This window comes from Marinobacter sp. P4B1 (assembly GCF_001447135.1).
Classification (GTDB): domain Bacteria; phylum Pseudomonadota; class Gammaproteobacteria; order Pseudomonadales; family Oleiphilaceae; genus Marinobacter; species Marinobacter vinifirmus.
Genome location: NZ_LLXM01000014.1, coordinates 113,886 through 200,000 on the forward strand (window position 1 = coordinate 113,886; position 86,115 = coordinate 200,000).

At 58.7% G+C, this 86,115-nt stretch carries 70 protein-coding genes, 1 rRNA gene and 1 pseudogene (1 of these 72 cut by a window edge); 53 read left to right on the top strand and 19 right to left on the bottom strand.

The genetic code is table 11. The features are described 5' to 3' along the window. Window positions 1-20: 20 nt before the first annotated feature. On the top strand, window positions 21-2,327 hold the full coding sequence (ptsP, locus tag AQ621_RS11220; RefSeq protein WP_022989889.1) for a phosphoenolpyruvate--protein phosphotransferase: 2,307 nt from the start codon (window positions 21-23) through the stop codon (window positions 2,325-2,327). 87 nt (window positions 2,328-2,414) lie between these two features. Then, window positions 2,415-3,656: a patatin-like phospholipase family protein gene (locus tag AQ621_RS11225; RefSeq protein ID WP_058341516.1), complete on the top strand. Its 1,242-nt coding sequence runs from the start codon at window positions 2,415-2,417 to the stop codon at window positions 3,654-3,656. A 77-nt stretch (window positions 3,657-3,733) separates the two neighbouring features. Here AQ621_RS11225 and hslU read toward each other — a convergent pair whose 3' ends face one another. The 6 genes from hslU to AQ621_RS11255 form a co-directional block, all read right to left on the bottom strand. Then, window positions 3,734-5,065, bottom strand: coding sequence for an ATP-dependent protease ATPase subunit HslU (hslU, locus tag AQ621_RS11230; protein WP_058341517.1), 1,332 nt, complete (start codon window positions 5,063-5,065; stop codon window positions 3,734-3,736). Window positions 5,066-5,076: 11 nt separating this feature from the next. Next, complete coding sequence (gene hslV / locus AQ621_RS11235; protein WP_058341518.1) at window positions 5,077-5,607, bottom strand: ATP-dependent protease subunit HslV; 531 nt, start codon at window positions 5,605-5,607, stop codon at window positions 5,077-5,079. Between the two features lie 279 nt (window positions 5,608-5,886). Beyond that, window positions 5,887-6,522 (bottom strand): SPOR domain-containing protein, encoded by a 636-nt coding sequence (locus tag AQ621_RS11240; RefSeq protein WP_058341519.1) that lies wholly within the window; start codon window positions 6,520-6,522, stop codon window positions 5,887-5,889. A 7-nt stretch (window positions 6,523-6,529) separates the two neighbouring features. Beyond that, a complete protein-coding gene (argS, locus tag AQ621_RS11245) occupies window positions 6,530-8,215 on the bottom strand; it encodes an arginine--tRNA ligase (RefSeq protein WP_058341520.1) in 1,686 nt (561 codons plus the stop codon). Window positions 8,216-8,358: 143 nt separating this feature from the next. Continuing rightward, a complete protein-coding gene (locus AQ621_RS11250; protein WP_145840279.1) occupies window positions 8,359-11,124 on the bottom strand; it encodes a hypothetical protein in 2,766 nt (921 codons plus the stop codon). A gap of 168 nt (window positions 11,125-11,292) precedes the next feature. Further along, window positions 11,293-13,464, bottom strand: a complete 2,172-nt coding sequence (locus AQ621_RS11255) for a primosomal protein N' (protein WP_058341522.1) — start codon at window positions 13,462-13,464, stop codon at window positions 11,293-11,295. Between the two features lie 233 nt (window positions 13,465-13,697). Between AQ621_RS11255 and rpmE the strand changes: the two genes are divergently transcribed. Both rpmE and AQ621_RS11265 read left to right on the top strand, forming a co-directional pair. Continuing rightward, the gene (rpmE, locus tag AQ621_RS11260) at window positions 13,698-13,919 is read left to right on the top strand and encodes a 50S ribosomal protein L31 (protein ID WP_022990121.1); all 222 of its coding nucleotides are present in this window, start codon (window positions 13,698-13,700) and stop codon (window positions 13,917-13,919) included. A 216-nt stretch (window positions 13,920-14,135) separates the two neighbouring features. Continuing rightward, window positions 14,136-15,401, top strand: coding sequence for a malic enzyme-like NAD(P)-binding protein (locus AQ621_RS11265; RefSeq protein ID WP_022990122.1), 1,266 nt, complete (start codon window positions 14,136-14,138; stop codon window positions 15,399-15,401). Between the two features lie 78 nt (window positions 15,402-15,479). On the opposite strand, the gene AQ621_RS11270 is transcribed toward AQ621_RS11265, so the two are convergent. Then, window positions 15,480-18,011: a penicillin-binding protein 1A gene (locus AQ621_RS11270; RefSeq protein WP_058341523.1), complete on the bottom strand. Its 2,532-nt coding sequence runs from the start codon at window positions 18,009-18,011 to the stop codon at window positions 15,480-15,482. Between the two features lie 238 nt (window positions 18,012-18,249). On the opposite strand from AQ621_RS11270, the gene AQ621_RS11275 reads away from it, so the two are divergent. From AQ621_RS11275 to AQ621_RS11325, 11 genes and pseudogenes are all read left to right on the top strand, one after another. Beyond that, complete coding sequence (locus tag AQ621_RS11275) at window positions 18,250-19,314, top strand: pilus assembly protein PilM (RefSeq protein WP_058341524.1); 1,065 nt, start codon at window positions 18,250-18,252, stop codon at window positions 19,312-19,314. Continuing rightward, entirely contained in the window at window positions 19,314-19,877 is a 564-nt protein-coding gene (locus AQ621_RS11280) for a PilN domain-containing protein (protein WP_058341525.1), read from the top strand. The genes AQ621_RS11275 and AQ621_RS11280 overlap by 1 nt, the downstream gene beginning before the upstream one ends. After that, window positions 19,877-20,488: a type IV pilus inner membrane component PilO gene (locus tag AQ621_RS11285; RefSeq protein ID WP_022990126.1), complete on the top strand. Its 612-nt coding sequence runs from the start codon at window positions 19,877-19,879 to the stop codon at window positions 20,486-20,488. The genes AQ621_RS11280 and AQ621_RS11285 overlap by 1 nt, the downstream gene beginning before the upstream one ends. Before the next feature lie 2 nt (window positions 20,489-20,490). Further along, window positions 20,491-21,033, top strand: a complete 543-nt coding sequence (locus AQ621_RS11290; RefSeq protein ID WP_058341526.1) for a pilus assembly protein PilP — start codon at window positions 20,491-20,493, stop codon at window positions 21,031-21,033. Window positions 21,034-21,053: 20 nt separating this feature from the next. Next, window positions 21,054-23,169 (top strand): annotated as a pseudogene (pilQ, locus tag AQ621_RS11295) (type IV pilus secretin PilQ). Between the two features lie 139 nt (window positions 23,170-23,308). Next, window positions 23,309-23,893, top strand: a complete 585-nt coding sequence (aroK, locus tag AQ621_RS11300) for a shikimate kinase AroK (RefSeq protein ID WP_058341527.1) — start codon at window positions 23,309-23,311, stop codon at window positions 23,891-23,893. Continuing rightward, window positions 23,868-24,956: a 3-dehydroquinate synthase gene (aroB, locus tag AQ621_RS11305; protein ID WP_058341528.1), complete on the top strand. Its 1,089-nt coding sequence runs from the start codon at window positions 23,868-23,870 to the stop codon at window positions 24,954-24,956. The genes aroK and aroB overlap by 26 nt, the downstream gene beginning before the upstream one ends. Before the next feature lie 255 nt (window positions 24,957-25,211). Further along, a complete protein-coding gene (gene gltB / locus AQ621_RS11310) occupies window positions 25,212-29,660 on the top strand; it encodes a glutamate synthase large subunit (protein WP_058341529.1) in 4,449 nt (1,482 codons plus the stop codon). A 78-nt stretch (window positions 29,661-29,738) separates the two neighbouring features. Continuing rightward, window positions 29,739-31,157 (top strand): FAD-dependent oxidoreductase, encoded by a 1,419-nt coding sequence (locus AQ621_RS11315; RefSeq protein ID WP_058341530.1) that lies wholly within the window; start codon window positions 29,739-29,741, stop codon window positions 31,155-31,157. Between the two features lie 125 nt (window positions 31,158-31,282). Beyond that, a complete protein-coding gene (gene hemE / locus AQ621_RS11320) occupies window positions 31,283-32,347 on the top strand; it encodes a uroporphyrinogen decarboxylase (protein WP_022987735.1) in 1,065 nt (354 codons plus the stop codon). Between the two features lie 327 nt (window positions 32,348-32,674). After that, window positions 32,675-33,043, top strand: a complete 369-nt coding sequence (locus AQ621_RS11325; RefSeq protein WP_227508313.1) for a PilZ domain-containing protein — start codon at window positions 32,675-32,677, stop codon at window positions 33,041-33,043. 205 nt (window positions 33,044-33,248) lie between these two features. Here AQ621_RS11325 and radA read toward each other — a convergent pair whose 3' ends face one another. Continuing rightward, window positions 33,249-34,625 (bottom strand): DNA repair protein RadA, encoded by a 1,377-nt coding sequence (radA, locus tag AQ621_RS11330; protein ID WP_058341531.1) that lies wholly within the window; start codon window positions 34,623-34,625, stop codon window positions 33,249-33,251. Beyond that, complete coding sequence (gene ettA / locus AQ621_RS11335) at window positions 34,625-36,286, bottom strand: energy-dependent translational throttle protein EttA (protein ID WP_058341532.1); 1,662 nt, start codon at window positions 36,284-36,286, stop codon at window positions 34,625-34,627. The genes radA and ettA overlap by 1 nt, the downstream gene beginning before the upstream one ends. A gap of 463 nt (window positions 36,287-36,749) precedes the next feature. On the opposite strand from ettA, the gene glyA reads away from it, so the two are divergent. The 8 genes from glyA to AQ621_RS11375 all read left to right on the top strand — a co-directional run bounded on the left by glyA (window position 36,750) and on the right by AQ621_RS11375 (window position 43,366). Beyond that, window positions 36,750-38,003, top strand: a complete 1,254-nt coding sequence (gene glyA, locus AQ621_RS11340) for a serine hydroxymethyltransferase (RefSeq protein ID WP_058341533.1) — start codon at window positions 36,750-36,752, stop codon at window positions 38,001-38,003. 74 nt (window positions 38,004-38,077) lie between these two features. Continuing rightward, on the top strand, window positions 38,078-38,596 hold the full coding sequence (gene nrdR / locus AQ621_RS11345) for a transcriptional regulator NrdR (RefSeq protein WP_058341534.1): 519 nt from the start codon (window positions 38,078-38,080) through the stop codon (window positions 38,594-38,596). Beyond that, window positions 38,593-39,708: a bifunctional diaminohydroxyphosphoribosylaminopyrimidine deaminase/5-amino-6-(5-phosphoribosylamino)uracil reductase RibD gene (ribD, locus tag AQ621_RS11350; protein WP_058341535.1), complete on the top strand. Its 1,116-nt coding sequence runs from the start codon at window positions 38,593-38,595 to the stop codon at window positions 39,706-39,708. The genes nrdR and ribD overlap by 4 nt, the downstream gene beginning before the upstream one ends. 63 nt (window positions 39,709-39,771) lie before the next feature. Next, window positions 39,772-40,887, top strand: a complete 1,116-nt coding sequence (ribBA, locus tag AQ621_RS11355) for a bifunctional 3,4-dihydroxy-2-butanone-4-phosphate synthase/GTP cyclohydrolase II (protein ID WP_058341536.1) — start codon at window positions 39,772-39,774, stop codon at window positions 40,885-40,887. Between the two features lie 48 nt (window positions 40,888-40,935). Next, on the top strand, window positions 40,936-41,412 hold the full coding sequence (gene ribE / locus AQ621_RS11360) for a 6,7-dimethyl-8-ribityllumazine synthase (protein ID WP_022987743.1): 477 nt from the start codon (window positions 40,936-40,938) through the stop codon (window positions 41,410-41,412). Then, window positions 41,412-41,888: a transcription antitermination factor NusB gene (nusB, locus tag AQ621_RS11365; protein ID WP_058341537.1), complete on the top strand. Its 477-nt coding sequence runs from the start codon at window positions 41,412-41,414 to the stop codon at window positions 41,886-41,888. The genes ribE and nusB overlap by 1 nt, the downstream gene beginning before the upstream one ends. 3 nt (window positions 41,889-41,891) lie before the next feature. Beyond that, a complete protein-coding gene (gene thiL / locus AQ621_RS11370) occupies window positions 41,892-42,842 on the top strand; it encodes a thiamine-phosphate kinase (RefSeq protein ID WP_058341538.1) in 951 nt (316 codons plus the stop codon). 14 nt (window positions 42,843-42,856) lie between these two features. Next, window positions 42,857-43,366, top strand: a complete 510-nt coding sequence (locus AQ621_RS11375) for a phosphatidylglycerophosphatase A family protein (protein WP_022987746.1) — start codon at window positions 42,857-42,859, stop codon at window positions 43,364-43,366. A gap of 9 nt (window positions 43,367-43,375) precedes the next feature. Here the strand turns inward: AQ621_RS11375 and AQ621_RS11380 are convergent, their stop codons facing one another. Continuing rightward, complete coding sequence (locus AQ621_RS11380) at window positions 43,376-43,579, bottom strand: DUF6316 family protein (protein WP_022987747.1); 204 nt, start codon at window positions 43,577-43,579, stop codon at window positions 43,376-43,378. 138 nt (window positions 43,580-43,717) lie between these two features. Here AQ621_RS11380 and AQ621_RS11385 point away from each other — a divergent pair, with 138 nt between their 5' ends. Next, on the top strand, window positions 43,718-44,368 hold the full coding sequence (locus AQ621_RS11385) for a DUF2057 family protein (RefSeq protein WP_058341539.1): 651 nt from the start codon (window positions 43,718-43,720) through the stop codon (window positions 44,366-44,368). A 38-nt stretch (window positions 44,369-44,406) separates the two neighbouring features. Here AQ621_RS11385 and AQ621_RS11390 read toward each other — a convergent pair whose 3' ends face one another. Both AQ621_RS11390 and AQ621_RS11395 read right to left on the bottom strand, forming a co-directional pair. Then, window positions 44,407-45,933, bottom strand: coding sequence for a WS/DGAT/MGAT family O-acyltransferase (locus AQ621_RS11390; protein ID WP_058341540.1), 1,527 nt, complete (start codon window positions 45,931-45,933; stop codon window positions 44,407-44,409). 93 nt (window positions 45,934-46,026) lie between these two features. Then, a complete protein-coding gene (locus AQ621_RS11395; RefSeq protein ID WP_058341541.1) occupies window positions 46,027-46,941 on the bottom strand; it encodes a LysR substrate-binding domain-containing protein in 915 nt (304 codons plus the stop codon). A gap of 302 nt (window positions 46,942-47,243) precedes the next feature. On the opposite strand from AQ621_RS11395, the gene AQ621_RS11400 reads away from it, so the two are divergent. After that, window positions 47,244-48,230 (top strand): glutathione S-transferase family protein, encoded by a 987-nt coding sequence (locus tag AQ621_RS11400; RefSeq protein ID WP_058341542.1) that lies wholly within the window; start codon window positions 47,244-47,246, stop codon window positions 48,228-48,230. A gap of 7 nt (window positions 48,231-48,237) precedes the next feature. Here the strand turns inward: AQ621_RS11400 and ispB are convergent, their stop codons facing one another. After that, on the bottom strand, window positions 48,238-49,206 hold the full coding sequence (ispB, locus tag AQ621_RS11405; RefSeq protein WP_058341543.1) for an octaprenyl diphosphate synthase: 969 nt from the start codon (window positions 49,204-49,206) through the stop codon (window positions 48,238-48,240). 241 nt (window positions 49,207-49,447) lie between these two features. Between ispB and rplU the strand changes: the two genes are divergently transcribed. The 4 genes from rplU (at window position 49,448) to proB (ending at window position 52,536) form a co-directional block, all read left to right on the top strand. Beyond that, window positions 49,448-49,759 (top strand): 50S ribosomal protein L21, encoded by a 312-nt coding sequence (rplU, locus tag AQ621_RS11410; RefSeq protein ID WP_058341544.1) that lies wholly within the window; start codon window positions 49,448-49,450, stop codon window positions 49,757-49,759. 35 nt (window positions 49,760-49,794) lie between these two features. After that, window positions 49,795-50,055, top strand: a complete 261-nt coding sequence (gene rpmA, locus AQ621_RS11415) for a 50S ribosomal protein L27 (RefSeq protein WP_022987754.1) — start codon at window positions 49,795-49,797, stop codon at window positions 50,053-50,055. A gap of 136 nt (window positions 50,056-50,191) precedes the next feature. Further along, window positions 50,192-51,385, top strand: coding sequence for an Obg family GTPase CgtA (gene cgtA, locus AQ621_RS11420; protein ID WP_058341545.1), 1,194 nt, complete (start codon window positions 50,192-50,194; stop codon window positions 51,383-51,385). Window positions 51,386-51,411: 26 nt separating this feature from the next. Beyond that, entirely contained in the window at window positions 51,412-52,536 is a 1,125-nt protein-coding gene (proB, locus tag AQ621_RS11425) for a glutamate 5-kinase (RefSeq protein ID WP_058341546.1), read from the top strand. Between the two features lie 75 nt (window positions 52,537-52,611). Here the strand turns inward: proB and rpsT are convergent, their stop codons facing one another. Continuing rightward, window positions 52,612-52,881, bottom strand: coding sequence for a 30S ribosomal protein S20 (gene rpsT, locus AQ621_RS11430; protein WP_022987757.1), 270 nt, complete (start codon window positions 52,879-52,881; stop codon window positions 52,612-52,614). Between the two features lie 267 nt (window positions 52,882-53,148). Here rpsT and murJ point away from each other — a divergent pair, with 267 nt between their 5' ends. The 12 genes from murJ to AQ621_RS11490 all read left to right on the top strand — a co-directional run bounded on the left by murJ (window position 53,149) and on the right by AQ621_RS11490 (window position 67,759). Then, window positions 53,149-54,738, top strand: coding sequence for a murein biosynthesis integral membrane protein MurJ (murJ, locus tag AQ621_RS11435; RefSeq protein WP_082641061.1), 1,590 nt, complete (start codon window positions 53,149-53,151; stop codon window positions 54,736-54,738). 120 nt (window positions 54,739-54,858) lie between these two features. Then, a complete protein-coding gene (ribF, locus tag AQ621_RS11440; protein WP_058341548.1) occupies window positions 54,859-55,827 on the top strand; it encodes a bifunctional riboflavin kinase/FAD synthetase in 969 nt (322 codons plus the stop codon). A gap of 33 nt (window positions 55,828-55,860) precedes the next feature. Continuing rightward, window positions 55,861-58,680, top strand: coding sequence for an isoleucine--tRNA ligase (gene ileS / locus AQ621_RS11445; protein WP_058341549.1), 2,820 nt, complete (start codon window positions 55,861-55,863; stop codon window positions 58,678-58,680). Next, entirely contained in the window at window positions 58,680-59,204 is a 525-nt protein-coding gene (gene lspA, locus AQ621_RS11450) for a signal peptidase II (protein WP_058341550.1), read from the top strand. Before ileS ends, lspA begins: the two co-directional genes overlap by 1 nt. Before the next feature lie 5 nt (window positions 59,205-59,209). Next, window positions 59,210-59,662 (top strand): FKBP-type peptidyl-prolyl cis-trans isomerase, encoded by a 453-nt coding sequence (gene fkpB / locus AQ621_RS11455; RefSeq protein WP_058341551.1) that lies wholly within the window; start codon window positions 59,210-59,212, stop codon window positions 59,660-59,662. A 2-nt stretch (window positions 59,663-59,664) separates the two neighbouring features. Further along, the gene (gene ispH, locus AQ621_RS11460) at window positions 59,665-60,615 is read left to right on the top strand and encodes a 4-hydroxy-3-methylbut-2-enyl diphosphate reductase (RefSeq protein ID WP_058341552.1); all 951 of its coding nucleotides are present in this window, start codon (window positions 59,665-59,667) and stop codon (window positions 60,613-60,615) included. 128 nt (window positions 60,616-60,743) lie between these two features. Then, window positions 60,744-61,268: a GspH/FimT family pseudopilin gene (locus AQ621_RS11465; RefSeq protein ID WP_058341553.1), complete on the top strand. Its 525-nt coding sequence runs from the start codon at window positions 60,744-60,746 to the stop codon at window positions 61,266-61,268. Window positions 61,269-61,279: 11 nt separating this feature from the next. Further along, complete coding sequence (gene pilV / locus AQ621_RS11470; protein WP_058341554.1) at window positions 61,280-61,747, top strand: type IV pilus modification protein PilV; 468 nt, start codon at window positions 61,280-61,282, stop codon at window positions 61,745-61,747. After that, on the top strand, window positions 61,744-62,835 hold the full coding sequence (locus AQ621_RS11475) for a PilW family protein (RefSeq protein ID WP_058341555.1): 1,092 nt from the start codon (window positions 61,744-61,746) through the stop codon (window positions 62,833-62,835). The genes pilV and AQ621_RS11475 overlap by 4 nt, the downstream gene beginning before the upstream one ends. A gap of 17 nt (window positions 62,836-62,852) precedes the next feature. Then, the gene (locus AQ621_RS11480; RefSeq protein ID WP_158499532.1) at window positions 62,853-63,467 is read left to right on the top strand and encodes a pilus assembly PilX family protein; all 615 of its coding nucleotides are present in this window, start codon (window positions 62,853-62,855) and stop codon (window positions 63,465-63,467) included. Between the two features lie 32 nt (window positions 63,468-63,499). Further along, the gene (locus AQ621_RS11485) at window positions 63,500-67,288 is read left to right on the top strand and encodes a pilus assembly protein (RefSeq protein WP_082641057.1); all 3,789 of its coding nucleotides are present in this window, start codon (window positions 63,500-63,502) and stop codon (window positions 67,286-67,288) included. Between the two features lie 21 nt (window positions 67,289-67,309). Beyond that, window positions 67,310-67,759, top strand: a complete 450-nt coding sequence (locus tag AQ621_RS11490; protein ID WP_058341580.1) for a type IV pilin protein — start codon at window positions 67,310-67,312, stop codon at window positions 67,757-67,759. A gap of 12 nt (window positions 67,760-67,771) precedes the next feature. On the opposite strand, the gene AQ621_RS11495 is transcribed toward AQ621_RS11490, so the two are convergent. From AQ621_RS11495 to AQ621_RS11505, 3 genes are read right to left on the bottom strand one after another with little or no spacing between them, the layout of a single operon-like run. Next, window positions 67,772-68,332, bottom strand: a complete 561-nt coding sequence (locus AQ621_RS11495) for a GspH/FimT family pseudopilin (protein WP_058341558.1) — start codon at window positions 68,330-68,332, stop codon at window positions 67,772-67,774. 58 nt (window positions 68,333-68,390) lie between these two features. Continuing rightward, window positions 68,391-69,770 (bottom strand): sigma-54-dependent transcriptional regulator, encoded by a 1,380-nt coding sequence (locus tag AQ621_RS11500; RefSeq protein ID WP_058341559.1) that lies wholly within the window; start codon window positions 69,768-69,770, stop codon window positions 68,391-68,393. A 50-nt stretch (window positions 69,771-69,820) separates the two neighbouring features. After that, window positions 69,821-71,467, bottom strand: coding sequence for a sensor histidine kinase (locus tag AQ621_RS11505; protein WP_058341560.1), 1,647 nt, complete (start codon window positions 71,465-71,467; stop codon window positions 69,821-69,823). 90 nt (window positions 71,468-71,557) lie between these two features. On the opposite strand from AQ621_RS11505, the gene AQ621_RS11510 reads away from it, so the two are divergent. Beyond that, window positions 71,558-73,222 (top strand): NAD+ synthase, encoded by a 1,665-nt coding sequence (locus tag AQ621_RS11510; protein WP_058341561.1) that lies wholly within the window; start codon window positions 71,558-71,560, stop codon window positions 73,220-73,222. 11 nt (window positions 73,223-73,233) lie between these two features. Here AQ621_RS11510 and AQ621_RS11515 read toward each other — a convergent pair whose 3' ends face one another. Continuing rightward, the gene (locus AQ621_RS11515; protein ID WP_022987773.1) at window positions 73,234-74,067 is read right to left on the bottom strand and encodes an outer membrane protein assembly factor BamD; all 834 of its coding nucleotides are present in this window, start codon (window positions 74,065-74,067) and stop codon (window positions 73,234-73,236) included. Window positions 74,068-74,130: 63 nt separating this feature from the next. Between AQ621_RS11515 and rluD the strand changes: the two genes are divergently transcribed. From rluD to clpB, 3 genes are all read left to right on the top strand, one after another. Then, complete coding sequence (gene rluD / locus AQ621_RS11520) at window positions 74,131-75,108, top strand: 23S rRNA pseudouridine(1911/1915/1917) synthase RluD (RefSeq protein WP_058341562.1); 978 nt, start codon at window positions 74,131-74,133, stop codon at window positions 75,106-75,108. Further along, a complete protein-coding gene (gene pgeF, locus AQ621_RS11525; protein WP_058341563.1) occupies window positions 75,098-75,853 on the top strand; it encodes a peptidoglycan editing factor PgeF in 756 nt (251 codons plus the stop codon). Before rluD ends, pgeF begins: the two co-directional genes overlap by 11 nt. A 158-nt stretch (window positions 75,854-76,011) precedes the next feature. Continuing rightward, window positions 76,012-78,588 (top strand): ATP-dependent chaperone ClpB, encoded by a 2,577-nt coding sequence (gene clpB / locus AQ621_RS11530; RefSeq protein ID WP_058341564.1) that lies wholly within the window; start codon window positions 76,012-76,014, stop codon window positions 78,586-78,588. Window positions 78,589-78,674: 86 nt separating this feature from the next. Here clpB and AQ621_RS11535 read toward each other — a convergent pair whose 3' ends face one another. Continuing rightward, window positions 78,675-79,151, bottom strand: coding sequence for a DUF4124 domain-containing protein (locus tag AQ621_RS11535; RefSeq protein WP_058341565.1), 477 nt, complete (start codon window positions 79,149-79,151; stop codon window positions 78,675-78,677). 469 nt (window positions 79,152-79,620) lie between these two features. Between AQ621_RS11535 and AQ621_RS11540 the strand changes: the two genes are divergently transcribed. The 8 genes from AQ621_RS11540 to AQ621_RS11570 form a co-directional block, all read left to right on the top strand. Further along, a complete protein-coding gene (locus AQ621_RS11540) occupies window positions 79,621-81,339 on the top strand; it encodes an acetolactate synthase 3 large subunit (RefSeq protein WP_058341566.1) in 1,719 nt (572 codons plus the stop codon). A gap of 2 nt (window positions 81,340-81,341) precedes the next feature. Next, the gene (ilvN, locus tag AQ621_RS11545) at window positions 81,342-81,833 is read left to right on the top strand and encodes an acetolactate synthase small subunit (RefSeq protein WP_036218832.1); all 492 of its coding nucleotides are present in this window, start codon (window positions 81,342-81,344) and stop codon (window positions 81,831-81,833) included. A 64-nt stretch (window positions 81,834-81,897) separates the two neighbouring features. Continuing rightward, a complete protein-coding gene (ilvC, locus tag AQ621_RS11550) occupies window positions 81,898-82,914 on the top strand; it encodes a ketol-acid reductoisomerase (RefSeq protein ID WP_058341567.1) in 1,017 nt (338 codons plus the stop codon). Window positions 82,915-83,004: 90 nt separating this feature from the next. After that, complete coding sequence (gene pssA, locus AQ621_RS11555) at window positions 83,005-83,817, top strand: CDP-diacylglycerol--serine O-phosphatidyltransferase (protein ID WP_058341568.1); 813 nt, start codon at window positions 83,005-83,007, stop codon at window positions 83,815-83,817. Window positions 83,818-83,907: 90 nt separating this feature from the next. Continuing rightward, window positions 83,908-84,879 carry a protein-methionine-sulfoxide reductase catalytic subunit MsrP gene (msrP, locus tag AQ621_RS11560; protein WP_058341569.1) on the top strand — a complete coding sequence of 324 codons (972 nt, stop codon included), beginning with the start codon at window positions 83,908-83,910 and terminating at the stop codon, window positions 84,877-84,879. An 11-nt stretch (window positions 84,880-84,890) separates the two neighbouring features. Next, complete coding sequence (locus AQ621_RS11565) at window positions 84,891-85,496, top strand: protein-methionine-sulfoxide reductase heme-binding subunit MsrQ (protein WP_227508315.1); 606 nt, start codon at window positions 84,891-84,893, stop codon at window positions 85,494-85,496. Between the two features lie 60 nt (window positions 85,497-85,556). Beyond that, window positions 85,557-85,733, top strand: a complete 177-nt coding sequence (locus AQ621_RS17655) for a hypothetical protein (RefSeq protein ID WP_158499533.1) — start codon at window positions 85,557-85,559, stop codon at window positions 85,731-85,733. Window positions 85,734-85,927: 194 nt separating this feature from the next. Beyond that, a 16S ribosomal RNA gene (locus tag AQ621_RS11570) occupies window positions 85,928-86,115 on the top strand; it runs 1,353 nt beyond the window's last position.

Below are 86,115 nucleotides of genomic sequence, written 5' to 3' on the forward strand. Positions count from 1 at the left end.
AGAAATGACGGACTGACTCCATGCTGAGCATCCTGCGAAGTCTAGTACAAGAGGTGAACAGCGCCCGCGATCTGAACGAGGCGCTGGAGATCATCGTATCGCGGGTGCAGAAAGCCATGAACACCGAGGTTTGCTCCGTTTATCTGCTGGACCCGGCCTCCAACCGTTACATCCTGATGGCCACAGAAGGCCTGTACAAAGATTCTGTGGGCAAGGTCAGCCTGGCCTATTCCGAGGGTCTTGTTGGCCTGGTGGGTTCCCGCGAAGAACCCATCAACCTGGAAGACGCCCCTTCCCATCCGCGCTACCGCTACTTTCCTGAAACCGGTGAGGAACGATTCCGTTCCTTCCTCGGTGTGCCCATTATCCACCACCGCCGCGTACTTGGCGTGCTGGTCGTCCAGCAGCGGGAAAGCTCCCGGTGCTTTGATGAAGGGGAAGAAGCATTCCTGGTTACCGTATCAGCCCAACTGGCCGGGGTGATCGCGCACAGTGAAGCCACGGGCGCGATCAGCGGCCTGTCGCTTACCGGTGAAGAAACCCAGGACGTCAGCTTCAACGGCGTGCCCGGTGCTCCGGGTGTGGCCATTGGCACCGGCGTGGTGGTTTACCCCGCGGCAGACCTGGACCTGGTGCCCGAGAAGCCTACCGAGGAGATCGAGCAGGAACTGGCGCTGTTCCAGTCCGCCGTGCAGGCAGTACGGGAAGATATCGAACGGGTAGCGAACCGGCTCGCGTCCCAGCTGCGCCCGGAAGAGCAGGCGCTGTTCGACGTCTACTTGCGCATGCTCAGCGACGAAGCCCTGCCCGGCGAGGTGGTCAACAAGATCCGCGAGGGTATCTGGGCCCAGGGCGCTCTCAAACAGGTGGTTCAGCAGTACATCCGGCATTTTGAAATGATGGACGACCACTACCTGCAGGAGCGGGTGGTGGATATCCGGGATCTCGGCCGCCGCCTGCTGTCACACTTGCAGGAAGGTGAGCAGAAGCACCTGGAATATCCCGAGCATACGATACTGGTCAGTGACGAAATCACTCCGGCTATGCTCGGGGAAGTACCCAAAGGCCAGCTTGTGGGTCTGGTATCCGTAAAAGGCTCCAGTAACTCCCACGTGGCCATCCTGGCCCGGGCCATGGGTGTGCCCACGGTGATGGGCCTGGTGGATATTCCGGTGAACCAGCTGGATGGCAGGGAACTGATTGTCGACGGTTTCGAAGGGCAGATTTTCGCCTCGCCCTCGGCGGATCTGCGGGCCTTCTACCAGGCTATTTGCGACGAAGAAAACGAGCTGATTCGCGGCCTGGAAGCCCTGCGGGACAAACCCTGTGAAACCACCGACGGCCACCGGGTCGCGTTGCTGGTGAATACCGGCCTGATGACCGATGTATTGCGGTCGCTTTCCCATGGCGCCGAGGGTATTGGTCTGTACCGAACCGAAGTGCCGTTTATGATCAAGGACCGCTTCCCCTCCGAGCAGGAGCAGCGGGAATATTATCGGGAGCAGCTGGAAGCCTTCGCCCCCAACCCGGTTACCATGCGTACCCTGGACATCGGCGGCGACAAGGCCTTGACCTATTTCCCCATCCAGGAAGAAAACCCGTTCCTGGGCTGGCGTGGCATCCGGGTTACCCTGGACCACCCGGAAATCTTCCTGGTACAGGTGCGGGCCATGCTCAAGGCCAGCGAGGGCCTGAACAATCTGCAGATCATGCTGCCCATGATCAGCAACATTTCCGAGGTGGAGGAGTCCCTGCACCTGATTTACCGGGTTTACCACGAGGTTCGGGAAGAAGGTTACGACATCCACATGCCCAAGGTGGGCGTGATGGTGGAAGTGCCGGCTGCGGTGTACCAGATTCGCGAACTGGCCGAGCGGGTGGACTTCCTGTCGGTCGGCTCCAACGACCTCACCCAGTACCTGCTGGCGGTCGACCGAAACAACCCCCGCGTGGCCCAGCTTTACCACTCTTACCACCCGGCCGTGTTGCAGGCACTGGTACGGATTGCACAGGACGCCCACTCCGTTGGCAAGCCTGTGGGAATCTGTGGCGAGCTGGCCGGTGATCCGGGCGGTGCCTTGTTGCTGATGGCCATGGGCTACGATTCCCTGTCTATGAACGCAGCCAGCCTGCCCAAGGTGAAATCGGTTATTCGCAGTATCGACCGGGAATGGGCGATCCAGTTGCTGGAAGATGTATTGCTGCTGGATTCTCCCCATGTGATCAAGAGCTGCGTTGACCTGGCCATCCGAAATGCCGGTTTCGGCCGCTACCTGCGGCCGGTGAAGTCCTCTCCCGTTGCACTGGCGGAACAGGCCGTTTCCTGATTTTTCGGTGGTTATAGGGTGCGCACTCTAAAAACCGTTGTTAGGTTAGTAGGGTAAATTCGCTGCAGTAACCGTGAAGGACAGCCGATGAAGCAGTCGACCGAGCTTAAATCCGCACCACGCATAGGCCTCGCCCTTGGCGGCGGCGGCCCGTTGGGCGGTATTTATGAAATCGGTGCCCTGCGGGCGCTGGATGAAGCGCTGGACGGCCTCGACTTCAACAATGTGGATGTCTACGTAGGCGTGAACTCCGGCTCCTTTGTGGCCGCCAACCTGGCCAACCAGGTGACCACCGCCCAGCTGTGCCGGATCTTTGTGCGCAACGAAGCCGAAGTGCACCCCTTCCATCCGGAAGTGTTCTACCGCCCGGCGCTCCGGGAATACGGTAACCGCTTGCTGGCCGTGCCGAAGCTGATCTCCACCGCCATCAGCCGTTTCGTCAACAACCCCTACGACCAGAGCCTGCTGGAAGCCATGACCATCCTGGCCCAGGCCGCGCCTGCCGGGCTGTTCGACAATGAAGGCCTGCATGATTACCTGCGCCGGGCGTTCACTATGCTGGGGCGTACTAACGACTTCCGGCAACTGAAGCACCGGCTGTATGTAGTGGCTGCGGATGTAGAAAGTACCGAAGCCGTGTGTTTCGGAGCGCCGGGTTTTGACCACGTGCCCATTTCCAGGGCGGTACAGGCCAGCACGGCCTCTCCAGGCTTGTATGTGCCGGTAGACGTAGACGGCCGGTACTATGTAGACGGCACCCTGAGAAAAGGCCTGCATGCATCCGTCGCTTTCGAGGATGGTGCGGACCTGGTGCTGGCGGTTAATCCGCAAGTGCCCATCGATGCCAGCGCCGCCGTGCGGGCCGGCACCATGCAGCCGGGCGATCTCACCCGCTCGGGCATGCCCAACCTGCTGTCCCAGATGTTCCGCACCATGGTTTATTCGCGAATGCAGTCGGGCATTGCCCAATACGCCCGGGATTACCCGGACAAAGACATCCTGCTGTTTGAACCCACCCGGGACGATGCCAAGCTGTTCTTCTCCAACGTATTCAGCTTCCAGAGCCGCCGCATGGTGTGCGAACACGCCTACCAGATGACCAGGCGGGACCTGCTCAGCCGGGCCGATGAACTGGAACCGAAACTGGCGAAATACGGCATCAAACTGCGTCGGGACCGCCTGGAAGACGAACAGCGCACCATCTCCACCAGCCTGTATGGCGAACTGTTACCGCTGTACGTGGCCAAGGGCCGCAAGAAGCAAGCCGAGAAGGGCAAGCTGGCCAGCGGGCTGAGTAACGTTACCCATCTGTTTTCCCGGGCCCAGTAGGGCCGGGTCAGCGTTCGGGCACAAAAAAGGCCGGACGGGATAACTCCCTCCGGCCTTTTGCTTACCTGGCTGTCGGCTTACAGGATATACCGGCTCAGGTCTTCGTCTTCTGCCAACTCGCCCAGTTTCTCGTCGACATAGGCGGCGGTGACTTCGAACACCTCGGTTACCTTGTCGCCGGCATCGTATGACAGGCTTTCCAGCAGGCGCTCCAGTACCGTATGCAAGCGGCGGGCGCCGATGTTTTCGGTAGTTTCGTTCACCTTGTAGGCCACTTCCGCAATACGGGCGATGGCATCGTCTGCAAACGTCAGCTTCACGCCTTCGGTGCCCATCAGGGCTTCATACTGCTGCACCAGCGACGCGTCCGGCTCGGTCAGGATGCGTTTGAAGTCGTCCGGTGTCAGCGCTTGCAGCTCTACCCGGATCGGCAGGCGGCCCTGTAGTTCCGGAATCAGGTCAGAGGGCTTGGACAGGTGGAACGCACCGGAGGCGATGAACAGAATGTGATCGGTACGCACGGCACCATACTTGGTGCTTACGGTGCTGCCCTCGATCAGCGGCAGCAAGTCACGCTGTACCCCCTCGCGGGAGACATCAGACGAGGTGTTCTCGGAACGCTTGGCCACCTTGTCGATCTCGTCGAGAAACACAATGCCGTTCTGCTCAACGGCCAACAGCGCTTTCTGCTTGATCTCTTCCTCGTTCACCAGCTTGGCGGCTTCCTCGTCCTTGGCCAGTTTCAGGGCATCTGCCACCTTCATCTTCCGGGTCTTACGCTTATCGGACGACAGGTTGGAGAACATGCTCTGCAGCTGGTTGGTCATCTCCTCCATGCCGGGAGGCGCCATAATCTCAACGCCGGCGCCGCTGCTGCGCAGGTCGATCTCGATTTCCTTGTCGTCCAGCTCACCTTCGCGCAGTTTCTTGCGGAACATCTGGCGAGTGGCGGAATCGTTGCTGGTACGCTGGCTGTCTTCGTTGAAATCCCGCGCCGGCGGCAGCAGGGCATCCAGAATGCGGTCTTCGGCCGCGTCCAGGGCACGGTTTTCGTGCCGTTTCATCTCCTTCTCACGGAGCATCTTGACGGCCATATCCGCCAGGTCCCGGATAATGGACTCCACATCCCGGCCGACATAGCCCACTTCGGTAAACTTGGTGGCTTCTACCTTCAGGAAGGGCGCGTCGGCCAGCTTTGCCAGGCGGCGGGCAATCTCCGTTTTACCCACGCCGGTGGGGCCGATCATCAGGATATTCTTGGGGGTAATCTCGTCACGCAGGCTGCTGTCCAGCTGCATCCGGCGCCAGCGGTTACGCAGGGCAATGGCCACGGCACGCTTGGCTTCCTGCTGGCCCACGATGTGTTTGTTAAGTTCGTGAACGATTTCACGGGGAGTCATTGCAGACATGGTCGCTCCGGTCAGTCTTTGATGGGCAGCACTTCCAGAGTGCGGTTCTGGTTGGTGTAGATGCAGATGTCGCCGGCAATCTCCAGCGCCTTCTCTGCAATCTCGTGGGCGCTCATATCGGTATTCTCAAGCAGTGCCCGCGCCGCCGCCTGGGCAAAGGACCCGCCGGAACCAATGGCAATCAGGCCCTGTTCCGGCTCGATGACATCACCGTTACCGGTAATAATCAGCGACGCAGTCTTGTCGGCGACGGCCAGCAAGGCTTCCAGCTTGCGCAGGGCCCTGTCACTACGCCAGTCTTTGGCCAGCTCCACCGCCGCGCGGGTGAGGTTGCCCTGGTGTTTCTCCAGCTGGGCTTCAAAGCGTTCAAAAAGGGTGAAGGCGTCTGCAGTGCCACCGGCAAACCCGGCAATAACCTGGCCGTTGTACAAACGGCGAACTTTGCGGGCGTTCCCTTTCATGACGGTGTTGCCCAGAGAAACCTGGCCATCGCCGCCCATGGCGACTTCGTCGTCCCGGCGGACGGAAACTATGGTAGTCATTTTGGCTCCAGTTGCCTGTGTGAAAAATCGTATTTCAGGTTTATGGAGGCAGCTGGCGGGAATTCAAGTGGCCCAGGTTTGGCGGCTTTGGTCGCGGGGGAGGGACAGGTTTGGGGGCGGCTTTCCAAAAACCGCTCCTTGCGGCACATCCCTGTGGCGCTTCTGCTCCGCCATCCATGGCTCCGCAAATTTTTGGAAAGCCGCCCCCAAACCTGTCCCCGAGCAATGTGCTGGCCCGCAGGCAAGCCCCCCGCGCTTTAAGAGGTTGTGTCGGAAGCTTTAGCCTTCTTTGGGAACCTTACGCACCAAGGGCTGGATATTGATGGACACCAGCTTGTCCACAGCCGAATTCATCTGGCTGCGTGAGGTGAACGGCCCGACATTCACCCGGTACCAGACTCCGCCATTATCCTGTGTGATCTGCTGAACGTGGGCGCGTAGCCCCTGAAACGCGATTTGGGCGCGCTGGCGCTCAGCGTCTTCCTTGCTGCGGAAGGAACCGGACTGGAGGATGTAGTCGAACGCCGTTTTGGCCGGCCCCGGGGTGTACTCCTGTACTTTCGGCGGCACCACCTCGGATTCCGGCAGCATTTCATAGAAGCGGAAATTCTGCTCTTTTTGCCGGGCAGCGTCCTGCCTGGCCTTGGTGGCCGCAGGGCTTGCTTGTTGCTGGGCCGGCGCTGCCTGTTTCGGCGCTTCCGGGCCTGCAGGCAGGGTGTTCAGGTAAACAATAAAACCGATAAAGCCACCAACAGCGGCCAGAGACAGAACCCACTTCAAGGACAAACTCCCGTGCTGCCTGTGCGCAGGGGCGCTGCGCTTGGGTTTTGGTGCCTTGCGGGCGGCGGCTTTCTGCCTGGGGGCAGCGGCGCCTTTGCCCGCGGGGCGATCCTTTTTGGCGTAGTCTCTGGCCATGGCCGGCTTACATCTCTTCCGGTGCGCTCACGCCCAGCAAGTCCAGGCCGTTGGCAATCACCTGGCGTACTGCCAGGTAAAGGCTCACACGGGCGTCCCGCAGGGCTGTGTCTTCAATCAACACCTTGTGGGCGTTGTAGTAGGTGTGGAACTGCCCGGCCAGCTCACGCAGGTAGTGGGTGAGGTGGTGCGGCTCGCGCTGGGCGGCGGAATTGGCAATCAGCTCCGGGTACTTGGCCAGCTGGTTGGCCAGTTCTTTTTCTTCGTCCAGGGTCAGCAGGCTCAAATCGCCCACACATTCGTTCAGGCCCCGCTGTACGCCTTCGGCCGCCAGTTTGCGCAGTACGCTGCAAATCCGGGCATGGGCATACTGGATGTAATAGACCGGGTTTTCATTGGTCTGGGAGCGGGCCAGGTCGATATCGAAGGTCAACTGGGAATCCACGCGGCGCGCCGCCAGGAAGAAACGGGTAGCGTCGCGGCCCACTTCGTCGATCAGGTCCCGAACGGTCACGTAGCTGCCGGCACGCTTGGAGATCTTTACCTCCTGGCCAGAGCGGGTCACCATTACCATCTGGTGCAGAACGTAGTCCGGCCAGCCCTGGGGGATTTCGGCTTTCAGTGCCTGCAGGCCGGCGCGTACACGGGTGACCGTGGAGTGGTGGTCCGCGCCCTGTTCGTTGATCACGGTTGTAAAACCGCGCTGCCACTTGTCCAGGTGGTAGGCCACATCCGGCAGGAAGTAAGTGTAGCCACCGTCTTTCTTGCGCATCACGCGGTCTTTGTCGTCGCCGAACTCGGTGGTTTTCAGCCACATGGCGCCGTCCTGTTCGTAGGTGTAGCCGTTGGCTTTCAGGCGCTCAACGGTGGCTTCTACCTTGCCATCTTCGTACAGGGACGATTCCAGAAAATACACATCGAACTGAACGCCAAAGGCTTTCAGATCCAGGTCCTGCTCCCGGCGCAGGTAAGCCACGGCGAATTCGCGGATGGCGTCCCGGTCGTCCGGATCGGCCTGGGCGGTCACTTCCCGGTCGTCGGCGATCACGGTTTCGCCGGCCATATAGGCGTTGGCTACGTCGACAATGTAGTCGCCCCGGTAGCCGTCTTCCGGCCAGCTTTCGTCTTCCGGTGTCAGGCCTTTAACGCGGGACTGAACCGACAGGGCCAGGTTGTTGATCTGGGCGCCGGCGTCGTTGTAGTAGAACTCGCGGGTAACATCGTAACCGTTGGCTTCCAGCAGGCGGCACAGGCAGTCGCCAATAGCGGCGCCACGGCCGTGGCCTACGTGCAGCGGGCCGGTGGGGTTGGCAGACACAAACTCCACCTGAACCTTCTCGCCCTTGCCGGTGTTGTTGCGGCCGAACTGCTCCGCTTCATCCAGAATGCTGTTCACAATGCCGAACGCGCTGGCGGTGCTCATGAAAAAGTTAATAAAGCCCGGCCCGGCAATCTCTACCTTCTCCACGGCCGCGCTTTCCGGCAACGCTGCCACCAGTGCCTCGGCCAGCTTTCGCGGCGGGCAGCCAGCCGCCTTGGCAGCCATCAGGGCAATGTTGCAGGCGTAATCGCCGTGGGATTTGTCCTTGGTGTTACCCACCTGGGGGGTAAAGGTCTGGTCAGCCGGCAGGGTGCCTTCGGATTGCAGGGCAGCCAGTGCGGACTGGAGAAGCTCGGATACGGTCTCTTTCATGCGTCAGATGACTCGGTGTTCAGGAGAATGGATACAGGGCAGGGCGCCCGTTGAAATCAGAAGGGGCGTATTATCGCGGAAAGTTTGGGTGTAAGCAAAAAGCCCGGCGCTGAGGCCGGGCTTTTGTCTATCACTTTGCTTGATTACAGTTCGTCTGCTCGATCGGAGGCTGGCACGCCTTCTGGTGGTGTGGCCGTCACGATCAGGCGCATCGGCTCCGTCCGATCCGGGTCCGGCTCCACAAAGGTGCAACCGGTGAAGGAGTAGGGGGTCGCCAGAAGTGCGCTGGATGAACCGAGCTCAAACGTATTGCTGGTAGAGGGCAGCAAGGTACCGTTCGACACCTCAAAGGTCAGTGTTGTGCCTACGGGCGGCGAGTTCCGCACGCCATCGTTAAGGATTTCAACCCAGGCTTCTGCACAGAACGCGCCACCCGTTACGGGAATGGTGTTGCTATCCAGTGCAACCTGGATGTTGGCAGAGGTGGACATCAGCATGGGGACTTGCGTGTCTATTTCACCGGTGCTGCCGTCGCTCAGGCGCCCCTGGGTGTAAGCGCGAACCGTTGCGAACTTCTCGGCGTCGTTCTGGCTATCGATTCCGAGGCTCTCCCAGGTAATGGTGCAACGGCCTTCGTTGTCCAAAACACACTCGGGATCAATTGTTCCCTGATCGGTTTCAAAGTTAACCACAGTGTTGCCGCGAATGCGGTTGCCCTGATCATCCGCCGCCAGCAGAGTCAGCTGTACCTGAACACCGTCTTTGCCCTGAGTATCCGGTGCAAAGTTGCTGGTGCTGATAGAGAAGCGCTCTTCAAACGGCAGCTTGGAGTTGACGGCAATCGGAGCCGAGTAGGTTTGCAGCAGGTTGCCATCCGCATCGGTATAGCTGGCAATCACACGGAAGACGACGTTGTCGAAGCCCTCAATGGATTTGATCTTGACCTCGGCGTAGCCAGAATCGTCAGTCTCGCCGCCATTGACTGGCTCCAACAGGGCAACATCGACTGCGCCTGGATTATCAAGCGAGAAGGAGACAATCTCCCCGTCAACACCGTTACCTTGATTGTCCGTGAGTTGAACGCGCAGAGTAGATTCTGTTTTGCGATCTGCCTGGGAATACCAGAACGGCGCGATGGACGCAGGGTCAGGAAGCTCCGCGCTTAGAGAATTCGCCGGCAGCTCAGCCAGTTCTATGGTCGCTTCCGCGATTGCGGTAAAGCCTTCAACACCTGTGAGCTCGGCGCGAACCAGGTCTTCCATCAGTGAGCCGCAGCTCTGCGCTGTGTAAAGAACCTCAATATAGCCAAGGTTAACGGACGCATTGTCCACAGAAAGTGGGGAGGTGGCGGCACCAGGCTGCTCTCCGCACTGAGAGGTAAACTCTACTGTCAGCGGCTGGCCCTTGACCTGAGCCTCAGTCACGGCGTCGGCGATTGACAGATAGAGCTTGGTCTGAACGCCCAGTGGCAAGGCGGTGTCCCGGGTGTTGCCGATTACGCCAGCATTAAAGGTACCTGCGTCGTCAAAGTAACCAAGTGCCAGCTCCTGGCCTTCTTTGGCAGCAATATTGACCGTTGTGGATGCAAAAGTATCTGTCCCGCCAATTCGGGCGTAGATGGTGTCCTCGCCAACGCAGCCTTGTGCCCGGTACGTGCTGATCAGCTCCCCTGATTCTGTGTTGCCGGTACTGTCAATCGTGGCCAGGCCAGAATCCAGACAGGTAGAGAAGAACTCGATAGAGCTCTCGAAGCCGGTTAGCTGCTCAATGAAGTTACCGGTGTCATCAACCTTGGCGATGACTGAGCGGATGTCGGTGCTTGGCTCGGCTTCCGTGTTGTAATCCAGCTCAGATTTGCTGGCAGCAATACTATCTGTAAACAACCCGGCATTATCGTAGGAGCCGATGGCCAGATTGGTGTCAGAGACAATGATGTCTGCGCTGGCCTTGAGGGTGTTATCGCCATTCAAAAATACGAGTACGTTGTCGGTTCCCAGGCAGTCGGGGGCTGCATTGTAAGTAGCAAGAATTGCTCCGCTGTTAGTTACGTTTGTGCCAGAGATGCTTGCGCGGCCAGCGTCAATGCACATTGATGTGAATTCGGCAGTGTATGCAACGCCGCTGGCAGGCTGGCCATCGGTTTGAATGTTTACGATAATATCGGTTGATGCTTGATTGGAGGCATCCAGCACCAAGGCAGGTTGCTCGACCCTGATGACGCCTGGGTGGAATGTTCCTGCAGCGTCAAGCGATCCGACTTCTGTAGTTCCTGGGGTTGTTGTGCCTCCTGCCGGACTGACTGAAAACGTGACTTTTGCAAGGTTTTCGGAGTCCTCGTTCAATTTCGCATAAAGTACATCATCATTTCCTGCGCACGCCGCCAGGGGGGTGTATGTTGCTAGTACAGTTCCCGCCTCGGTTGTGATTTGGCTGTTATCCATTTCAGCCCAGCCCGCTGCCAGACAGCCCGAGAAAAAGCGCACCGTGTTTTCAATGCCCGTAGCTAATGCGTTGTCATTTTCCGGGTCAACTATTTGCAGGGCAATCCGTGTGCTTCCGGTGGTTTCGCTGTCGACAGTAAGGTTAGTCAGGTCTGTGCTGATGTCGCCTTTAACGAATGTGCCGGAAACATTGCTGCCGAGTATGAGGCCGGCTTGTGGATTGTTGTCTGTATCTGTGCCTCCGGTGTCGGTATCGTCCGTATTTGTATCGTCTGGAGAAGCAGCCCCCCCACCAGTGGTCGTGTCATCCTGGCCAGTATTCACATTAACAATCGGAGTAGAATTCTCATCCCCCCCACAAGCCGCCAAAAAAACAGCCAGCGACAACGCCGACGCACGCGCAAGGAATTTCCCTGACATTTTTATATCTCCAGTGTTCGTTACAGCAAAAGCCTTTTCGCTGCGCATTCCCTGCACGAGAACCGCAACCTCAGGTGTTGTTACAGAATTCTTCTATAGTTTGCTGAAAATCATAGCACAGTCGGTGAAAAGGCAATGATTACGGCGCGAGTTTTCTGCAAAAGATTGTAACGTTTTGCAGGGCGTGCGCTGTGTCGCACTTCAAAGCTTTCCAGCTCAGCCGGTTTCCTGTGGGTCTACATCCACCATCCAGCGGGTGCTGGCGGGCAGTCTGGTCTGGTCCAGGTATTGGCATATATGGCTCAGTAGCCGGTTCAGCTGGCCCCGGCTGTCGGTCACCAGTACCAGCTGGGCACGGTGGCGGTCGGCCTTGCGGGCGATGACGGCTGGTAGCGGACCCCATACTTCTATGCCCGGTGTTTGCGCCATGGGTTTCAGGGTGTCCAGCAGTTGCAGGCTGTGCTGCATGGTGTCCGCTTCGGCCCGGAGGATGGCCATGGCCCGGAAGGGCGGGAGTTGGCCGCCTTCGCGTTCGGCCAGCAGCTGGTCGGCGATGTTGGCGTAGCGGCCCTGGTGCAAGGCATTGAGCAGTGGATGGTCGCTGTGGCAGGTCTGGATCAGCACCTTGCCGGGTTTGTCGCCCCGGCCGGCGCGCCCGCTCACCTGTAACAGGGTCTGTATCATCTGTTCCGGTGCGCGGAAATCCACGCTGAACAGGCCTCCGTCTGCATTCACCACGCACACCAGGGTTACGTTGGGAAAGTCGTGGCCCTTGGCCAGCATCTGGGTTCCCACCAGTATACACGGCTCGCCGCTGTTCACTTTTTTCAGGATGGCCTGGATGCTGCCCTTGCGCTGGGTGCTGTCCCGGTCGACCCGCACCACTGGAGTGTCCGGGAACTGTTCGGCCAGGGTGTCTTCGGTACGCTCGGTGCCCTGGCCCACGGGTTTGTAGTTTTCGCTCTGGCATTTCGGGCAGGTGTGGCTGGCGGCCATCTGGAAGTCGCAGTGGTGGCAGCGCATGGCCCTGTCCCGCCTGTGATAGGTCAGGCGGGTGTCGCAGCGGGGGCATTCTTCCAGGTGTCCGCAGTCAAAGCACATCATCACCGGGGCGAAGCCGCGGCGGTTTACAAACACCAGGGCCTGTTCGCCTTTATCCAGCGTTTCTTTTATGGTATTCAGGGCGGGTCGGGACAGCCCGGCTTCCAGTGGCCGGCTGCGGATATCCAGCAGCTCCAGCGCCGGAGGCTTGGCGTTGCCGGCCCGTTCTTCCAGCCGGATGAGCTGGTATTTGCCCTGACTGGCGTTGTGCCAGGATTCCAGAGAGGGCGTGGCGGAGCCGAGAATCACCGGGCATTGATTCAGGTGGGCCCGGTATACGGCCACATCCCGGCCGGAGTAGCGGAAGCCTTCACCCTGCTTGTAGGAGCTGTCGTGCTCTTCGTCCACGATGATGGTGCGGAGCCCGGTAAACGGAAGCAATACGGCAGAGCGAGTGCCAATCAGGATAACCGGCTCGCCGTTGCGGATTTTCAACCAGGTGCTCAAGCGCTCGCCGTCGTTCAGGGCGGAATGCCATACCGCAATCCGGTTGCCGAAATAGCGGCGGAAGCGGGCCAGGGTTTGCGGCGTCAGGTTAATTTCCGGCACCAGCACCAATGCTTGCTCGTTGTCCTGCAGGCGGGTTTTCAGGTAGTGCAGGTACAGTTCGGTTTTGCCGCTTCCGGTAATGCCGTATAAAAGGGTGGCCGAAAATTCGTCGGTGCGCTCCGGAAAGCCGGCGGCGGCTGTTTGCTGGGCCGGTGACAGATGCGGAGCGGGCAGGTCGGCTTCCGCAGCTGTGGTTATGCCGGTAATCGCTTCCTTCTGCTGTATCAGTTCTTTCTGCTCCAGTGCGCGAATCTGTGCGCGGCTGAAGCTGGCCTGTACCAGGGCGCTGGTGGTTATGCCGGGCGCTTCTTTTACGGTGTTGAACAGCGCCCGTTGGCGGTGCGCGGTGGCCGGCAGGGCGGGTTCGCTGGCGGTGCAGTGCCAGCTCTCATCCGGCTTCTCCCGCGCTGGCCGGCCTTTGCGCAAGGCGGGGGGCAGGGCGGTGAACAGGCATTCGCCCAGTGGATGCTGGTAGTAGTCGCTGGCCCAGGTTAAAAGCCGGAAGGTGCTTTCGGGCAGGGCGGGCCAAGGCTCCAGGGCTTCGGCCACCGGCTTCAGGGTAATGCCTTCAGGCGGCTGAACCCCGGTTTCCACCACCAGGCCGGTCAGGGTTTGCCGGCCGAAAGGCACTTTTACCCGCTGCCCAGGGGCCAGTTCAAGGCCATCCGGAACCCGGTAGTCAAACAGCCTGCGGAGCGGGCGGTTGAGGGCGATGCGGGCGGTTGCTGGCCGTGTCACGGTATCTGCGTATCCTGAAAACGGGCGGTATGGCGCCGGCGGTAGTTTACGGACTGGTTCCGGGGGAGCAAGATACTTGCCTGTGGCCGGGTTTGTCAGTAAGATTCGCGGTCTGTTTCTGGCCGGGCTTGATTGTGCACGGTCTTTCCAATTGATTCAAACATGCGGTGCCTGGCTGAAACCGCCCTTTACGGCGGGTGATCAGGTAGCGGCATGACCGAAAGAGGTTCGCCATGAAAGAAGGTATTCACCCGAAGTACGAAGACATCACCGCTACCTGTTCCTGCGGTAACGTGATCAAGACCCGTTCTACTGTTGGTCACGACCTGCAGCTGGACGTTTGCTCCCAGTGCCACCCGTTCTACACTGGCAAGCAGAAGGTTATGGACACCGGTGGTCGTATCGATCGCTTCCAGAAGCGTTTCGGCAGCCGAATCGGCGGCAAGAAAGACTGATCATTGCCGCAATGCTGAAAAAAAGCGCCTTCGGGCGCTTTTTTTGTGCCTGCAGATCGGGCCCTTTTGCTGCTGCATACGCAAAATGCCCTATTGACTGATTGTAAAATGTTCGATTTCGGCTTGTCGTTTCGGGTCGGGCGCGCCATAATGGCGCGCTCCGCTGGCTAGCTCCGGCGGTATTTACCTTTAAACGTGACAAACGGAACAGTGGCAATGTCTCAAGATCTGAAAGAAGCAGCCCTTGAATATCACGCCAAACCGCGGCCGGGTAAGCTGAGTGTTGAAATCACCAAGCCGACCGAAACTGCCCGCGATCTTTCCCTGGCGTACAGCCCCGGGGTTGCCGAACCGGTCCGCGAGATCGCGAAGGACCCCGAGAATGCATACAAATACACAGCCAAGGGTAACCTGGTAGCCGTTATTTCTGACGGTACTGCCATCCTGGGTCTGGGTAATCTCGGCCCCCTGGCGAGCAAGCCGGTAATGGAAGGCAAGGGCGTACTGTTCAAGCGCTTTGCCGGAATCGACGTATTCGATATCGAAGTCAATTCCGAAAGCCCGCAAGCGTTTATTGAAACTGTTGAGCGTATCGCAGATACCTTCGGCGGCATCAACCTGGAAGACATCAAGGCACCCGAGTGCTTCGAGATCGAGCGCGCTCTGATCGAAAAATGCAATGTGCCGATCTTCCACGATGATCAGCACGGTACTGCCATCGTAACTGCAGCCGGCATGATCAATGCCCTTGAGCTGCAGGGTAAGAAAATCGAAGAAGCCAAGGTGGTTTGTCTGGGCGCCGGTGCGGCCGCAATCGCCTGCATGAAGCTGTTGGTCAGCTGCGGTATCCGCTCTGAAAACATCTACATGCTCGACCGTAAGGGTGTGATCCACTCTGGTCGTGACGATCTGAACCAGTATAAGGCGATGTTCGCGAACGAGACGGACAAGCGCACCCTGGACGACGCTATCGACGGTGCTGATGTATTCCTGGGTCTCTCCGGCCCGGACCTGTTGGGTGCCGAGCAGCTGGCCAAGATGGCTCCGAACCCGATCGTGTTTGCCTGCTCCAACCCGGATCCGGAAATCAGCCCGGCAGTGGCCATGGCTACCCGTGATGACCTGATCATGGCGACCGGTCGCTCTGACTATCCGAACCAGGTAAACAACGTACTGGGCTTCCCGTTCATTTTCCGTGGCGCGCTGGACGTTCGTGCAACCGCTATCAACGAGGAAATGAAAGTGGCCGCTGTTCACGCCATCCGTGAGCTGGCCAAGGAGCCGGTACCCCAGGAAATCTGTGCCGCTTACGGTGTAGATAGCCTGGAGTTTGGCAAGGAATACATCATTCCCAAGCCGATGGATGTTCGTCTGCTGGAAGTGGTTCCTGCTGCTGTGGCCCGTGCCGCGGTAGACTCCGGTGTAGCTGGCCTGCCTTACCCGGCCCACTACCCGCTGAAGTCCATGGACGACATCATCTGATTGCGATGTAGTCTGGCTTCATAAAAAAACCGGCGGAGATCCCGCCGGTTTTTTTGTGTCTGTATCTTCGCTTTTCGGTCAGAAAATCTGCCGTGACAAGCCTTCAGATTCGCCATTCAGTCCGGAGCCGTTGTCGTCTGCAGAAAGCGGGGCCGGCACGTCTTCTTCCTTGAACAGCTCGAACACTCCATCTTCTCCCGGCCGTGCCCGCTCACCGGTCTGCGGATTAATGCGGATGCTGGCAAGGCCGTTTGGCCGGTCCATAGTGGCGGCAGGCGCATCCTTCAGCGCGACTTTCATGTAATCCAGCCACACCGGCAGGGCGGTGCTGGCACCATATTCGGCGCGACCAAGCGGGGCTGGCTGATCAAAGCCGACCCATACGGTTGTTGCCATGTCGTGGTTGAAGCCGGCAAACCAGGTGTCTTTCTGCTCGTTGGTTGTACCGGTTTTGCCTGCCAGGTCACTGCGCTCAAGGGCCAGTGCGCGGCGACCGGTACCCCGGCGGATGACGTCCTGCATGATCGAATGCAGGATGTACACGGACCGCTCATCGGCCAGCCGGCGCATTACCCGTGGCCCTTCGGGTTCGTCTGCAGAGGCGGGCAGTGCCATGCCTTCGGTATCGGGAAGCTCGTCGGTCTGGATGTCTGTGGCGTTCTCGTTTTCTGCCAGCTGATCGCAGTTACTGTCGCACAGTATGGTTTCCGGTGCTTCGTATACCACGGTGCCGTCAGATTCCTCGATGCGTTCGATCAGGTACGGTTGTACATCGTAGCCCCCGTTGGCGATAACCGCGAAGGCCCGGGCCAGTTCCATCGGAGTCAGCAAGCCACTGCCCAGAGACAGTGACAGGTTGGATGGCATGTTGTTGGTCGGTACCTTCAGCTGGCGCAGGTAATCCAGGGTCGTCTGAATGCCCAGGTCCCGAAGCAGGCGAATAGATACCAGGTTCCGTGAGCGATAGAGGCCCTCACGCAAGGTGGTGGGGCCGTAGAATTGCCCTGATGAATTCTGGGGGCGCCAGGTGTCTTCCAGTTCCGAGTCATCGAAAACAATCGGCGCGTCATTATAAAGGGTGGCCGGTGTGCGGCCGTTTTCCAGGGCCGCCAGGTACAGGAACGGCTTGAACGTAGAGCCCGGCTGGCGCTGGGCCTGGGTGGCACGGTTGTATTTGCTCTGGCTGAAGCTGTAGCCGCCGGCCAGGGCTTCGATGGCGCCGGTTTTTGCGGCCAGCGAGATCAGCGCGCCTTCCACTTTGGGTGCCTGGGCAAGGGCCGCCTTCAGGGTGCCGGCACCGGCTTCTGCGGGTTTCGGCTGATCGTCATTGGCCTCTGGCAGTTCGGTGACCTGCGGCAGTTCCAGGATCTTCGTGTAAATAACGTCACCGACGCTCACCACGTCTGACGGCTTTTTCGGTTCCGGGCCGGTCAGGTTTTCGGTGCGGTACCGCTTGGCCCAGGTCATGGTGTCGAAGCCTATGACCCCGGTGCCCAGTCTGCGTAGCTGGGCATGCACTTCACCGGCCTCATCGTCGATGCGGGTAACCACGGCGGGCACCAGTGACTCCACTTGCGGATAGTTGAGCAGTTGTCGGGAGATTTCGTCGCCTGACAGGTCGCTCACATCAATCTGGCCGATCGCGCCACGGAACCCGTGGCGGCGGTCATAGTCTTCCAGACCCACCTGCAGGGCTTCGGTGGCAGCCTGCTGCTTCTCACTATCCACGGTGAGGGTTACGCTGTAGCCGTCGGTGTAGGCTTCCTCACCAAATCTGCGAACCATTTCGGCGCGGGCCATCTCGGCCAGGTAGTCGGCGTTAACTTCGGTTTCCCTGGTGTTGTAGCTGGCTGTAATAGGTGCGTCTTTGGCAAGGGCCCAGGCTTCTTCGCTGATGTATCCCAGATCTTTCATCCGGCCAAGAATCCAGTCCCGGCGAATCAACGCCCGCTCTGGGTTTGCTAGCGGGTTATAGGCAGAAGGTGCCTTGGGCAGGCCTGCCAGCATGGCCATCTGGGCAGGCGAGAGTTCGTTAACCGGTTTGTCGTAATACACCTGCGCTGCCGCTGCGATACCATAGGCTCGGTTACCCAGATAAATCTTGTTCAGGTACAGCTCGAAGATCTGTTCTTTGTTCAGTTCACGTTCAATCTGAAGTGCCAGCAGTATCTCGTTGAACTTGCGGATGAAGGTGCGGTCCCGTGACAAAAAGTAATTTTTTGCAACCTGCATGGTGATGGTGCTGCCGCCAGACTGGATTTCGCCGGTGGAGACCAGTTCGATGGCAGCCCGCACCAGGCCTTTGATGTCTACCCCGAAGTGGTCGTAAAAGCGGGAGTCTTCAGCGGCCATAAAGGCTTGTAACTGAATTGTAGGGATCTGTTCTATTGTGACCGGTGCCCTTCTCTTTTCGCCGAATTCTGCTATTAATCTGTTGTCTTTGCTATACACCCTCAGCGGCGTCTGCAGCTTTACGTCCAGCAGCTGGTCAACATCCGGCAGGTTGGGGCGAAGGTAAAGGTAGAAGCTGGAGGCAACAATAACAGCGACACTCAGGCCGGTGAGAATGAACCAGGCTAAAACACGAGATGTACGCAGCAGATTAGACATTTTTTTCTGACAACAGTTGGATATAGGTCTATTATTTGAGAAATTGCTTTAGGAAGGCTTGGGTGGCCTTCCCAACCTGCAATCGCTCCTGAATAAATAAGAGAGTGCATTGTAGACGTAAAAAACAAGAAATTCTCTTACATAAAAAACAGATAGCGCAATTCTGGGTTAGCTACCGGAACTCAGGAGCTCCAGGGTTGCACAGCCGGGTGTATTCAACCAGGTATAGGGTGAGCGCGTGTTCGGATTACCAGGAAAAAAATCCAGTGCTGTGCTGGGCGTGGATATCAGCTCCAGTTCAGTGAAGCTGCTCGAGCTGTCGAAACATGGCAGTCGTTATCGGGTCGAGAGCTATGCCGTAGAGCCGTTGCCGGCTGATGCGGTAGTCGAGAAAAATATCACCAACGTCGAAGCTGTGGGCGAAGTGCTCAAGCGGGTGGCGTCCAAGTCCCACACCAGCGTCAAACAAGCTGCTGTCGCGGTGTCCGGTTCGGCGGTCATCACCAAGATCATCGAAATGGACAGTGGCCTTAACGAGTTCGAGATGGAAGACCAGATCGGCCTCGAAGCAGATCAGTACATTCCTTATCCGTTGGATGAAGTGGCCCTGGATTTTGAGGTTCAGGGGCCTTCCGAATCTAACCCGGACAAAGTAGAAGTGCTCCTGGCGGCTTGTCGGAAAGAGAACGTGGATGTCCGGGAAGATGTGCTTGAAATCGCCGGCCTGAAATCCAAGATCGTCGACGTTGAAGCCAATGCCCTTGAGCGCGCTTACACCCTGATCGAACAACAGCTCGATGGGCAGGGCGAGGAAATGGTCGTTGCCATTGTCGACCTGGGTGCCACCATGACCACGCTTAGCGTTCTCGCCGGCGGCACGACGGTTTATACCCGTGAACAAATCTTCGGTGGCCGCCAGCTGACGGAAGAAATCCAGCGCCGCTATGGCGTGTCGTTCGAGGAAGCCGGTCTGGCCAAGAAAAAGGGCGGGCTGCCGGACGACTACGAAGAAGAAGTACTTGGCCCCTTCCGGGAAGCAGTGGTTCAGCAGGTTGCCCGCGCACTGCAATTCTTCTTCGGTGCCAGCCAGTACAACTCGGTGGATTATGTGGTGCTGGCAGGTGGAACCGCTTCTATACAGGGGCTGGTTGAAATGGTTGAAGAAAAAACCGGTACCCGGACCCTGGTGGCCAACCCCTTCGCCGATATGTCGATCGGCTCCCGGGTAAACGCCTCAGCCCTGAGCAATGATGCCCCGTCGTTGATGATTGCCTGTGGTCTGGCAATGAGGAGTTTCGACTGATGGCAAAAATTAACCTCAGGCCCTGGCGGGAAGAACTGCGGGCTGAAAAACAGAAACAGTTCGTGGTGATGATTCTGGGCGCGGCGATTATTGCCGCAGGCCTGGCATTCCTCTGGAAGAGCGATATGGATAACCGGATTGCCTACCAGCAGTCCCGTAATGCCTACATCGAAACGGCCGGTAAGGAACTGGATAAGCAAATCAAAGAGATTGAAAACCTCAAGCGGCAGCGCGACGAGCTGCTGGCTCGTATGCAGGTCATCCAGGATCTGCAGGGCAAGCGCCCTGTTATTGTCAGGGTATTTGACGAGTTGGTGCGCACGTTGCCCGATGGCTTGTTCTTTACTGACCTGAAGCGGTCGGGGGATCAGATCGATATCGTTGGCATGGCCGAGTCCAACAGTCGCATTTCGAACCTGATGCGCCGCTTTGACGAGTCTGACTGGTTTACCAGTCCGAACCTGTCCAACGTGGCTGTGGCAGACGATCGCCGTGCCGGATACAGCCAGTTCAACCTCTCTGTGCAGCAAAAAACTCCAGAGCCCGAAGGGGAGGATAAATAATGAGCCTCGCGGACTCACTTAAAAGCCTGAATGAATTCGATATCAATGACCTTGATATCAATAACGCGGGTATCTGGCCTGCGCCAGTCAAGGCAATTGTTGCGCTGATAGTCTTCGGCCTGATTCTTGGTGGTGGCTACTGGTTCTTTATCAAGGATCAGTACGCTCAGCTCGACCGTGTCGAAAAGCAGGAGCAGGAACTCAAGCAGCAGTACGAGCAGAAGGCCTACCAGGTGGCCAACCTGGACGTGTTCAAGGCCCAGATGGCCGAGATGGAGGAAACCTTCGGAGCGCTGGTGCGTCAGCTACCCAGCGAGACGGAAGTTCCGGGCCTGCTTGAGGACATTACCAACACGGCGTTGGGCAATGGCCTGGCGTTGCAGGAAGTGAAGCTGCAGCCGGAACAGCGTCGGGACTTCTACTCGGAGCTGCCGATTAACATCCGGGTTTCGGGCGCTTACCACGAGCTTGCCTCTTTCGTGAGCAGTGTGGCCAGCCTGCCGCGGATCGTTACATTGCACGATTTAACCATCAAACCAATCAGCGGAGAGGGTGACCAGCTTGATATGCAGGTTGTTGCCCGTACCTACCGCTACCGGGCTGGAGAGTGAGCATGACAGGAAAGCATGCGGGAAAAGCCTGGCTGGGTGTGTGTCTGGCCTCTTTGCTGACGGCTTGTTCCCAGGGAAACGGTTTCTCTGATCTGGACAAGTTTATGGCGGATACCCGGGCCAAGCCCCGGGGCCACGTTGAGCCCCTGCCGGAATTCAAAGCCTATGAGGCGTTCAGTTATTCGGCAGCCGATCGGAGAGCGCCGTTCGAGCCGCCCATCGATGTTCAGCTGACCATGGCTGAGGAGCAGCCGGTAAGTGACGTAGAACCGGACCTCGATCGACCGAAGGAAGTGCTGGAGAACTTTGACCTTAAATCACTTGGAATGGTTGGTACTCTGCAGGGCGTGGATGGCAGCCTGTTCGCGTTAATACGGGACAACGAAGGCGGGATTCACCGGGTCCGCACCGGTAACTACATGGGCCAGAATTATGGCCGGGTGGTTGGCGTGAGCGACACCCGGATTGAGCTGGTGGAAATCGTTCCGAACGGCCGGGGTGGTTGGGTCGAGCGCCCGCGCTCCCTGTCCCTGGATGAAGGATGAGGCAGGGGAGCGGCAAAAACATGAATGACAGAAACATGCACGAACAAAAAGTTGTGGGATCGAGGCTAGCGATGTTCAAAAAACTCAATGTCTGTGTCGGCGTGATTGCCATCGGGTTATGGAGCAGCCTGGCCGGAGCGGTCACGCTGGAAGACGTATCGTTTACGTCGCTGCCGGGGGAAGGCCTCGAGGTGACCATGAAGTTCGATGGTGCTCCGCCCGAACCTAAGGGTTATACCATCGAGCGTCCTGCACGGATCGCCGTAGACCTGTCGGATACCACCAGCGGCCTCAATCAGCGCAGCATTCCGCTGGGTAGCGGAAATGCCCAGAGCCTGACGGTCGTGGAAACCAAGGACCGCACCCGGTTGATCTTCAACCTGGTGGAGCTGGTGCCTCATGAAACGGTTCGCAACAATAACTCGCTGGTGATGACCATTGGTGGAGGCGGTTCAGCGCCTGTGGCGAGCTCCCGCCCGGCACAGCCCCAGTCAGCGCCAGTTGCCTCAACCTCATCTTCCAATGCGCTGGCAGATGTGGATTTCCGCCGGGGCAAAGACGGTGAAGGCCGGGTGATTGTGGATCTCGGCAGCACCAAGGCCGCTGTAAACCTGACTGAGCTTGGTGGCCGTATCCGGCTGACCATGCCGGACCTGGAGGTGCCTGCCAACCTGCGCCGTCGCCTGGATGTTTCCGATTTCGCCACTCCGGTAACCCGTATCGATACCTTTGTTGAAGATGGCAATGCGGTGATCGAAATCCGTCCGGAAGGCGATTATGACTACATTGCCTATCAGTCTGGCCGGGAGTTTACGGTCAGTGTTGAAGAGCTGTCCCAGGAAGAAGCGGAAATCCGCCGTGAAGAGAAGTTCCCGTACACCGGTGAGAAACTGTCCCTGAACTTCCAGGATATTGAAGTGCGCTCTGTACTTCAGCTGATTGCCGATTTCACCGGCCTGAACCTGGTGGCCAGTGACACTGTGGGTGGCAGCATTACTCTCCGCTTGCAGAATGTACCCTGGGATCAGGCGCTGGATCTGATTCTTAAAACCAAGGGTCTGGACAAGCGCCAGATTGGCAACGTGCTGCTGGTAGCCCCAGCGGATGAAATTGCCGCCCGTGAAAAGCTTGAGCTGGAAACCTCCAAGCAGATCGCTGAGCTGGCGCCGGTTCGTCTGGATATCATTCAGGTGAACTACGCCAAGGCCGCGGATGTGGTAGCCCTGATTCAGGCAGACGAAGAGCTGATTTCCTCCCGTGGTTTCGTATCGTCAGATGCCCGTACCAACACCATCAGTGTGCGTGAAACAGCGGACAAGCTGGAAGAGATTCGTCGCCTGGTAACTACCTGGGACGTACCTGTACGCCAGGTTTCTATCGAGGCACGCATTGTCCGGGCACAAACCAATGTGGCTGAAGACATCGGTGTTCGCTGGGGTGGTGCTGCTTACAATGTCGATGGCGATGACGTTGTGACCATTGGTGGCTCGCTGGGCACCCTGCAGGAAGCTCGCGACGCAGCTGGCGGTGGCAGCTACCATTTCCTTCCCGGGTGCCTTGGGTGTTGATCTAGGGGTGTCTGGCGAGGGCGCATCCTCCTTCGCAATCGGCTGGGGCAGTGATGACTTCCTGGTAGACCTGGAGCTTTCTGCCCTCGAAAGCGACGGCCGTGCAGAAGTGGTCTCCCAGCCGCGGGTTGTGACTGCGGACCGCCAGACTGCGTCAATCAAGTCCGGTGAAGAGATTCCGTACCAGGAAGCCACCTCAAGCGGTGCGACCAACGTAGAGTTCAAGGAAGCGGTGCTGTCTCTGGAAGTGACTCCGCAAATCACCCCGGATGACAAGATCATCATGGACCTGGTGGTGAATCAGGATTCCCGTGGTGAGGTTACGGCGGGCATCCCCTCTATCAACACTAACGAGGTAACTACTCAGGTGTTGGTAGCGAACGGTGAAACAGTGGTTCTGGGTGGTATCTTCCAGTCCGAGGTGGCCACGCAAACCACCAAGACTCCGTTCCTGGGTGATATTCCGTACCTTGGCCGCCTGTTCAAGCGCACTGAGCACATCAATGAGCGCAGTGAGCTGCTGATCTTCATCACTCCGAAGATCATCAAGAACGACCTGATCGACTGATCCGGCCAGTAAACCGAAAAAGCCGCCGCTAACCCCGGCGGCTTTTTCGTATCTGGAGTAGTGCTTATGGTGCCGGTGACTTATGGAAAGGTGCGCCCTGTGCTATTCTCACCCGCTTGAAATCTGTTGAGCGGAAATTATGTCTTTGCCCAAACGCGTAGTACTGGTCGGGCCCATGGGGGCCGGAAAAAGTACCATCGGCCGGATGCTAGCCAAGGAACTCGGGTACCGTTTTCTCGATTCTGACCGCATTATTGAAGAACGCTGCGGCGCCAATATTCCCTGGATCTTCGATGTGGAAGGGGAGGACGGCTTTCGCCAGCGGGAAACTGCCATGCTGGATGAGCTCACCGGCGAACAGGGCACCGTTCTGGCCACCGGTGGTGGTGCTGTAATGCGCCCGGAAAACCATCCGTTACTGAAGAAAAACTCTGTGGTGGTGTACCTGAAAACCTCTATCGAGCAACAGGTAGAGCGTACCCGCAAAGACCGTAACCGCCCGTTGCTGCAGAATGACGATCCGGAGGCCGTCCTGCGCAGGCTGTTCGACATCCGTGATCCGCTGTATGCCAGGCTGGCGGATATCGTGATGTACACAGATAGGAAAAGCCCCCGGCTGGTGGTCCGGCAGCTGGTCAACCGTATCAACCCCAGAACCCCCCGGCACAAACGGCAAAGACGCAAAGAAGGTCGTGACTATGCACAAGGTACTTCGAGAACTTGACGTTGACCTCGGGGAGCGCAGCTACCCGATTATTATCGGTCAGGGTTTACTTGGCTCCTTTGACCTGACCCCCTGGGTGGCCGGCAACCAGGTGATGATCGTTACCAACGAAACGGTCGCGCCCCTGTACCTCGAAAAAGCCCGTGCCTGCTTCCCCGGTAAAACCGTGGATGTGGTTACCCTGCCGGATGGCGAAAAATACAAAGACTGGCAAACCCTGAACCTGATCTTCGACGGCTTGCTGGAGAACCGGCACACCCGCAAAACCACCATCGCGGCCCTTGGTGGCGGTGTAGTGGGGGACATGGCCGGGTTTGCGGCGGCCTGCTATCAGCGGGGCGTGCCCTTTATCCAGATTCCCACAACCCTGTTGTCCCAGGTGGATTCCTCCGTGGGCGGAAAAACCGGCATCAACCACCCCTTGGGGAAAAACATGGTGGGTGCATTCCATCAGCCGCAGGCGGTGTTGATTGATACCGATTCCCTGGCCACCCTGCCACCCCGGGAAGTCTCTGCCGGGCTGGCGGAAGTCATCAAGTATGGTTTGATCCGGGAAGAGCCGTTTCTGGGTTGGCTGGAGCAGCACATTGACAAGCTGGTCCGGCTGGAGCCGGCGGCCCTGGGTGAAGCTATCTACCGTTCCTGCCTGTGCAAGGCCGAGGTGGTTGCGCTGGATGAAAAAGAAGGCGGCCTGCGGGCGATTCTCAACCTGGGGCATACTTTTGGCCATGCCATCGAGACCTTTGCGGGCTACGGCAACTGGCTGCATGGCGAAGCAGTGGGTACCGGCATGCTGATGGCGGCTGATCTTTCGGTTCGCGAAGGCAACATCACGCCTGCGGACCGGGATCGTGCTGCGGAGCTGATCCGCCGGGCCCGGTTGCCAGAGCTGGCTCCGGAAGGCATGACCGAAGACGATTTCATGAGCCTGATGGCGGTGGACAAAAAGAATGTCGACGGCAAGCTTCGCCTGGTGCTGATGAAAGCACTTGGAGATGCCCATGTAACCGACGAAGCGGCCCCCGGCAATATCCAGGCGACACTGAACGCCTTTATCCGCTGACCTTATTCCTGCATACCGGGCTGCAGGGGCCGATTATGGTGCCCTGCGGCCTTTCTGCCCTCTTTTAGACCCCCTGTTTTGCACCATCCCGGTGCAAAATTGCAAAAAGTAGCCTCTACCGTATAAAAAGTTGTTGCGTAGGTATAAATACGTGCGTAGACTCCCTTCCCCCTTTTTTTTGGTGTCAGTTCATTTTGTGCACTAAGGCAGTGCATAAGGGGCTGGCGGGAAGCCTTTTTACACGAGAGAACGCTTATGACAACAGGCTTGTATCATCCCGATGAATTCAGGGACAACTGCGGTTTTGGCCTGATTGCCCACTTGAAGGGCGAGGCCAGCCATAAGCTGTTGCAAACTGCTATCGAATCCCTCACCTGTATGACCCACCGCGGAGGCATCGCAGCAGATGGCAAAACCGGCGATGGTTGTGGGCTCCTTTTGCAGAGCCCCAAGGCCTTCCTCATTAAAGCTGCGGAAGCGGCGTTTGGAAAAAAACCTGGCGACTTGTTTGCAGTTGGCCAGGTTTTTTTAGCTCCGGAGGAAGCCAGGGCTGCGGCCGGAAGGGCTGCGGTTGAGCAAAGACTGACCGAACAGGGCCTGGAAATCCTGGGCTGGCGGGAAGTGCCGGTGGATGACAGTTGCCTGGGCCCCATGGCCCGGGATTGTATGCCCCGCATCGAGCAGGTGTTCGTGCTGCCGGCCGGAAAGTCTGAGCAAGACTTTGCCATCAGCCTGTTCGTTGGCCGCCGCCATGCCGAGCGGGATATGGCGGATGACTCCGAGTTCTACATCTGCAGCCTGTCTCACCGTACCCTGGCCTACAAAGGCCTGATGATGCCGGCAGACCTGGCGAACTTCTATAAGGATCTGGGCGACCCGGACCTGCAAACCGCGATCTGCGTGTTCCACCAGCGTTTCTCCACCAACACCATGCCGCGCTGGCCGCTGGCCCAGCCGTTCCGCTTCCTTGCCCACAATGGTGAAATCAACACCATCGACGGCAACCGTAACTGGGCCATCGCCCGTGCTGCCAAGTTCAGCTCTCCGGCCCTGCCGGACCTGCAAACCCTGCAGCCGCTGGTGAACCTGACCGGTTCTGACTCCTCCAGCATGGACAACATGCTGGAAATCCTGCTGGCCGGTGGCGTGGACCTGTTCCGTGCTGTGCGGATGATGATTCCGCCGGCATGGCAGAACGTTGAGACCATGGACCCGGACCTGCGCGCCTTCTACGAATACAACTCCATGCACATGGAGCCCTGGGATGGCCCGGCCGGCCTGGTTATGTCCGACGGCCGCTACGCCCTGTGTATGCTCGACCGTAACGGCCTGCGCCCGGCGCGCTGGGTGGTTACCAAGGATGACTTTATTACACTGGCATCTGAAGTCGGCACTTACAGCTACACTCCGGACGATGTGGTTGCCAAGGGTCGGGTAGGGCCGGGCCAGATGCTCGCCATCGACACCGAAACCGGCGACGTACTGCACACACCGGATATCGATGAGCGGCTGAAAAACGCCAAGCCGTACAAGCGCTGGCTGCGGGGCAACTCCCTGCGCATCGAAACCACCCTGGACCAGGCCACACCCGAGTTCCGGCTGATGGAATCGGACGATCTGCTGGTGCACCAGAAGATGTTCAACGTCTCGTTCGAAGAGCGGGACCAGGTGCTGCGGCCCCTGGGTGAAGGCGCCCAGGAAGCGGTTGGCTCCATGGGTGACGATACCCCCATGGCGGTGCTGTCCAGCAAGGTTCGCCATGTGGCCGACTACTTCCGGCAGAAGTTCGCCCAGGTAACCAACCCGCCCATCGACCCGCTCCGCGAGACCATTGTGATGTCTCTGGAGACGTGTCTGGGTGCGGAAAAGAACGTTTTCCAGGAAACCCCGGACCACGCCAACCGGATCATCCTGACCACGCCGGTGCTGTCCCCCGCCAAGTTCCTGAAGATCAGCAACAACGATCGTCCGGGCTTCGAGGTTGAGCACATTGCCCTGAGCTACCGCCCGGAAGAGGGACTGGAGCAGGCGGTTCGCCGTATCTGCGAGCAGGCGGCCAATGCCGCGCGCAGTGCCAAGGTACTGCTGATTCTGAGCGATAAGGGGCTGGCCGAGGGCGAGCTGCCGATCAACTCCCTGATGGCCACCGGCGCCGTTCACCACCACCTGGTGCGTAACGGCCTGCGTTGCGATTCCAACATCATCGTGGAAACCGGCTGGGCCCGGGACCCGCACCACTTTGCGGTGCTGTTCGGTTTTGGTGCCACCGCGGTGTATCCGTACCTGGCCTACCAGGTGCTGAACGACCTGATCCGCACCGGCGAAATGCTGATGGACCCGGTCCAGGCCAAGAACAATTACCGCAAGGGCATCAACAAGGGCTTGCTGAAGATCCTGTCCAAGATGGGGATCTCCACCATTACCTCCTATCGGGGTGCCCAACTGTTCGAGGCCATCGGCCTGGCCGACAGCGTTGTGGATCTGTGCTTCAAAGGTGTACCCAGCCGTATTCAGGGTGCGGACTTCTATGACTTCCAGCAGGACCAGGAACAACTGGCCGCTGTGGCCTGGAAACCCCGCAAACCCCTGTCTCCCGGTGGTTTGCTGAAGTATGTACACGGCCAGGAATACCATGCCTTCAACCCGGATGTGGTGGCGAAGCTGCAGGATGCCGTTATCAGCGGCGATTATGGTCACTACAAGGAATATGCCGGCCTGGTGAATGAGCGCCCGGTGGCTACCTTGCGGGACCTGCTGACTTTCAAGAAAGACATCAAGGGCATTGATCTCAGCGAAGTGGAACCGGTGGAACGCATTTTCCCCCGGTTCGATTCCGCTGCCATGTCCCTCGGTGCCTTGTCTCCGGAAGCCCATGAGGCGCTGGCGGTAGCCATGAACACCCTTGGTGGCCGCTCCAACTCCGGTGAGGGCGGGGAAGACCCGGCCCGCTATGGCACTAACAAGCGCTCCAAGATCAAGCAGGTGGCCTCCGGTCGTTTCGGCGTAACGGCTGAATACCTGCGCAGTGCCGATGTTATGCAAATCAAGGTAGCCCAGGGTGCCAAGCCCGGTGAGGGTGGCCAGCTGCCCGGTGGCAAGGTGAATGACCTGATCGCCCGGCTGCGTTACTCGGTGCCCGGCGTGACCCTGATTTCACCGCCGCCGCACCATGACATCTACTCCATCGAAGACCTGGCCCAGCTGATCTTCGACTTGAAGCAGGTGAACCCGCAAGCGCTGGTGTCGGTGAAGCTGGTATCCGAGCCCGGTGTCGGCACCATCGCGGCCGGCGTGGCCAAGGCCTACGCCGACCTGATCACCGTTTCCGGCTATGACGGCGGTACGGCGGCCAGCCCGCTGACCTCCATTCGCTACGCCGGTTCGCCCTGGGAGCTGGGCCTGACCGAAACCCAGCAGGCCCTGCGTGCCAACGACCTGCGCGGCAAGATTCGCCTGCAGACCGATGGCGGTATCAAGACCGGCCTGGACGTGGTGAAAGCCGCCATTCTGGGGGCTGAGAGCTTCGGTTTCGGCACCACGCCCATGGTGGCCCTGGGTTGTAAATACTTGCGGATCTGCCATTTGAACAACTGCGCCACCGGTGTGGCCACCCAGAACGACTACCTGCGGGAAGAGCACTTCAAAGGTACCGTGGAAATGGCCATGAATTTCTTCCGCTTTGTGGCGGAAGAAACCCGGGAGTGGCTGGCCAAGTTAGGCGTGCGCAGCCTGGAAGAACTCGTAGGCCGCGTAGACCTGCTGGAACGCCTGCCGGGCGACACCGAACGCCAGAAGAAACTGGACCTCAGCCGCTTGCTGCAGAACGACCACATTCCGGCGGACAAGCCGCAGGTGTGCCAGGTAGAGCGTAACCAGCCCTTTGATGAGGGCAAGCTGGCAGAGCAGATGGTGAAAGACACTGCCGCCGCTATCGCCGAGAAATCCGGCGGCGCCTGGAGCTACAAAGTCACCAACTGCGACCGTTCCATCGGTGCCCGCCTGTCTGGCGAAATTGCCGCCCGGCATGGCAACCAGGGCATGGCCGATGCCGCCATTACGCTGGATCTTACCGGTACGGCTGGCCAGAGTTTTGGCGTCTGGAACGTGGGTGGCCTGAACATGGTGCTGGAAGGCGACGCCAACGACTACGTGGGCAAGGGCATGACCGGCGGCAAGCTGGTGGTCAAACCGCCCCGTGGCAGCGACTTCAAAACCCAGGAAACCTCCATCATCGGTAACACCTGTCTGTACGGTGCCACCGGAGGCAAGCTGTTTGCCGCCGGTACCGCAGGCGAGCGCTTTGCCGTGCGTAACTCCGGTGCCCACGCGGTGGTGGAAGGCGCAGGCGATCACTGCTGTGAATACATGACCGGCGGTCTGATAACCGTACTGGGCTCCACTGGCTACAACTTTGGTGCCGGTATGACCGGCGGCTTCGCCTACGTACTGGACCTGGATAACACCTTCGTGGACAAGTACAACCACGAGCTTGTGGATATCCAGCGGATCTCCCGGGAAGACATGGAAGCCTACCGGAACCACCTCCGCGGTGTAATCCGGGAGCATATTTCAGAAACCGGAAGTGCCTGGGCCGAGCACCTTCTGGAGGATTTCGACGATTACATCGGCCGGTTCTGGCTGGTCAAGCCCAAGGCCGCGAACCTGCGCAGCCTGCTGGCCAATACCCGTGCCCGCCCGGAATAACCCCGGGTTCAGAAAGGTTGATGGGCTGTGGCCGGCAGGCGCAGCCCCCGTCGAAATCGAGATGAAGAGAGCAGCAACATGAAAGAACGTCTCCATAATGACTTTCAGTTTGTGGAAGTAGGGCGGGTAGACCCCAAGAAGGTGCCCGCCAAGAAGCGCAAGAAAGAGTTCGGGGAAATCTACCACCCGTTCAGCGAAACCCATGCGGCATCACAGGCGCATCGCTGCCTGGAATGCGGTAACCCGTATTGCGAGTGGAAGTGCCCGGTACACAACTACATTCCGAACTGGCTGAAGCTGGTGTCGGAAGGCAACATCATGAAAGCCGTGGAGTTGTGCCACCAGACCAACTCCCTGCCGGAAGTCTGCGGCCGGGTGTGCCCGCAGGACCGCCTGTGTGAAGGTGCTTGTACCCTGAACGACGGCTACGGCGCGGTCACCATCGGTTCCGTTGAAAAGTACATCACCGACACCGCCTTCGCCCTGGGCTGGAAGCCGGATATGTCCAACGTGAAGTGGACGGATAAGAAAGTGGCGGTAATCGGCGCTGGCCCGGCGGGCCTTGGCTGTGCCGACATCCTGGTGCGCAATGGCGTGAAACCGGTGGTGTTTGATCGGTATCCGGAAATCGGTGGCCTGCTGACCTTCGGCATCCCCGAGTTCAAGCTGGAAAAATCCGTGATGGCCCGGCGCCGGCAGGTGTTCGAGGAAATGGGCATGGAATTCCGCCTCAATACCGAGGTGGGCAAGGATGTTCAGCTGAAGGCAATCATCGACGAGTTTGATGCCGTGTTCATGGGCATGGGCACCTACACCTACATGAAGGGCGGCTTCCCGGGCGAAGACCTGCCCGGTGTGTATGATGCTCTGCCGTTCCTGGTATCCAACGTGAACCGTCGCCTGGGCTTCGAGCAAAAGCCCAGTGAGTTCATCGACATGAAAGACAAGAATGTCGTGGTGCTCGGCGGTGGTGATACCGCCATGGACTGTAACCGCACCTCCATTCGCCAGCAGGCGGAAAGCGTGACCTGCGCCTACCGCCGGGACGAAGAAAACATGCCGGGTTCGCGCCGTGAAGTGGCCAACGCCAAGGAAGAAGGGGTGAAGTTCCTGTTCAACCGCCAGCCCGTTGAAATCGTGGGCAACGGCAAGGTGGAAGGCGTGAAAGTGGTCACCACCGAACTGGGCGCCCCGGATGAAAACGGCCGCCGCCGCCCGGAAGTGGTGCCCGGTAGCGAGGAAATCATCCCGGCCGACGCGGTGCTGGTGGCCTTCGGCTTCCGCCCCAGCCCGGCGCCCTGGTTTGACGAGTTCGGCGTAAACACCGACGACTCCGGCCGGGTAACCGCGCCGGAGCAGTCGGAATTTCCGTTCCAGACCAGTAACCCGAAAATCTTCGCCGGTGGCGATATGGTGCGCGGTTCTGACCTGGTGGTGACCGCCATCTGGGAAGGCCGTCAGGCAGCAGAAGGCATCCTGGATTACCTGGATGTCTGATTAACGGCTTGACCGGTGTCAGAAGGGCGGCTTTCTAGTGGAAAGCCGCCCTTTTTTATTGGCGCAAACGGGGTATCATTGCTTCCCATTGTCTCTGACCATTTACCGACGAGAAGACTGGAATTATGACTGAGCTGAAGAACGATCGCTTCCTGCGCGCCCTCATGCGCCAGCCCGTAGACCGTACCCCGGTGTGGATGATGCGCCAGGCCGGCCGCTACCTGCCGGAATACCGCGCAACCCGGGCCAAGGCCGGCGACTTCCTCAGCCTGTGCAAGAACACCCCGCTGGCCTGCGAAGTGACCCTGCAGCCGCTGGAGCGCTACCCGCTGGACGCCGCCATCCTGTTCTCCGACATCCTGACCATTCCCGATGCCCTGGGGCTGGGTCTGTACTTCGAAACCGGAGAAGGCCCGAAATTCCGCAAGGTGATCCGTTCCGAAGCAGACGTAGACGCACTGCCGAAGATGAACGCAGAGTCTGACCTGGACTACGTGATGAACGCGGTCTCCACCATCCGCCGTGAACTGAACGGCCGGGTACCGCTAATCGGTTTCTCCGGCAGCCCCTGGACCCTGGCGACCTATATGATTGAAGGTGGCTCCTCGAAGACCTTCTCGGAAGCCAAGAAGCTGATGTACGGCCAGCCGGAAGTTATGCACCGCTTGCTGGACCACCTGGCGGATGCCGTTATCGACTACCTGAACGGCCAGATCAAGGCCGGCGCCCAGGCGGTGCAGATTTTCGATACCTGGGGCGGCGTGCTGAGCAGCTGGGCCTACGAAGAATTCTCCCTGCGTTACATGAGGAAAATCGTCGCCGGCCTGATCCGCGAAAGCGAAGGCCGCCGCGTGCCGGTAATCCTGTTCACCAAGAACGGCGGCCAGTGGCTGGAGTCCATCGCCGATTCCGGCTGCGATGCCGTTGGCCTGGACTGGACCACCGACATCGGCAACGCCCGCGCCCGCGTGGGTGACAAGGTAGCCCTGCAGGGCAACATGGACCCGGCCATGCTGTATGCGCCAAAAGAGCGCATCCGGCAGGAAGTGGCAGACATCCTGTCCCGCTATGGTTCCGGCTCCGGGCATATCTTCAACTTGGGGCATGGTATTACCCCGGATGTGGATCCGGAGCATGCCGGGGCGTTTATTAATGCCGTTGTCGAATTGAGTGCCGAGTATCACCGGTAAGCTTTCACTTTGGTTCCGGATTGGTTCCAGGCCGCTCCTAGCCTGCTAGGGTTGGGGGTGGCGATCTGGTGGGTGCGCCTCCAAAAAACCGCTACGAGCACATCCATGTGCGCTTCTCTCCGGCCATCCATGGCCTCCGAAATTTTTTGGAGGCGCACCCACCAGCCCGCTGTTCCCGCTCCGTGAAATAGTCTGAGTGTTCCCGCTGTTTTCTTTGGTTTATACCGTTTTACCTTATTTGACGCAGTCAAAGACCTTTGGCTTGTTGTGCTTCTGTTTGTGTCGGGTCTATAGTCAAAACAGAGCCAACCGATCAGGAGTTTTGCCTTGGCACCGTCAAACAAAGAGAAACGTAAATTCAGCCGAATGGAGTTCGGGGCTCCCTGTGAATTGTTCTGTGAAGACCAGGTCTGGTCGTCCGAGGTGCTGGACATTTCTTTCGGTGGGGTGATGGTTCGGCGCCCGGAGGGTGATGCTTTGCCGTATAACAAGCCGTTCGAGGTGGTGATTCACGTAGACGACCATGCGACTGGCATTGTCATGGCCGTTGAGCTGAGGCATACGGATGATGAACGTCTTGGGTTTCGGTGTGATTACATCGATGCGGAAAGCACTGAAAACCTGGAGCGGTTGGTTGCCAGTAAGCTGGGAGACGTGGCTCTGTTGGAGCGGGATTTCGCCAAGCTGATAGGTTAGTGCTTACGCGGTCTGCACAATGTTTGGTAGGGCGGTGCGGGACAGGCTTTTGCAATGTATGGAGGGGCAGTGTCGGGATACCTTTTCCAAAAATTTCGGAGGCCATGGATGGCCGGAGAGAAGCGCACATGGATGTGCTCGTAGCGGTTTTTGGAAAAGGTATCCCGACACTGCCCCTGTGCTCCAAACCTCGAAGCAGGGAACTCTAAAGCTCCTCCAGCGCCGAAAGGGCATCTGATAGCTTGGTTACCGGGATGACTTTCATGCCCTCCACAGGCTTTCTCGGTGCGTTGCCTTTGGGCACCAGGGCCCGCGTAAAGCCGTGCTTGGCAGCTTCGTAGATGCGCTCCTGTCCGCTTGGCACCGGGCGGATTTCGCCCGATAAGCCGACTTCCCCGAAGATTACCAGATCCTGTGGCAATGCCCGGTTGCGGAAGGACGAAACCACCGCCGCAAGCAACGCCAGGTCCGCGCTGGTCTCGTTGACCTTTACGCCACCCACCACGTTTACGAACACATCCTGATCCGCCACATGCATCCCGCCATGGCGGTGCAGCACGGCCAGCAGCATCGCCAACCGGTTCTGATCCGTGCCTACGGCTACACGCCTCGGGTAGCTGCCCTGGGCCATATCCACCAGTGCCTGGATTTCCACCAGCATGGGCCTTGTGCCTTCCCAGACCACCATCACCACACTGCCCGGCGCGGCTTCTTCGCCCCGGTTCAGGAAGATGGCGCTGGGGTTTTTTACTTCCTTCAGGCCCTGTTCCAGCATGGCGAATACGCCCAGCTCATTCACCGCACCGAAGCGGTTCTTGATGCCGCGAAGGGTGCGGTAACGGCTGTCGCTGGAGCCTTCCAGCAGGATGGAGCAGTCGATCATGTGCTCCAGCACTTTCGGGCCGGCCAGGCTGCCGTCTTTGGTGACGTGGCCGACCAGCAGCAGGATGGTTCCGGTTTGCTTGGCAAAGCGGGTGAGGAAAGCGGCGCTTTCGCGTACCTGGGAGACCGAGCCGGGAGCGGATTCGATTTCCGCCACGTGCATCACCTGGATACTGTCGATCACCAGGATGCGGGGTTTTTCCGCTTCGGCTACCTGCAGCAGGCGTTCCACGGAGGTTTCCGAGAGCATTTTCAGGTCTTTGGTAGGCAGGCCCAGCCGCTTGGCGCGCATGGCCACCTGTTGCAGGGATTCCTCACCGGTTACGTACAGGGCAGGGTGCTGGGCGGCGAGCTGACACACCGCCTGCAGCAGCAGGGTGCTTTTACCTGCGCCCGGGTGGCCGCCCATGAGTACGGCAGAGCCTTCTACCAGGCCGCCGCCCAGTACCCGGTCAAATTCCTGCATGCCGGTGCTGATACGGGCCTGTTCGGCCAGGCTGACTTCGTCCAGGCTTTTGACGGCCGACAGGCTGCCGGCGTAGCCTTCGAACCGGGCGCTGCGGGCACCCTTGCCGGGGCCGGATACGCCGCGCACTTCGCTGATGGTGTTCCATTCGTGGCAGGCCGTGCACTGGCCCTGCCACTTGGAGTAGTCTGCACCGCATTCGGTGCAGACATAGGAGGTTTTTGCTTTTGCCATCAGGCCAGCTTCTTGTACTTCATGCGCTTGGGCTGCATGGCAGAATCCCCTTTGCGCTTCTTGAAGTCGGCATCGTAGTCGGTGAAGTTGCCTTCGAAGTAGACCACTTCGCCGTCGTCTTCAAACGCCAGGATGTGGGTGGCCACGCGGTCCAGGAACCAGCGGTCGTGCGAGATTACCAGGGCGGAGCCCGGGAAATTCAGCAACGCTTCTTCCAGGGCGCGCAGGGTTTCCACGTCCAGGTCGTTGGTGGGTTCGTCCAGCAGCAATACGTTGCCGCCCTGTTTCAGCAGCTTGGCCAGGTGCAGGCGGTTGCGCTCACCACCGGACAGGTCGCCAACCCGCTTCTGCTGGTCGGTGCCCTTGAAGTTGAAGCGGCCCACGTAGGCGCGGGATGGCGTCTCGTAGTTGCCTACCTTGATGATGTCCTGGCCGTCCGAGAGCTCTTCCCACACGGTCTTACTGCCGTCCAGGTCGCGCATCTGGTCCACGTAGGCCAGTTCCACGGTTTCGCCCACGGTGATGGTGCCGGAGTCCGGCTTGTCCATGCCCGCGATCATCTTGAACAGGGTGGATTTACCGGCGCCGTTACCGCCGATAATGCCGACAATGGCACCGGCCGGTACGTTGAGTGAGACGTTTTCATACAGCAGGCGGTCACCGAAGGCCTTGCTGATGCCGTCTACTTCGATCACCTTGTCGCCCAGGCGAGGTCCGGGCGGGATGTACAGTTCGTTGGTTTCGTTGCGCTTCTGGAATTCCTGGGAGCTCATTTCCTCGAAGCGGGCCATGCGGGCCTTGCTCTTGGACTGGCGGCCCTTGGCGTTGGAGCGAACCCACTCCAGTTCCTGTTTGATGGCCTTCTGGTGAGCAGCTTCCTGCTTGGATTCCATCTCCAGGCGCTTCTCTTTGTTCTCCAGCCACTGGCTGTAGTTGCCTTCGAACGGAATGCCCTGGCCACGGTCCAGTTCCAGAATCCAGCCGGCTACGTTGTCCAGGAAGTAACGGTCGTGGGTGATGGCAACCACGGTGCCGTCGTAATCGTGCAGGAAGCGCTCCAGCCAGGCTACGGATTCGGCATCCAGGTGGTTGGTGGGCTCGTCCAGCAGCAGCATGTCCGGGCCGGACAGCAACAGGCGGCACAGGGCCACGCGGCGACGCTCACCACCAGACAGTACTTTCACCTTCTGGTCCCAGGCCGGCAGGCGCAGGGCGTCTGCAGCGACTTCCATCTTGCGTTCGATGTCGTGGCCGTCGGTGGCCTGGATGATCGCTTCCAGCTCGCCCTGTTTCTTGGCCAGCTCGTCAAAGTCGGCATCCGGCTCGGCGTAGGCGGCGTATACCTTGTCCAGTTCAGCCAGGGCGTTGTGAACATGGGCTACAGACTCGTCCACGATTTCCTTTACAGTCTTCTCTTCGTCCAGCTCCGGCTCCTGGGGCAGGTAGCCCACGTTGATACCGGGTTGGGGCCTGGCTTCGCCGATGTAGTCCTGGTCCACGCCCGCCATGATACGCAGCAGGGTAGACTTACCAGAGCCGTTCAGGCCCAGCACGCCAATCTTGGCGCCCGGGAAAAAGCTCAGGGAAATGTCTTTAAGAATCTCCCGCTTGGGCGGAACCACCTTGCCCACGCGGTTCATGCTAAATACGTACTGGGCCATCTTGGCTTAAACCTCTTTTTGCTGGGTTTTGCCACGGAAGAACACGGAAGGACACGGAAAAATTAAAGACAAATACTTTTTGCCACGAAATCCACGAAAGAACACGAAAATTAACTGCATAAAAGAAAAGCTTTTTATCTTTTCCTTTCGTGTCATTTAGTGGATTTCGTGGCAAAACTATCTTTAATCTTCTTTCCGTGTCCTTCCGTGGATTCCGTGGCAAAAAGTCACTAAGGCAGGCCCACTCACAACCTGCCTGAAAACAGAACCCCGTAAGGTATCTAAACCCCAAAGGGATAGCAATTGAGCAAAAACCGGGATCACCGGTGTGCCGGTATCTGCGGACGGCATAAAGGATGATTTTTAACCCGCATTCGCGATAGAATAGCGGCCCAAAATTTCAGGGGTTACGGCCTGCACAGGGGCAGCGCCGGGCCAGCATACAGACAGGGGCAGCACATCCATGTTTAATCGTGATATGAAAATCGCCGGATTCGATGACGCATTGTGGAACGCCATGCAGGCGGAAGAGAAGCGTCAGGAAGCGCACATCGAGCTGATCGCATCCGAAAACTACACCAGCCCGCGGGTGATGGAAGCCCAGGGCAGTGTGCTGACCAACAAATACGCCGAAGGCTACCCCGGCAAGCGCTACTATGGTGGTTGCGAGTTTGTCGATATTGCCGAGCAGCTGGCCATTGACCGCGCCAAGGAACTGTTTGGTGCCGCCTACGCCAACGTGCAGCCGCACTCCGGCTCCCAGGCTAACTCTGCGGTGTTCATGGCACTGCTCAAGCCCGGCGATATCGTTCTGGGTATGAGCCTGGCCCACGGTGGTCACCTGACCCACGGTGCCAGCGTGAACTTCTCCGGCAAGATCTACCACGCCGTCCAGTATGGCCTGAACCCGGAAACCGGCCTGATCGACTACGACGAAGTGGAAGCCCTGGCCGTTGAGAACAAGCCGAAGATGATTATTGCTGGCTTCTCTGCCTACTCCCAGGAGCTGGACTTTGCCCGCTTCCGCGCCATCGCGGACAAAGTGGGTGCCTACCTGTTTGTAGACATGGCCCACGTGGCTGGCCTGGTTGCCGCTGGCGTGTATCCGGACCCGGTTCCCCACGCCCACGTAGTGGCGACCACTACCCACAAGACCCTGCGCGGTCCCCGTGGCGGCCTGATCCTGGCCTGCGACGATGAAGACCTGCAGAAGAAACTGAACTCTGCCGTCTTCCCGGGTGGCCAGGGTGGCCCGCTGATGCACGTCATCGCCGCCAAGGCTGTGTGTTTCAAGGAAGCCATGAGCGACGAGTTCAAGGCCTACCAGCAGCAGGTTGTGAAGAACGCTGCCGCCATGGCCGAAGTGTTCATCGAGCGCGGCTTTGACGTGGTTTCCGGTGGCACCAAAAACCACCTGTTCCTGGTCAGCCTGATCAAGCAGGACATCACCGGTAAAGATGCCGACGCCGCCCTTGGCCGCGCCCACATCACCGTGAACAAGAATGCCGTTCCGAACGATCCGCGCTCGCCGTTCGTGACCTCCGGCCTGCGTATCGGTACCCCGGCGGTTACCACTCGCGGCTTTGGTGAGCAGGAGTGCCGTGACCTGGCCGGCTGGATGTGCGACATCCTCGACAATCTTGAAGACGACGCCGTCATCAGCCGCGTACGTGAACAGGTTGAAGCGGTGTGTGCCCGCTTCCCGGTTTACGGCTGAATCGCACGGTAGTGTGCCTGCCCGGGTGCTCCGCAAGGACCACCCGGGTTCTTCCTTTCCGGAGCCTGTGAATTATGCATTGTCCTTTCTGTGGTGAAGCCGATACCAAGGTGATTGATTCACGTCTGGTGGCCGAGGGCGACCAGGTGCGCCGCCGCAGGGAGTGCTTGTCCTGCCACGAGCGTTTTACCACCTTTGAAACCGCCGAGCTGGTGATGCCCCGGGTGGTGAAACAGGACGGCACCCGTCAGCCCTTTGATGAAGAAAAGCTGCGGGCAGGGCTGATGAAGGCACTGGAAAAACGGCCGGTGAGCATCGAGCAGATCGATGCTGCCCTGAACCGGATCAAATACCGCCTGAGAGCCACCGGCGAGCGTGAAGTAAAATCCATGCAGCTGGGCGAAGAGGTAATGACTGAACTGCGCCAGCTCGACAAAGTGGCCTATGTACGCTTTGCCTCGGTGTATCGCAGCTTTCAGGACATCAACGAGTTCAAGGAAGAAATCGAGCGCTTGTCTCAGGGTAATGGCGATGCCGCCGTGGATGTTGCCCGTGTGCTGGCGGATAACCAGTCAGACAAAGGCAAAGAATGATTTCAGACCGTGACCGGGCAATGATGGCCCGGGCCATCCAGCTGGCCTGGCGCGGCCGTTATTCCACCCATCCGAACCCCAGGGTTGGCTGCGTGATCGCCAGGGGTAACCGGATTGTTGGTGAAGGCTGGCACGAGCGGGCCGGCGAGGCCCATGCGGAAGTGCGGGCCCTGAGCCAGGCCGGGTATGAAGCCCGGGGCGCTACGGCCTACGTTACCCTTGAGCCCTGCAGCCACTACGGCCGCACGCCGCCCTGTGCGAAGGCGCTGATAGAGGCCGGAGTTGCCCAGGTATTTGCGGCAACGACAGACCCCAATCCCTCGGTGTCTGGCCGGGGGCTGGATATGCTGCGGGAAGCCGGTATCCGGGTTACTGAAGGCCTGATGGGGGATGAAGCCGCCCGCCTGAATCCGGGTTTCATGAAACGTATGCGCACCGGACGGCCCTGGGTACGGCTTAAGATGGCCGCGAGCCTGGATGGCCGCACCGCTATGGCTTCCGGTGAAAGCCAGTGGATTACCGGGCCCGAGGCGCGGCAAGACGTGCAAAGGCTGCGGGCCATGAGTGATGCTATTCTGACAGGTGTCGGTACGGTTTTGGCCGATGACCCGTCCCTGACCGTGCGTCGGGACGAAATGGGCGATACCGGCGATGCCACCGATCCGTCGCGCCAGCCGTTGCGGGTGATTGCAGACCGTGATGCCCGCACACCGTCCACAGCCCGGATTCTTCGGGGGGGTAACGTGCAGGTGTTCTGTGCCAGCTCCACCCTGGCCACCGGCCCGGCGCAGGATTTGGCGGCACTGGGTGTTCGCCTCACCGGCGTGGCCTGGAAAGACAACGGCGTGGATGTCTCCGAGTTGCTGGATGCCCTGGGTGAGCTGGGCATCAACGAATTACTGGTAGAGGCCGGCCCGACACTGGCAGGCACCTTTATCAACGAGAACCTGGTAGACGAACTCTGGCTCTACCAGGCACCGGTTTTTCTGGGCAGTACCGGGCGCCCGACCGCCCACCTGCCCATCGAAGTCATGGCAGACAAAGTGCAATGGAAGGTGCTGGATCGCCGCCAGGTAGGAGAGGATCAGCGATTGATCCTGGCCCGCCACTAAACATTCAATTCATTCCTCCGGGCCTTCAATGGTGAGGGCAGGGGTGACAGGGTGCGGAACCGTATGGCACTGAACAGTATTGAAGAGATTATCGAAGATATCCGTCAGGGCAAGATGGTTATCCTGATGGACGACGAAGATCGCGAAAACGAAGGCGACCTGGTGATGGCGGCAGAACACTGCACGCCCGAAGCCATCAACTTTATGGCGAGGTTCGGCCGCGGCCTGATCTGTATGCCCATGACCCGGCAGCGTTGCGAACAGCTGGGCCTGCCGCTGATGGTTCAGCAGAACGCCTCCGGCTTCGGCACCAAGTTCACGCTGTCTATCGAAGCCCGTGAAGGCGTGACCACCGGCATCTCCGCCGCTGACCGTGCCCGCACCGTGCAGGCCGCCGTAGCGCGCGATGCCAAGGCGTCTGACCTGGTCCAGCCGGGCCATATCTTCCCGCTGATGTCCGATCCCGGCGGTGTATTGAGCCGTGCCGGCCACACCGAAGCCTCCTGTGACCTGGCCGCCCTGGCCGGTTGCGAACCGGCGGGTGTGATCTGCGAGATCATGAACGACGATGGCTCCATGGCCCGCCGTGAAGACCTGGAGCGCTTTGCCGAAGAGCACGGCCTTAAGGTCGGCACCATCGCAGACCTGATCCACTACCGCACCATGAACGAGAAAACCGTGGAGTGTGTGGAAGAGCACGAGCTGGATACCGAATATGGCGTGTTCAAGTTGCGCACCTACCGGGACAATGTTCAGGGTGCCACCCACCTGGCCATGGTGATGGGCGACATCAGCCCGGATGAGCCGGTGTTTGTGCGGGTGCATATTACCGACACCCTGCGCGACCTGCTGGGTGCCCGGCGCAAGGATTCCCGCAGCTGGCCGCTGCACCATGCCCTTGAAAAAGTGGCCACTGAAGGCCGCGGCGTGGTGGTTCTGCTCAACAGTGCAGAAGACAGCTACAACCTGGAAGACCGTATCCAGGAATTCTACGACCAGGGCCCGAAGTCAGCAGGCAAGGGCAGCTCCGGTGTGTACTTTACCGTGGGTACCGGTTCCCAGATTCTGCGCGACATCGGCGTGGGCAAAATGCGCCTGCTGAGCCCGCCGGTGAAATTCTCCGCCATCTCCGGTTTCGACCTGGAAGTGGTGGAATACGTACCCTATACCCACGAATGATCAACCCGGCTGCCGCCCTGATTCCGGCAGCCCGCGAAGGAGCCCGAGATGGCAGATATCAAAGTAATTGAAGGTGATTTTACCCAGTGCAGCGGCCGTTACGCGCTGGTGGTTGGCCGGTTTAACGGCTTTGTTGTAGAAAGCCTGGTGGAAGGTGCGGTAGATACCCTGCGCCGCCACGGTATTGCCGATGACGACATCACCATTATCCGCGTACCGGGTGCCTACGAAATGCCGCTGGCGGTCAAGCGTGTGGCGGAAACCTCCGACTACGACGCCATCATCGCCCTGGGCGCAGTGATTCGTGGTGGTACTCCACACTTTGAATACGTAGCCGGTGAAGCCTCCAGTGGCCTGGGCGCTGTCAGCCTGGAAACCGACGTGCCGGTCACCTTCGGTGTACTGACCGTGGATTCCATCGAGCAGGCCATCGAGCGCTCCGGCACCAAGGCAGGTAACAAAGGTGCGGAAGCTGCGATTACTGCCCTGGAAATGGTCAGTCTGTTCAAAAAGTTGGGTGAGTAATGAGCGAAGCGGGTGATACCTCTCCCCAACCGGGGAAAACCAGCCAGCCAAAAGCTGGCGACCGCCGCCGGGCACGGGCCCTTGCCATGCAGGGCCTGTATCAGCGGCACTTCAGCAAGTCTCCGATCTCTGATATTGAAGCCGAGTTCATGGTTGATAACGACATGAGCAAGGTGGATATCATGTACTTCCGCGACCTGCTGCGGGGCGTACACCGGGAGCAGGCCGAACTGGACAAGCTGATCGAGCCGTTCCTCGACCGTCCCCTGAAAGAAGTGGACCCGGTTGAGCTGGCCATCGTGCGCCTGGGTGCCTACGAGCTGAAATGCCGTATCGATGTGCCCTATAAAGTGGTGATCAACGAAGGTATCGAAATGGCCAAGCGCTTTGGCGGTACTGAAGGCCACAAGTTCGTGAACAGTGTGCTGGACAAGCTCAGCCGCCGCCTGCGGCTGGCCGAAACCCGTCCACGCTGATTCATGGGTGAATTCGAGCTGATCCGGCAGTACTTCCAGCCGCTGGCAAGCAATGCCAGGAACGATCAGCTTGTGCTTGGCCCCGGAGATGACTGCGCCATCCAGCGGGTGCCGCCGGGCCGGGACCTGGTGTTTTCAGTGGATACCCTGGTAGAGGGTGTCCACTTTCCCCCTCACTATGCTCCTTCCCACCTTGGTTGGCGGTCACTGGCAGTAGCCGTCAGTGACCTGGCGGCCATGGGCGCCGAGCCTGTTTGCTTTACCCTGGCCCTGAGCCTGCCGGAAGCAGATTCCGACTGGCTGGCGGGCTTTGCCGAAGGGCTGTCCCGGGCCAGCCAGGCGTTCGGTATTACCCTGGCCGGCGGTGACACCACCCGAGGCCCGTTAACGATCACTATCCAGGTTCATGGCACCGTAAAGGCCGGCCAGGCTTTGTTGCGCTCCGGCGCCCGAGAGGGTGACCGGGTATGCGTAACCGGCCCGCTGGGCAACGCCGGTGCTGCGCTGGACTATCTTGAGGATCCGGAACCGGGCGCACGGCAAAGGGCCCTGCTGGCCAGCTACCATAGCCCGCAACCTCAACTGAAACTCGGGGCAAGCCTGGCCGGTAAGGCCAGCGCAGCTATCGATATTTCTGACGGCCTGCTGGCAGACTTACAGCACATTCTGGAGGCGTCTGGTGTGGGCGCCGAACTGGATGTGGCCAGCATTCCGATGTCGGAAGAGCTCAGGCAGTTGCAGGGAGCGCGGGCGCTGGACCTGGCCCTGACCGCCGGTGACGACTACCAGCTGTGCCTGACCATCGCCCCGGAAGCACTGGCCGCGCTGCCTGCGCCAGTCCGTGAACAACTGACGGTGATCGGCCGGATTGTGCCGGAGCCGGGGCTGACGTTAGCAGGCGCGCCCGCCGGCTATCAAACCCAGGGATATGACCATTTCGGGAGGTCTGATTGACAGACGATAACTTGATGCATGAGCCGGATGCTCCGGCCGCCATCCTGCCGCCGGGCTTTTTGCGCCATCCGGTGCATTTCCTGGCCTTCGGCTTTGGCAGTGGTGCTGCGCCGAAAGCGCCTGGCACCTGGGGTAGCCTGGCCGCTATTCCTGTGTGGTATGCCTTCGCCTGGTTGCCACCGATGGCCTACTGGCTGGTGGTATTGGCTGCATTTCTGGCGGGGATCTGGTTGTGCGGTAAAACCGCCGACGACCTGAAAGTGCACGACCACGGTGGCATTGTATGGGACGAGTTTGTGGGCATGTGGATTGCCCTGGGGCTGTTCCCGGACCAGATTTACGGCGTGCTGATGGCGTTCATGCTGTTCCGCTTCTTTGATGTGCTCAAGCCCTGGCCTATAAACTGGCTGGATGCCCGGCTACCCGGCGGGCTGGGAATTATGGTGGATGACGTCGTCGCAGGCATCATGGCGCTGGCCTGCCTGTGGGGAATCGACACCTGGGTGATGCCCTATATCGTCTAACGGTGCTGTTCAGTGCAGCTGCGGCTCGTCTGGCAGCATACGAACCACGTGCAGGAACCGCTTCAGCCCGATTTCCGCTCGCTCACGGGTGGCGAAGGGGCCGCTGTCAAAGCCTTCCCGGGTGGTGAAATACCACTTGCTGCCAACACAGAAAAATCGGCTGCTGCGAAAGGGTGGTGGCCCGTCTTCTCCGGTTCTTCGCTGGGTGTCCATGGTAACCTCCCGAGCTTTGATTGCGCAGTTTAGGGTTTGACGTTCTTGCCCTGAGCCCCGGGTATGGTCAGAATGCTTGGCAGTTGTCAGTCACGTGTCCTGGCCCACTGAAGGGCCGTCCTATGGAAAAGGAGCTAAATGAGTATGTGTCACGTTCGCGGGTTTTTCAAGCTGGTGGTTTTAATGCTCAGCGTTACCCTGGTGGGCTGCGCTTCCTCCCTTGCGCGCATTGATACCTGGCAGGGTGATCCCGCCGGGGCTGCCGATGCTGCGGTGCTGAAATCGCCCGGAGAAATCACCGTTGTGCAGGTGAACGGTCGCGAAATGACCAACTTCCTGATGGACGACCTGGCGCTGGATTACGGCCTGCTGCCGGGCCAGAACGAGGTGGTGTTTACCTATAAAACCATCTGGGCCAAGGCCGGCGTGGTTGATAGCGGCGAATCCAAGGTGCACACCGTCGAAAGCAAGCCGCAGCGGGTGAGCTTTGAGGCGGTAGCCGGTGAAGAGTACCGTTTCAGCTTCACCAAGCCGTCCAGCCGGAAGGAAGCCGAGACGCTGATGGAAAACTTCTCTGCCGATCTGGTGAATCGCAGCGGCGAAGTGGTTGCCAGTTCAGGTGAGTGGGATGCGCAGGCCGCACGCAAGGCTGCCCGTACCCCGGTTCCGGCGGGTACTGGCGTGAGCGGTGATGCGCAATCCGGATCAACGCTGGACCGGATGAAATCCCTGTGGGGCGACGCCACTGAAGAAGAAAAGCGCGAGTTCCTGCGCTGGGCGTTCGAATAAACCTGCAAAAGGCCGGGCACAGTTCCCGGCCTTTTCATTCAGCGTTTGAAGCGCTTCAGACCGCTCTTCAGAAAACCTTCCATGTAATTCATCAGTTCGTCAGTCAGGCTCTGGCTGCCGCTTGCCGGCAACTCGTTACCTTCGTCCGGGCCCAGTGAGGCGACCGCGGCTTCCATGCTGGCCAGGCTTTCCTCGGTTAACGCTTTAAATGCATCGCTATCCGCGACGACATCCGGGCACAGGGTGAAGTTGAGGGTCAGCTGGCCCTGATAGCTCACCGCAACAATTACCAGCCCCATGCTGTCGAACAGCGGTGCACTGTTGAACTGCTGTACCAGCCTGGCGCCTTGCAGGAACAGCGGCACCTGTGGGCCGGGCACATTGGTAATGGGCAGGTTGAACAGGGGCTGGTAGCGCTGGGCCACCTGCAGTTCCGAATACAGCCTGGCCGAGAGCGCCAGCAGGGTAGAAGGCAGCAGTTCGGTGAGCCGGTCGGCGGCAATGGCTTCCCGGTAGGGTTCCGAATCCACCGCGTTGCGATGAATGCGGCGAATCCGCGCGGCCGGGTTTGGCTCGGTGGTGGCCAGGTCCAGCAGCATGGCAGACATCTGGTTGCCGGTAGCCCGTCGCAGACTGCTGGAGCGCACGGAGATGGGTGTCATGGCGACCAGTGAGCGGTCGGTGCCGTTATCCTGCACAAGCAGGTAGCGGCGCAGGATTTCGGCACACAGGCCCAGCACCACATCGTTCAGGGTTACGTCAGCCAGGCTGGATTTGATGGCTTTCAGCCGGGACAGACTTACCTGGGTGGAAACCAGCCGCCGGTTGGCGGTGATCTGCCGGTTAAACGGGCTGTGGGGTGCGGTGAACAGTGGGAGCGGCAAGGGCAGCTTGCGAAGCTGCCGGTGGACGAGCCCGCGAGCGGTGACTTCGGCGGCATTGTAAGCCAGCGAGGCAAACTGCATCGGGGTTTTCAGCATATTGGCGCCGGCCTGCAGAAACACCCGTTCTTCAGACGGTTCCGGCCGGGGCAGCCAGGGCCGGGGCTGGGGAATGGCACGCGGCTCTGGCGTGTATTCCAGCAGCTTACCCATGATTTCCTCGCCACTGAAGGCATCGATAGCCGCGTGGTGCAGCTTTACGATCAGGGCAAAGCCTTCTTTCTCGCCTTCCCGGTCGTCCAGCTTGAAGCCATCCACGAAGGTGATGTGCCACAGCGGGCGGTCCCGTTTCAGGGGTTCTTCCAGGATTTTGGAGGCCAGCGACATCAGGCTCGACTGCTTGCCGTGTTCGCCCAGGTTCACATAGGCCAGGTGCCGCTCGATGCTGAAATCCGGGTCATCAATCCAGTAGGGGCGCCCCAGGCGCAGGGGGATTTCCTTGAGCTTCTGCCGGAACAGGGGAACCACGTGCAGGCGGCTGCGCAGATACGCGACAAAGGTGCTGAATGCCAGGGGGTATTGCAGGTCGCTGGCGTCGAACAGATACACGCCGCCAATATGCATGGGCGTGGTTTCCGACTCCAGGTACAGGAACGAGGCATCCAGTTCCGACAGCTGACGCATTGAGCGCACTCCCTTGTGTGTCACTTTTAACGATACGGGTGGCCGAGTATATCGCAAACACCCGGGCTGCCGGTTGGCCTGGCTGCCCGGTATTTATTCCGGCTGAAGCCAGTTCTGGATGCCGTTGTCATTGCCCAGGTAATCCCAGAACCACATCAGGGCCTTGCCCTTGTCTTCGCTGTGCCGAGCCAGGTGGATGGCAATGGCCGGCCTTGGTTCGTGCACTTCCCTGGCAACCAGAGAACCACGGGCGAGCTGCTCCCGGATGCGGGGTACTGGCAGCCAGCCAACGCCGAGCCCGGCCTCCTGAACGGCAATTTTCTGATCAATATTACTGACCGTAAGCGTTCGCTGCCTGCGGAAAATACCGGCATGGCCGGGTGGTAGTGAGCGGGAAGTATCCGCCGCAACGGCGGCCGGATAGGGTGCAATATCCGCCTCCGCCAGAGGCTCTTTCGCGTTTGCCAGCGGATGGTTGGCGGCCACCGCAAACACAAACGGCACCTCGCCCAGCGCCTTGGTAGTAAAACTGCCGGCCGGCTTGCTGAGCTGGTCTGCACCCACAATCATATCCACCCGCCGGCTTTGAAGGGCATCCCAGGCACCGGCGAAAACCTCTTCCACAATCTGCACATCCACCGGCACCCCGAGCTGGTAAAACGCCTCAATGGCGGGAAACAGGCAGTCTGCCGGCATCAGCGAGTTAAACCCGATCCGCAACCGCGTTTCCCAGCCTTCCGCCACCTGGCGGGTGGAGTGGGCCAGGTTCTCCGCCGCCTCCAGCAAAGACCGTCCTTCTTCCAGCAGGTAACGCCCCGCCGGAGTCAGCACGGCTTTGTGGCCGCTACGGTCAAAGATACTGACGTTGAGATCTTCTTCGAGCTTCTGAACCGTGTAACTGATGGCCGAAGGCACCCGGAACAACTCCCCCGCCGCCCCGGCAAAACTGCCCTTGCGGTCAATGGCGTCCAGTACTTTAAGTGCGTCTATGGTGATGGCTGTATGCATGTTCGAATTATCTGAAAGTGTTTGCCAGAAATGCTTGCTATCAGCGTAGCAGGGCAGGGGTTAGTCTGTCGTCAGGTTGTAGAAATTCTTTGCCACGGAATCCACGGAAGGACACAGAAAGAAAAGACTTAAAGAATTTTTTGCCACGAAATCCACGAAAAAACACGAACAAAGATTACTGAATAAAAGCCTGGCAAGTCTTTGTCCTTAATTTCGTGTTCTTTAGTGGATTTCGTGGCAAATCATTTTTCTTTTTTCCGTGTCCTTCCGTGGATTCCGTGGCCAACAACAAGGAGTCCCACATGGGCTTACTAGTAGATGGCAAATGGCACGACCAGTGGTACGACACCGACAAAACCGGCGGCAAGTTCGAGCGTGAAGTCGCCCGCTTTCGTAACTGGGTCACCGAAGACGGCTCCGCCGGGCCTGCGGGTGAGGGCGGTTTCGCGGCGGAAAGCGGCCGTTATCACCTGTACGTATCCATGGCCTGCCCCTGGGCGCACCGGACCTTGATCTTCCGCAAACTCAAGGGCCTGGAGCCGCACATCGGTGTGTCTGTGGTGCACCCGGATATGGTCGAGAACGGCTGGGAGTTCCGGCCCGGGGATGCGGAGCATCAGGACCATCTGTACAACTCAGAGTTCATGCATCAGGTCTACACCCGCGCGGCGGCAGATTATTCAGGGCGGGTGACGGTGCCGGTGCTGTGGGATAAGCAGCAGGAAACCATCGTCAGCAATGAATCCGCCGATATCATTCGCATGTTCAATTCGGCGTTTAATGAGCTGGATGGCGTAAACGCGGATCTGGACCTGTACCCGGAAAGTCTGCGCAGTGAAATCGACGCAGTAAACGAGCGGGTGTACGACACGGTCAACAATGGCGTATACAAGGCCGGTTTCGCCACCGCCCAGGATAAATACGAAGAGGCCTACAAGGCGCTGTTTGAATCACTGGACTGGCTGGAAGCGAAACTGGAGAGCCAGCGCTATGTCACTGGTGGCCAGATCACCGAAGCTGACTGGCGCTTGTTCACCACGCTGATACGGTTTGATGCGGTGTATTACAGCCATTTCAAGTGCAATCGCCAGCAGATTCGTGATTATCCGAACCTGTCCGGCTATTTGCGGGAGCTGTATCAGGTATCAGGCGTGGCGGAGACGGTGGACATTCGGCAGATCAAGCAGCATTACTACGTGAGCCAGCGCACTATTAACCCGACGCAGATTGTGCCGGTGGGACCAGAGCTGGACTTCGAGGCGCCTCACGGGCGTGGGCACCTCGGCTGATTGGGGGTTAGCTGACCCGGGCCACCGCTACTTCGGTCAGCAGTTCCAGTGATTGCCGGTGCTCGGACTCCGGCAGGCAGGCCAGCAGGTCTTTCGCGATCTGCGCCTGCTCTTTCGCCTTGGCCATGGTGTATTCAATGGCGCCGGAGGCCTTCACGATGTCCAGAACCTTCGGCAGGTCGTCCAGTCCACCCTTGCGAATAGCCTGGCGAATCAGCTGTCGCTCTTCGTCGCTGCCGTTGGCCATGGCGTAAATCAGTGGCAGGGTGGTCTTGCCTTCGGCCAGGTCATCGCCCACGTTCTTGCCCATGGCTTCGGCATCGCCCAGGTAATCCAGTACGTCGTCCACCAGCTGGAATGCCAGGCCCAGGTGCTTGCCGTAGTCTTTCAGGGCGGCTTCCTGTTCCGGGTTCGCTCCGGCCAGCAGTGCGCCGGTGTGGGAAGAGGCTTCGAACAGCATGGCCGTCTTGTTATGGATAACCACCATGTACTGGTCTTCGGTGAGGTCCGGGTTCTTCACGTTCATCAGCTGCATCACCTCGCCCTCGGCAATCACCGCCGTGGCGTGGGACAGCACATTCATGATCGGCAGGCTTTCCAGCTCCACCATCATCTCGAAGGCCCGGGCATACAGGAAATCACCTACCAGCACGCTCGGGGCGTTGCCCCACTTGGCGTTGGCGGTACTGCGGCCCCGGCGCATGTCGGAGGTGTCCACAACGTCGTCGTGCAGCAGGGTGGCGGTGTGCAGGAATTCAATGACCGCGGCCAGCTTCAGATGGTCGTCCTGGCCGTAGCCCGCGGCCCGGCTGGACAGCAAAACCAGTAAGGGCCTCAAACGCTTACCGCCACTCTCAATAATATAGTGGGCGATTTTTTCCACCATCGGGACATCCGAGGCAAGCCGCTTGATAATCAGGTCATTAACGCGGCTGAAGTCATCCGCCACGGTGTCATGGATACGCTGGGCTGTCATCGGGCTGAAACGTCCCTTGCTGGTGTTTTCGTTGAGTTTTCGGGCAGGTCGCGGCAATGCTAGGTATTGCTGCCTACAGTGTCAACTTGAACCGGAATCCGGCTTGTATTGCCCGGCGGCTTTTCGTACAATCACGCGCCCAACTCATCCCAACCTGCGCTCCCTGCAATAGGGTCGCCAGAGCGCTTCCCTTAGAACCAGGTGGATAAGAGCAGGGATGGGTCAATCGCGGAGACTATGAATGTACGCAGTTATTGTTAGCGGTGGTAAGCAGCACCGTGTAAAGGAAGGCGAAACTCTGAAGCTGGAAAAGCTGGAAGTTGAAACCGGCGGCTCTGTTGAGTTCGATCGTGTTCTTCTGGTTGCCAACGGCAACGACGTAAAAGTTGGCGCTCCGGTAGTTGAAGGCGCCAAGGTTACCGCTGAAGTGGTTAGCCACGGTCGTCACGACAAGATCAACATCATCAAGTTCCGTCGTCGTAAGCATCACATGAAGCGTCAGGGCCACCGTCAGTGGTTTACTGAAGTAAAGATCACGGGTATCCAGGGCTAAGCCCTCGAATAACCCCTTAATGAAGGAGGCTGGTAATGGCTCATAAAAAGGCAGCAGGTAGTACCCGTAACGGTCGCGATTCCGAGTCTAAACGACTTGGTGTCAAGCGCTACGGCGGCGAGACTGTAACTGCAGGCAGCATCATCATCCGTCAGCGTGGCACTCGTTTCCACGCTGGCAGCAACGTAGGCATTGGCAAGGACCACACCCTGTTCGCGAAAGCGGAAGGTCAGGTGAAGTTCGAAACCAAAGGCCCGCAGAACCGCAAGTTCGTAAGCATCGTTCCGGCTGCGTAAGCAGCGGCGATCCGGTTCTGTCGAACCATGGGTTTGCCTGATATGCTGATCTGATCAGCCCTCAGGTGAATCCGGAGCCCCGCAAAGCTTCCATGAGGCTGCGGGGCTTTTTAGTTTATGCAAAGGCAATTGGCGTATGAAATTTGTAGACGAAGCCACCATCATTGTTGAAGCCGGCAAGGGCGGTCATGGCTGCCTGAGTTTCAGGCGGGAAAAATACGTGCCGAAAGGCGGCCCGGACGGCGGTGACGGCGGGGATGGCGGTTCCGTCTATCTGGAAGCAGACAGCGCCCTGAACACGCTGATCGATTACCGCTTCCAGCGCAAACACAAGGCCCAGAACGGCGAGCCCGGCTCCGGCCGCAACTGCACCGGCACCAAGGGCGAAGACCTGGTGTTGCCGGTACCGGTTGGTACCACCGTGGTGGATATGGACACCCACGAAGTTCTGGGTGACCTCACCAAGGAAGGCCAGCGACTGAAAGTGGCACAGGGTGGTTTTCACGGCCTGGGCAATACCCGCTTCAAGTCATCGGTTAACCGCGCGCCGCGCCAGACCTCCAAGGGCTCTGAAGGCGAATTGCGTAACCTGCGCCTGGAGCTGAAAGTGCTGGCGGATGTTGGCTTGCTGGGTTTGCCCAATGCCGGTAAGTCCACCTTTATCCGCTCTGTTTCCGCGGCCCGTCCGAAAGTGGCGGATTATCCGTTCACCACGCTGGTTCCCAATCTGGGCGTGGTCAGTGTGCAGGCGCACCAGAGTTTCGTGATTGCCGATATTCCGGGCCTGATTGAAGGTGCTGCTGAAGGCGCCGGCCTGGGTATCCGATTCCTGAAACACCTGGTGCGTACCCGCTTGCTGTTGCACCTGGTGGATGTGGCGCCCTATGACGGCTCCTCCCCGGTTGAAGCGGTAAAGGCTATCGCCCACGAGCTGGAAAAGTTCAGCGAAACCCTGGCCAGCCGCCCGCGCTGGCTGGTGCTGAACAAAGTGGATATGGTGCCGGAAGAGGACCGCGAGGCGCACTGCCAGGCTATTGTGGACGAGCTTGGCTGGGATGGCCCGGTGTTCCGGGTTTCTGCGTTGACGGGTGAAGGCACCAAACCCCTGGTTCAGGCAGTCATGCGCTGGATTGAAGAACAGGCGGAAGCCGAAGCCGAGAACCCGGACTTCGCAGAGCAGGAAGCGGCACGCCGTCGCCGGATGGATGAAGAGGCCCGTGCCAAGATCGAGGCGGACCGAAAGGCCCGCCGCGCCGCCCGTGAAGACGATGAAGATGACGACTTTGACGACGACGATTACGACGTTGAAGTGGTCTACGCCCCCGAGTAACAATCTGAAGAGACAGTACCGCTACCATGAGTGAACGCCTCCAGCTCCGAAAGGCCCGTCGCCTGGTTATCAAGATCGGCAGTGCCTTGCTTACCAACGACGGAAAAGGGCTGGATGTGGCAGCCCTGGGGCTGTGGGTTGACCAGATCGCCGAACTGATCGGCGAAGGTGTCGAAGTGGTGGTGGTGTCTTCCGGTTCAGTCGCTGAAGGCATGAGCCGTCTGGGCTGGCAAACCCGGCCCCAGCATCTGCACGAATTGCAGGCTGCGGCGGCGGTCGGCCAGATGGGCCTGGTGCAAACCTGGGAAGCCCAGTTCAAGCGCCACGACATCCATACCGCCCAGATTTTGCTCACCCACGACGACCTTTCCGACCGCAAACGCTACCTGAACGGCCGCAGCACCCTGCGCACCCTGCTGGATTACGGCGTGGTGCCGATCGTGAACGAAAACGACACGGTGGTCACCGACGAAATCCGCTTCGGTGACAACGACACCCTGGGCGCGCTGGTGGCCAACCTGATCGAGGCCGATGGCCTGATCATCCTGACCGACCAGCTGGGCCTGTTCAATAAAGACCCCCGCAAACACGAAGATGCCGAACTGGTCACCGAACGCAAGGCCGAAGACCGGGACCTGGATGCCATGGCCGGCGGCGGTGCCGGTGCGCTTGGGCGTGGAGGTATGCTCACCAAGCTTCGGGCAGCACGGCTGGCCGCCCGCTCCGGTGCCTTTACCGTGATTGTGGGTGGTCGCATCGAACACGCCATTGCCCGCCTGCGTCAGGGCGATGTGATCGGTACCCTGTTGCTACCGGAGCAGGGAAGAATGGCCGCTCGCAAACAGTGGATTGCCAGCCACTTGCAAACCCGGGGCAAGCTGACCCTGGATGACGGCGCGGTAAAAGTGCTGCGTCAGGGCGGCAGAAGCCTGCTTCCGGTAGGTGTCAAAGCGGTCACAGGCCAGTTCCGCCGGGGCGAGATGGTATCCTGCACAGATCTGAGCGGTAAAGAAATTGCCCGGGGGCTGGTGAACTACGATGCCGACGAGGCCCGGGCAATTGCCGGTCGCTCTAGTGATCGTATTTCAGACGTGCTGGGTTATGTTTCCGATGAGGAAATGATTCACCGGGATAACCTGGTGGTGGTCTAGGCTTTTCCGGCGTTTCAGCCGGATTTCAGGCACAAAAAAACCGGCACGAGGCCGGTTTTTTTATGAGCGCAAGAATCAGGCAGCTTTCAGGGCCTTGATCTTGGCGTTCAGGCGGCTCTTATGACGAGCAACCTTGTTCTTGGCGAAGATGCCTTTGTTGACCATGCTGTCCAGAACAGGCTGGGCCTGCTTCAGGGCTGCCTGGGCACCTTCGTAGTCGCCAGCTTTGATCTGGGCGTCTACTTTCTTCATGTAAGTACGTGCCATGGAACGCAGGCTGGCGTTGTGCTTGCGGTTTTTCTCGTTCTGACGAGCGCGCTTTTTGGCTTGCGGGGAATTTGCCACCGTAAAACTCCTGAAATTCGTTGCTAAAAAATCGAATATGTTTAGATCGCGGGCGCGCCAAAACCAGCGCGTCGAAATAAATGACGCGGAACTATGCCGCTGAACGCCCGAAATGTCAAGGCCGAAGCCTCCGGTAATCCCTCTGCTCCGGAGGGCTGTGGTACACTCCCGCATCGTCTCACGGGGCCCGGGCCCGCAACAAGCCCCGCCTTGTGGATTACCGAAACGCCACTCCGGCCCGAAGCCGGTATTCTGGACGCTCAAACCATGTCTTCGGAACCCCGACCAACAGAACAACAGCCTCCCGTTCAGGAACCTCCGAAAGCGCCGGGATTACTGCGCTCATCCGGCGTGGTCGGCATCATGACCATGCTGTCCCGGGTGCTGGGGCTGGTGCGGGATATGGTGATTGCCCGCTATTTCGGGGCAGGTGCCGGGGCCGATGCCTTCTTCGTGGCGTTCAAGATTCCTAACTTCCTGCGCCGCCTGTTCGCGGAAGGGGCGTTTTCCCAGGCCTTTGTACCGGTGTTGTCGTCTTACCGGGAAAGCCAGGATATTTCCGAAGTAAAGCGCCTGGTGGATGCAGTGGCCGGCTCCCTCGGGCTGGTCTTGCTGGCGGTTACGCTGGTGGCCATGCTTGGTGCGCCGGTACTGACGGCGGTGTTTGCCCCGGGGTTCCTGGATGATGACGTCAAATTCGCCCTGACCAGCGACATGCTGCGCATTACCTTTCCGTACCTGTTGCTGATTTCCCTGACCGCCTTCGCCGGCGGCATTCTGAACAGTTACGACCGGTTCGCGGTACCTGCCTTTACCCCGGTGTTGCTGAACCTGGCCATGATTGCCGCCGCCATCTTCCTGGCCCCGGTGATGGATGAGCCTGTGATGGCGCTGGCCTGGGGTGTATTCATTGCTGGCGCCCTGCAGCTGTTCTTCCAGTTACCGTTCCTGATGCGCCTGGGCCTGCTGCCAAGGCCCCGGGTGGATTACAAACACGAGGGTGTCAGCCGGATTCTCAAGTTGATGGCCCCGGCGCTGTTCGGTGTGTCGGTCAGCCAGATCAACCTGTTGCTGGACACGGTGCTGGCGTCGTTCCTGCAAACCGGCAGCGTGTCCTGGCTGTATTACTCAGACCGGTTGTCTGAGCTGCCGCTGGGTGTATTCGGTATTGCCATCGCCACGGTCATTCTGCCCAGCTTGTCCCGCAAGCACGCGGCGGCTTCGGAAGACCAGTTTGCTGCCACCCTGGACTGGGCCGTGCGGGCCGTTCTGTTGATCGGCCTTCCGGCGGCCGTGGCACTGGCCCTGCTGGCGGAGCCGTTGATTGCCACCCTGTTCCATTACGGCGAAGTGACCGACCGGGATGTGGCTATGTCGGCCCAGAGTTTGCGGGCTTATTCCGCCGGTTTGCTGGCCTTCATGCTGATCAAGGTGCTGGCGCCGGGCTTCTTCTCCCGGGAAGACACCAAAACCCCGGTCAAGATCGGGGTGATTGCCATGGTGGCCAATATGGCTTTCAACCTGGCGTTAATCGTGCCCCTGGCCCATGCCGGGCTGGCGCTGGCTACATCCATGTCGGCCTGGTTGAATGGTTATCTGCTCTGGCGTGGGCTGCGTAAGGAAGGCGCCTGGAAAAGCCAGCCCGGCTGGCCGAAGTTCCTGATGCAGCTGGCCGTGGCCAATGCCGCCCTGGCCGCGGTGGTGCTCTGGCTGAATGTGCCGGTAGCCGACTGGCTGGCGGCCAGCGGCCTGCAGCGGGCAATCGATATGGGTATTCTGGTGGTGGCCGGAGTTGGGGCCTATTTCGTGGCGCTGGCGCTGGCGGGCGTGCGGGTTCGCCAATTCCGCCAGAAGTAAGCTGCCGCAAGATTTCTACCATACCCCTGCATGGGGTATAATCGCGCGTTTTCTCACCAGCGTATCGCCTCTCGGGCCGGTGCGCCAAAAAGCCAGCTGGCAAGTTAAGGTTCGCAGTACATGCGTCTGATTCGAGGCCTGACCAATCTTAAGCGCCTGTCCGGACAAGCGGGTTCCCCGCTGGCCGGCGGCTGCGTGGCCACCATCGGCAACTTCGATGGCGTGCATCTGGGCCATAAAACCATTATTGATCAGGTCAAACAGAAAGCTTCTCAGCTGGGCGTGCCTGCGGTGGTGATGATTTTCGAGCCGCAGCCCCGGGAATTCTTCGAAGGTGCGGAAGCGCCGCCCCGGTTGATGCCTTTTCGCCAGAAATTCGAGGCCCTGCTGGCCGAAGGCGTGGATATGGTGCTGTGCATCCGCTTTGATGAAACCTTCCGCAGCTATTCCGGTATGGGCTTTATTGAAGATGTGCTGGTCAGCGGCCTGGGCGTTCGCCACCTGGTGGTGGGCGACGACTTCCGCTTCGGTTGCGACCGGGCCGGCGATTTCAAACTGCTGCAAAGCGTGGGGCAGGAGCGGGGTTTTACGGTGGAGAACACCCGTACAGTGACCGTTGATGGCGAGCGTGTCAGCAGTACCCGGGTGCGCAATGCCTTGAATGTGAATGGCCTGGAAGAGGCCGAGCGCCTGCTTGGGCATCCTTACCGCATCCATGGCCGCATCGTTTATGGCCGCCAGTTGGGCCGGCAACTCAACGCGCCCACCGCCAATATTTTGCTGAACCAGATGCCGGCACTGCGGGGCGTTTACGTGGTGCGGGCCCGTCTGGAAACCGGCGAATGGTGCGATGGTGTAGCCAACATCGGCCTGCGCCCCACGGTCGACGGCAAACGGCCGTCGCTGGAAGTGCACCTGTTTGACTTTGCTGGCACACTTTATGGCCAGCACCTGGAAGTCGTGTTCCGCCATGGCCTGCGGGACGAAGTGAAATTCGACTCTGTTGACGAACTCCGCCAACAGATCGCCCGGGATTTTGACAACGCCCGGGCCTGGCTGGCGGATAACCCCGCCACGCCGGAAACCTGATTCAACTGACCAACCAAGAGTACGCACAAAGACATGAGCGACTACAAGCATACCCTGAATCTGCCGGAAACCGCGTTTCCCATGCGCGGTAACCTGGCCAAGCGCGAGCCGGACATGCTCAAGCACTGGCAGGATCTGAACGTATACGGCAACCTGCGCGCGCAGCGCGAAGGCCGGGAAAAGTTCATCCTGCACGATGGCCCTCCCTACGCCAACGGCAGCATTCACATCGGGCATGCGGTCAACAAGATCCTGAAAGACATGATCGTGAAATCCCGCAGCTTTATGGGCTTTGACGCACCCTACGTGCCCGGCTGGGATTGCCACGGCCTGCCGATCGAGCACAAGGTAGAGCAGGAAATCGGCAAAGCCGGTGTGAAGGTGGACTACAAAACCTTCCGCCAGGCCTGTCGCGATTACGCCACCAAGCAGATCGAAGGCCAGAAAGCCGACTTTATCCGCCTGGGCGTGATGGGCGAGTGGGACAAGCCCTACCTGACCATGGACCCGAAAGTAGAGGCGGGCATCGTGCGGGCGCTGGGCAAGATCGTGGCCAAGGGCCACCTGGTGCGTGGATTCAAACCGGTTTACTGGAGTGTGGTTGGTCAGTCCGCACTGGCAGAAGCCGAAGTTGAATACCAGGACAAAACCTCTACCCAGATCGACGTGCGTTTTACCGCCGTCGACCAGGACGCCGTGCTGAAAACCTTCGGAACCAGCGAAGGCGAGGGCGATGTCTCCCTGGTAATCTGGACCACCACCCCCTGGACCATCCCCGCCAACCAGGCGGTGTCCATCGGTGCCGATATCGAATACGCCCTGGTACAGGTAGATGTGGGCCACGGCGCCGAGCGCATGATCCTGGCCACCGACATGGTACAGGGCATCATGGCCCGCTGGGGCGTGGAAGACTACAAAGTGCTGGCCAACGTGGCCGGTTCTGCCCTGGAAAACCAGCTGCTGCACCATCCGGTGTACGACAAGCAGGTGCCGGTGCTGTTGGGCGACCACGTCTCCCTGGACGCCGGTACTGGCGCCGTCCACACCGCGCCAGACCACGGTATGGAAGACTTTGAAGTAGGCAAGGCCTACGGCATTGGCACCATCAACCTGGTGAAAGCCGACGGCACCTACACCGAAGCGGCCGGCGAATTTGCCGGTGTACACGTATACAAGGCCGACGAGCCGGTTTGTGCCGCCCTGGAGCGTGAAGGCAAACTGGTGCGCTCCGAGAAATTCCGCCACAGCTACCCGCACTGCTGGCGTACCAAGACCCCGCTGATCTACCGGGCCACCCCTCAGTGGTTCATCAGCATGGACAAGCTCAACCTGCGCGCCGACGCCCTGGAAGCCATCAAGGGCATCCGCTGGGTACCGGCCTGGGGCCAGAACCGTATTGAAGCCATGTTCGAGCAGAGCCCGGACTGGTGTATCTCCCGTCAGCGCACCTGGGGTGTGCCGATCACCCTGTTTATCCACAAGGAAACCCAGGAGCTGCACCCGAACACCCAGGCGCTGATCGAGAAAGTGGCCGAGGCGGTGGAAACCGGCGGCATCGACGCCTGGTACGACATCGACCAGAACGACTTGCTGGGCGCAGACGCCGACCAGTACGAAAAAGTCCTGGATACCCTGGACGTATGGTTCGACTCGGGTGTAACCCATGATTCTGTATTGCGGGTACGTGAGGAGCTGGGCCAGTTCCCGGCCGACATGTACCTGGAAGGCTCTGACCAGCACCGTGGCTGGTTCCAGTCGTCCCTGAAAACCTCCATCGCCATGAACGGCGTGGCCCCGTACAAGCAGGTACTGACCCACGGCTTCACCGTGGACGGCAAGGGCCACAAGATGTCCAAGTCCATGGGCAACGTGATCGCCCCCCAGGAAGTGATGAACGAACTGGGTGCCGACATCCTGCGCTTGTGGGTATCCGCCACCGACTACAGCGGCGAGATGACCGTCTCCAAGGACATCCTGCGCCAGACGGCAGACGGCTACCGTCGCATCCGTAACACCGCCCGCTTCCTGCTGAGCAACCTGACCGGGTTTGATCCGGAACAGCACATGGTAGCGCCGGAAGACATGATTGCCCTGGACCGCTGGATGGTCGACCGTGCCCTGCAGCTGCAGAACGAGCTGCACGAAGATTACGGCAATTATGCCTTCCTGCGGATTTACCAGAAGGTGTACAACTTCTGCGAAGCCACCCTGGGTGGCTTCTACCTGGACATCATCAAGGATCGCCAGTACACCACCCAGGCCGACAGCCTGGCGCGGCGTTCCTGCCAGACCGCCCTGTACCATGTTGCCGAAGCCCTGGTGCGCTGGATTGCACCGATCCTGAGCTTCACCGCCGATGAAATCTGGCAACACCTGCCGGGCAAGCGTGGCGACACCGTGTTCTACGAAACCTGGTACGAAGGCCTGACGGCGCTGCCGGAAGACTTCGAGCTGGGCCGCGACTACTGGCGTGAAATCTACGCCGTGAAAGAAGCGGTTAACAAGTGCCTGGAAGAAGCCCGTGCCCGCGGCGAGATCAAAGGCTCTTTGAGTGCGGAAGTGACCCTGTACTGCGAAGGTAGCCTGGCCGAGCGCCTGAACCACCTGGGTGAAGAGCTGCGCTTTGTGCTGATCACCTCCGAAGCCACCGTAAAGCCGGTGAGCGAGGCGGCCGGCGTGGAGCAAACCAACGTGGAAGGCCTGCTGGTGAAAGTAACCCCGGCTTCCCACGCCAAGTGCGAGCGCTGCTGGCATCACCGTGAAGACGTGGGCCAGAACGAGCAGTACAGCGACCTGTGCGGCCGCTGCGTCACCAACGTGGAAGGCCCGGGCGAAACCCGCGCCTACGCCTGATGGACGCGGTAATGACTGAGGGCAGGGCAGGCAGCAAACTGAAGTGGTTGTGGCTGGCAGTACTGGTGGTCGCCATCGATCTGGGTACCAAGGCCATGGCCACCGCCATGCTCACCTACGGTAACCCGGTACCGGTGCTGCCCAGCTTCAACCTGACCCTGCTGCACAACACCGGCGCCGCGTTCAGCTTCCTGGCAGACGCCGCCGGCTGGCAGCGCTGGTTCTTCGTGACCCTGGCTGTTGTGGTCAGCGTGGTGCTGACAGGCTGGCTGAGAAAACTCAAAGCCCATGAAACCTGGACTGCCATCGCCATCGTATTGATCCTCGGTGGCGCCATTGGCAACGTGTACGACCGGGTGGTGCATGGCTACGTGGTGGACTTCCTGCATTTCTACTGGCAGGACTGGCACTTCCCGGCCTTCAACCTGGCCGACACTGCCATCACCATCGGCGCTGCCATGATGATCATCGACGCATTCCGCAAACCCGCTGACAACAGCGGCGATGCCGACAGGAGCAACTGATTCCCATGAAAGAACTGCCCATCGACAAGGGAACCCGCGTAAAACTGCACTTCGCCCTCAAGTTTGAAGACGGCGAAACCGTGGACACCACCTTCGACAAAGAACCGGCCACCCTGGAAATCGGCGACGAAAACCTGCCGGAGAACTTTGAAGCCTACCTGGTGGGCCTGAAAGCCGGTGACCACAAAACCTTTGAAGTACCGCCGGAAAAAGCCTTCGGCCAGCACAACCCCAGTAACGTGCAGACCTTCAAGCGCCACGAATTCAGTGCCGACATGGTGCTGGAGCCCGGCGTAGTGGTCTCCTTCGCCGACGCCCGCCAGCAGGAACTGCCCGGGGTGGTCAAACGGGTGGAAGGTGACCAGGTGGATGTGGACTTTAATCACCCGCTGGCAGGGCATACACTGCAGTTTGAAGTGCAGATTATCGACGTTGAACCAGCAGGGCCGACACACTGACTATGCAAATCCGACTCGCTAACCCCCGTGGCTTCTGTGCCGGCGTAGACCGCGCCATAGAAATCGTAAACCGCGCGCTGGACGTGTTCGGGGCGCCCATCTACGTGCGCCACGAAGTGGTCCACAACAAGTTCGTGGTGAGCAACCTGCGGGAGCGCGGCGCGATCTTTGTGGACGAGTTGGACGAAGTGCCGGATGACAAACTGGTGATCTTCAGTGCCCATGGCGTCTCCCAGGCGGTACAGAACGAAGCCGCCCGCCGCAGCCTGAAAGTGTTCGACGCCACCTGCCCGCTGGTCACCAAGGTGCATATGGAAGTGATGCGCTACAGCCGCGATGGCCGCGAATGCATCCTCATCGGCCACCATGGCCACCCGGAAGTGGAAGGCACCATGGGCCAGTACGACCATAGCAACGGCGGCGACATCTACCTGGTGGAAGACGAAGCCGACGTACAAAAGCTGGACGTAAAAGACCCCAGCCGGTTGTCCTTCGTTACCCAGACCACGCTGTCTATGGACGACACCGCCCGGGTAATCGACGCCCTGCGCGCCAAGTTCCCTCAAATAGAAGGCCCCCGCAAAGACGACATCTGCTACGCCACCCAGAACCGGCAGGATGCCGTAAAACAACTGGCCGGCGACTGCGACATCATGCTGGTGGTGGGCTCACCCAACAGCTCCAACTCCAACCGCTTGCGGGAACTGGCCGAACGCATGGGCACCCCCGCCTACCTGATCGACGAAGCTGACCAGATTGAGCCCAGGTGGCTGGAAGGCAAGCAGGCCGTAGGCGTAACCGCCGGTGCCTCCGCCCCGGAAGTGCTGGTGGCCGAGGTGATTAACCGCCTGAAGGAACTGGGTGGCGAAGAGCCGCAGGAAGTGGCTGGTCGGGAGGAAAATATTGTGTTTTCCATGCCCAAGGAATTGCGGATTGATGCGTTGAACGTTTGATCTGAATCACACCTCGGCGGACCCGCTTCCGCTTATCTTCTGTAAACCGCCACTTGTCGTAAAGCCGTGGCGGTTTTTTTGTGTCTGGATATTGTATAAACATGACAAAAGTTTCAGGGAGCAGTTGCATGCGATCTCTCGCACACCAGCGCGGGTTTACGTTGATTGAGTTGATGATTGTGGTGGCGCTGTTGGGCATTACCGCAGCCATCGCTGTGCCTAATTTTGGCCGCATGATCGACAACAACCAGCATGCCGCTGCCGCGAATGATTTCTCCGGTCTGTTGCACTTTGCCCGCTCGGAGGCCATTCGGCGGGGTAATGGTGTGGTGGTCTACGCCATCGATACAAGTGATGGTAATGCCGGATACGCTGTATGTATCGGTAGCGCGCTGGCGGCTTGTAAAGGCGGTACTGCTAACGCCGAACAATTGCTCCGGGCCAGTAATAAATTGCCCGGGCGTATCGATATCTCGCACAGGCTACCGAGTGGTAGCCCTGATCTTGTTTTCCGTGGCAGCGGCATGATTACAGGTGGCAGTAATTATGAATACCGGATTTGCGGTGATACAGGCACTGAAGCAGTAGATATCACCGTAAACGCTGGCGGCCAGATTCGCCTGATTACCGACACCAACGTAACCTGTTCCTGAAGGATCGTTTGATGAAATCCTGTATTTATCCCGCCAGGCAATCGCAAAGGGGCTTCTCATTAATCGAAGTGCTGGTTGCCGTTCTGATACTTGGCATCGGCCTCCTTGGGGCTGCCGCTCTGCAATTACTCTCGCTTCAGAATATCAACAATGCGGAGTTGCGTACTCAAGCCAGCCTTTTCGCCCAGGAGCTCAGCGAACTGGCAAGAACCGCTGGTTCCCCTAATGACTTTGCCGCCAACACTGGCAGTACCGACGATTGCGCGGGCATGACGCCAGATACGTTTGAAAACTGGTGTAACGCCATGGGTGAAACCCTGCCGGGCGCCACTTTCTCATCAGAGTGGGATGGCGGTAGCCGGGATTTTATTACCACCATCACCTGGCCAGAGCGAATGATGTTTCTGGAGGCCACTGACAATAATGAAGCTGGAGAAGGTACGTCCAGCTACACACTGGTAACGAGGTTCCCCCAATGAAAGCCATGGCAAAACAGTCTGGCCTGACCCTGGTCGAGCTTCTGATTGCGTCCACCCTCGGGTTGATCCTTTTATTGGGCGTGGTTCAGCTGTTTGTAAGTAGCAGTGATTCTTTCCGGATGGCGGAGTCGATTGGTCGTATGCAGGAATCCGGGCGCCTGGCGCAGGATGTTATGGGCAGGACAATCCGAAATGCGGATTATTGGGGGTGTGTGCGTGGTTCAGAAGTGGTCAGCGCCCTTGATGATGGCGACAGCAACTATGATGAAGATAAACACTCGTTCGACAACCCACAGGCGCTCGAGTTTGGCGTGGCTCCTGCTTCGGGAAACTTTGTCGCTGGCAGCGATACGTTGATCCTCAGAGGGGTAAGCACCGTCGGCATCAGTCTGGATGGTGCGATGAATAACTCATCAGCGGTGCTCGACGTCACTTCTACTGCGGGTATTAGCGAGGACGAAATACTGTTACTTACAGATTGCTCGGATGCGATTATTTTCCAGGCAACGGGCCTGCCTGCTGGAAAAAAAATCCAACACAATACCGGTAAAGGTGACGCGAGTAGTGGCACGCCCGGAAATAAAAAGAGTGGAATATCGTGGAGCTGCCCGTCCGGAGGATCGGCAAACTGCTTTCCCAAGGCATTTCAATCGGGTGATATCTACAAAGCTTATTCTTTCAGCTACTACCTCGAAGAGGATGCAGCAACCGGTCGGCGCTCTCTTAAAATGGAAACCATAGGCAGTAATAGTGCGCAAGAAATTGTTGCCGATGTTCATGACATGCAAATGCAGGTCGGTATTGGTGACGCCGGTGACAATGTCATAAACAGCTGGCTGGATGTGACCAATGCCAACCTCACAACCATTAATTCCAGCTACGTAAAAGCCGTAAGAATCAGCCTGCTTGTGCGCAGCCCCGAAGACCGAGTGGCCCGGCAGCGTCAACAGGTCTGCTTCCCCGCCTGGACCGACTGCAGCTTAAGCGCCAATCTATGGGAACCGGCTGATGCCAATGATCGTCATTACTACCGGGTTTACACGTCAACCTACAGCATTCGCAACCGGCTGCTGAATACCGGAACCTGAGGATGAACAAGTTGCCGATGAAGTCTAAGAATATCGTTACCCCCCTGAGACAACAGGGCGCAGCACTGCTCGTCAGTCTGGTGATTCTGCTGGTACTGACTGTGCTGGCGCTATCCAGCATGCAGGGCACAACTCTGCAGGAGCGAATGGTGTCATCCCAACGGGATGCCCAGATTGCGCTCGAGGGTGCCGAGTTCGCCCTGCAAGCAGCCGAAGCGGAACTGGCCGGGCCAACGCTTCCAACATTTGAGAACAGCAAGGGGCTGTATCAGGAAGATGACGACTTGCCGGTCGCGCTCCAGACCCTTGCGGGAATCCTGGACCCTGCTTCCTGGCAGGCCCCTGCCGGTGGAGGGCACGGTAACAACACGAGGGCCGCGCCAATGCCCCGTGAAGAAATCGACGGGGTGGAAATGGACCTGCTGGCCGAACCTCCCCGCTATTTCATCAAAGCCACCCCCGGTGTTGGCTCGGCCAGTAGCAGTGGCTTTGGCCTGGGTGTTGGTGGCGCCGGAGACAGTGTCCAGCAATCCGGCCTCAGCGGAACAGTTTACCGAGTAGTCGCATTCAGCAGTGGTGCATCAGGACAGGCCGTAAGAGCTATCGAAGCCTACGTGGTTCGTGCCGATTGATCAGGCGTAAGCAATCGCCCGGAGAAAAGACAATGAAAATGAAAAAATTCTTGAAGCAGGTAACGCAGAGTCTGTCGGTGGCGCTGTTTATCGGCTTCCCGGTGGCGGGTTGGTCGGCAACGGTTTCGGACAGGCCGTTGTTTGTTGATGCAGTGGTAGATCATAACCTGATATTTTCGGTTGATGACTCGGGGAGTATGGATTTTGAGATTCTGGCGCCGGCGGTGGGCGGATATAGCGCAGTGGATGGGGGTTGGTTGTTCAACCCGGAGTCTGGTTCCGGGCGTTACACTACAGACACTGAGCGGCCTTATAACCGAGGGTTAAGGCTTAGCAATACGGGTGAGTCTTTCAAGAGTTTTAGCCGGTCTAATTTTTACCTTCGTTCCAATGATTACAACTATCAATATTATGATCCATCTGAGGCATACAAGCCCTGGCCCGGGTATAACAGCACCGAGTTCGGGAACCAGTCCGTTACGTCTGCAAAACTAGATCCCGGCCTGTCCAACTCTTTGACGGTTGATTTGACTGAGGCTGGAGGGCTTGGTTTGGAAAGTGGCCCGGAGAATAATCGTGAGATAGGTATTCCAGCAACGTTGTTTCTAAAGATCACGAGTGGCGAAATTGTTTCTCGGTATGAGGAACGAGATTATTTGGCCTGCCCGACCGGTGAGGTTGTAAATCCAAATGATGAATCTGAGTGTGGAGTAATTTCAACCCGGGAAGTGTGTTTTCTGTTTTGGTGTGAAGAGGTTGAGTCGTTCGAAAAACTTAGCGATCGTGGTTTCAACGTTCGAGCTTCGGAGTTTTCAGTTTTGGATTGTTCCGAACTTGATGGCGTAAATATGTATTCAAGCTGGCGCAGCTCGAGTGTCGATGATAGCACTTGGGTACTCAAAAAATCTGGCGGTATTGAAGTCGAATCCAGAAAAATTGCCTTCGCCCCGGACGGCGCCTGTCTCCAGCGCCTGGAGTTTAAGGATGAGGGTAACAACAAACAGGAGGTCTACGAAGCACTGAATGGTGCCGATTCGGTTGATGATTTCTTTGCAGCACAGCAACAAAACTTCGCCAATTGGTTCTCATACTACCGTCGCCGTCATCAGGTTGTCCGTTCGGCTATCGCTCAGTCAGTTCTCGGCCTCGAGAATCTGAACATGGGGATTTTCTGGTTTCATAACCGCCGTGATATGTCCGGCAAGTTGTACAGCACAGAAATTGACGGAAACATTGATACTTTCCTGAGTGAGCATTACTCACGGTTTGGCAGTGGCAGTTGGGTAGGTGGTGGAACCCCAACCCGTGAATCGTTGCAGCATGCCGGCAGGGAGTATGGCAAGCAGACGGTCCGAGGCACCTTGGAGTGCCGAAAAAACTTTACGCTTCTGTTTACCGATGGCTATGCAAACAACCCAAGTATAACGATTGATGCTAAAAACGCTGATAGTAAAGCCGATGAGCCTTTTGCCAATAAAGACTATTCGGGGACCTTGGGAGATATAGCTTATTATTACGGCGAAGCTTTAAGGAATAATGGCAGTAAGGTGACCGGAGGTCGCATGCGCTTGCCCGAAGAGTGCGGCACAGGTCTTCAGGAGCCCTGGATGGACTGTAATACTGAGTTCCATATGAATACCTATGCCGTTGCGCTGGGCATGGAAGGCCAGAAGATTGCTGGCAAAGGTTACTCCAAGGTGATTGATGCCCACACGAATCCGCCGGACTGGGGTGACTCTGATATGGGGTTTGGCCGGGGTGGCGTGGATTCTGCCCAGATTGATGATCTGTACCACTCAGCGGTGAATGGAAAGGGCGAGTACTACGACGCAAAATCATCCACAGCCCTTGTTAAGGCGCTGGAAGATGCGATGGACGATATCGGCGCTCAGCTCGGTAGTGGTTCGAACGTCAGCTTTAATACAACATCGCTGCGAAGTGGCGGTTACATCTATAGTGCCCAGTTCACATCAAAAATCTGGACAGGAACGCTGCGTGCGGAAGCCATCGACAAGGATGGGATCATTTCAAGCAGGAAATGGGATGCCGCAATACTGCTGGACGACCGGAATCTGTCTGATAATCCCCGTCGGATTATTACCTTCAATGGTGACGGCGTCGACTTTGATTGGGATGAGTTGAGCCTGAATCAAAAAGCGGACCTTAAAGACGGTGGTTCGGATGAGCTGGGCAAAGCAAGGCTTTCTTATCTGAGTGGCAATAGTGTGACTGGACTCGAAGGGATTCCATTCCGGGATCGGGGCAGCAGGCTTGGTGCCATTATTAACTCGTCCCCGGTGTTTGTTGGGGAGCCGAACAAGATTTGGCCAGATGATTCAAAGTTCGGTGCCACCGCCTACAGTGCCTACAAAGCCGATAAGAAAAGTCGCTCGGAAGTGGTCTATGTGGGCGCCAACGATGGCATGCTCCATGGGTTTGATGCACAAAGCGGCGAGGAGGTTATTGCCTACATACCTGGCTTCCTCTATTCGACCGAGGTAGAGAAAGGGCTGAGTGCTCTGACGATTCCTGATCTGGATTACCAAAGCTATGTTGACCTGCCGCTTAATACCTCTGACGTTTATGTGAATGGCGCATGGCGCTCCATCGTCATTGGGGGCTCGCGAGCTGGCAAACCAGGCCTGTTCGCGCTGGACGTAACTGATCCGTCCTCCTTCGCTTCAGGTTCCGCAAGCGCTATCACCATGTGGGAGTTTACCGACAATAATCTCGGTAACATGACAGAGGCGGCTCAGATTACGCTGTTGAAGTGGGGAGAAAATGACTACCGTTGGAGTGCTGTCTTCAGCAACGGCTATGATGCACCAAGTGGTAAGAGTGGGCTGTTTATTCTGGATATCGCCGACACCGCAAATCGGAAGTTTATAGACCTGGGTTCCGGTAACGGGCTCTCGCCAGTGCGCCTGGTTGACCACCTGGACTCCGACGGCAATCCCAACAGCGACGGTGTTGCTGACAGAGCCTATGCAGGAGACCTGGATGGTAATCTTTGGGCATTCGACCTGACGGGTGGTGCTGATAGTTGGACCGCTTCTGCTAACTTTGAAGTTCTGTATGCCGCCAAAGATGCAGATGGAAATGCTCAGCCCATCACTGCGCAGCCGGATGTTGCCCGCAATGACTTTGACTCAACGCTTGCCGATCCCAATTTGCTGGTGTTCTTTGGTACCGGTAAATATCTTGAGGCGGCTGATATTCCGCAAGCAGAGGATGCCAGCGATGCGCAGCCTCAGACCTTCTACGGCATCAGTGATCGCGGCACCAATGTGAACGCGACGAACGTTGCTCTGAGCCGCAGTGATCTCGTTAAGCGAGAGTTTACCGGCGGCTCGGTAACGGTGGATGGTGAATCTGTGCCTGTCCGTAAAACGGATGGCGAAGCACTTGAAGACTGGTCAACGAAATTCGGCTGGTATGTCGACCTTCCCGGTGGAGGCGAGCGGGTTGTAGAGCCGCCGAGGGTTCGCGGGGAGTTCATTGTATTCGCCTCGACAATTCCGACCGGAGGTGATCCTTGCGGCGGTGGCGGTAGTTCCTTCCTGACGGCATTGCAGTTGGATGGTTCAACTGATCCGAACAAAGCCATTATTGACGTTAATAACGACGGCAAACTGGATGGCACGGATGAAGGTTGGGCCGGCGTGTTCTACGGAGACGGCATTATCACGAGTTTTGCTCTGATTGATGACTTGGCTCTGACTTCGGACTCCGGGGCGAAAAAGAGTGCCTACCTCACCAACTTCGGTGGCGGCACCAACGCAACGGGCCGCATAGGCTGGACTGAACTGGTGGATTTCTAAGGATCTCTTATGCTGCAACACATGAAGCGGGCGCCTTCCGGCGCTCGCGGTTTTACCCTGATCGAGTTGATGATCGTGGTTGCGATCATCGGCATCCTGGCAGCCATTGCGTTTCCGTCTTACCAGAACTATGTCACTAAAACCCGCAGGGCAGATGCCCAGGCGGCCTTGACCGGGTTTGCGACGGCGATGGAGCGGTATTACACAGACAACCGCAATACCTATCTGGGGGCTGCTGATGGCGGGGCAGATAAGGGGGCTCCGGCCAGCACTCTGTTCCCCTCGGAAGCTCCGCTGGATGGCGCCACCAAGTATTATAATTTGACGATAGATGATGCCACCCGCAACAGTTACAGGCTTCAAGCCACGCCGAAAGGTGCCCAGGCGGGAGACGGCAACCTTCAGTTGTTGTCTAACGGCACCCGCCGCTGGCAGAAGGATGGTTCAACCTGGGTGGAGTGGGACGACTGATGTTTGTCTGGCCTACGGGCAGGTGACGTTCCGCCCGTAGGCATCCTCCACAATGCCATCGTTATTGGAATCCCTGGCCAGTATGGGCCTCCCACCCATATTGATACGTATCTGAAAGGCTTTTTCCTGCTTTCCATCTTCGGGGCACCATAACAGGTGCCCGATGCTGTCCCTTGCCATGCCTGTTGGCCGAAATGCGAAGTGCTTGCGAATGCCCGTTCTTCCGTGGAGGCTTCCGGTATCCAGTGCAGGAATGACCTGCAGGATATCTGCCTGATCTTCGAGCTTTCTGGTCCGTTTCGGATCACGGAAGATGGTGATGGGGCGGTTCCAGTCGCGGAGGCATCGGTTATTTTCATCGAGTGGGCAAAGCGTGACATTAACGCCGCGGGAAATCGCATGGGTTCGAGCATGGTTAATGCCGCTGAGCAGGTCATTAACAAGACCTTTGCGCTCGGTGTTCTCGATCAGTTTGCCCATCGCCGGGGCTCCGATGCCCAGGGCGATCGAAAGAATGGTAATAACCAATAAGAGTTCAATCAGGGTGAAGCCCCGATCAGGCAGGTTCTGCATAATAACGTCCTTGTGATGGTGATTTTTCGGCCCGAATCCTTCAGGCCGGGGCCATTATCTACTCCATCCCCAGCTTCTTCAACCGATACCTCAACGCCCGAAAACTAATCCCCAACCGCTTGGCCGCCGCCGTCTTGTTCCACCGCGTCGCCTCCAGCGCCTTCTCAATCGCCTGCCGTTCGATACTCTCCAGGTACCCTTCCAGGTCAATCTCCCCCTCAGGCACGGGCACGGCTCCCGGGTCAGAATTCCCAGCTCCGGCAGAGAAAGAGCCTCCTGGCACTACACCTCCGCCCAGGTGCAAATCGTCGGCATCAATCAGGTCTTCATCACACAGGGTAAACGCCCGCTCCAGTATGTTTTCCAGTTCCCGCACGTTGCCGGGGAAGTCATAGCCTCTCAGGCGGTCGGCGGCGGCAGGAGTCAGGCGGGCCGGGTCGCATTCGTATTCACGGGCGATGCGCTGGAGTATGTGGTTGGCCAGCAGGGGGATGTCGTCGCCCCGGTCCCGCAGTGGCGGCACCGCCAGTTCGATTACGTTAATGCGGTAGAATAAATCCTGGCGGAAGCTGCCTTCCTGTACCAGTTCCGGCAGGTTTTTGTGGGTGGCGCTGAGGATGCGGATGTCTACGGCAATTTCCTGGGAGTCGCCCACCGGGCGCACGGCTTTTTCCTGGATGGCGCGCAGCAGTTTTACCTGCATGGCCAGGGGCAGGTCGGCCACTTCGTCCAGAAACAAAGTGCCGCCGTCGGCGCTGCGGAACAGGCCGGGTTTGTTGTCGATGGCGCCGGTGAAGCTGCCTTTCTTGTGGCCGAAGAATTCGCTTTCCATCAGTTCCGACGGTATGGCTCCGCAGTTGACGGCGATGAACGGGCCGTCGGCTCTTGGGCCTTGCAGGTGGATCATCCGGGCAACCAGTTCTTTACCGCTGCCGGATTCGCCGCTGATAAACACGGGGGCCTGGCTGCGAGCCAGTTTGCGGGTCTGGTTGCGCAGTTTGCGGATTTGCGGGGACTCGCCCAGCAGCAGGCCGGGTTCGTCGTTCTCTTCGGCCGGTTGCAGTTTGGGTTCGGACAGTTTCAGGGCGCTGTTCACCAGCTCCCGCAGCCGGGGCAGTTCGACCGGTTTGGAGACAAAATCAAAGGCGCCGGCTTTTAACGATTCAATGGCGGTGTCCATGCTGCCGTAGGCGGTAATCACGGCCACCGGGGTGCAGGGGCTGTGTTCCTGAATCCACTGCACCAGTTCTATGCCGTTGCCGTCTGGCAGGTTCATGTCGGTCAGGCACAGGTGGGGTTGGTGCTTGGCCAGTAAACTCCGGGCGCTGGCCAGGTCGGGCGCGGTGTAGGCCTCTATGCCCATGCGCGTGAGGGTGATTTCCAGCAGGTCCCGGATATCCGGTTCGTCGTCTACGATCAGCGCGGTCTGTTTTGTCATTATCTGTGTTCAGTTCTTTGATGAATGGCAGTGCGTTGGCAGCCTGGCGGTCAGATCATCCGGCCCGGATGGGCGAAGGTAATCCGGAACCGGCAGCCGGGCTCGCCGTCTTCGACCAGCGACAGGTGCGCCTGGTTGGCTTCACACAGTTCCCGGGCCAGGTACAGGCCAAGGCCGGTGCCGCTTTTATCGGTGGTGAAAAACGGCTCGAACACGGAGTTGCGGTGTTCCGGGGCAATACCGGGGCCGAAATCCTTAACATCCACAAAGGCCCGCTCGCCATCGGCACTGGTGCCCGCGGCTAATTGTATCCTGTTTTGGCCGCTGTGCTGCTTGCTGTACCGCAAACCGTTGTCACACAGGTTTACCAGCACCTGTTCAACCTGGCTTTTATCGAACCGGGCGGAGGGTATGGCTTCGTCGCAGAAGAGTTCGATCTGTACGGGGGTGTCGTCGTCCAGGGTTTGCAGGAAGTCCTGGCGGAACTCTTCAAGCCAGCTGGCCACATCCACCAGTTCGGTATCCGCTGCCCGGCGGCGGGACAAGTCCAGTACGTTTTCGATAATGCCGTTCACCCGCCGGGAATGCCGGCGAATGATATCCAGCATTTGCTGGTCGCCCTTGTCCAGGTTGGGAGATTCTTCCATCAACTGGGCCGCGTGGCTGATGGCGCCCAGCGGGTTGCGGATTTCATGGGCGATGCCGGCGGTCAGGCGGCCCAGTGAGGCCAGCTTCATTTGCTGGGCCTGCTGGGTAACCTTACTCATGTCTTCGATGAACACCAGTATCAGGTCGCCTTGGTCCTGGTCCAGCTGGGTCAGGCTGGCTTGTAATAACGGAGAGGTGGTTGACGGCTGGAAGGGCTCGATGCGCCTGCCTGGGTTTCTCAACCAGAGTTCCAGGCCCCTTTTCAGGGGCGGGGGCAGTTCCCGGTGGTGGCCGGATTTGCCCGCCTGGTGGCTGGCAGCGCCGAACAGCAGTTCTTCTGCGGCGGCGTTGGCCAGGCGAATGTAACCGTGCCGGTCCAGTACCAGAATGCCGGTGCGCATGCGCTGGATAATTTGCTGGTTGATCTGCTCCAGCTCGGCAATGCTCCTGGCCCGGCTGCTGGCCAGTGCTTCGCTGCGGATCATTCGCTTGGAGATACCCTGCAGAATCACCGCCGTGGCGAAATACAGGATGCCCAAAGAACCGGCCCGAACAATGTCGTCGGCACTTTCGTTGATGGTGATCACGGCCCAGCCAGAGATGCCCAGTGAGCAGATGGCCGCCAGTGCGGCGTAGAAGGTGCCCATGCGGGTGGGGGTCAGGATGTTGCCGGCGGCAACCGCGACAATCACCAGGTTGGCCAGCCCGTTGGTGATACCGGAACTGGCCAGCAGCAAGCCGTGCATTACCAGGATATCCGCCAGTATGGACAGGATGATGTGCCGCTGCCGGGGCTGGAAGCCGGCCAGCAGGAGCAGGGCGATAAAGCCGTTCAGGGCCAGGTATGAAACCACCCCGGCCTGATAGTAGTCCAGCCAGCGGAAACGGGTGTCTGCGGTGAATGGGTCTACAAACAGCAGGGCCACCAGCAGCAGGCTGATGACCACCCGGTAGTGGTTGTAGATCCGGAACAGGCGGGCCTGCTGATACTTTGCCGGTGGCCCGAACGGGGAGCGGGCATGGGTTGTGTTGGTAAGCTCGGTTGCCATGAAGGGGTTATTGCCTCTGCCCGGAAGAAATCCTTGCCTTTGCGGGGTTATAATAGCCTTTTCATGGCAACAAGTTACAGGAGCCTTTGCATGGCCACACCCGGAACCGCATCCGCCGATTCAGACTCTCCCCGCAAGCTGCGGGTGGTTATGGCCCAGCTGGACTTTCTGGTTGGAGACATTCCGGGTAATACCGAGCTGGTATTGAAGGCCACGCAGCAGGCCCAGGAGCAGCACCAGGCCGACATCGTGCTGTTCCCGGAGCTGTGCCTGACCGGCTACCCACCGGAAGACCTGCTACTGCGACCGAGCCTGGACCTGCGCATTACCGAGGCCCTGGAGCGTTTGCAGCAGGCCAACCTGGAACCGGCCATGGTAATCGGCGCGCCGGTGCGCTCCGGCGGCTTGTTGTATAACGCCGCGGTGGTTGTCGAGAAAGGCGAAATCCGCGGCCAGTATTTCAAGCGTTGCCCGCCCAATTACCAGGTGTTCGATGAAAAGCGCTACTTCGCCGAAGGCCGCGATACCCTGGTGATGGAGTTCAAAGGCGTGCCCGTGGGCATCACCGTGTGTGAGGACATCTGGAAAGACGGCCCGCTGGAAGATGCCGCAGCCGCCGGTGCGCAACTGATTCTGAACCTGAATGCTTCCCCCTACGATATCGACAAACAGGCCCGGCGCAAGGCGCTGCTGGAACGCAAGGCGGCGGATAACCGGGTGAGCATTGTGTACGCAAACCTGGTGGGCGGGCAGGACGAGCTGGTGTTTGATGGTGGCTCCATGGTGGTCGACCACGCCGGTGCGCTGGCCGTTGAAGCGCCCCAGTTTACCGACGGTCTGTTCCCGGTGGAATTCCTGTGTGAGCACCACTGCCAGCCAATCTCTCAGCCCTTGCCGGAGGAGCCTTCCCTGGAAGCCAATGTGTACAACGCGCTGGTGACCGGTGTTCGGGATTACGTGAACAAGAACGGCTTTAAATCCGTGGTGCTGGGGTTGTCGGGTGGTATCGATTCTGCCGTGACCCTGGCGGTAGCGGCCGATGCCCTGGGCAAGGACCGGGTGAGGGCGGTGATGATGCCGTTCCGCTATACCTCCAGCGCCAGTCTGGAAGATGCGGAGGCTCAGGCCACGGCCATGGGCGTTCAGTACGATGTGTTTTCCATCGAGCCTATGTACGACGTGTTCATGCAAACCCTGGCCAAGCCCTTTGAAGGCACGAGGCCGGATACCACGGAAGAAAACCTGCAGGCCCGCCTGCGGGGCGTGTTGCTGATGTCACTGTCCAACAAGTTCGGTTCTCTGGTGCTGACCACCGGTAACAAGAGCGAGATGGCAGTGGGTTATTCCACCCTGTACGGCGACATGGCCGGCGGTTTCGATGTGCTGAAAGATGTGCCGAAAACCCTGGTGTTCCGCCTGGCCTGGTATCGCAACAGCCTGTCGCCGGTCATTCCGGAGCGGGTGATTACCCGGCCGCCATCAGCGGAGCTGGCGCCGGACCAGAAAGACGAGGACAGCCTGCCGGGATACGACATTCTGGACCAGATCCTGAACCTGTACGTAGAGCGTGATTACAGTGCCGAGGCCATTGTCGCGGAAGGTTTTGAGCGGGCGGATGTCGAACGGGTGGTAAGGCTGGTGGACATCAACGAATACAAGCGCCGGCAGGCACCCATCGGGGTGCGCATTACCGAGCGCGGGTTTGGCAAGGACCGCCGGTATCCGATTACCAACGGCTGGAAAATTGGCAAGTAAGGCCGCTGGCCTTACTCGTCGCCCATCAGGCCGAAGGTAACCACGTTGGTGAGGGACCGGTTCTGGCGGCGCAGGCGGTCAGACTGGAACTCACCGTTCTCATCGAAGGCTTCGCTATTGGGGAAGTTCTGGCGCAGGGTAGCGATGGCATCGCTGGCGCCTTTCTTCAGGTCCATAAAGCGGAAGGTGTCGGCCAGCAGAATCAGTGCTTCTTCAACGGCCGGGGAAGACGGGAAGTTCTCCACCACGTACCGTGCCCGGTTGTTGGCCGCCACAAAGGCCTCACGCTTGATGTAGTAGCGGGCTGCGTGCAGTTCCAGTTCGGCCATGCGGTTGCGGATGGCGATCATGCGCTGGCGGGCATCCGGGGCGTATTCGCTGTCCGGGAAGCGGTTCAGCAGCTGGGAGAAATCCCGGAACGCCTGCAACTGTTCGCCGGGGCTGCGGGCGGCCACATCAATCGGGAAGTAGCGGGCAGCCAGGCCCATGTCCAGGTTGTAAGACGCCAGGCCGCGCATGTACATGGCGTAGTCCAGGTGGTCGCTCTGGGGGTTCAGGCGCATAAAGCGGTCAGCCGCCGCCCGGGAGCCTTCCAGGTCCAGGTTCTGGTAGCGGGCGAAGATCAGGTCGAGCTGGGCCTGTTCGGCGTAGCGGCCGAACGGATAATAGGTTTCCAGGGCGTCCAGGTTTTCTTCGGCTTCGTTGAAGTTGCCGGAGTTCATGGCCTGGCGGGCGTTGTCGTAGTATGTCTCTTCCGGCAGTACTTCCACTTCGCGATTAGAGGCGCAGCCGCTGGCCAGCGCAATGATAGTGGAAATTAGCAGTAATCGGACAACTGATCTCATGCCGGAATCCCGTATAATGGTCGCAACTTGAATGAACCCCGCATTGTAGCAAAAAGAGGCCGAATGTCTTCCGATAACCGTATTACCGGACATTACACCATCCCCCCGGAACTGAGCGACCGGCGGCTGGATCAGGCTGCGGCCGAACTCATGCCCGAGCATTCCCGCTCGCGCCTGCAGTCCTGGATCAAAAGCGGGGCGCTCACGGTGAACGGCGAAGCCCGTAAGCCCAGGGACAAAGTCATGATGGACGACGTTCTGGACCTGGACGCCGAGCCGGAAGTGCAGGTTACCTGGGAAGCGGAGCCGATCACGCTGGATATCGTGTACGAAGACGAGCACCTGCTGGTGATCAACAAGCCTGCCGGGCTGGTGGTGCACCCGGCGGCGGGCCATGCCGACGGCACCCTGGTGAATGCGCTGCTGAACTATGCGCCGGAAGTGGAAAACCTGCCCCGGGCCGGCATTGTGCACCGGCTGGATAAAGACACCTCCGGCATTATGGTGGTGGCCCGCAGCCTGATTGCCCACACCTCGCTGGTTAACCAGCTGCAGGAACGTACCATGGGCCGGGAATACGAGGCCGTGGTAGTGGGTTCTCTTACCGGTGGCGCTACGGTGGATGCGCCCATTGGCCGGCACCCGCAGGATCGCAAGCGCATGGCTGTGGTGTCGTCCGGTAAGCCGGCAGTGACTCATTACCGGCTGATTGAGCGCTTTGCCGCCCATACCCATGTTCGTTGCAAGCTGGAAAGCGGCCGCACGCACCAGATTCGGGTACACATGACCCACGTGCGCCATCCGCTGGTAGGTGATCCTGTTTATGGCGGTCGTCTGCGTTTGCCCAAAGGCACCACCGAAGAGTTGCGGGATGTGCTGGCGGCGTTCCATCGCCAGGCCCTGCATGCCCGGCAGCTGACCCTGGAACACCCGGAAACCGGCGAGATTCTGAGCTGGGAAGTGCCCCTGCCAGAAGACATGGTTCACCTGATCGAAACCCTGCGCAAGCATGCCCGGGAACTGGAAGAGAATGATTACTGAGCACGACGTACTGCGCCCGGACTGGCCTGCGCCACGCCGGGTGCGGGCCTTGTGCACTACCCGCAAGGGTGGCGTCAGCCGGCCGCCCTGGCACAGCCTGAATCTGGGCGATCACGTGGGTGATAATTCTGGCCACGTGCAGGAAAACCGGCAAACCCTGGCCCGCTTCGCGGGGCTGGACAGCAACCGCATTGGTTGGCTGAACCAGGTGCATGGCACCGAAGTGGTTGAATTAACGCCTGCCACCGTGGGCTCCCGCCCGGATGCAGACGCCAGCTTTACCCGTATTCCCGGAATGGCCTGCGCCATCCTGACGGCTGACTGCCTGCCGGTGCTGCTGGCGGACCGCAAAGGCACGGTGGTGGGCGCGGCCCACGCCGGCTGGCGCAGCCTGTGTGGCGGTGTACTGGAAAACCTGGTGGCCGCCATGGCGGTGGAGCCTTCGGAGCTGGTGGCCTGGATGGGCCCCGCCATAGGCCCGAAGCAGTTCGAAGTGGGCCCGGAAGTGCGCGAAGCCTTTATCGGGCAGTCCCCGGAAGCCGCTGATGCCTTCAGGTCAGCCGGCGCCCGGCCCGGCCATTTCATGGCCGACATCTACCACCTTGCCCGCCAACGCTTGCGGCACGTCGGGGTTGCCTCGGTATCCGGCGGTAGCCTGTGTACCGTGCGCGACCAGGACTGGTTTTTCTCCTATCGCCGCGATGGCCAGACTGGCCGTATGGCGTCGATTATCTGGCTGGGCTGACCGGCCGAAGCTGACGGCCGTCAAGTTTTCGTCGAAATAGTCAGCCCCCAGCTTGAAGTCCCCCTACCTGCCCCTACATTAAATGTCAAAGCAATCGGAATACGCCGAAGGCAACGGGCCGTGGTGCGTATTCGCAAAAAATTCGGGGAACTGAACTCATGAGAATCGACAAGCTGACCAGCAAACTGCAGTCCGCCCTAGCGGATGCGCAGTCGATCGCGGTAGGCAAAGACCATAATTTTATTGAGCCGGTGCATCTTATGCAGGCGCTGCTCGATCAGCAGGGCGGATCGGTAAAGCCGCTGCTGCAACAGGTGGGCGCAGAGGCTGGCCGGGTGCGCCAGGCCGTCGCCCAGGAAATTGAAAACCTGCCGGAAGTGCAGGGCAACGCCGGCGATGTGTCGGTATCCAACGACCTCGGCCGGCTGCTGAATATGGCAGACAAGCAGGCCCAGAAGCGGGGCGACCAGTTTGTTTCCAGCGAGCTGATCTTGCTGGCGGCGCTGGAAGGCCGGGGTTCTTTGGGCCGCATTCTGCGGGAGCAGGGCGTAGACAAAGCCGCCCTGGAAAAGGCTATTGATCAGGTGCGTGGTGGTGAAACCGTGAACGATGCAGGTGCAGAAGAAAATCGTCAGGCGTTGTCCAAGTACACTATTGATCTGACCGAGCGGGCCGAACAGGGCAAGCTGGACCCGGTGATCGGTCGGGACGATGAAATCCGCCGTACCATCCAGGTGCTGCAGCGCCGGCGCAAGAACAACCCGGTGCTGATTGGTGAGCCCGGTGTGGGTAAGACTGCCATTGTGGAAGGCCTGGCCCAGCGCATTGTGAACGGCGAAGTGCCCGATGGCCTGAAAGACAAGAAGGTGCTGTCCCTGGATATGGGTTCGCTGATTGCCGGCGCCAAGTTTCGGGGCGAGTTCGAGGAGCGCCTGAAGGCGGTGCTGAACGAGCTGTCGAAGCAGGAAGGCCAGATCATCCTGTTCATCGACGAGATTCACACCATGGTGGGCGCCGGTAAGGCGGAAGGCTCCATGGACGCCGGTAACATGCTTAAACCGGCACTGGCCCGGGGTGAGTTGCACTGCGTGGGCGCCACTACCCTGAATGAATACCGGGAAAATATCGAGAAAGACGCGGCCCTTGAGCGCCGGTTCCAGAAGGTGCTGGTCTCCGAGCCCAGCGAGGAAGACACCATTGCCATCCTGCGGGGCCTGAAAGAGCGCTACGAAGTGCACCACGGGGTTGAGGTAACTGACGGGGCCATCATTGCTGCCGCCAAGTTGTCGCATCGCTACATCACCGACCGCCAGTTGCCGGACAAGGCTATCGACCTGGTGGATGAAGCCGCCAGTCAGATCCGCATGGAGATGGATTCCAAGCCGGAAGCGCTGGACCGCCTCGAGCGCCGCCTGATTCAGCTGAAGATCGAGCGCGAGGCCCTGAAGAAAGAGAAAGACGACGCCTCCAAGAAGCGACTGGCGGAGTTGTCCGATGTGATTGCCGGCGTTGAGCGCGAATACTCGGACCTCGAAGAAGTGTGGAATGCCGAGAAAGCGGCCCTGCACGGCTCCCAGAAGATCAAGAGCGACCTGGAGCAGGCGCGCATTGACCTGGAAACTGCCCGCCGCTCCGGTGACCTGGGGCGGATGTCGGAACTTCAGTACGGCAAGATTCCGGAACTGGAGCGCCAGCTGGAAATGGCCGGCCAGGCCGAGATGCAGAAGATGGAACTGCTGCGTAACCGGGTAACCGATGAGGAAATCGCCGAAATCGTTTCCAAGTGGACCGGTATTCCGGTGTCCAAGATGCTGGAAGGCGAGCGCGACAAGCTGATGCGCATGGAAGAGGCGCTGCACGGCCGGGTGATTGGCCAGGAAGAAGCGGTGGAAGCAGTGTCTAACGCCGTGCGCCGGTCCCGGGCCGGGTTGTCGGACCCGAACCGTCCCAACGGTTCCTTCCTGTTCCTCGGCCCCACGGGTGTGGGCAAAACCGAACTGTGCAAGGCACTGGCTTCGTTCCTGTTCGATACCGAAGAAGCAATGGTGCGAATCGATATGTCCGAGTTTATGGAGAAGCACTCCGTGGCCCGGCTGATTGGTGCGCCTCCCGGATACGTGGGTTACGAAGAGGGTGGTTACCTGACCGAAGCGGTGCGCCGCCGGCCCTATTCCGTGCTGTTGCTGGATGAGGTAGAGAAAGCCCACCCGGATGTCTTTAACATCCTGCTGCAGGTGCTGGACGATGGCCGCCTGACCGATGGCCAGGGCCGCACCGTGGACTTCCGCAACACGGTGATTGTGATGACCTCCAACCTGGGCTCTCACATCATTCAGGAGAAGGCGGGCGAGGAGAACTACGAAGACATGAAGTCTGCGGTGATGGAAGTGGTGGGTACCCACTTCCGCCCCGAGTTCATCAACCGTGTGGATGAAGTGGTGGTGTTCCATCCGCTGGCGGAAAACCAGATCCAGGGCATTGCCCGCATCCAGATCGCGAACCTGGCGCAGCGCCTGAAGGATCAGGACATGAAACTGGAGATCGCCGAAGATGCCATGCAACTGCTGGCCGAGGTGGGCTACGATCCGGTCTACGGTGCCCGTCCGCTGAAGCGGGCGATCCAGCGGCTGATCGAAAACCCGTTGGCGCAGAAGCTGCTGAAAGGGGAGTTTATGCCGGGGGATACCATCGTGGCGACGGTTCAGGACAACGCCGTGGTGTTTGCCAGCAAGTAATTGCTGCGCAGTGCCGGGGCTTCGTGGCCCCGGCTATCAACCGGGAACGAAAAAGCCAGTCGGGTTGCCCGGCTGGCTTTTTTGTTTTACTGCTGCTCGGTTCGTTCTTCCATCGGGCCACAGTTCTCGGCGGCAATCTCTTCAAACTGCTTGCGCTGCTCTTCAATCTCTTCCGGCGTGAGATAGCGCATCTCGCCGTTTTCTTCTACCCGGATCCTGGCGTTGCTGTTTATCACATCCAGGTTGGAGCGGGCGGTGGCGCAGTTGGCTTCACGCTGTTTGCGCAGGGCTTCTTCCTGGGCCGTTTCCTGGCGCTGCTGGGCTTCAGCCTGCTGGCGCTCCTGGATTTCCTGAACCTGCTGTTGCGGGCTCACCCGGGACGCCTGGCCGCCGGAACTCTTGCCGGTGCGCACGTTAACAATCTCTGCAGATGCACCATTAGGCTGGCGATCCCCGAAGTGGGTTACGCCGCTGTCGTCGGTCCATTTATAGACGGAGGCACCGGCGGCGAAGACCGGGGCGGCGGCCATGATCGCGGCCAGCATCAGGATTTTTCGGTTCATAGGTCCACTCGTTATTCGATTACTGCCTGGTGACATGATGCCACCCCGAATGCGGATTTTCTTCTGTCTGGTTCAAATCTCTTGCACCATTATTGGCCAACCGGGGGCCTGTGTCTAAGAAAATGGTGGCAATTAAGCCACAGCGCCTATTGACAGTGAGTTTCGCGCTGTCAGAATTGCAGATTGCCTGAAGACTGGGGTCAATACGGCAGGCAATCCCGAGCGAGTATCCCCCGTTAATCACCACACTGCGTTCGCCACCCGCTGGCGGGCACTGGTTGTTGCTTACGTGCAACCCGTTGATTGGTCGTTCTCCGCAACCCTCAGGAGGGCGGCTGGCCAGGAGACAATCTCTTAAAATGGTGTGGAGGAGTACGCCGGTTCCGCTTTCAAAAGAAGCAGGGAAACCGAGAATCCAGGCAACCGGGGCGTAACCCGGCTCATTCACTCGTAGAAGAGGGTAGAAATCGTGGAGTTATTGTCTGGCGCCGATATGCTGATCCGCTCCCTGCAGGATGAAGGGATCGAATACATATACGGCTATCCGGGTGGTGCAGCCCTTCATATTTATGATGCGCTGTTCAGGCAGGACAAAGTCAAGCATATTCTGGTGCGGCACGAACAGGCGGCGGTCCACATGGCCGACGGCTACGCCCGTGCAACCGGAAAACCAGGTACCGTACTGGTGACCTCGGGTCCTGGAGCCACCAACACTATTACCGGCATTGCCACCGCATTCATGGATTCCATCCCCATGGTGGTTCTGTGCGGCCAGGTTGCATCTACACTGATTGGTGAAGATGCCTTCCAGGAAACCGACATGATCGGTGTTTCCCGCCCGGTGGTTAAGCACAACCTCAGCGTGCGCCATCCGGAAGAAATTCCTGAAGTGATCCGCAAGGCTTACTACATTGCCTCTACCGGCCGCCCCGGCCCGGTTGTGGTGGATATCCCCAAGGATATGACCACCCCGAACGAGCGCTATGAGTATGCCTATCCGAAGAAGGTCAAGCTGCGCTCCTATAACCCGGCAGTCCGTGGCCATGCCGGCCAGATCAAGAAAGCCGTAGACATGCTGATGGCGGCCAAGCGCCCGATCATCTATGCCGGCGGCGGTGTGATCCTGGGCAAGGCCTCCAGCCAGCTGACCGAGCTGACCCAGACCCTGGGCTTCCCCATCACCAACACCCTGATGGGCATCGGCTGCTATCCGGCGACCGACAAGCAGCATTTGGGCTGGCTGGGTATGCACGGCACCTATGAAGCCAACATGGCGATGCACCATTCAGACCTGATTCTCTGTGTGGGCGCGCGCTTTGATGACCGCGTAACCAACGCCACCGAGAAGTTCTGCCCGGGTGCGCGTATTATTCATATCGATATCGACCCGGCGTCTATCTCCAAGACCGTAGATGCAGACGTGCCCATTGTTGGCCCGGTGGATGCGGTACTGAAAGAAATGCTGTCGCTGGTCAAAGAGTCGAAGGACAAGCCGGATGCCGAAGCGCTGGGGTCCTGGTGGAAGCAGATCGAAGAGTGGCGTGCGTTCCACGGTATGCGTTACGAAACCAGCCCGGATGTGATCAAGCCGCAGGAAGTGGTCGAGATGCTCTGGAAGCTCACCAACGGTGATGCCTTTGTAACCACCGATGTGGGCCAGCACCAGATGTTTGCTGCCCAGTACTACAAGTTCGACAAGCCTAACCGCTGGATCAACTCCGGTGGCCTCGGCACCATGGGCTTCGGCCTGCCGGCAGCCATGGGCATCAAGCTGACCCATCCGGAAGATGAAGTGCTGTGCTTCACCGGTGAAGGCAGTATCCAGATGAACATCCAGGAGCTGTCCACCTGCAAGCAGTACAACCTGCCGGTGAAGATCATCAACCTGAACAACCAGGCCCTGGGCATGGTCAAGCAGTGGCAGGACATGAACTACGAGTCCCGTCATTCCCAGTCTTACATGGAGTCTCTGCCGGACTTCATCAAGCTGGCGGAAGCCTACGGCCATGTTGGCGTGCGCATTGATCGCAAGGAAGACCTGGAGCCCAAGCTCAAGGAAGTCCTGGCGATGAAAGACAAGCTGGTATTTGTGGATATTTACGTGGACCGCTTCGAGCATGTGTACCCGATGCAGGTTGCCCGTGGTTCCATGAAAGATATGTGGCTCAGCAAAACGGAGAGGGTGTGATCATGCGTCGAATCATTTCTGTTTTGCTTGAAAACGAGCCGGGTGCACTGTCCCGCGTGGTTGGGCTGTTTTCCCAGCGCAACTACAACATCGAAACGCTGACCGTGGCGCCGACCGAAGACGAGACCCTGTCTCGCCTGACCGTCACCACCAGCGGTTCCGACAAGGTTATCGAGCAGATCACCAAGCAGCTGAACAAGCTGATTGAAGTGGTCAAGCTGGTAGACCTGACCGAAGGTGCCCACATCGAGCGTGAGCTGATGCTGGTCAAGCTTAAGGCAACCGGTTCCCAGCGTGCGGAAATCAAGCGCACCGTGGATATCTTCCGGGGCCAGATTGTCGACGTAACCAGTTCGGTTTATACCGTTCAGCTGGCCGGCGACAGCAGTAAGCTTGATGGCTTTATCCAGGCTGTAGGCACGTCTGGTGTGCTGGAGGTGGTGCGTACCGGTGTATCCGGCATCGCCCGTGGCGAAAAAGTTCTCAGCCTGTAAGGGCTGCCCGAAAAATTTGAACACTATGGCCCCGAAGGGCTGTTACTGATAACAGAGGTTTCTCATGCAGGTTTATTACGATAAGGATTGTGATCTTTCCATCATCCAGGGCAAGAAAGTTGCCATTCTGGGCTTCGGCTCTCAGGGCCACGCGCACGCGTGCAACCTGAAGGACTCTGGTGTAGACGTAGTGGTTGGCCTGCGTGCCGGCTCTTCCTCCATCGCCAAGGCTGAAGCCTACGGCCTGAAGACCAGCGACGTGGCTTCTGCCGTTGCTTCCGCTGACGTTGTTATGGTGCTGACTCCGGACGAGTTCCAGGCCCAGCTGTACCGCGACGAAATCGAGCCGAACCTGAAGCAGGGCGCAACCCTGGCGTTCGCTCACGGTTTTGCTATCCACTACAACCAGATCGTTCCGCGTAAAGACCTGGACGTGATCATGGTTGCTCCGAAGGCACCGGGCCACACGGTACGCACCGAGTTCACCAAGGGCGGCGGTATTCCTGATCTGATCGCGATCTTCCAGGACGCTTCCGGCAACGCCAAGAACGTAGCCCTGTCCTACGCCAGCGGCATCGGCGGCGGCCGTACCGGTATCATCGAAACCACCTTCAAAGACGAAACTGAAACCGACCTGTTCGGTGAGCAGGCGGTTCTGTGTGGTGGCGCGGTTGAGCTGGTTAAAGCCGGTTTCGAAACCCTGACCGAAGCGGGCTACGCTCCGGAAATGGCGTACTTCGAGTGTCTGCACGAGCTGAAGCTGATTGTTGACCTGATGTACGAAGGCGGCATCGCCAACATGAACTACTCCATCTCCAACAACGCTGAGTACGGCGAGTACGTAACCGGCCCGGAGGTGATCAACGAGCAGTCCCGCGAAGCCATGCGTAACGCACTGAAGCGCATCCAGAGTGGCGAATACGCCAAGATGTTCATCTCTGAAGGTGCCCTGAACTATCCGTCCATGACTGCTCGTCGTCGCCAGAACGCGGCTCACGAGATCGAGACTGTGGGCGAGAAGCTGCGTTCCATGATGCCGTGGATTTCCGCGAACAAGATCGTGGATAAAGAAAAGAACTGATCCGGAATTTCCGGTACGGTTTGAAAGCGCGGCCCTAGTGGCCGCGTTTTTCGTATATACTCCGCCCAAATGCTTTCCGGAGTTTATGGAATGACTGAAGAGAATAAATCTGTCGACAAGCCTGAACCGAACAAGGCTGCAGAGCTGGACCTTGAAAGTGGCGAGGTTGTCGAGGAAGAGTTGGTTGAGGGAGCCAAGGTGCGCCGTAAGGGCATCTACCTGCTGCCCAATGCCCTGACCACCGCATCCCTGTTTTCCGGGTTCTATGCCATTGTCTCTGCCGCCAACGGCGTGTTCGATAACGCCGCCATCGCTATTTTCGTGTCGATGGTTCTGGACGGCCTGGACGGCAGGGTGGCCCGGATGACCAACACCCAGAGCAAGTTCGGTGAAGAGTATGACAGCCTGGCCGATATGGTGGCCTTCGGGGTGGCTCCGGGTATGGTGGCCTTCTTCTGGGCCCTGAACGGGCTGGATAAAGTGGGCTGGGCTATTACGTTCATCTACGTGGCCGGCGCGGCATTGCGGCTGGCTCGCTTCAACACCCAGATTGGCTCTGTTGATAAAAAGTTCTTTGTGGGTTTGCCGAGCCCGGCTGCAGCCGCCTGTGTGGCAGGCCTGGTCTGGTGCTTCCATCAGTTTGAACCGTCCGCCTGGCTGACCTTGCTGTCTATTGTGGTCGTCGGCGGTGCCGGCGTGCTGATGGTGAGCAACGTGCTTTACCGCAGCTTCAAAGACCTGGATTTGCGGGGCCGGGTGCCTTTCGCCGCTATCTTGCTGGTGGTTTTGATACTGGTAGTGATCGCTGTAGACCCGGCCACCGTATTGTTCAGTGCGTTCCTGATCTATGCGTTGTCGGGTCCGGTCCGCGCCTTGTTCCGCAAAAAGCCAAAGCGCGCCTGACGACAACTGCCTCCCGCCCGGATCCGCCCGGGCGGGAATTTCTCCGGGAATGTTCGGTCTATCTGTTAACCGCGAACTCTGGAGCCTCCGATGTTTATCAAGCAACGCCCTTCCTGGTCTGTCCCCGAATCTGAAGTAACCCCGGAATCCGTTTACCTGAACCGGCGCAAGTTCATGACCGGTGCTATTGCTTCAGCCGCAGCGCTGTCAATTCCGGGACTGGTTCGGGCGGAAGATACCCGGCCGGGAACGGTTTTGGACTACAAGGCTATGCCGCAATTCTCCACCGACGAGAAACCGGCCCCGTATGATGCCATCACCACGTACAACAATTTCTACGAATTCGGCACCGGTAAGCAGGACCCATCCCGCTACGCTTCGGAAATGTCTGTGGACCCCTGGTCCGTTGAAGTAGAGGGGGAGTGTGCGAATCCCGGCAAGTACGAGCTGGAGGATTTGCTGAAGCCTCACCAGTACCAGGAGCGGATCTACCGGTTGCGGTGTGTTGAGGCCTGGTCAATGGTGATCCCGTGGGTGGGTGTACCGCTGGCGGAGGTAATCAAACGCCTGGAGCCGAACTCGGATGCGAAATTCGTCTACTTCGAAACGCTGAATGCCCCGGAGCAGATGCGCGGACAGCGATCTCTGTTCAGTACCATTGACTGGCCCTATCGGGAAGGCCTGCGTATGGATGAGGCGATGAATGAATTGTCGTTTCTGGCGGTAGGGCTGTATGGAAAGACGCTGCCTAACCAGAACGGCGCGCCGATCCGCCTGGTGGTGCCCTGGAAATACGGTTTCAAGAGTATCAAGTCGATTGTGCGTATCCGCTTTATGAAAGAGCAGCCGAAATCCAGCTGGGAAATGATTGCGCCAAGCGAATACGGCTTCTACGCCAACGTGAACCCGGAAGTGGATCACCCGCGCTGGAGCCAGAAGATGGAGCGCCGTTTGCCTTCGGGCGTGTTCCGGCCGAACTGGATTGAGACTGAAAAGTTTAATGGCTACGGCGAGCAGGTGGCCGGCCTTTACAAGGGCATGGACCTGTCCAGGTATTACTGATGGCGTCTGCTGTGGCAAATAGGTGGCTCGGTATTGCCGGAAAGTGCCTGGTGTTTGGTTTGGCCCTGCTGCCGCTGGGCTTTCTGGCTGCTGATATTGTTAATGCCAATCTGGGGCCGGACCCTGGACAGGTGATTACGGAGGCGCTTGGCATTGCCGCATTCCAGTTGCTTCTGGTTACGCTCGCCATTACCCCGTTAAAGAAAGTAACCGGCTGGTCGGGCTGGTTGCGTTACCGGCGGATGCTGGGGTTGTTTGCCTTTTTCTATGCCGCGTTGCATCTGCTGGCCTTCCTTCAGCTGATTCTGGGCTGGATGGATCTTTGGGCCACCTTTACCAAGCGCCCTTACATTATTGCCGGCGCTGCCGCGTTCCTGGCGATGGTACCCCTGGCGATCACATCTACCCGGGGAATGATGAAGCGTACCGGGCGGTGGTGGAAGCCGTTGCATCGTTTGATTTACCCGGCAGCGATACTCGCGTGGGTGCACTTCCTCTGGCAGGCAAGAAGTGACATTACCGAAATGGTGGTTTACGCGGTAATTCTGGCGGGATTGTTGGTGGTGCGAGCCAGGTGGTTTGGTGTTTCGTCTCTGGTGCCACTAAAAAGAACTTGAAATGCGTCACAAAATGGACAATAAATAGTCATTGTGGTGAGCGATTGATCAGGCATGTAGGTGGAAACCGAAGCCTTCAAGGTTTTTTCGGAAAAGGGCGTTGACAGTTTTTCTTACGCCTGTAGAATGCGCACCACTTCTGAGGGACAAGCCGCTTACGGCAACTTTCGGAAGGAATCCAACCGATTGAAAGTATTCGAAAAATTGCTTCAAAAATTATTCGAAATCAACGGTTGACAAGGCGGCGGAACGATGTAGAATACGCGGCCTTGATTGAGCAACAGCTCAAACGCTCTTTAACAAGTTAACCAAGTAATTCGTGTGGGCGCTGGCCGAGGTATTTCGGATACGAAATATCAGGACAGTGACTCGTCGAAAATTGAGTTTTGTCTTGAGCAAGAATTAAGAACTTTCGGGTTCTTGTATGATTTAAACTGAAGAGTTTGATCATGGCTCAGATTGAACGCTGGCGGCAGGCTTAACACATGCAAGTCGAGCGGTAACAGGGGGTGCTTGCACCCCGCTGACGAGCGGCGGACGGGTGAGTAATGCTTAGGAATCTGCCCAGTAGTGGGGGACAACAGTCGGAAACGGCTGCTAATACCGCATACGCCCTACG

Coding starts and splice junctions, on each gene's coding strand:
- radA (WP_058341531.1), bottom strand. CDS start 34,625: ATGGCAAAAGCAAAAACCTCCTATGTCTGCACCGAATGCGGTGCAGAC.
- AQ621_RS11395 (WP_058341541.1), bottom strand. CDS start 46,941: ATGCATACAGCCATCACCATAGACGCACTTAAAGTACTGGACGCCATT.
- nrdR (WP_058341534.1), top strand. CDS start 38,078: ATGCATTGTCCTTTCTGTGGTGAAGCCGATACCAAGGTGATTGATTCA.
- nusB (WP_058341537.1), top strand. CDS start 41,412: ATGAGCGAAGCGGGTGATACCTCTCCCCAACCGGGGAAAACCAGCCAG.
- AQ621_RS11465 (WP_058341553.1), top strand. CDS start 60,744: ATGCGATCTCTCGCACACCAGCGCGGGTTTACGTTGATTGAGTTGATG.
- ileS (WP_058341549.1), top strand. CDS start 55,861: ATGAGCGACTACAAGCATACCCTGAATCTGCCGGAAACCGCGTTTCCC.
- rluD (WP_058341562.1), top strand. CDS start 74,131: ATGTCTTCCGATAACCGTATTACCGGACATTACACCATCCCCCCGGAA.
- AQ621_RS11225 (WP_058341516.1), top strand. CDS start 2,415: ATGAAGCAGTCGACCGAGCTTAAATCCGCACCACGCATAGGCCTCGCC.
- fkpB (WP_058341551.1), top strand. CDS start 59,210: ATGAAAGAACTGCCCATCGACAAGGGAACCCGCGTAAAACTGCACTTC.
- AQ621_RS11270 (WP_058341523.1), bottom strand. CDS start 18,011: ATGTCTAATCTGCTGCGTACATCTCGTGTTTTAGCCTGGTTCATTCTC.
- proB (WP_058341546.1), top strand. CDS start 51,412: ATGAGTGAACGCCTCCAGCTCCGAAAGGCCCGTCGCCTGGTTATCAAG.
- AQ621_RS11400 (WP_058341542.1), top strand. CDS start 47,244: ATGGGCTTACTAGTAGATGGCAAATGGCACGACCAGTGGTACGACACC.
- ilvN (WP_036218832.1), top strand. CDS start 81,342: ATGCGTCGAATCATTTCTGTTTTGCTTGAAAACGAGCCGGGTGCACTG.
- ilvC (WP_058341567.1), top strand. CDS start 81,898: ATGCAGGTTTATTACGATAAGGATTGTGATCTTTCCATCATCCAGGGC.
- lspA (WP_058341550.1), top strand. CDS start 58,680: ATGGACGCGGTAATGACTGAGGGCAGGGCAGGCAGCAAACTGAAGTGG.
- gltB (WP_058341529.1), top strand. CDS start 25,212: ATGACAACAGGCTTGTATCATCCCGATGAATTCAGGGACAACTGCGGT.
- AQ621_RS11385 (WP_058341539.1), top strand. CDS start 43,718: ATGAGTATGTGTCACGTTCGCGGGTTTTTCAAGCTGGTGGTTTTAATG.
- argS (WP_058341520.1), bottom strand. CDS start 8,215: ATGAAAGAGACCGTATCCGAGCTTCTCCAGTCCGCACTGGCTGCCCTG.
- hslV (WP_058341518.1), bottom strand. CDS start 5,607: ATGACTACCATAGTTTCCGTCCGCCGGGACGACGAAGTCGCCATGGGC.
- glyA (WP_058341533.1), top strand. CDS start 36,750: ATGTTTAATCGTGATATGAAAATCGCCGGATTCGATGACGCATTGTGG.
- AQ621_RS11390 (WP_058341540.1), bottom strand. CDS start 45,933: ATGCGTCAGCTGTCGGAACTGGATGCCTCGTTCCTGTACCTGGAGTCG.
- ribE (WP_022987743.1), top strand. CDS start 40,936: ATGGCAGATATCAAAGTAATTGAAGGTGATTTTACCCAGTGCAGCGGC.
- AQ621_RS11475 (WP_058341555.1), top strand. CDS start 61,744: ATGAAAGCCATGGCAAAACAGTCTGGCCTGACCCTGGTCGAGCTTCTG.
- pilV (WP_058341554.1), top strand. CDS start 61,280: ATGAAATCCTGTATTTATCCCGCCAGGCAATCGCAAAGGGGCTTCTCA.
- AQ621_RS11485 (WP_082641057.1), top strand. CDS start 63,500: ATGAAAATGAAAAAATTCTTGAAGCAGGTAACGCAGAGTCTGTCGGTG.
- pgeF (WP_058341563.1), top strand. CDS start 75,098: ATGATTACTGAGCACGACGTACTGCGCCCGGACTGGCCTGCGCCACGC.
- ribBA (WP_058341536.1), top strand. CDS start 39,772: ATGGCACTGAACAGTATTGAAGAGATTATCGAAGATATCCGTCAGGGC.
- ispB (WP_058341543.1), bottom strand. CDS start 49,206: ATGACAGCCCAGCGTATCCATGACACCGTGGCGGATGACTTCAGCCGC.
- clpB (WP_058341564.1), top strand. CDS start 76,012: ATGAGAATCGACAAGCTGACCAGCAAACTGCAGTCCGCCCTAGCGGAT.
- AQ621_RS11240 (WP_058341519.1), bottom strand. CDS start 6,522: ATGGCCAGAGACTACGCCAAAAAGGATCGCCCCGCGGGCAAAGGCGCC.
- aroB (WP_058341528.1), top strand. CDS start 23,868: ATGCACAAGGTACTTCGAGAACTTGACGTTGACCTCGGGGAGCGCAGC.
- hslU (WP_058341517.1), bottom strand. CDS start 5,065: ATGTCTGCAATGACTCCCCGTGAAATCGTTCACGAACTTAACAAACAC.
- AQ621_RS11265 (WP_022990122.1), top strand. CDS start 14,136: ATGTCTCAAGATCTGAAAGAAGCAGCCCTTGAATATCACGCCAAACCG.
- ispH (WP_058341552.1), top strand. CDS start 59,665: ATGCAAATCCGACTCGCTAACCCCCGTGGCTTCTGTGCCGGCGTAGAC.
- rplU (WP_058341544.1), top strand. CDS start 49,448: ATGTACGCAGTTATTGTTAGCGGTGGTAAGCAGCACCGTGTAAAGGAA.
- murJ (WP_082641061.1), top strand. CDS start 53,149: ATGTCTTCGGAACCCCGACCAACAGAACAACAGCCTCCCGTTCAGGAA.
- hemE (WP_022987735.1), top strand. CDS start 31,283: ATGACTGAGCTGAAGAACGATCGCTTCCTGCGCGCCCTCATGCGCCAG.
- rpmA (WP_022987754.1), top strand. CDS start 49,795: ATGGCTCATAAAAAGGCAGCAGGTAGTACCCGTAACGGTCGCGATTCC.
- rpmE (WP_022990121.1), top strand. CDS start 13,698: ATGAAAGAAGGTATTCACCCGAAGTACGAAGACATCACCGCTACCTGT.
- AQ621_RS11290 (WP_058341526.1), top strand. CDS start 20,491: ATGACAGGAAAGCATGCGGGAAAAGCCTGGCTGGGTGTGTGTCTGGCC.
- ptsP (WP_022989889.1), top strand. CDS start 21: ATGCTGAGCATCCTGCGAAGTCTAGTACAAGAGGTGAACAGCGCCCGC.
- AQ621_RS11490 (WP_058341580.1), top strand. CDS start 67,310: ATGAAGCGGGCGCCTTCCGGCGCTCGCGGTTTTACCCTGATCGAGTTG.
- AQ621_RS11250 (WP_145840279.1), bottom strand. CDS start 11,124: ATGCGCAGCGAAAAGGCTTTTGCTGTAACGAACACTGGAGATATAAAA.
- ribF (WP_058341548.1), top strand. CDS start 54,859: ATGCGTCTGATTCGAGGCCTGACCAATCTTAAGCGCCTGTCCGGACAA.
- ribD (WP_058341535.1), top strand. CDS start 38,593: ATGATTTCAGACCGTGACCGGGCAATGATGGCCCGGGCCATCCAGCTG.
- AQ621_RS11280 (WP_058341525.1), top strand. CDS start 19,314: ATGGCAAAAATTAACCTCAGGCCCTGGCGGGAAGAACTGCGGGCTGAA.
- aroK (WP_058341527.1), top strand. CDS start 23,309: ATGTCTTTGCCCAAACGCGTAGTACTGGTCGGGCCCATGGGGGCCGGA.
- msrP (WP_058341569.1), top strand. CDS start 83,908: ATGTTTATCAAGCAACGCCCTTCCTGGTCTGTCCCCGAATCTGAAGTA.
- ettA (WP_058341532.1), bottom strand. CDS start 36,286: ATGGCCCAGTACGTATTTAGCATGAACCGCGTGGGCAAGGTGGTTCCG.
- cgtA (WP_058341545.1), top strand. CDS start 50,192: ATGAAATTTGTAGACGAAGCCACCATCATTGTTGAAGCCGGCAAGGGC.
- thiL (WP_058341538.1), top strand. CDS start 41,892: ATGGGTGAATTCGAGCTGATCCGGCAGTACTTCCAGCCGCTGGCAAGC.
- AQ621_RS11505 (WP_058341560.1), bottom strand. CDS start 71,467: ATGGCAACCGAGCTTACCAACACAACCCATGCCCGCTCCCCGTTCGGG.
- AQ621_RS11380 (WP_022987747.1), bottom strand. CDS start 43,579: ATGGACACCCAGCGAAGAACCGGAGAAGACGGGCCACCACCCTTTCGC.
- AQ621_RS11515 (WP_022987773.1), bottom strand. CDS start 74,067: ATGAGATCAGTTGTCCGATTACTGCTAATTTCCACTATCATTGCGCTG.
- AQ621_RS11495 (WP_058341558.1), bottom strand. CDS start 68,332: ATGCAGAACCTGCCTGATCGGGGCTTCACCCTGATTGAACTCTTATTG.
- AQ621_RS11500 (WP_058341559.1), bottom strand. CDS start 69,770: ATGACAAAACAGACCGCGCTGATCGTAGACGACGAACCGGATATCCGG.
- AQ621_RS11375 (WP_022987746.1), top strand. CDS start 42,857: ATGCATGAGCCGGATGCTCCGGCCGCCATCCTGCCGCCGGGCTTTTTG.
- AQ621_RS11535 (WP_058341565.1), bottom strand. CDS start 79,151: ATGAACCGAAAAATCCTGATGCTGGCCGCGATCATGGCCGCCGCCCCG.
- AQ621_RS11315 (WP_058341530.1), top strand. CDS start 29,739: ATGAAAGAACGTCTCCATAATGACTTTCAGTTTGTGGAAGTAGGGCGG.
- AQ621_RS11510 (WP_058341561.1), top strand. CDS start 71,558: ATGGCCACACCCGGAACCGCATCCGCCGATTCAGACTCTCCCCGCAAG.
- pssA (WP_058341568.1), top strand. CDS start 83,005: ATGACTGAAGAGAATAAATCTGTCGACAAGCCTGAACCGAACAAGGCT.
- AQ621_RS11480 (WP_158499532.1), top strand. CDS start 62,853: ATGAAGTCTAAGAATATCGTTACCCCCCTGAGACAACAGGGCGCAGCA.
- AQ621_RS11285 (WP_022990126.1), top strand. CDS start 19,877: ATGAGCCTCGCGGACTCACTTAAAAGCCTGAATGAATTCGATATCAAT.